Source organism: Roseospira visakhapatnamensis, assembly GCF_014197915.1.
Classification (GTDB): Bacteria; Pseudomonadota; Alphaproteobacteria; order Rhodospirillales; family Rhodospirillaceae; genus Rhodospira; species Rhodospira visakhapatnamensis.
The window spans coordinates 1-112,776 of the sequence record NZ_JACIGK010000010.1; the positions used below are offsets into that span (position 1 = coordinate 1).

At 69.6% G+C, this 112,776-nt stretch carries 104 protein-coding genes and 3 tRNA genes; 32 read left to right on the forward strand and 75 right to left on the reverse strand.

Annotation, left to right across the window (positions count from 1 at the left end):
* Positions 1–213: 213 nt before the first annotated feature.
* Complete coding sequence (locus GGD89_RS07870; protein ID WP_184043872.1) at positions 214–735, forward strand: glycine cleavage system transcriptional repressor; 522 nt, start codon at positions 214–216, stop codon at positions 733–735.
* A gap of 35 nt (positions 736–770) precedes the next feature.
* Here GGD89_RS07870 and GGD89_RS07875 read toward each other — a convergent pair whose 3' ends face one another.
* Both GGD89_RS07875 and GGD89_RS07880 read right to left on the reverse strand, forming a co-directional pair.
* Positions 771–1,478, reverse strand: a complete 708-nt coding sequence (locus GGD89_RS07875; protein WP_343058562.1) for a Crp/Fnr family transcriptional regulator — start codon at positions 1,476–1,478, stop codon at positions 771–773.
* Positions 1,479–1,771: 293 nt separating this feature from the next.
* Positions 1,772–2,185 (reverse strand): DUF2000 domain-containing protein, encoded by a 414-nt coding sequence (locus tag GGD89_RS07880; RefSeq protein WP_184043876.1) that lies wholly within the window; start codon positions 2,183–2,185, stop codon positions 1,772–1,774.
* 38 nt (positions 2,186–2,223) lie between these two features.
* On the opposite strand from GGD89_RS07880, the gene GGD89_RS07885 reads away from it, so the two are divergent.
* The 4 genes from GGD89_RS07885 to dusA all read left to right on the forward strand — a co-directional run bounded on the left by GGD89_RS07885 (position 2,224) and on the right by dusA (position 6,003).
* Positions 2,224–3,255 (forward strand): AraC family transcriptional regulator, encoded by a 1,032-nt coding sequence (locus tag GGD89_RS07885; protein WP_184043878.1) that lies wholly within the window; start codon positions 2,224–2,226, stop codon positions 3,253–3,255.
* A 297-nt stretch (positions 3,256–3,552) separates the two neighbouring features.
* Positions 3,553–4,830 carry an MFS transporter gene (locus GGD89_RS07890; protein ID WP_184043880.1) on the forward strand — a complete coding sequence of 426 codons (1,278 nt, stop codon included), beginning with the start codon at positions 3,553–3,555 and terminating at the stop codon, positions 4,828–4,830.
* The gene (locus GGD89_RS20365; protein WP_281396690.1) at positions 4,827–4,955 is read left to right on the forward strand and encodes a hypothetical protein; all 129 of its coding nucleotides are present in this window, start codon (positions 4,827–4,829) and stop codon (positions 4,953–4,955) included. Before GGD89_RS07890 ends, GGD89_RS20365 begins: the two co-directional genes overlap by 4 nt.
* A 49-nt stretch (positions 4,956–5,004) precedes the next feature.
* Entirely contained in the window at positions 5,005–6,003 is a 999-nt protein-coding gene (gene dusA, locus GGD89_RS07895) for a tRNA dihydrouridine(20/20a) synthase DusA (RefSeq protein ID WP_184043882.1), read from the forward strand.
* 39 nt (positions 6,004–6,042) lie between these two features.
* On the opposite strand, the gene ndk is transcribed toward dusA, so the two are convergent.
* The gene (gene ndk, locus GGD89_RS07900; protein WP_184043884.1) at positions 6,043–6,465 is read right to left on the reverse strand and encodes a nucleoside-diphosphate kinase; all 423 of its coding nucleotides are present in this window, start codon (positions 6,463–6,465) and stop codon (positions 6,043–6,045) included.
* A gap of 227 nt (positions 6,466–6,692) precedes the next feature.
* Here ndk and GGD89_RS07905 point away from each other — a divergent pair, with 227 nt between their 5' ends.
* Both GGD89_RS07905 and GGD89_RS07910 read left to right on the forward strand, forming a co-directional pair.
* The gene (locus tag GGD89_RS07905) at positions 6,693–7,613 is read left to right on the forward strand and encodes a DMT family transporter (RefSeq protein WP_184043886.1); all 921 of its coding nucleotides are present in this window, start codon (positions 6,693–6,695) and stop codon (positions 7,611–7,613) included.
* A 42-nt stretch (positions 7,614–7,655) separates the two neighbouring features.
* Positions 7,656–9,569, forward strand: a complete 1,914-nt coding sequence (locus tag GGD89_RS07910; RefSeq protein ID WP_184043888.1) for an ABC-F family ATP-binding cassette domain-containing protein — start codon at positions 7,656–7,658, stop codon at positions 9,567–9,569.
* 22 nt (positions 9,570–9,591) lie between these two features.
* Here GGD89_RS07910 and GGD89_RS07915 read toward each other — a convergent pair whose 3' ends face one another.
* On the reverse strand, positions 9,592–9,798 hold the full coding sequence (locus tag GGD89_RS07915; RefSeq protein WP_184043890.1) for a hypothetical protein: 207 nt from the start codon (positions 9,796–9,798) through the stop codon (positions 9,592–9,594).
* A 200-nt stretch (positions 9,799–9,998) separates the two neighbouring features.
* Between GGD89_RS07915 and GGD89_RS07920 the strand changes: the two genes are divergently transcribed.
* Entirely contained in the window at positions 9,999–10,277 is a 279-nt protein-coding gene (locus GGD89_RS07920) for a hypothetical protein (RefSeq protein ID WP_184043892.1), read from the forward strand.
* A gap of 6 nt (positions 10,278–10,283) precedes the next feature.
* On the opposite strand, the gene tgt is transcribed toward GGD89_RS07920, so the two are convergent.
* On the reverse strand, positions 10,284–11,426 hold the full coding sequence (tgt, locus tag GGD89_RS07925; RefSeq protein ID WP_184043894.1) for a tRNA guanosine(34) transglycosylase Tgt: 1,143 nt from the start codon (positions 11,424–11,426) through the stop codon (positions 10,284–10,286).
* Between the two features lie 97 nt (positions 11,427–11,523).
* Complete coding sequence (locus GGD89_RS07930; protein WP_184043896.1) at positions 11,524–12,948, reverse strand: alanine/glycine:cation symporter family protein; 1,425 nt, start codon at positions 12,946–12,948, stop codon at positions 11,524–11,526.
* A gap of 358 nt (positions 12,949–13,306) precedes the next feature.
* Between GGD89_RS07930 and GGD89_RS07935 the strand changes: the two genes are divergently transcribed.
* The 4 genes from GGD89_RS07935 (at position 13,307) to holA (ending at position 19,220) form a co-directional block, all read left to right on the forward strand.
* Positions 13,307–13,846, forward strand: a complete 540-nt coding sequence (locus tag GGD89_RS07935; RefSeq protein WP_246422897.1) for a DUF3576 domain-containing protein — start codon at positions 13,307–13,309, stop codon at positions 13,844–13,846.
* 126 nt (positions 13,847–13,972) lie between these two features.
* Positions 13,973–16,567 carry a leucine--tRNA ligase gene (gene leuS / locus GGD89_RS07940; RefSeq protein ID WP_184043898.1) on the forward strand — a complete coding sequence of 865 codons (2,595 nt, stop codon included), beginning with the start codon at positions 13,973–13,975 and terminating at the stop codon, positions 16,565–16,567.
* Positions 16,568–16,787: 220 nt separating this feature from the next.
* Positions 16,788–17,300, forward strand: coding sequence for an LPS assembly lipoprotein LptE (gene lptE, locus GGD89_RS07945; protein ID WP_184043900.1), 513 nt, complete (start codon positions 16,788–16,790; stop codon positions 17,298–17,300).
* Positions 17,301–18,170: 870 nt separating this feature from the next.
* A complete protein-coding gene (gene holA / locus GGD89_RS07950) occupies positions 18,171–19,220 on the forward strand; it encodes a DNA polymerase III subunit delta (protein WP_184043902.1) in 1,050 nt (349 codons plus the stop codon).
* Positions 19,221–19,239: 19 nt separating this feature from the next.
* On the opposite strand, the gene GGD89_RS07955 is transcribed toward holA, so the two are convergent.
* Positions 19,240–20,349 (reverse strand): radical SAM protein, encoded by a 1,110-nt coding sequence (locus GGD89_RS07955; RefSeq protein ID WP_184043904.1) that lies wholly within the window; start codon positions 20,347–20,349, stop codon positions 19,240–19,242.
* Between the two features lie 760 nt (positions 20,350–21,109).
* Here GGD89_RS07955 and GGD89_RS07960 point away from each other — a divergent pair.
* Positions 21,110–21,415: a hypothetical protein gene (locus GGD89_RS07960; RefSeq protein WP_184043906.1), complete on the forward strand. Its 306-nt coding sequence runs from the start codon at positions 21,110–21,112 to the stop codon at positions 21,413–21,415.
* Positions 21,416–21,466: 51 nt separating this feature from the next.
* On the opposite strand, the gene GGD89_RS07965 is transcribed toward GGD89_RS07960, so the two are convergent.
* From GGD89_RS07965 to GGD89_RS07975, 3 genes are all read right to left on the reverse strand, one after another.
* Positions 21,467–24,694 carry a phage tail tape measure protein gene (locus GGD89_RS07965; protein ID WP_184043908.1) on the reverse strand — a complete coding sequence of 1,076 codons (3,228 nt, stop codon included), beginning with the start codon at positions 24,692–24,694 and terminating at the stop codon, positions 21,467–21,469.
* Positions 24,695–25,036: 342 nt separating this feature from the next.
* Positions 25,037–25,804 carry a rhodoquinone biosynthesis methyltransferase RquA gene (rquA, locus tag GGD89_RS07970; protein ID WP_184043910.1) on the reverse strand — a complete coding sequence of 256 codons (768 nt, stop codon included), beginning with the start codon at positions 25,802–25,804 and terminating at the stop codon, positions 25,037–25,039.
* Between the two features lie 153 nt (positions 25,805–25,957).
* Entirely contained in the window at positions 25,958–26,500 is a 543-nt protein-coding gene (locus GGD89_RS07975) for a type II toxin-antitoxin system RatA family toxin (RefSeq protein WP_184043912.1), read from the reverse strand.
* 369 nt (positions 26,501–26,869) lie between these two features.
* On the opposite strand from GGD89_RS07975, the gene GGD89_RS07980 reads away from it, so the two are divergent.
* From GGD89_RS07980 to dmeF, 5 genes are all read left to right on the forward strand, one after another.
* Positions 26,870–28,504 carry a hypothetical protein gene (locus tag GGD89_RS07980; protein WP_184043914.1) on the forward strand — a complete coding sequence of 545 codons (1,635 nt, stop codon included), beginning with the start codon at positions 26,870–26,872 and terminating at the stop codon, positions 28,502–28,504.
* 147 nt (positions 28,505–28,651) lie between these two features.
* Positions 28,652–30,451 carry a magnesium-protoporphyrin IX monomethyl ester anaerobic oxidative cyclase gene (gene bchE / locus GGD89_RS07985; protein ID WP_184043916.1) on the forward strand — a complete coding sequence of 600 codons (1,800 nt, stop codon included), beginning with the start codon at positions 28,652–28,654 and terminating at the stop codon, positions 30,449–30,451.
* 209 nt (positions 30,452–30,660) lie between these two features.
* On the forward strand, positions 30,661–30,987 hold the full coding sequence (locus GGD89_RS07990; protein WP_184043918.1) for a cysteine-rich small domain-containing protein: 327 nt from the start codon (positions 30,661–30,663) through the stop codon (positions 30,985–30,987).
* 224 nt (positions 30,988–31,211) lie between these two features.
* Positions 31,212–32,819: a cobyric acid synthase gene (locus tag GGD89_RS07995; RefSeq protein WP_184043920.1), complete on the forward strand. Its 1,608-nt coding sequence runs from the start codon at positions 31,212–31,214 to the stop codon at positions 32,817–32,819.
* Positions 32,820–32,966: 147 nt separating this feature from the next.
* Positions 32,967–33,929: a CDF family Co(II)/Ni(II) efflux transporter DmeF gene (gene dmeF, locus GGD89_RS08000; protein WP_184043922.1), complete on the forward strand. Its 963-nt coding sequence runs from the start codon at positions 32,967–32,969 to the stop codon at positions 33,927–33,929.
* A 58-nt stretch (positions 33,930–33,987) separates the two neighbouring features.
* On the opposite strand, the gene GGD89_RS08005 is transcribed toward dmeF, so the two are convergent.
* From GGD89_RS08005 to GGD89_RS08045, 9 genes are all read right to left on the reverse strand, one after another.
* The gene (locus tag GGD89_RS08005) at positions 33,988–35,598 is read right to left on the reverse strand and encodes a leucyl aminopeptidase (RefSeq protein WP_184043924.1); all 1,611 of its coding nucleotides are present in this window, start codon (positions 35,596–35,598) and stop codon (positions 33,988–33,990) included.
* Between the two features lie 289 nt (positions 35,599–35,887).
* A complete protein-coding gene (locus tag GGD89_RS08010; protein ID WP_184043926.1) occupies positions 35,888–37,075 on the reverse strand; it encodes an aminotransferase class I/II-fold pyridoxal phosphate-dependent enzyme in 1,188 nt (395 codons plus the stop codon).
* An 85-nt stretch (positions 37,076–37,160) separates the two neighbouring features.
* Positions 37,161–37,367 carry a DUF4169 family protein gene (locus GGD89_RS08015; RefSeq protein WP_184043928.1) on the reverse strand — a complete coding sequence of 69 codons (207 nt, stop codon included), beginning with the start codon at positions 37,365–37,367 and terminating at the stop codon, positions 37,161–37,163.
* A 152-nt stretch (positions 37,368–37,519) separates the two neighbouring features.
* Positions 37,520–37,837: a 50S ribosomal protein L28 gene (rpmB, locus tag GGD89_RS08020; RefSeq protein WP_184043930.1), complete on the reverse strand. Its 318-nt coding sequence runs from the start codon at positions 37,835–37,837 to the stop codon at positions 37,520–37,522.
* Positions 37,838–38,086: 249 nt separating this feature from the next.
* Positions 38,087–38,920 carry a protein phosphatase CheZ gene (locus GGD89_RS08025; protein ID WP_343058565.1) on the reverse strand — a complete coding sequence of 278 codons (834 nt, stop codon included), beginning with the start codon at positions 38,918–38,920 and terminating at the stop codon, positions 38,087–38,089.
* A gap of 127 nt (positions 38,921–39,047) precedes the next feature.
* Positions 39,048–39,314, reverse strand: a complete 267-nt coding sequence (locus tag GGD89_RS08030; RefSeq protein WP_184043932.1) for a hypothetical protein — start codon at positions 39,312–39,314, stop codon at positions 39,048–39,050.
* Positions 39,315–39,545: 231 nt separating this feature from the next.
* Positions 39,546–40,883, reverse strand: a complete 1,338-nt coding sequence (locus GGD89_RS08035) for a hypothetical protein (RefSeq protein ID WP_184043933.1) — start codon at positions 40,881–40,883, stop codon at positions 39,546–39,548.
* Positions 40,884–41,035: 152 nt separating this feature from the next.
* A complete protein-coding gene (locus GGD89_RS08040) occupies positions 41,036–41,959 on the reverse strand; it encodes a hypothetical protein (RefSeq protein WP_184043935.1) in 924 nt (307 codons plus the stop codon).
* Between the two features lie 137 nt (positions 41,960–42,096).
* A complete protein-coding gene (locus tag GGD89_RS08045; RefSeq protein ID WP_184043937.1) occupies positions 42,097–44,361 on the reverse strand; it encodes a hypothetical protein in 2,265 nt (754 codons plus the stop codon).
* Between the two features lie 333 nt (positions 44,362–44,694).
* Here GGD89_RS08045 and GGD89_RS08050 point away from each other — a divergent pair, with 333 nt between their 5' ends.
* The 3 genes from GGD89_RS08050 (at position 44,695) to GGD89_RS08060 (ending at position 50,160) form a co-directional block, all read left to right on the forward strand.
* Positions 44,695–44,892, forward strand: a complete 198-nt coding sequence (locus GGD89_RS08050) for a DUF1289 domain-containing protein (protein ID WP_184043939.1) — start codon at positions 44,695–44,697, stop codon at positions 44,890–44,892.
* 271 nt (positions 44,893–45,163) lie between these two features.
* Entirely contained in the window at positions 45,164–46,102 is a 939-nt protein-coding gene (locus GGD89_RS08055) for an AEC family transporter (protein WP_184043941.1), read from the forward strand.
* 311 nt (positions 46,103–46,413) lie between these two features.
* The gene (locus GGD89_RS08060) at positions 46,414–50,160 is read left to right on the forward strand and encodes a vitamin B12-dependent ribonucleotide reductase (RefSeq protein WP_184043943.1); all 3,747 of its coding nucleotides are present in this window, start codon (positions 46,414–46,416) and stop codon (positions 50,158–50,160) included.
* 57 nt (positions 50,161–50,217) lie between these two features.
* Here the strand turns inward: GGD89_RS08060 and GGD89_RS08065 are convergent, their stop codons facing one another.
* From GGD89_RS08065 to GGD89_RS20370, 5 genes are all read right to left on the reverse strand, one after another.
* A complete protein-coding gene (locus GGD89_RS08065; protein WP_184043945.1) occupies positions 50,218–51,402 on the reverse strand; it encodes a Gfo/Idh/MocA family protein in 1,185 nt (394 codons plus the stop codon).
* Positions 51,399–52,505: a glycosyltransferase family 2 protein gene (locus tag GGD89_RS08070; protein ID WP_184043947.1), complete on the reverse strand. Its 1,107-nt coding sequence runs from the start codon at positions 52,503–52,505 to the stop codon at positions 51,399–51,401. Before GGD89_RS08070 ends, GGD89_RS08065 begins: the two co-directional genes overlap by 4 nt.
* Positions 52,502–53,503 carry an NAD-dependent epimerase/dehydratase family protein gene (locus GGD89_RS08075; protein ID WP_184043949.1) on the reverse strand — a complete coding sequence of 334 codons (1,002 nt, stop codon included), beginning with the start codon at positions 53,501–53,503 and terminating at the stop codon, positions 52,502–52,504. The genes GGD89_RS08070 and GGD89_RS08075 overlap by 4 nt, the downstream gene beginning before the upstream one ends.
* Before the next feature lie 70 nt (positions 53,504–53,573).
* Positions 53,574–54,545 carry a DUF6492 family protein gene (locus GGD89_RS08080; protein WP_184043951.1) on the reverse strand — a complete coding sequence of 324 codons (972 nt, stop codon included), beginning with the start codon at positions 54,543–54,545 and terminating at the stop codon, positions 53,574–53,576.
* A gap of 263 nt (positions 54,546–54,808) precedes the next feature.
* Entirely contained in the window at positions 54,809–56,197 is a 1,389-nt protein-coding gene (locus GGD89_RS20370) for an O-antigen ligase family protein (protein ID WP_184043953.1), read from the reverse strand.
* 168 nt (positions 56,198–56,365) lie between these two features.
* Here GGD89_RS20370 and GGD89_RS08090 point away from each other — a divergent pair, with 168 nt between their 5' ends.
* Together GGD89_RS08090 and arsB are read left to right on the forward strand one after the other, a co-directional pair.
* The gene (locus tag GGD89_RS08090; RefSeq protein WP_184043955.1) at positions 56,366–57,235 is read left to right on the forward strand and encodes an arsenate reductase/protein-tyrosine-phosphatase family protein; all 870 of its coding nucleotides are present in this window, start codon (positions 56,366–56,368) and stop codon (positions 57,233–57,235) included.
* Entirely contained in the window at positions 57,232–58,302 is a 1,071-nt protein-coding gene (gene arsB, locus GGD89_RS08095; protein WP_184043957.1) for an ACR3 family arsenite efflux transporter, read from the forward strand. Before GGD89_RS08090 ends, arsB begins: the two co-directional genes overlap by 4 nt.
* On the opposite strand, the gene GGD89_RS08100 is transcribed toward arsB, so the two are convergent.
* Together GGD89_RS08100 and GGD89_RS08105 are read right to left on the reverse strand one after the other, a co-directional pair.
* Positions 58,297–58,764 carry a DUF3429 domain-containing protein gene (locus tag GGD89_RS08100; RefSeq protein ID WP_184043959.1) on the reverse strand — a complete coding sequence of 156 codons (468 nt, stop codon included), beginning with the start codon at positions 58,762–58,764 and terminating at the stop codon, positions 58,297–58,299. The genes arsB and GGD89_RS08100 overlap by 6 nt on opposite strands.
* A gap of 105 nt (positions 58,765–58,869) precedes the next feature.
* Positions 58,870–60,369 (reverse strand): aminotransferase-like domain-containing protein, encoded by a 1,500-nt coding sequence (locus GGD89_RS08105; protein WP_184043961.1) that lies wholly within the window; start codon positions 60,367–60,369, stop codon positions 58,870–58,872.
* Between the two features lie 191 nt (positions 60,370–60,560).
* Here GGD89_RS08105 and GGD89_RS08110 point away from each other — a divergent pair, with 191 nt between their 5' ends.
* From GGD89_RS08110 to GGD89_RS08120, 3 genes are read left to right on the forward strand one after another with little or no spacing between them, the layout of a single operon-like run.
* Positions 60,561–61,448: a PhzF family phenazine biosynthesis protein gene (locus tag GGD89_RS08110; RefSeq protein ID WP_184043963.1), complete on the forward strand. Its 888-nt coding sequence runs from the start codon at positions 60,561–60,563 to the stop codon at positions 61,446–61,448.
* Positions 61,445–62,458, forward strand: coding sequence for a threonine dehydratase (locus GGD89_RS08115; RefSeq protein WP_184043965.1), 1,014 nt, complete (start codon positions 61,445–61,447; stop codon positions 62,456–62,458). The genes GGD89_RS08110 and GGD89_RS08115 overlap by 4 nt, the downstream gene beginning before the upstream one ends.
* Before the next feature lie 22 nt (positions 62,459–62,480).
* Positions 62,481–63,194 carry an alanyl-tRNA editing protein gene (locus GGD89_RS08120; RefSeq protein WP_184043967.1) on the forward strand — a complete coding sequence of 238 codons (714 nt, stop codon included), beginning with the start codon at positions 62,481–62,483 and terminating at the stop codon, positions 63,192–63,194.
* A 24-nt stretch (positions 63,195–63,218) separates the two neighbouring features.
* Here GGD89_RS08120 and GGD89_RS08125 read toward each other — a convergent pair whose 3' ends face one another.
* The 44 genes from GGD89_RS08125 to GGD89_RS08340 all read right to left on the reverse strand — a co-directional run bounded on the left by GGD89_RS08125 (position 63,219) and on the right by GGD89_RS08340 (position 99,585).
* The gene (locus GGD89_RS08125; RefSeq protein ID WP_184043969.1) at positions 63,219–64,319 is read right to left on the reverse strand and encodes a glycosyltransferase family protein; all 1,101 of its coding nucleotides are present in this window, start codon (positions 64,317–64,319) and stop codon (positions 63,219–63,221) included.
* A 134-nt stretch (positions 64,320–64,453) separates the two neighbouring features.
* Positions 64,454–64,879, reverse strand: coding sequence for a 50S ribosomal protein L17 (gene rplQ / locus GGD89_RS08130; protein ID WP_184043971.1), 426 nt, complete (start codon positions 64,877–64,879; stop codon positions 64,454–64,456).
* Positions 64,880–65,078: 199 nt separating this feature from the next.
* Complete coding sequence (locus GGD89_RS08135) at positions 65,079–66,095, reverse strand: DNA-directed RNA polymerase subunit alpha (protein WP_184044140.1); 1,017 nt, start codon at positions 66,093–66,095, stop codon at positions 65,079–65,081.
* A 359-nt stretch (positions 66,096–66,454) separates the two neighbouring features.
* Positions 66,455–66,844 carry a 30S ribosomal protein S11 gene (gene rpsK, locus GGD89_RS08140; protein ID WP_184043973.1) on the reverse strand — a complete coding sequence of 130 codons (390 nt, stop codon included), beginning with the start codon at positions 66,842–66,844 and terminating at the stop codon, positions 66,455–66,457.
* Between the two features lie 183 nt (positions 66,845–67,027).
* Positions 67,028–67,396 (reverse strand): 30S ribosomal protein S13, encoded by a 369-nt coding sequence (rpsM, locus tag GGD89_RS08145; RefSeq protein ID WP_184043975.1) that lies wholly within the window; start codon positions 67,394–67,396, stop codon positions 67,028–67,030.
* 244 nt (positions 67,397–67,640) lie between these two features.
* Positions 67,641–68,273, reverse strand: a complete 633-nt coding sequence (locus GGD89_RS08150) for an adenylate kinase (protein WP_246422899.1) — start codon at positions 68,271–68,273, stop codon at positions 67,641–67,643.
* A gap of 23 nt (positions 68,274–68,296) precedes the next feature.
* Entirely contained in the window at positions 68,297–69,646 is a 1,350-nt protein-coding gene (gene secY, locus GGD89_RS08155) for a preprotein translocase subunit SecY (protein WP_184043979.1), read from the reverse strand.
* Positions 69,647–69,918: 272 nt separating this feature from the next.
* Positions 69,919–70,422 carry a 50S ribosomal protein L15 gene (rplO, locus tag GGD89_RS08160; protein ID WP_184043981.1) on the reverse strand — a complete coding sequence of 168 codons (504 nt, stop codon included), beginning with the start codon at positions 70,420–70,422 and terminating at the stop codon, positions 69,919–69,921.
* Positions 70,423–70,451: 29 nt separating this feature from the next.
* Positions 70,452–70,628: a 50S ribosomal protein L30 gene (rpmD, locus tag GGD89_RS08165; RefSeq protein ID WP_246422927.1), complete on the reverse strand. Its 177-nt coding sequence runs from the start codon at positions 70,626–70,628 to the stop codon at positions 70,452–70,454.
* 39 nt (positions 70,629–70,667) lie between these two features.
* Positions 70,668–71,294: a 30S ribosomal protein S5 gene (rpsE, locus tag GGD89_RS08170; protein ID WP_184043985.1), complete on the reverse strand. Its 627-nt coding sequence runs from the start codon at positions 71,292–71,294 to the stop codon at positions 70,668–70,670.
* 29 nt (positions 71,295–71,323) lie between these two features.
* The gene (rplR, locus tag GGD89_RS08175) at positions 71,324–71,686 is read right to left on the reverse strand and encodes a 50S ribosomal protein L18 (protein ID WP_184043987.1); all 363 of its coding nucleotides are present in this window, start codon (positions 71,684–71,686) and stop codon (positions 71,324–71,326) included.
* A gap of 15 nt (positions 71,687–71,701) precedes the next feature.
* Positions 71,702–72,235, reverse strand: coding sequence for a 50S ribosomal protein L6 (gene rplF / locus GGD89_RS08180; RefSeq protein ID WP_184043989.1), 534 nt, complete (start codon positions 72,233–72,235; stop codon positions 71,702–71,704).
* Between the two features lie 16 nt (positions 72,236–72,251).
* Positions 72,252–72,650 carry a 30S ribosomal protein S8 gene (gene rpsH / locus GGD89_RS08185; RefSeq protein WP_184043991.1) on the reverse strand — a complete coding sequence of 133 codons (399 nt, stop codon included), beginning with the start codon at positions 72,648–72,650 and terminating at the stop codon, positions 72,252–72,254.
* Between the two features lie 12 nt (positions 72,651–72,662).
* A complete protein-coding gene (gene rpsN, locus GGD89_RS08190; protein ID WP_184043994.1) occupies positions 72,663–72,968 on the reverse strand; it encodes a 30S ribosomal protein S14 in 306 nt (101 codons plus the stop codon).
* Positions 72,969–72,987: 19 nt separating this feature from the next.
* Complete coding sequence (gene rplE, locus GGD89_RS08195; protein ID WP_184043996.1) at positions 72,988–73,530, reverse strand: 50S ribosomal protein L5; 543 nt, start codon at positions 73,528–73,530, stop codon at positions 72,988–72,990.
* A 9-nt stretch (positions 73,531–73,539) separates the two neighbouring features.
* Complete coding sequence (rplX, locus tag GGD89_RS08200) at positions 73,540–73,860, reverse strand: 50S ribosomal protein L24 (RefSeq protein WP_343058563.1); 321 nt, start codon at positions 73,858–73,860, stop codon at positions 73,540–73,542.
* Complete coding sequence (rplN, locus tag GGD89_RS08205) at positions 73,857–74,225, reverse strand: 50S ribosomal protein L14 (RefSeq protein WP_184044000.1); 369 nt, start codon at positions 74,223–74,225, stop codon at positions 73,857–73,859. Before rplN ends, rplX begins: the two co-directional genes overlap by 4 nt.
* A 54-nt stretch (positions 74,226–74,279) precedes the next feature.
* Positions 74,280–74,522, reverse strand: a complete 243-nt coding sequence (gene rpsQ, locus GGD89_RS08210) for a 30S ribosomal protein S17 (protein ID WP_184044002.1) — start codon at positions 74,520–74,522, stop codon at positions 74,280–74,282.
* 13 nt (positions 74,523–74,535) lie between these two features.
* A complete protein-coding gene (gene rpmC, locus GGD89_RS08215; protein WP_184044004.1) occupies positions 74,536–74,772 on the reverse strand; it encodes a 50S ribosomal protein L29 in 237 nt (78 codons plus the stop codon).
* A gap of 5 nt (positions 74,773–74,777) precedes the next feature.
* Entirely contained in the window at positions 74,778–75,191 is a 414-nt protein-coding gene (gene rplP, locus GGD89_RS08220) for a 50S ribosomal protein L16 (protein ID WP_184044006.1), read from the reverse strand.
* Positions 75,192–75,237: 46 nt separating this feature from the next.
* Positions 75,238–75,909, reverse strand: coding sequence for a 30S ribosomal protein S3 (gene rpsC / locus GGD89_RS08225; protein WP_184044008.1), 672 nt, complete (start codon positions 75,907–75,909; stop codon positions 75,238–75,240).
* Complete coding sequence (gene rplV, locus GGD89_RS08230) at positions 75,909–76,289, reverse strand: 50S ribosomal protein L22 (RefSeq protein WP_184044010.1); 381 nt, start codon at positions 76,287–76,289, stop codon at positions 75,909–75,911. The genes rpsC and rplV overlap by 1 nt, the downstream gene beginning before the upstream one ends.
* Positions 76,290–76,291: 2 nt before the next feature.
* Complete coding sequence (gene rpsS / locus GGD89_RS08235) at positions 76,292–76,570, reverse strand: 30S ribosomal protein S19 (RefSeq protein ID WP_184044012.1); 279 nt, start codon at positions 76,568–76,570, stop codon at positions 76,292–76,294.
* 10 nt (positions 76,571–76,580) lie between these two features.
* A complete protein-coding gene (rplB, locus tag GGD89_RS08240; RefSeq protein ID WP_184044014.1) occupies positions 76,581–77,417 on the reverse strand; it encodes a 50S ribosomal protein L2 in 837 nt (278 codons plus the stop codon).
* A 4-nt stretch (positions 77,418–77,421) separates the two neighbouring features.
* Complete coding sequence (locus GGD89_RS08245; protein ID WP_184044017.1) at positions 77,422–77,736, reverse strand: 50S ribosomal protein L23; 315 nt, start codon at positions 77,734–77,736, stop codon at positions 77,422–77,424.
* Entirely contained in the window at positions 77,733–78,353 is a 621-nt protein-coding gene (gene rplD, locus GGD89_RS08250) for a 50S ribosomal protein L4 (RefSeq protein ID WP_184044019.1), read from the reverse strand. The genes GGD89_RS08245 and rplD overlap by 4 nt, the downstream gene beginning before the upstream one ends.
* A gap of 5 nt (positions 78,354–78,358) precedes the next feature.
* Entirely contained in the window at positions 78,359–79,108 is a 750-nt protein-coding gene (rplC, locus tag GGD89_RS08255; protein ID WP_184044036.1) for a 50S ribosomal protein L3, read from the reverse strand.
* A gap of 284 nt (positions 79,109–79,392) precedes the next feature.
* Positions 79,393–79,701, reverse strand: a complete 309-nt coding sequence (gene rpsJ / locus GGD89_RS08260; protein WP_150063959.1) for a 30S ribosomal protein S10 — start codon at positions 79,699–79,701, stop codon at positions 79,393–79,395.
* 373 nt (positions 79,702–80,074) lie between these two features.
* Positions 80,075–81,265, reverse strand: a complete 1,191-nt coding sequence (tuf, locus tag GGD89_RS08265) for an elongation factor Tu (RefSeq protein WP_184044038.1) — start codon at positions 81,263–81,265, stop codon at positions 80,075–80,077.
* Between the two features lie 76 nt (positions 81,266–81,341).
* The gene (gene fusA / locus GGD89_RS08270; protein ID WP_184044040.1) at positions 81,342–83,420 is read right to left on the reverse strand and encodes an elongation factor G; all 2,079 of its coding nucleotides are present in this window, start codon (positions 83,418–83,420) and stop codon (positions 81,342–81,344) included.
* A gap of 94 nt (positions 83,421–83,514) precedes the next feature.
* Positions 83,515–83,985, reverse strand: coding sequence for a 30S ribosomal protein S7 (rpsG, locus tag GGD89_RS08275; RefSeq protein ID WP_184044042.1), 471 nt, complete (start codon positions 83,983–83,985; stop codon positions 83,515–83,517).
* Positions 83,986–83,997: 12 nt separating this feature from the next.
* Positions 83,998–84,369, reverse strand: coding sequence for a 30S ribosomal protein S12 (rpsL, locus tag GGD89_RS08280; RefSeq protein WP_184044044.1), 372 nt, complete (start codon positions 84,367–84,369; stop codon positions 83,998–84,000).
* 721 nt (positions 84,370–85,090) lie between these two features.
* On the reverse strand, positions 85,091–89,332 hold the full coding sequence (gene rpoC, locus GGD89_RS08285; RefSeq protein ID WP_184044046.1) for a DNA-directed RNA polymerase subunit beta': 4,242 nt from the start codon (positions 89,330–89,332) through the stop codon (positions 85,091–85,093).
* 151 nt (positions 89,333–89,483) lie between these two features.
* Positions 89,484–93,668, reverse strand: a complete 4,185-nt coding sequence (gene rpoB / locus GGD89_RS08290; RefSeq protein ID WP_184044048.1) for a DNA-directed RNA polymerase subunit beta — start codon at positions 93,666–93,668, stop codon at positions 89,484–89,486.
* Positions 93,669–93,931: 263 nt separating this feature from the next.
* Positions 93,932–94,315 carry a 50S ribosomal protein L7/L12 gene (rplL, locus tag GGD89_RS08295; RefSeq protein ID WP_184044050.1) on the reverse strand — a complete coding sequence of 128 codons (384 nt, stop codon included), beginning with the start codon at positions 94,313–94,315 and terminating at the stop codon, positions 93,932–93,934.
* Positions 94,316–94,406: 91 nt separating this feature from the next.
* A complete protein-coding gene (gene rplJ, locus GGD89_RS08300) occupies positions 94,407–94,928 on the reverse strand; it encodes a 50S ribosomal protein L10 (protein ID WP_184044052.1) in 522 nt (173 codons plus the stop codon).
* Positions 94,929–95,455: 527 nt separating this feature from the next.
* Complete coding sequence (gene rplA / locus GGD89_RS08305) at positions 95,456–96,157, reverse strand: 50S ribosomal protein L1 (RefSeq protein ID WP_184044054.1); 702 nt, start codon at positions 96,155–96,157, stop codon at positions 95,456–95,458.
* Positions 96,158–96,161: 4 nt separating this feature from the next.
* Positions 96,162–96,590: a 50S ribosomal protein L11 gene (rplK, locus tag GGD89_RS08310; RefSeq protein WP_184044056.1), complete on the reverse strand. Its 429-nt coding sequence runs from the start codon at positions 96,588–96,590 to the stop codon at positions 96,162–96,164.
* 181 nt (positions 96,591–96,771) lie between these two features.
* Positions 96,772–97,302, reverse strand: coding sequence for a transcription termination/antitermination protein NusG (nusG, locus tag GGD89_RS08315; RefSeq protein ID WP_184044058.1), 531 nt, complete (start codon positions 97,300–97,302; stop codon positions 96,772–96,774).
* 6 nt (positions 97,303–97,308) lie between these two features.
* Complete coding sequence (secE, locus tag GGD89_RS08320; protein WP_184044060.1) at positions 97,309–97,506, reverse strand: preprotein translocase subunit SecE; 198 nt, start codon at positions 97,504–97,506, stop codon at positions 97,309–97,311.
* A 127-nt stretch (positions 97,507–97,633) separates the two neighbouring features.
* Positions 97,634–97,709 (reverse strand) — tRNA-Trp (locus tag GGD89_RS08325).
* 338 nt (positions 97,710–98,047) lie between these two features.
* Positions 98,048–99,238, reverse strand: coding sequence for an elongation factor Tu (tuf, locus tag GGD89_RS08330; RefSeq protein WP_184044038.1), 1,191 nt, complete (start codon positions 99,236–99,238; stop codon positions 98,048–98,050).
* A gap of 154 nt (positions 99,239–99,392) precedes the next feature.
* A tRNA-Gly gene (locus GGD89_RS08335) sits at positions 99,393–99,466 on the reverse strand.
* Between the two features lie 33 nt (positions 99,467–99,499).
* Positions 99,500–99,585, reverse strand: a tRNA-Tyr gene (locus GGD89_RS08340).
* A gap of 169 nt (positions 99,586–99,754) precedes the next feature.
* Here GGD89_RS08340 and rlmB point away from each other — a divergent pair.
* Positions 99,755–100,600, forward strand: a complete 846-nt coding sequence (gene rlmB / locus GGD89_RS08345) for a 23S rRNA (guanosine(2251)-2'-O)-methyltransferase RlmB (RefSeq protein ID WP_184044062.1) — start codon at positions 99,755–99,757, stop codon at positions 100,598–100,600.
* Here the strand turns inward: rlmB and thpR are convergent.
* Complete coding sequence (gene thpR / locus GGD89_RS08350) at positions 100,555–101,118, reverse strand: RNA 2',3'-cyclic phosphodiesterase (protein WP_221238382.1); 564 nt, start codon at positions 101,116–101,118, stop codon at positions 100,555–100,557. The two genes, rlmB and thpR, sit on opposite strands and share 46 nt — an antisense overlap.
* Complete coding sequence (locus GGD89_RS08355) at positions 101,118–101,732, reverse strand: arylesterase (protein WP_343058564.1); 615 nt, start codon at positions 101,730–101,732, stop codon at positions 101,118–101,120. Before GGD89_RS08355 ends, thpR begins: the two co-directional genes overlap by 1 nt.
* Positions 101,733–101,832: 100 nt before the next feature.
* On the opposite strand from GGD89_RS08355, the gene GGD89_RS08360 reads away from it, so the two are divergent.
* Positions 101,833–102,540 carry an ABC transporter ATP-binding protein gene (locus GGD89_RS08360; protein WP_184044066.1) on the forward strand — a complete coding sequence of 236 codons (708 nt, stop codon included), beginning with the start codon at positions 101,833–101,835 and terminating at the stop codon, positions 102,538–102,540.
* 14 nt (positions 102,541–102,554) lie between these two features.
* Positions 102,555–105,098, forward strand: a complete 2,544-nt coding sequence (locus tag GGD89_RS08365) for an ABC transporter permease (RefSeq protein ID WP_184044068.1) — start codon at positions 102,555–102,557, stop codon at positions 105,096–105,098.
* A gap of 44 nt (positions 105,099–105,142) precedes the next feature.
* Here the strand turns inward: GGD89_RS08365 and GGD89_RS08370 are convergent, their stop codons facing one another.
* Positions 105,143–105,793 carry a FecR domain-containing protein gene (locus GGD89_RS08370; RefSeq protein WP_184044070.1) on the reverse strand — a complete coding sequence of 217 codons (651 nt, stop codon included), beginning with the start codon at positions 105,791–105,793 and terminating at the stop codon, positions 105,143–105,145.
* A gap of 324 nt (positions 105,794–106,117) precedes the next feature.
* Between GGD89_RS08370 and GGD89_RS08375 the strand changes: the two genes are divergently transcribed.
* The 3 genes from GGD89_RS08375 to rsmD all read left to right on the forward strand — a co-directional run bounded on the left by GGD89_RS08375 (position 106,118) and on the right by rsmD (position 108,424).
* Positions 106,118–106,870, forward strand: coding sequence for a Bax inhibitor-1/YccA family protein (locus tag GGD89_RS08375; RefSeq protein WP_184044072.1), 753 nt, complete (start codon positions 106,118–106,120; stop codon positions 106,868–106,870).
* A gap of 163 nt (positions 106,871–107,033) precedes the next feature.
* The gene (locus GGD89_RS08380; protein WP_184044074.1) at positions 107,034–107,837 is read left to right on the forward strand and encodes a pseudouridine synthase; all 804 of its coding nucleotides are present in this window, start codon (positions 107,034–107,036) and stop codon (positions 107,835–107,837) included.
* Positions 107,838–107,857: 20 nt separating this feature from the next.
* A complete protein-coding gene (gene rsmD / locus GGD89_RS08385; RefSeq protein ID WP_184044076.1) occupies positions 107,858–108,424 on the forward strand; it encodes a 16S rRNA (guanine(966)-N(2))-methyltransferase RsmD in 567 nt (188 codons plus the stop codon).
* Between the two features lie 45 nt (positions 108,425–108,469).
* On the opposite strand, the gene GGD89_RS08390 is transcribed toward rsmD, so the two are convergent.
* Both GGD89_RS08390 and glgA read right to left on the reverse strand, forming a co-directional pair.
* On the reverse strand, positions 108,470–110,947 hold the full coding sequence (locus tag GGD89_RS08390; protein ID WP_184044078.1) for a glycogen/starch/alpha-glucan phosphorylase: 2,478 nt from the start codon (positions 110,945–110,947) through the stop codon (positions 108,470–108,472).
* Between the two features lie 312 nt (positions 110,948–111,259).
* Positions 111,260–112,708 (reverse strand): glycogen synthase GlgA, encoded by a 1,449-nt coding sequence (gene glgA / locus GGD89_RS08395; protein WP_184044080.1) that lies wholly within the window; start codon positions 112,706–112,708, stop codon positions 111,260–111,262.
* Positions 112,709–112,776: the final 68 nt, after the last annotated feature.

Below are 112,776 nucleotides of genomic sequence, written 5' to 3' on the forward strand. Positions count from 1 at the left end.
GCCCCAGCCACCCTGAGCCCGCCCCTCCTCACCTGTCCCTTCAATCACCAGACCCGGTTGCGACACACTCCAACCCCATCCTGAGAACTGCTGCCCCCGCCGAGCGTGGGTTGCCAACCCGGGGTGCGGCTGTAGGATGGGCGGCGCGCGGCAACCACGGCGGCGGCGGTGCCGGTCGGAGGACGCGCGCACCGTCAAGCACGAGGCCCGGACATGTCGCACACCCTGCTCGCCACCGTTTTCTGCCCCGATCGGACCGGCCTGGTGGCCGGCCTGGCCGCCACCCTGTTCGACCTGGGCGCCAATCTGGGCGATACGCGCTTCGCCGTCCTGGGCCAGGGAGCCGAGTTCTCGGCGGTGCTGACGGTGGACGACGACCTGACCCCGGCTCAGGTGGAGGCCGCGCTGGCCGGCGTGCCCGAGGCCGAGGGCGCGGAGATCAGCGTGCGGCCGTATGATACCTGGGCCGAGTCGCGGGACGCGGCCACGATCACCCACCTGGTATATGTTTCAGGCGGCAACCGCCCCGGACTGGTGGCCCGCCTGGCCGAGGTGTTCGGCGACTTCAACGCCAACATCGTGACCATGAACGCGCAGCCCCTGCCCGACGACATCGAGCACTACGCCGTGCGCTTCGCCGTGGCCATTCCGGCCGGACGCGTGGAAGCCTGCCTGGCGACGGTCTCCAACACCGCCGAATCCCTGGGGCTGCATGCCCGCATGGAAACGCCGTGATCGCCGCCCCGATGGTCCCCAAACCCTAACCAAACCTAATCCATGCCGGCCAGACGCAGCAGCGCGTCCACGTCGCAGTCGTAGCGGTTGGGTCCCAACTCGGTGAGCACCCGATCGCGCCGGAACTCGGCGACGATGCGGCTGGTGGTCTCGGTCGTGACACCCAGCATGGCGCCCATGTCCTCGCGCCCGAACAGATCGCACTGGCGCGAGGCATTCTGATCCAGCAGCAGCAGCAGCAGTCGCGCCACCCGCGCCTTGGCGCTGCCGGTGGACAGGCTGGTGAGCCACGCGTCGGCCTGCTGCACCTGACGCTGCCAGCGGCTCATGAGCTGGGCATGCATGCGCGGGGTGTTCTCGGCCAGGCGCGTGACCACCTCGCGCGGGATGCGACAGGTGAGCGCCGGCCGCAGGGCAATGGCCGTGTGCTCGTAGTCCTGGCCCAGCACCGATTCCATGCCGGCGGTATCGCCGGGGCGCAGCAGGCGCACGATCCGCTGGCTGCCGTCCGCCAGATAGCGGACCAGTTTCACCAGTCCGGTCCGAATCGTGAACACCGCCTGTCCCGGATCGCCCACGTGATACAGGGCCAGGCCCGGCTCGAACTGGATTTCATCGATGGGCAGATGAACGAGAGCGAAATCCTGCTGCAGCAAATCCGCGAACAGGGCTGACTCCCGAATCCCGCAACCCTGGCATTCCGCCTGTCCGCGCCAGGCGGCCTCGATGGATTTCCCGCGCACGACCCCGCTTCTCCCGCTCGACCCTGGATCCGCTCGGGCCGGTGTCCCGGCGCCCGCCGCCTGCGTCGGCGTGGCATCGAAGGAAAACCACCGGCCATCCCCCCGACCAGGGGGCATCGAACCCATCATCGAAAATCCTACCGGAACCCGGGGCGCGCGTCCACGTGTCGCCAAAAACGCCGCTCGTGCACGCAACGGGCCGAAGGCGACAGGGAGGCACGGGGCCGTCAGCCGGGCGGTCCCGCCAGCCCGCCATGCGTTTCAGTCCTTGCGCGGTGGTATAGGCCACCCCACTAATCGTGCAAGACGAGCCCCTTGACCGTTTTCTCCACGTCCTTCCGGGGACCGTGCACGGCGAGTCCCACCAGATCAAGGCATTCGGCCGGCACCGCCGCCACGGCCGCCCGGTTGTCGGCATCATGGCCCGTGCCGAACAGGTCGGCGGTGTAGATCGACGGCGTCAGGCCCCGGCGGAGGGCCCGATCCAGGGTCATGGCAAGGGTTGCGGCGTCCGGCGCGGCGAAGATCAGCACCGGCTGCCGGATCAACGGCCCGTAGGCGCGGCCCGAGCCGTCCACGTAGCGGCTTCCCACCAACTCCGGGTATGATCCCACCAGGCCGCCGGCGACAAAGCCGACGACATTGAGCTTCTGCCAGGTCAGAAGGGTGTCGCGGACGACGATCGCGATCTTGGTGCCGTCATGCATGGGAGAACCTGTCTGTTGTGGGAAACCAGGACGTCAGCATGAACCGTGCATTCGACGGCGGTCTTGAACGATCGTGCCGCGCGAGGCCGGGGGCGGTTCGTCCCGGCGGCGGTGACTGGGTGCGCCAGACGGCGGATGGAGACGGGCTGTTGCGCCTTGAGGCGTTTTTCGCCGGTCACGCCTATGATCCGCACCGCCACGACACCTATGCCATCGGCCTGACGGATGGCGGGGTGCAGTGCTTCACCTATCGGGGCGCCCATCGGACCAGCGCGCCCGGCACCCTCATGGTGTTGCATCCCGACGAACGCCACGACGGCGAGGCGGGCGCGGCGGCGGGCTTCCGCTACCGGATGATCTATGTCCCGCCCCATCGCATCGCCGTGGCGCTGGCCGGACGCGCGCGAGCGCTGCCCTTCGCGCGCGCGGCCCTGACGCGCGACCGTCGCCTGCGGCGGGCGGTCGCGCCCGCCCTGGCCGACATGGCGCGGCCGCTGGAAGAGTTGGAGGCCGATCAGGTGACCCAGGAGGTGGCCGAGGCATTGCTGTCCCTGGATCCCTCCGCCGCGACGGGGCGGACCCGGGGGGCGTCGTGCCCGGCTTCGGTGGAGCGCGCGCGGCAGATCCTGGACGCCCATTGCGATCGCGTGGTGACGTCCGCCGAGTTGGAAGCGGCGACCGGGCTGGACCGCTATACCCTGGCCCGCCAGTTCCGGGCGATGCTCGGCACCAGTCCCTACCGCTACCTTACCCTGCGCCGGCTGGACCGGGCCAGGACCGCCCTGCTGGGTGGGGAAAGCCTGGCCGGGGCGGCCTGCGCGGCCGGGTTCGCCGACCAGAGCCACATGACCCGGCACTTCACCCGGACCGTCGGCATATCCCCCGGCCGATGGCTGGCCCTGACCAACGCGACCCGTCACGACCCCAGCCTAGACGACCCCAGCCTGGACGACCCTGTCGTCGCCACCCCCTCACCCCACCAGCGCGTGCCCGAGCACGGACCACAGACCGAGAACCAGGAACAGCGACGCCAGGGCCAACCCCTCGCGCACCAGATCGGCGATGGATAAGGTCGGGGACATGATCTGATCTCCTCTGCGGGGCGGTTCCTCAACCACCGGACCACACATGTTCTTTTTTTGTTCCACACAAAAAAGAACACAAAGAGAACATCAGGTCAAGCCCCGACCAGAACGCCCGACGGCACCGGGGTCACGTCTCCAGGGGCCTCGCGCACGGTTCAGCGGAGCCCGGCGGCGTGCGGGACGCGATCGGCGCCGCGCGCCACCGGCCGTCGTGCTAGCCTGACGCGGACGCCTCCGGCACGGTCCGGATGACCGGAGGCGGCAACCGGAGGACAGCCCACCATGACACGGGAGGCACCGACCCAGCAGGCCCCCGCACGAGGGGCCCCGGCCGGTGATCGCTGGGCCACCGCCCGGTTGATGCTGGTCGCCGGGTCGCTGATCCTGGCCATCTCGCTCGGCGTTCGCCACAGCTTCGGCCTGTTCCTCACCCCGATGAGCCTGGACAGCGGATGGGGACGCGAGACCTTCGCCTTCGCCATGGCCGTGCAAAATCTGGTCTGGGGCGTGGCGCAACCGGTCGCGGGCCTGCTGTCCGACCGTCACGGCGCGGGCCGGGTGATCCTGGGCGGGGGCGTCCTGTACGCGGCGGGGCTGGCGGTGATGGCCCTCCCGCAGGAGGCGACGCTGTTCACCCTCAGCGCCGGGGTCCTCATCGGCCTCGGTCTCAGCGGGTGCTCCTTTCCGATCATCTTCGGCGCCATCAGTCGCGCCGTGCCCGCCGACCGGCGCAGCCTGGCCATGGGCATCTCCATGTCGGTCGGGTCCTTCGGCCAGTTCGCCATGCTGCCCCTGGTGCTGCCGTTGATCGGCGGCATCGGCTGGTCGTCGACGCTGCTGGTGCTCGCCACGCTGGCCGCGCTCATCCTGCCCCTGAGCCTCGCGCTGGCGGAGGGCCGCGACGCGGCGGCGCGGCCCGTCGGCGCCCCCGAGCCGACCGGTCCGACCGCCCGCCAGGCGATCGGCGAGGCCCTGGGCAGCCGCGACTTCTGGCTTCTATCCCTGGGCTTTTTCGTCTGCGGCTTCCAGGTGGTGTTCATCGCCGTGCACCTGCCGGCATACCTCCAGGACCAGGGGCTTCCGCCAACGGTCGCGACCACGGTACTGGCCTTGATCGGCCTGCTGAACATCGCCGGGACGTATCTCGCGGGCGTCTGGGGCGGGCGGCACCGCAAGCCGATGCTGCTGGTGGGGATCTACCTGGCCCGGGCCGCCGCGATCGCCGCCTTCGTGATGCTGCCGGCCACCCCATGGTCCGCCTACGCGTTCGGCGTGACCATGGGGCTGTTCTGGCTGAGCACGGTGCCGCTGACCAACGAGATCGTGGCGGCGGTCTTCGGGGTGCGGAACATGGCCATGCTCGGCGGCGTGGTCTTCCTGGCGCACCAGATCGGATCATTCCTCGGCGGCTGGCTGGGGGGCATCGCCCATGACCGCACGGGCTCCTATGACGCGGTCTGGTGGATCGCCATCGCCCTGAGCGTGGCCGCCGCCGCGCTGAACGCGCCGATTCGCGAGACGCCGCTTGCCCGGCGCCAGGCGGCGGGGGCGGCGGCATGACGGGCCGCGTCGTGGGCGCGATCGCCCTGGGCCTGCTGGCGAGCCTGATGCTCGTCAGCCTCTTTCTGGGCTATACCAACCCGGTGATGACGCTGTCCCTCGATCGCCTGAGCGTCTGCTTCTAGCCGGCCCGGGTTATGGGGACCACCACGAACACCGACACCGACGACGGCCATGCACGACAAGCACCCGCATCGACTCTCGGTCGCCCCGATGATGGACTGGACCGACCGGCACGAGCGGTACTTCCTGCGCCTGATCAGCCGGCATGTCCGGCTCTACACCGAGATGGTGACCACCGGCGCGCTGCTGCGGGGAGACGCGGCGCGCCACCTGGATTTCGACCCGGCCGAGCATCCCGTGGCGCTGCAACTGGGGGGCAGCGATCCCCGGGCGCTGGCCGCCGCCGCGCGCATGGGCGCCGCCTGGGGCTACGACGAGATCAACCTCAACGTCGGCTGCCCGTCGGACCGGGTGTCCAGCGGCCGGTTCGGCGCCTGCCTGATGGCCGAGCCCGCCCTGGTGGCCGACGGGGTCGCCGCCATGATCGCGGCGGTGCCGGCGGACCTGCCGGTTACCGTCAAGCACCGCATCGGCATCGACGACCTGGACGGCGACGATCACCTGTCCCGTTTCGTCGAGACGGTGGCCGCCGCCGGCTGCCGGGTGTTCATCGTGCATGCCCGCAAGGCCTGGCTGTCGGGCCTGAGTCCCCGGGAGAACCGGGAGATCCCGCCGCTGCGCCCCGAGGTGGCGCGGCGCCTGAAGGCCGATTTCCCGGCCCTGACGATCGTCTACAACGGCGGGGTGCGGGATCTGGCCACGGCGGCCGACCACCTGCGCCACCTGGACGGGGTGATGATCGGGCGCGGCGCCTACGAGACGCCGTGGATGCTGGCAGAGGCCGACCGGACGATCTTCGGGGATCACGCCGCCAGACCGCCCGACCCGACGGCGGTGGCCCGCGCCATGGCGGCCTATGCCGCGCGACGCATGGACGAGGGGGTGCCGCTGCACGCCATCACCCGCCACATCCTGCCCTTGTTCCACGGCATACCGGGGGCGCGCGCCTGGCGGCGTCACCTGAGCGAGCGGGCCTGCCGCCCCGGCGCCGGTCCGGAGGTCATCCTGGAGGCGCTGGCCCACGTCGCGCCGACGGCGGCGGTGTCCTGAGGGACCCGCGCGGGGCGGCGAGTCCCCGGGCGGCGCGGGTCAGCCGACGATGTCGACCTCGGCGAAGAAGAAGGCGATTTCCTTGGCCGCGTTCTCCGGCGAATCGGAACCGTGCACCGAGTTGGCCTCGATGGACTCGGCGAAGTCCTTGCGGATGGTGCCGGCCTCGGCGTTGGCCGGGTTGGTGGCGCCCATGACCTCGCGGTTCAGGGTGACGGCATCCTCGCCCTCCAGCACCTGCACCACCACGGGGCCCGAGCACATGAACTCGACCAGCGAGCCGAAGAACGAGCGTTCCTTGTGCACGGCATAGAAGGCTTCCGCCTGGGCCGTCGTCAGGTGAACGCGGCGCTGGCCGACAATGCGCAGGCCGCGCTCCTCGAAGCGGGCGTTGATGGCGCCGGTCAGGTTGCGGCGGGTGGCATCGGGCTTGATGATCGAAAGCGTGCGTTCGATGGCCATCGGGACGTCCTGTCATGTCTGAGGGAAGGGAACGAGAGGCGGCGGCGGCGCGGCCGGAAACGGCGTGCCCTCAGGCGATCGGGCGGCGGGCGCCCTCGCCCCACGGAAAACGGCGCAGGCCACAACGACTCGCTCCCGAAAAGGACGGTGGTGGCGCAGGCGGGCGCCTTATAATCCCTCGCTCCGGCGATGGCAACCGGTGGCGTGGAAGGGAGGAAAGTCGGGCCATGGGCGTTGCCGTCCTGCTGCTGGTATCCCTGCTTTGGGGATCGTCGTTCGTGGCCATCAAGGTGACGGCGGGATCCTTCGACGCCTTGGACATCGCCAGCGGGCGCCTGGTGATCGCCGCCGCCTGTCTGACCCTGGCCGCCTGGGCGGTACGGGCGCGCGTGCCGAGGGACCCCGGTGTGTGGGGGCGCCTGCTCGCGTTGTCCCTGGTCGGCCAGATGGCGCCGTTTTTTCTCCTGGGCGTCAGCGGTCAGCTCACCGCCAGCAGCAGTTCCGCGATGATGATGGCCGCCGTGCCCCTGATCACTTTCCTGGCGGGCCGCCTGTTCCGGGGCGGCGACCGCTGGACCGCGCGCGTCTGGCTCGGTCTTGGCATCGGGTTCGTGGGTGTGCTGGTGACCCTGGGATGGCCCACGCCGAGCAACGCGGGGGCGGCCTCGGACTGGTTGGGCAAGGGCGCCGCGATCCTGGCGGCGGGCGGCTACGCCCTGGGCACCCTAATCTCGCGCAGCCTGGCCGGCCGCGTGGGGCTGACGGCGACGGTGGCGACGACCATGACGCTCTCGGCGGTGCTGATGGGCGGGGCCTGGCTGGCGCTCCATGGACCGGACTTGCTGGCCGGCGGCCTTCCCCCGACCGGACCTTGGCCCGACCCGACGGCCACCCTGGCCCTCGTGCTGCTCGGCCTGGTCAACACCGCCGGCGCCTACTTCGTATACTTCTGGCTGATCCGGCGCGAGGGACCCACCTTCGCCTCCCTCAACAACTATCTGGTGCCGGTCTTCGGCGTCTTCCTGGGCGCGGCGATCCTCGGCGAGCCGGTCCAGGCGCAAGCCCTGGCGGGGCTCGCCCTGGTGCTGCTGGGCATCATCGTGGTGCGCACGCCGATCCCCGTCCGATCCCGCGCCCGACAGCCCTGACACCCTGTCGCGCCGGCCCTGGGTCGTGCTATCACCCCGGTTATGCTGCAGATCCGCGACATGACCTATCGCATCGCCGGGCGCGTCCTGTTCGACGGCGCGAGCGCTCACCTGCCCGCCGGCAGCCGCACCGGCCTGGTGGGCCGCAACGGCACGGGTAAGAGTACCCTGCTGCGCCTGATCCTGGGCGAGGCGGCGCCGGACAGCGGCGACCTGCTCACCCGCCCGCGCGCCCGCGTCGGCCGTCTGGCCCAGGAGGCCCCGGACGGCGACGTCCCCCTGATCGACTGCGTGCTGGCCGCCGACACCGAACGGGCCGCCCTGCTGACCGAGGAGCAGGCGGCCACCGACGGCCCCACCGTGGACGCGCATCGCCTCGCCGAGATCCACGAGCGCCTGCTGGCCATCGAAGCCCACACCGCCCCCGCCCGCGCGGCCCGCATCCTGGCCGGCCTGGGTTTCCCGGCCGAGCACCAGTCCCGCCCCGTGGGTGACTACTCCGGCGGCTGGCGGATGCGCGTGGCGCTGGCCGCCGTGCTGTTCGCCCGGCCCGACCTCTTGCTGCTCGATGAACCCACCAACCACCTGGACCTGGAGGCCACGGTCTGGCTGGAAACCCACCTGGCGTCCTACCCGGGAACCCTGCTGGTCATCAGCCATGACCGCACCCTGTTGAACCGCGCGGTCAACCGCATCTGGCACCTGGACCAGGGTAAGCTGGTGGCCTATGGCGGCGCCTACGACACCTTCGAGAAGACCCGCCGCGAACAGCGGGACGTACAGGCGCGGGCCTATGAAAAGCAACAGGCCCAGCGCCAGCATATCCAGAGCTTCGTGGACCGCTTCCGCGCCAAGGCCACCAAGGCCCGCCAGGCGCAAAGCCGCCTGAAGATGCTTGAGAAGATGGACGTGCTGGTCCCGGTGGTCGAGGACCGGGCCATCGGCTTCGACTTCCCCGAGCCCCAGCCGCTCGCACCGCCGCTGGTGACCATCGCCGGCGGCGTGGCGGGCTACGGCGACAGGCCCATCCTGCGCGGGCTCGACCTGCGCCTGGACATGGACGACCGCGTCGCGCTGTTGGGTGCCAACGGCAACGGCAAGTCCACCCTGGCCAAGGTGATCGCCGGCCGCCTGCCCCTCATGGCCGGCCGGATGCAGGCGTCGCCCAAGCTGACCGTGGGCTACTTCGCCCAGCATCAATTGGACGAACTGGTGCCCGGCCAGACGCCGCTGTGGCACATGCGCCGCGCCCTGCCCGAGACCAACGACACGCGCTTGCGGGCGCACCTGGGGCGCTTCGACTTCACGGTGCGTCATGCCGACACGCCGGTCGCCAACCTGTCGGGCGGCGAGAAGGCGCGGCTGCTCATCGCCCTCATGAGCACGGCCGAGCCGCACCTGATGATCCTGGACGAGCCCACCAACCACCTGGACATTGACACCCGCGAGGCCCTGGTGGCCGCCCTGAACGCCTATGCCGGCGCGGTGATCCTGATCACCCACGACCCGCATCTGGTGGAGCTGGCCGCGGACCGCCTGTGGCTGGTGGACGGCGGCACGGTGGCGCCCTTCGACGGCGACATGGACGACTATCGCAAACTGCTTCTGGAGCGCGCCCGGGAGGACCGGCGCGAGGCGGCCGGGGCGGGCGCATCCGCCACGGCCGCCTCGCCGTCGCGCAAGGATGAACGCCGCGCCGCCGCCGATCTGCGCGCCCGCACCGCGCCCCTGCGCAAGGCCATCCGGGCGGCGGAGACCGACCTGGAAAAACTGGCCGCCGAGAAGGCGCGCCTTGAGGCCGCCCTGGCCGATCCGAAACTTTACGAAGGTCCGGCGGACCGCGTCACCCGGCTTCAGATCGACCTGGGCGACATCGGCAAGAAGACCGACGCCGCCGAGGCCCGCTGGCTGGAGGCCCAGGAGGCGCTGGAGACGGCCGAGGCGGCGGCGGGGTAGCCCAGCCCCCCGGCCCCGGCGCTCACGTGGTGTGGCACGGCGCGCAACAGTGGCGGCAGCCGTTGGATTGCGGATAGTGCATCTTGGCCCGCATCATCGCGCTGTGGCAGTCGGTGTGGTACCCCAGGTCCATCACCTGCTTCTTCTCCGGCCAGAACAAGCAGTCCTCCTTGTGGACCTCGTGGTCGCCATTGGCCTGAGGAGTCTTGTTGACGCAGTACTTGTCCATGGTGTGCTCCGGCAAGGGAAGGCGAATCCGGCGCGCATCGTGTCATGGCCCCACCGGCGGAGGCAATGCGCGTCGGGACGGGACCGGCGCTCCGGGGTCGGGGGACCATGGCGCGGCGGCATCGCCGGTGGCCCGTGACCCGGGTCCGGCCGCGTGGTATGGGATCCGCTCCTCGTCGGAACCGCCGGAGCCCCTTGCCCATGCCGCGTCGCCGTTCGCCCCTGGTCCCGCCCGCGTCCCTGCTCCTCCTCGCCGGTCTGGCCCTGGCCGCCTGTTCCTCGGACGGCGTCGTGGACACCGACGGCCGGCGCCTCACCCGGCTGGAGCACCTGCAGCTTTACTGCCAGACCCAGCCCTGCGAATGCGCGGACGCCGAAGCGGTGCTGTTCGCCGAGCGCGATCCCATCGAGCCCACCTGGCGGGTCACCGGCGAGCCCGAGTGCCCCGCCGGGTTCGTGCTGGAGCCGGCGTCGGACTGAGGCCCGTCACAGGGGCTCGACATCCCCGGCCTCGTACCCCGCCAGAACCGCCGTCGCGAAGGCGTCCAGGCGCCCCTCGGCGATGGCCGCGCGGATCCCGGCCATCAGGTCCTGGTAGTACTGAAGATTATGCCAGGTCAGCAGCATCGGCCCGAGGATCTCGCCGGCGCGGATCAGGTGATGCAGGTAGGCCCGCGTGTGCCCCTGGCAGCAGGGGCAGGAACACCCCTCGTCCAGCGGCCGGGGATCCTCGGCATGGCGGGCGTTGCGCAAGTTGACCGTCCCCCGGCGCGTGAACGCCTGCGCCGTCCGGCCGGAGCGGGTGGGCATGACGCAGTCGAACATGTCCACGCCGCGCCGCACAGCCGCGAGAATGTCCTGGGGCCGCCCGACCCCCATCAGGTAGCGCGGCCGGTCGTCGGGCAGCAGCGGCGCGGTGTGCTCCAGCATCCGCAGCATCGCGTCGTGGGGCTCGCCCACCGCCAGCCCGCCGATGGCGTAGCCGTCGAAGCCGATGCCCGTCAGCGCCGCCGCCGACTCGGTGCGCAGGTGCGGATACACGCCCCCCTGGACGATGCCGAACAGGGCATGGCCCGGCCGCTCCACAAAGGCCGCGCGGCACCGCCCGGCCCAGCGCATGGACAGCCGCATGGAGGCCGCCGCCTGCTCCTCGGTGGCCGGATAGGGCGTGCACTCGTCGAAGGCCATGGTGATGGTGGCGCCCAACAGGTGCTGGATCTCGACGGAGCGCTCCGGCGTCAGGCGATGGCGCGAGCCGTCGACGTGCGACTGGAAGGTCACGCCGTCGTCGTCCAGGCGCCTCAGCTTGGCCAGGCTCATGACCTGGAAGCCGCCGGAATCGGTCAGCACCGGCCCGGGCCAGGCCATGAAGGCGCGCAGGCCGCCCAGGCGCGCCACCCGCTCCGCCCCCGGGCGCAGCATCAGGTGATAGGTATTGCCGAGCACGATTTGCGCGCCGGTCTCGGCGACGCTCTCGGGGCGCATGGCCTTCACGGTGGCGGCGGTGCCCACCGGCATGAAGGCGGGCGTGTCGATGGCGCCGTGGGCGGTCTCGACGCGGCCCAGGCGGGCGGCGCCGTCGGTGGCCAGGCGGGTATAGCGGAAGGCGGGCACGATCGGATCGGTCATCACCGGGTGATAGCCGGGCGCCCGCGCCGGCTCAAGGGAAAGCGCGACCCGGCGGGCCGGGCCGCGTTTCCATGCCGCGCCCTGACGGGCGCGTCGGTTACTTGGCGTCCGACCAGGCCGCCCGGTCGATGTTCAGATCGGCATAGGCGTCCACGTCGAGGACCGGATCGTCGATGCCCGCGCGCAGTTGCTGCCGGTAGTCCTTCAGAAGACGCATGCCGATGGGGAACAGCATGGTCAGCGCGACCAGGTTGACCAGGGCCAGGATGCCCATCAGCGGGTCGGAGAAGAAGAACACGGCCGTCGCGGCCGGCGCCGTCGCGCCCAGGAACACCACACCCACGACCGCGACCCGGATCCCGTGAAGCACGGCGCGACTTTCGGTGAACACCGTCAACGCGGTCTCGCCGAGGTAGTAGTTGTAGATGATCGAGCTGAAGGAGAACAGCAGCACCGCGAACGTCAGGAAGTACTGTGCCCAGTCGCCGATATGACTGACCAGAGACTGCTGGGTCAGGGCGACGCCGTTGATGTCCTGCGCCCCCGGGACGTAGACGTCACCCAGCAGGATCACGAACGCCGTGCACGAACAAATGATCATGGTGTCGATGAACACGGACAGCGACTGCACGATCCCCTGGCTGATCGGATGCTTGACATGGGCGACCGCCGCCACGTTCGGGGCCGAGCCCAGGCCCGCCTCGTTGGAGAACAGGCCGCGCCGCAGGCCCTGGGCGATGGCCGCGCCAATACCGCCGCTGACGGCGGTCTCGATGCCGAAGGCGTTGGCGACGATCGAGTACAGCACGCCCGGCAGTTCGGGCAGATTGATCAGCGTGACGAACAGCGCCATGCCGATGTAGGTGACGGCCATCACGGGAATGATGATGTCCGCCGCCTTGGCGATGCGTCGGATGCCCCCGTAGACGATGAAGGCGGTCAGCGCCGCCAGGAACAGGCCCGTGTAAAGGCGCTCGACCCCCAGGCTGTCGTTGGCCGCGCCGGCCACGGTGTTGCCCTGGAAGGCATTGAACCCGAAGGCGAAGGCGGCGATCAGGCAGACGGCGTACAGGACCGCCAGCCAACGGAACTGCTCGCCCAGGCCGAAGATGATGTAGCGCGCCGGACCGCCGCGATAGGTGCCGTCCGGCTCGGCGCGTTTATAGAGCTGCGCCAGCGAGCATTCGAACAGGCTGGTCGCCATGCCCACCAGGGCGATGGCCCACATCCAGAACACGGCCCCCGGGCCGCCCAGCGTGATGGCGACGGCCACGCCGGCGATGTTGCCGCCGCCGACGCGCCCGCCGACGCTGACCAGCAGGGCCTCGCGCGAGCTGATGCGGCGGCCGTCGGTGCCCTCCCGTGGGCTGTACAGCACCCGGAACATGCGTCCGAAGAACTCGAACTGCACCAGCTTCGAGATCAACGTAAAGAAGATGCCAAGCACAACAAGGAACGGGATCAACGACCACCCCCAGGTCAGATCCCCGATCAGTGCGAAAATACCCTCAACGACGTCCATCGTATCCCCCTTCAGACCAAGCGGTGTCCATCCACGACACGCCGGGCGGTCCCGGCGTTGTGCGGTGACCAGAGCACCACCACGGTCGAAGGGCAAGAAAAGTGTCATCCGGTGGACGAGGACGCGGATCGGCCCGGCGGATCCGCGCCAGGATCACGAAACTGATGCCAGTGGCCCCCGCACGGCGCCCGCGAAGACGCCCGGATCCCGTGCGCCGGCCCGGCCAGCCGGTGCCGGGGCCGCGCCGGCCGGCTCCCTGGGAGGGGGACGGCCCTGTTGCCCCGACGCCGCCCCTATTATAAGGATGGAGCGGCCGCTCCGGGATGGCCCCGGACCGGCGGGCAAGGGAACAACCATCATGCGTCTGCTCTGGGTGTCCATGGCGATGGTCCTTTTGGCCGGAGGGTGCGAGTACGCCAAGCCCATCTATCCGGACAAGCCGCCCGGCGAGAGCCGGACCGTGCGCCGCGACCTGAGCAAGCCGTACGAGCGCGACACCATCTTCGGCCCGGGCGGCATGGACCTGTTCGGCAGCGGCGAGGACGATGGCCCGGCGGGCACCGCCGGCATCGGCGTGAACAGCTTTCTCTGGCGCGCGTCGCTGGACACCATCGCCTTCATGCCGCTGTCCTCGGCCGATCCCTTCGGCGGCGTGATCATCACCGACTGGTACACGCCCAGCGACACCCCCGCCGAGCGGTTCAAGGTGAATGTCTACATCCTGGCCAAGGCGCTGCGGGCCGACGGCATCGAGGTCTCGGTGTTCAAGCAGCAGCGCGTCGAGGGGATGCCCGACTGGACCGACATCCCCGTGGACGAGGGCATCGCCACCAAGCTGGAAGACGCCATCCTGACCCGCGCCCGCCAACTCCGCATGGCGTCCTTGCGCGAGCAATAGGGCCGGCCACGGCCCGTCCCCACCGCCCCTCGGCCCGGCCAGCGCCGGGCCTCCGTTTCCAAGCGCCCCGGGCGCGACCGATGCGGTCGGCGCCCCACGATCAGGATCCGAAGGACCGTTTCCCTCATGGCCGTCGCCGAGCGTTATGCCGTCAAGGAGTCCGAGGCCCACTGGCAGCAGGTGTGGGCCGAGCGTGCCTGCTTCCGCGCCACCGAGGACCCCGAACGCCCCAAGTACTACGTGCTGGAGATGTTCCCCTATCCGTCGGGACGCATCCACATGGGTCACCTGCGCAACTACACCATGGGCGACCTGGTGGCCCGATACCGGCGCGCGCGCGGCCACATGGTCCTGCATCCCATGGGTTGGGACGCCTTCGGCCTGCCGGCGGAGAACGCGGCCATCCAGCGCGGCGTGCACCCGGCCACATGGACGCGCGAGAACATCGCCGCCATGCGCGACCAGTTCAAGCCCATGGGCCTGTCCATCGACTGGACGCGCGAGATCGCCACCTGCGAGCCCGAATACTACCGCCATGAACAAAAGATGTTCCTGGACTTCCTCAAGGCCGGGCTCGCCTATCGCACCGAGACCTGGGTGAACTGGGACCCGGTGGAGCACACCGTGCTCGCCAACGAACAGGTGATCGACGGCAAGGGCTGGCGCTCCGGCGCCCCCGTCGAGCGGCGCAAACTGGCCCAGTGGTCGTTCCGCATCACCCGCTATGCCGAGGACCTGTTGCAGGCCATCCAGGACCTGGACCGCTGGCCCGACAAGGTCCGCGCCATGCAGACCAACTGGATCGGCCGGTCGGAGGGCGCGCGGGTACGCTGGGATCTGGCGGACCGCGACGACGCGCTGGAGGTCTTCACGACCCGGCCGGACACGCTCTACGGCGCCTCGTTCTGCGCCATCTCGCCGAACCATCCGCTGGCCGCCGAACTGGCCCGGGACAATCCGGACCTGGCCGCCTTCATCGCCGAGTGCGCCCGCCTGGGCACCAGCGAGGAGGCCATCGAAACCGCCGAGAAGCGCGGCTTCGACACCGGGCTGCGGGCGGTCCATCCGCTCGACCCCTCCTGGACCGTGCCGGTGCACGTGGCCAACTTCGTACTCATGGAATACGGCACCGGCGCCATCTTCGGCTGCCCGGCCCATGACCAGCGCGACTTCGATTTCGCCAGGAAGTACGACCTGCCCATTCTCGCCGTGGTCGCCCCCCGGGACACCGACCCGGTGGCCTTCGCCGCCGACCTGACCGCCGGCACCGAAGCCTTCGTGGGCGACGGCGTGGCCATCAACTCCCGGTTCCTCGACGGCCTGGGCGTGGCCGACGCCAAGCGCGCGGTGATCGAACGCCTGGAAAGCCTGGGCAAGGGCGAGGGCACGGTGCAGTACCGCCTGCGCGACTGGGGCGTGTCGCGGCAACGCTACTGGGGCTGCCCGATCCCGGTGATCCACTGCCCATCCTGCGGCATCGTCCCAGTGCCCGAGGACCAGTTGCCGGTCACCCTGCCCGAGGACGTGACCTTCGACGCGCCCGGAAACCCGCTGGACCGCCATCCCACCTGGGCGCACGTGGACTGTCCCACCTGCGGGACCGCCGCCCGGCGCGAGACCGACACCTTCGACACCTTCGTCGAGTCCTCCTGGTACTTCGCCCGCTTCTGCGCCCCGCACAGCGACACCGTGGCCTTCGACCGCGCCGCCGTGGACTACTGGCTGCCGGTGGACCAGTACATCGGCGGGGTCGAGCACGCGGTGCTGCACCTGCTCTATTCGCGCTTCTTCATGCGGGCCCTGCGCGACTGCGGCTATCTGGCGGGGGCCGAGCCCTTCGCCGGCCTGTTCACCCAGGGCATGGTCACCCACGAGACCTATCAGGCGGCCGACGGGTCCTGGCTGGAACCGGCCGAGGTGGAGAGGACCGACGACGGCGGCGCCCGCCGCCTGTCCGACGGCGCGCCGGTCACCGTCGGCCGCTCCGAGAAAATGTCCAAGTCCCGGCGCAACACCGTGGACCCCGAACGGATCCTGGACACCTACGGCGCCGACGCCGCGCGGCTGTTCATTGTCTCCGACAACCCGCCGGACGGCGACATGGAGTGGTCCGACGCCGGCCTGGAGGGCGCCTGGCGCTACGTCAACCGCATCTGGCGCCTGGTGGCCGCGCCGCCCGTGCCGCTGCCGCCGGCCGGAACCCCGGTGCCGGTGGCCGACCTGGACGCGCCCACCCTGGGGCTGTACCGGCGGGCGCACAAGACCATCGCCGGCGTGACCGAGGATCTGGAGCGCTTCCGCTTCAACACCGCCGTCGCCCGCATCCGCGAGTTGACCAACGCCCTGGGCGACCTCAAGGCCGACGCGCCGGGCGCCGCCGCCGTCGCTCGGTTCTGCGTGGAAACGGCGGTACGGTTGCTCAATCCCATGGTGCCGCACCTGACGGAAAGCTGCTGGCAGGCGCTGGGCGGATCGACCATCCTGGCGGAGTCCGACTGGCCCCAGGCCGACCCGGCCCACCTGGTGGACGACACCGTCACCTTGGCCGTGCAGGTCAACGGCAAGCTGCGCGGCAACGTCTCCCTTCCCAGGGACTGCCCCAAGGCGGAAGCCGAGGCCGCCGCCCTGGCGGTGGACAACGTGCGCGCCCATACCGAGGGCAAGACCATCCGCAAGGTGGTGGTGGTGCCCAACCGCATCGTCAACATCGTGGTGGGCTGAGGACCACGGTGGTGTCCGGACCTCCCGGGCGCCAGATGGGGTCTCAACAGGGGTGACTCCGATGCGCAATGACAGCGGGCCGAGGCCCCCCACCCCCTCCCTCTCCATTCCGGGACGGGAATCCGGGGGACGCCGGTCGCCACCGACGGCCTCCGCCCGTCATGGGGGAGATGGGGACGGCCCCCCCGAACGGCGTATCGATCGCCTCGGGCGCCGCGTCGTGTTGACCATGGCCCTGGGCGGTGTTGTCGCCGGCTGCGGCTTCCGGCCCGTGCACGGCCGCCGGGGCCGGGGCGGCGCGGCACTCACCAGCGTGGACGTGGCGCCGATCGCGGACCGCAGCGGGCAACTGTTGCGCAACGCGCTGCTGGACCGGTTGCGGCCGGTGGACGACGCCCCCCATGAACTGGTCGTGACCCTCTCCCTGGTGGACCAGGACCTCGGCATCAGCGAGGACGACAAGCCGAGCCTCGCCACGCTCCACGGCCGCGCCGCCTGGCGTCTGCTGACCCGCATGGGTGACGGTCGCCAGCGTCTGGATCGGGAAGGCCAGTCGCGCGCGGCCGTCACGTACAACATCCTGGACAACCAGTATGCCACGGAACGCAACCGCCGCGCCGGCCAGGAGAGCATCGCCGAGCAGATCGCCGCCGACATCGAGGCCCGGCTGATCGCCCACTTCGGATCCGGCGGGACCGGGTCCGGCGGGCCGGTGGCCTACCCGGGCTTCTGAGCACGACGGTCTTGGGACCCGACGATACCAGCCTATGGATGGCCGGTATCAGAGTCGGCCGCAGCCCCCCCAGCGGAACCAGGGGAGAGAATGCCGGCCCATTGCCATGAGAACGTTAGCCAAAAAATCCCCACATTTTTAGGGTCTTTTAGTTTGTTGCCGTGACTTAAGGAGGAAGCGAACCATGAAAAGTACATCAAGAAGCCTTGCCCTACCTTTGATTGTTTTTGTGGTGCTCTCCACTTCAACAGTGTCGAACCAAGCGTGGGCGCAAGCGACCAAGGATATGTGGTGCGCTTGGTACAGGCTATCCCATGCGTCGGCGGCCACGCTCGATGTCTTGCCTGCCCACTATCCGACATGCGGTGGAGGAGCAGCCCATATTCCTAATGGTTATACTCTTTGGGTTTGGTGCGCTCAGGCCGGATGTGGGTCGGCGAAGCAAGCCCTGCACGATCACTACATCCGTACCAAAACTGTTCCAGACTGGCGCACGCAAGTCCGCTAATGTGTTGGATGGGACGTCCTTTAAGCGGTCTTCAGGCTCTTTCCAAGGCGCTTCAAGTCGATAGCCCCCGTTAGAACGTAAACTCACGAGTACCCCAATTGAATCCGAAGTTCGTTGAGAGGTCAAAGCGAGAAACAACGAACTTCGGATTGGGACCACTTGGGCAGTGACTAGATTGGTCGGTCGTGGGAGCACTCAGAAAAACTCTAGATACTGCCGACTCTATGCCCGCAATTTATAAGAGAAGGAATGGAGTATTCTTGAGGGGTGCGGGGTTTTTCGAGATCCCCCGTGACTCTCCTGACTGCACCGCAGCCCGCCCCCCCTGCCCGGCTTGTCCCCATGCCCAGAACGCCATCCCGATGAAAATCACCGCCGCCCGCGCCGCCGCCTTCGTCAAGGCGCCCGACCCCAAGGTCCGGGCGGTGCTGGTCTATGGTCCCGACCGGGGTCTGGCCCGCGAGCGCCTGGACGCCCTGACCCGGACCGTGGTGGACGACATCGGCGATCCCTTCCGGGTCGCCGACCTGACGCCGGCCAGCCTGAAGGACGACCCGGCGCGCCTGGCCGACGAGACCGCCGCCCAGTCGTTGATGGGCGGGCGCCGGGTGGTGCGCCTGCTGGATGCCGGGGACGGCCAGGCGCCGGCGATCCAGGCGGTGCTGGACGACTCGCCCGGGGAGGCGCTGGTGTTGGCCCTGGCCGGGGAACTGCGGCCCAGTTCCGCCCTGCGCAAGCTGTTCGAGGGATCGCCGGCCGCCGCCGCGCTGGCCTGCTACGCCGACGAGGGGATGACCCTGGAACAGGTGGTTCGCGACACCTTGCGCGCCCACGGCATGACGGTCGGCCACGACGCGCTGGCCTACCTGCTGGAGCACCTGGGCGGGGATCGCCTGCTGACGCGGGCGGAGCTGATCAAGCTGGCCACCTACAAGGGCGATCCCGGCGAGATCACGCTGGCGGACGCCGCCGCCTGTGTCGGCGACACGGCGGCCCTGGGCCTGGACGACCTGTCCCTGGCGGTGGCCGATGGCGACGACACCCGCACGCAACGGGTCCTCGACCGCCTGCTGCGCGAGGGCACCGGACCGATCCCCGTGCTACGCGCGGTGGTGCGGCATTTCACCCGGCTGCATCAGGCCGCCGGCGCCGTCGCCCGTGGCGCGTCCCCCGATCAGGCCGTGGGCGCCTTGCGCCCCCCGGTCATCTTCAAGCACGCCGACCGCCTCAAGGCGCAGGTGCGCCGCTGGGACTCCGCGCGCGTGGGCCAGGCGCTGACGCTGCTTCTTGAGGCCGAGGGCGACTGCAAGAGCAGCGGCCCCCCGCCGGAGGTGGTGTGCTCGCGGACCCTCATGCGGCTGGCGCGCGCCGCCCGGGACGGGGCGCCCCGGGCGCCCGGCCGTGCCCGATAGGTGTCGTCCCGACGGCGGTTCAGCGTTGCAGGAACAGCTTCGCCTTGTTGAGGATCGAGGTTCGCCGGGTACACGACAGCTCGCAGTCCACCTTGCAGGCGGCAATCTGCTCGCGCCGCTCCTGGGCCGCCTTGCCGGTCCACATCTGCCGCAGCGTCTGGCCGTCGCCGATGCGACCCACCGGCTCCATGTAGGGGCACAGCCGAACCTGGGCATCCTGGGTGACGAAGATGCTGGTGAAGCCGATCTGGCAGCGGGGCGCGTCCAGCGTTTCCTCTCCGGACCGGTTGGGGGCGTTGTCCACCCGCTCCATCCCGGCCTCGAAGTAGGTCACGAAGTCCCGCAGGTTCTTGTCGGACGCGTTGATCTTGTGGCCCTGGGTCCGCAGCGTGATCAGGTGCTCGATCACCTCGGCGAACCGCTTGGTGTCATGGATCCACATGCGGTCGTCGGTGCCCCGGAAGGGCTGCGGCGTCCACATCACGCCGGGGCGGGCCGCGAATCGCTCGACGATCTCGTGCACATACTCATAGTTCACGCCGGACAGCACGGTCTTGATGTTCAGGCTCATGTCGGCGCCGGCCTGATCCCGGGCGGCCAGCAGGTTCTCGATGCAGTCGATGGTCTTCTGGGTGCCCTTGCCGTCCAGCGGGCGCATGATCTCGTTGATCTCGCCGCGCAGCGATTCCAGCGACACCCCCACGTTGAAGGGGTTGATGGACGCCACGCGCGCCGCCTGGGCCTCCTTCATGGTGTAGCCGTTGGTCGTGAAGCTGATGGCGAAGCCCAGGTCGCGGCCGCGCTCCAGCATGTCCCACAAGGGCTTCCAGACCGTCGGCTCGCCGTCGGCGAAGGAGACGACCACCCCCTTGCCCGACAGGTCCTTGATGCCGTCGAACAGCTCGCTGACCTGACCGGCCGTGAGTTCCACGGGATCGGGTTTCTCGCCCTTCAGGTTGGCCTCGCCGATCGGGCACATGGGGCAGAAGGCGTTGCAGCGCTTGGACGGCAGGATGTTGACCGACCGGGGCCGGGCGATCATGAACGGGGTGCGGTCGGACACCGCGACCCGTACCTCCTTGGCGAAGAAGGGAACCCCCGCCGCCACCTTTTGCACGAAGTTTGCCATGGTCTCTCACCGACGTTGGCAGGCCGGCCGTCTCGCCGATCGAGGGCCGGTCTGAATCGGAGGCTCATACCCCGGGCGGACGTGCATCCCTCGTCCACCCCGCGACATCGACTCCCGGGCGTCACGACGCCTCATGGCCGGCCCCCGGACGAGCGGGGCCGGATCACCGCGGACGGATTCCCGAACGTGTCCTGGCGCGGGTCGGGGTCCGGCCGGGACCATGCGCTCCGGCGCGCCACTCAGCCACGGACCCCACAGTACGCTAGGCCGCACGCGCCATCACCTTCAACCCCGCTTTTCCGCCGGGACTCCCGCCCGTCCCGCGCAAGACCCCGGCCATGGTGACCCGATCCCGCGCGACACGACAATCGGCAGTATTTCACGTTTTTTCCCCTGGGTCGCCATCCGATACACCGATCCCGGCGCCGTCCTGTGAGGGGATCTTCACCTTGAACCGCGACACGGCGACCAGAACGGGCAAGCCGGCCACGGGTTTCAACGGTCACGGTCTTCAACGGACCATCTCCATGGCCTTCGGCGCGCCCGGCGGAGCCGCCCCCCGGTCTCAGGCCATGGCCCCGCGCTGTCTTCGGCGAAGCCTCCGGCCGTCGCCATCCCGCCCCGCCGGACGCACAGGCGCGCGCACCTGTGCTATCGTCCCGCGAACCACCGGCGACGCCTCGCCCGGGAACGCCCGGGCCGCGTCCCGCATCTCACCATCATCAAGCGTCAAGATCACCAACCGTCAAGGACCTCCGCCATGGAAACTCCCTACCCCGGCATCGACAAGGACGACATGGGCGGCATGACCGACCGGGGCCGAATCCTGCGCGACGCCTGGGTGTTCGGCCTGGCACCGGAAAGCGAGACCGGAGCCGGCTGGACCCGCAAGCGGTTCGAGGATCTCTGGATCCGAGTCGAGGACGAATGGCGGCGCCACGACTTCCGCGTCGCGAACCTGCCCGAGGATCTGCGCGCCCGCTTCGACCGCATCCAGGCGGAGGCGGTCACCGCGGCCCGGGCCGCCGGCTGGGATCCGCACGACGGCCTGGACGAGTCCGGCTAGTGCAGCGACGCCGCCAAGGGGTTCGCCCCCTTGAGGGCATTGGCCGCCGCGTCAGCCGTCCAGGCGCCCCAGGGCCTTGGCCAGCACCAGGTAGACCTTGCCCAGGTCGGACCCGACGAACAGGGCGGTGAGAATGTCCGCCCGCGCCGTCTGCTGGGTCTGGTCCAGCAGGCTTTCGTAATCGGTGATGAAGCTGGTGACGTAGCCCCGGAACTCGCGGTCGGTCTCGAACGCCTCGCGCACCGCGCCGTGCTGCTTGACCGTCATCACCCGCGCGAGGTGGCGCAGGAAGACCCCGTGGTCGCCCTTCTGATAGCGGCGCCACAGCTCCTCGTCGCGCACCGGGTTGAAGATGCGGGCGATGTCCACCGCCGCGCTTTCCAGGCGCTCGATCATGAAGCTGGCCTGGTGCAGGAAGGTGGCCACCTCGGCCCGCTCCATCTCCAGGCGCAGGGCCTTGGCGCGCTCCTCGGCGCTGTCGGCGGCCGTGACCAGCCCCTGTGCCTGACGGGAGAACTCGCTGCCGGCGCGATGCGTGACCTCGGTGATCTTCTCGCCGGTGAGGCCCAGGGTGTTGACCTCCTGGCGGATGGAGGCAACGGCGCTTTCCACCACCGGCACCAGGGCATGGGCGCGCTCGTCGGCTTCCTCCAGCGCCCCGCCGAGGATGCTGGCCGCGCCGCGCACGGTCTCCGCCGCCTTGTCGGCCGCCGCCTGGATGCCCTCGGTGGACTGGCGCAGGCGGTTGCCGGCGACGGTCGCCTGGGACAGGCCCCGCCCGGTGACCTCCTCGAACATGCGCGCCTGCTGCTCCAGGGCATCGCCCATCTCGCGGATGCGCCCGGTCGAACGGCCGGTGACCGACTCCACCATGACCACGTGATCGTCCAGGGATCCGGCCACGCTTTGCAGGTGTCCGGTGGCGCGCTCGCTGGTCTCGCCCAGATCCTTGACCTTGGAGTCCAGCAGCCGGGCCACGTCGCCGAACTGCTTGTCGGCGGTCTCGGTGGCCAGGGTGATGGCCATGTTGCGCGCCGCCAGGGTCTGTTCCAGGCCCTCCAGGGCCTCGTGCACCTTGGCGACCACCTCTTGCAGGTGCCCGGTCTCGCCCTGCACCGCCTCCGAGGCGGCCCGGGTGTAGTCCAGGCTGCGCTGGCCGGCTTCCTCCAGGGTTTCCGCGTGCTTCATGAGGCCGGCGCCAACGCTCTCCAGGTCGGCGTTGACCTGACGCGACACGCCCGACAACTCGCCCAGGCGGGCCCGCAGGGACTCCACGGTATCCTGGATGCGCGCCGCCGCCGTGTTGGCGGCATCGCCCAGGTGCCGGGCCTGCTGGGTCAGGGCGCTCTGCACCAGTTCCACCTGAGTACCGATCAGGGTGGCGCCGTCGTGCAGTTCCTGGGTCTGCGCCTCGATCGCCTCGCGGATGAAACCGGCCTGACGGTTGGCCTCGGTGGTGTTGGACTCCAGGCTTTCCACCTGTTCCTTGACGGCGCCGGCGGCGTCGCGGGCGCGCTGCTCGGCCCGCTGCACGGCGGTGGACAGCGCCCGCAGGGTCTCGTCCAGGGTGCCGGAGGCCCGCTCCAGGGTGTCGGTGGCCGAACTGGTGGCCACCGCCGCCTCCTGGCCGCGCTGGGCGACCACCAGGGATGCGTCCGACAGCTTGCCCGTGGCCTCGTCCACAGAGGTGTTCATGGCCAGGACGCGGCGCGTGAACACGCCCTCCATCTCCTTCAGGCGCGCCATGGACTGGTCCGACGCCCCCATCAGGGCGTCGCTCTGACGACCGATGGTGTCCTCGATCACCTGGGCGCGGCTCATCATGCGCTCGACCAGTTGGTCGACCGTCTTGCTCTGCTGGCCCATGTCGTCGAGCACCTGGCGGCTGGTCTTCTCCCAGCGGCCACGCAGGCCCTCCAGGTCGTTCTGCTGGCCCCGCAGGTGCTCATCCAGGTCACGCAGCAGGCCGGACACCTCCTCGCCGACCGACCGCCCCTCGCGCACCGACCGGGCGATGGCGTCGTTGACGGAGGTGAGGCTGTTGCCGTGCTCGCGCGCCTGCTGCCCGGCCAGGGTCAGTTCCTGGACGTGCTTGCGCAAATTCTCGTCGAGCACCCGCGTCTGGGAAACCAGCTTCTCGGCGGCGTCCGACAGCGTCGCGCCCTGCTTCTCCAGGGTATGGCCGGCGTCGCGTCCGCGCGTCACGGCCCGTTCGGTGGCCTCCTCCAGGCCGTAGACCTGGCTCTCCGCGTCGCGAATCACCTGGGCGACATCCTCGCGGAACTTTTCCGAAAGCGCGTTGAGGGCCACGACCTCGGTGCTCAGGCCGTCGCGCACCTGCCGCGCCTCGGCCAGCGCCTGACGCGAGGCGTCGGTGAGCATGCGCGCCTGCTCGGTGAGCGAGCGCGCCACCTCGTTCATCTGCGTGCGCGCCGAGTCGGTGGGATAGGACAGCTTGCGCAGTTGGTCCCGCAACACCAGCGCCTCGCGGCCGTAGCGGCCGTCGCGGGTCAGCACCGCCGCCAGCGCCAGCGCCAGCGCCACCGGGAAGAACGCACCGGCCGCGAAGCCCCCGAACTCGTGGGGCAGCAGCATGAAAAGATTGCTCCAGCCGACGCTCTGCTGGAAGTACAGCGAAAAGAAGGCCAGCCAGAACAGCGACACCCCGCCGCCGACCCACCACGGCCACTCGATGGCCCGGGGCATGGCCATCGGCGGATCCGGCGGCAGCGGCGGCAAGGGGGGCGGCAGCGGCGGCGGCGGATAGACGTCGCCGGCCTCGGCCGGCCAGGGTCCGGGACGCACCCCGTCCTCGGTCGCGGCCTCGGCGGGCCGGACCCGCGACGACACCCCGGCATCCGCGCGCGACGGAGCGTCCTCGGTGGTCGTGGTGGCCTTGGAGACGGCAGCGCCGCCGCCCTCGTGCGCCGGCGGTGTCGACGTGGCGCGGTCGTTGGCGGCGAGGTCCAGGCGCGTGACCGGCGCGCCGGTGTCCGGCGCGGGTGACGCGGCCGCGACACCGGCATCGGACGTCGCGCCGCCGGGACTCCCGGTCCCGTTGACCTCGCCGGCCTCCAGGCCGTCGGTCTGGCTCCCCTCGGCGCGCAGCCGCGACAGCCAACTGGAGGTCGACTCGCGTGTCGACGTCGAGGCCGACCGCGACCGTGGCGACTCCACGGCGGTTCCCTTGACGCGGGTCCGCCCCGTCTTGTCGCCCCACTGTCGAAACGCCGCGCCGGTCGGAGTCTCGTCCTCTGGATCGATTTCTCGGGTGGCCATCGCGACTCGTCCCTGCTGACACACCGAATTTTGTCAACAGGCTACTTCGATTGAGTCAGGATTCCAATACTTTATTAACGAGTCCTGAGTCTCGAGTCGAAAAATATCGCTCAGTCGGCGTTGTCAAGCACCTGAGGCGCGCCCGACAACCCTGGATCGCACCCGATTTTGGACGCTGGCAACGGATCCGACGACCGCTGCCGTCCTCCCCAAGCACGACCACGGACCGGGGCCGTTCCCGGTCCCTGCCGGACAGGCTCCGCCCCACGCCCCACACGGCGTATGCCGTAGGCGCGCCCCTCTTCAGAGTATCCTATGAAACGAGACGATCCGGGCAGACGCTCACGGGCGCCGTTCGGCCACCACCTTCTGGTACAGACCGCCGAAATAGGTCTCCTTGCGCCAGGTAAAGGCGTCGGCGAGGTCCTTGGAGGCGTAGGAGCGGATCTCGTTCTTGCTGAGCGCGATGGCGTAGGGCTCCAGCAGGCGCCAGACGACGATCATGATGGGACGCAAGGGGTGCGCCCAGTGCGGCCCGTGGTAGTCCACGAACACGGTCTTGCCGCCCGGCCGGGTGGCGGCCAGCAGGCTGTCGACGATGCGCCGCTTGTAGTCCTCCGGCACCTCGTGCAGCAGGAAGAAGCAGCACACGCCGTCATAGTCCCGATCGCGCGGGTGGGCGGCGTCGGCGAACCCGACTAGGGAGTTGGGATAGTCTGTCAGCTTGGCGCGGCATGCCTCCACCTGGTTGGCGGCCACGTCGGTGACGTGCAGGTGACCGCCCGGCTGCAGGCGCGCCGCCAGGTGGGCCGAGAACGATCCGTAGACGCAGGCCGGCTGCAACACGCTCTGGCCGGGCTCGAACTCCGAGAACCCGGCGCGCATGAGGCGGTTCATGTTGCCCCAAAGGATCGCCGACACCACCAGGGAGGTATCCAGATAGCGACTGTACGCGGGAGTCAGATAGGCCCAGGTGTAGACCTTGCGCAGATACTCCGGAATCTCGGGGACGCTCTGGACCGATACGGGACGGGAGGCCGGAAGGTCCGGATCGTCCTTGTCCAACGACTCAAGGGCAACGTCGGGCACGACCGCATGGGGTTTGTTCATGAACCTATCCTAAAGAAGTTGGCACGACACGGTCGCGCTCCAAACGCGAAAAGACGACGGCTCCGGATCCGCCACGGGGGATCTCAGGCCCACGCACAAGACCGACCGCTCCCGGTCTCCAGACAGGGGAGTGGCACAAGGGACGGCCTGAAGTCACCGCAGCCCACCTCGTGCCGGTTCGACGGAGGATGGCAGGGATCCGTCACCGACCGGGACAGTGGCCCGCACCGTCTCCAGCCGGGTCGGATCGGACCGCGAGGGGTCGGACGACCGGGACATGGCGCGCGCGCGCGCCTCGAAGGAAGACATCAGGCGCGGCACCAGATCGCCGGACATCGCCTGGATGAGCTTCTGAAGCATTCGCGATTGGACTTCAACAACCATGTTCAGGGCGACCTGACACCGGTTCGGCCCCATGTCGGTGAAGGTCCAGTCCAGGCGCAGCCGGCGCACCGGGGCATGGTCGGCGACCACGACGATGCGCTCCGGGCGTTCCAGAAAGGTCTCGGACACGAACTCAAGTCGCGCCGGACCGATACCCAGGGCCTGTTCAGTCCGGTAGTGCTCCGCCCCGCCCGACAGCACGCGGGCCTGCTGCCACATGGGCAGGAACTCGGGATAGCGTTCCACGTCGGCCACCAGGTCGAAGATGCGCTCGCGCGAGTGGGGCACGATGCGCCGCACGGACTGCCTCATGATCATCTCCCTGGATCTCGACGGCCGGCCGGACTCCGCCCGGACGCGACGGCATGATGCCTGTTCGCGATCGCACCGTAAACCGTTCGGTCACGGTTTCTTCAGCTTAGACCACGCCGCCATGCGTGGATCGCAAGAAAATCAAGCGTGAGCCATGCGTCGGTCGCAGGTGAACGGACTCGCGCCTCACCCGGATGATACGATTCCTTAAGGGTGATGGATTTCAAATGAGAGAGCGATTGTTTTGGCCGACACGGACTTGGGCCTGTTGTTTCGCTTGTCCAGCGAGTCCCGGCACGATGTCGGGATGCCGGCCGGCCCGCCGCTTGCCCTTGTCAACGCCACGGGCCTTGGGAACGGACGTCGGGCATGGACCGAATCAGGGGACCGCGAGACAGAGCAGACGCGGACGCGACCGCCCTCACGCCGGGCCGCGATGGCGGCCGGCCGCCGGCACGCCCGCGCCTGTGGGACCAGGCCGCGCCGCCGGTGTCGGTGCTGGTCTGTCCCCTGGACGGCGTCAACGGCGCCGACGGCGGCGAGGGCGCCGAGGCCGTCCTGGCCACGCTGCGCCAGTGCCCCGGACTCCGGGTCCAGACCCTGCGCGGCAGTCCCTCGGCCGGCCCGCGTCCCGGCGCCGGCCTGGTGGCCCTGCTGCATCACGCCACCCGGCAGGGGCGGGCATGGCTCGCCGACGCGGAGGCGGACGTCCTGATCTGGGGTCAGCGGGCCGGAAGCCTGATGCGGCTGTCCGTCCTGGGACGCCGGCCCCCGCTTGACCTGGATATCGGACACCCGCGTCCGTGGTCGGTGGTGGCGCTGCCCGTGGATGCGCCGGCGATCGCCCGGCACCTGCTGCACGCCACCGTGCTGGCCGCCGCGCCCGGCCCCGCCGAACCCGGGCGGCACGCCCTGCCCGCCCGCCTGCGGACCGCCCTGGCGGCCGCCGCCGCGCTGGTCCCGTCCGCATCGGAGCGCCTGTTCGCCGGCGAGGTTCCGGCCGGCTACCGGCTGGCGCTGGGCCGCCTCCGCGCCCTGGACGCCCATCGGCGCCACGAGTCCGCGGGCCTGCGCACCGCCGCCGAGACCATGGGGGAGGCCCTGGAGACCCTCGCGGGACGCTGGCCGGCGGACCTGATCACCCTGGCCCGCGTGGACTGGGCCGATGCCCACGTCTGGGCGACGGCGCTGGCCAACCGGGCCTCGCGGGAAACCCTGGCGGAGGGCGCGGCGGCCTATCAGGCGGCCCTGGCGCGGCTGGACCCCGACCACCTGCCGGGAGACGCCGCCGCCCTGCGGGTCCGTCTGGCCGCCACCCTGCACCGGCTGACCCGGACCACGGCCGACGCCGGGGATCAGGTAACCGCCATCCAGGCGCTGGAGGCCGCCGCCCGGGCGTGGACGCGGGCCGGCGCGCCCCGGCGAGCGCGCGCGCTGCTGGCCACCGTGGCGGCGATGCGCCTGTCTCACGCCATCACCGCCGGGGAGTCCCGTGAGTTCGCGGCGGTGGCCGCCCTGGTCGATCCCCTGATCGCCGACGCCCTCGCCGCCGACGACACCGCCACGCTGGCGCGGCTGTATCACGCCCGCGCCACCGCCCTGGCCGGCCTCGCCTGGCACGAACCGGCGCCGGGGCACCGCGACCAGGCCGCCGACTGCCTGGGAAAGGCCCTGACCTTGTACCGCCGCCTGGGCATGGGCGAGGATCTGGCGCGGGCCCGGCGCCTGCTGGCGCGGTTGCGGCCGACGCCCCGTGACCCGGACCGGACCATCCCTCCGTCGCCGGCCGACGCCCCGGCCACACGAGCGGCCCAGACCCCGGCCCCGGCGCCCACCCTGGTGCCGCTCCCCACCCGCGACTCGCCCCCCGACGACACGCCCGCGCGGCCCGACGGACCCGGCGACGACTCGTGGCCCCCCGCGACGCCGACCCCCCGCCGCAGCACCGCGGCGCGAGGCCGGCATCGGCGCGCGCGCTCCCGGCCGAGTGACAACCGCGCTTGACAATCGTGGTTGACAGTCGGTCGGATGCGGGTCTAAGGTTCGCGATCTATTTCGCCTATTCTCAAAGACTTACCGCTATTTGCCTCGGGCCTGCGTCGGGGTTGGAGGTCTTGGGAGGCAGGCTCTCAGATGGCGAGGAGACCCCTCATGCGGATCGTGCTGATCCAGCCGAATTATCATTCCGGTGGCGCCGAGGTGGCCGGCAACTGGTCGCCGGCGTGGGTCGCCTACCTGGCCGGTTACCTGAAGGCGAAGGGCGGCTACACCGATATCCGCTTCATCGACGCCATGACCGACGACATGTCGGACGATCAACTGCGCGCCGCCCTGGCCAAGGAAAAGCCCGACGTCGTCGGCACCACGGCCAACACCCCCGCCATCTACAAGGCGGAAGAGGTGCTGAAGATCGCCCGCGAGATGTTCCCCGACGCGGTCACCATACTCGGCGGCATCCACGGCACCTTCATGTATCAGCAGGTGCTGCGCGAGGCGCCGTGGATCGACGCCATCGTGCGCGGCGAGGGCGAACAGGTGATGCTCAACCTCGTGCGCGCGGTGGACGAGGGCCAGTGGCCCGGCGCCCGTGGCCAGGTCAAGGGCATCGCCTATGGCGAGGGCGAGAAGGTCATCGCCACCCAGGCCGAGCCGCCGATCCGCGACGTCGACGACATCGTCGCCGACTGGAGCGTGCTCGACTGGGAAAAGTACATCTACATCCCCACCGGCACCCGCGTGGCCACTCCCAACATGGCGCGGGGCTGCCCGTTCACCTGTAGCTTCTGTTCCCAGTGGAAGTTCTGGCGCGACTATCGGGTGCGCGATCCCAAGGCGGTGGTGGACGAGATCGAGGTGCTCGTCAAGGAGCACAAGGTGGGCTTCTTCATCCTCGCCGACGAGGAACCGACCATCAACAAGAAGGCCTTCGTCGCCTTCTGCGAGGAGTTGAAGGCCCGCGACCTGGGCGTCCTGTGGGGCATCAACACCCGCGTCACCGACGTCCTGCGCGACGAAGACCTGCTGCCCTTCTATCGCTCGGCCGGGCTGGTCCATATCTCGCTGGGCACCGAGGCGGCGGCGCAGTTGAACCTGGACCTGTTCCACAAGGAAACCACGGTCGCCCAGAACAAGCGGGCCATCGACCTGCTGCGCGAGAACGGCATCGTCACCGAGGCCCAGTTCATCGTCGGCCTGGAGAACGAGACCCGCGAGACCCTGGAAGAAACCTTCAAGCTGTGTATGGACTGGAACCCGGACATGGCCAACTGGTCCATGTTCACGCCCTGGCCGTTTTCGGACCTGTATCGCGAGATGGGCGACAAGGTGGAGGTCCATGACTTCTCGCAGTACAACTTCGTCACGCCGATCATGCGGCCCAAGTCCATGGATCGCGGCGAGTTGCTGGACGCGGTCATGTCCTGCTACCGCCGGTTCTACATGAAGAAGGCGTTTCTCAGCTATCCTTGGGTGCCGGGCGACAAGGTGCGCCGCAAGTACCTGCAAGGCTGCCTGAAGGCGTACCTGCAAAGCGCCATGAAGCGTCAGTTCTACAACCTTGGCAAGGTCGGCTACTGGGGACCGCACACCATCAAGAAGGTCAGGTTCGCCTTCGACCGCTCGCGCAAGCTGGACGCCGTACCGACGGACAAGGAGAACGAGGACTGGAAGAAGCTGTCCGCCAAGAAGCAGGCCGAGATCGAGGCCGGCATCCGCGCCTACAACGAGGCCGGCAAGCCGCTCGACAAGACCGACGGCCAGCCCGCCAAGGTCATGACCTGCGGCGGCGGCGACCAGCAGATGTCCGACCACGCCATGACGGCCTCCATGACCGCCTGCGGCGGCAACAAGGGTCAGCTCTCCGAGCACGAGATGGCGGCGGCCATGAAGCCCTGCAAGACCGGCGAGGAACCGGCCGAGGAGATGCTGGAACACGCCGGGTCCCGTCGCTGAGGCCGACCGTCAGGTCACCCGCGATGCCGCGCCGCCATGGGGTTCGCCCTCGCGGCGGCGTGGGGGCGGGGTGTGCCGTCCCCGGCCGGGCCAGGGGTTGAGGCACCCCGGACGCGCGACCATCTCTGAAGAGGTCTCAACGGCGACGCGTCGGGGACAGTGGTTCCGGTGAGTGTTCCCGCCGCGTCCTGACAGGGAAGCAACGGACCATGCAGCCCAAGGATTCGACCAATAACGAGGGTTTCAAGGGCTTCACCAACCACGATTGCCCGTTCCTGCCCTGCCATGAAGGTGTGCGCGGTGACTTCAACTGTCTGTTTTGTTACTGCCCGCTGATCGCTTACGAGTGTCCCGGCCCCTACGATGTGTTCACCGACAAGAACGGGATCACCCGCAAGGACTGCTCGGACTGCACCCTGCCCCATAACGGCTATCGTGGCGCCTGGAACTTCATCCAGAAGTGGCTTCTGAAGCCGGTGGTCTGGAACGGCCAGCCGCAGACTCGCAAGTACCGCATCAAGCCCGTGAAGGACTGACAGGGGTCCCAGGTCCGTCGGAGGCGCGACGCCCCCTCGCCCCTGGCCATGCCCGCTCCGGGCGGGGAGGGACCGCCGGACGACGAGGACGCGGCGGGACGGCGGAGGCCGATCACCCCGGAGCCGGCGCCCCGCCGCGTCGCCATGCGCGCCCGCCCACCGTTGATCCACGCCGGGCGTTGCGGCATCCTCGGCGCCTTCCCCTCCCCTGATGCCTGGACACCATGACCCCCGAGTCCCCGACGTCGCCGAAGCCGCTTCCCAAGGCCCCCGAGATCCCCGCCGACCTGACGATCCCCGTCCCGCCGCCCGACGCGAGGAAACGCGCGAAAGTCCTGATGATCCAGGGCACCAGCTCCGATGTGGGCAAGAGCCTGCTGGTGGCTGGCCTGTGCCGCGCCTTCACCCGGCGCGGCCTGGACGTGCGCCCCTTCAAGGCGCAGAACATGAGCAACAACGCCGCCGTGGCGGTGGACAGCGACGCGCCGCCCAACCCAGACGGCACCTTTCCGCATGGCGAGATCGGCCGCGCCCAGGCGCTCCAGGCGCGGGCCTGCCGCCAGGCGCCCTCCATCGACATGAACCCGGTGCTCCTGAAGCCGCAAACCGAAATCGGCGCCCAGGTGGTGTTGCGCGGCCGGGTGCTGGGCAACTGCCCGGCCCGGATCTATCACCGCATGCGCCATGCGCTGATGCCGGCGGTGCTGGGCAGCCTGGAAAAGCTGCGCGCCAACGCCGACCTGGTGATCGTCGAGGGCGCGGGCAGCGGCGCCGAGGTCTACTTGCGCGACTCCGACATCACCAACATGCGGCTGGCGGAGATGGCCGACCTGCCGGTGGTGTTCCTGTCCGACATCGATCGCGGCGGCACCATGGGCGCCCTGGTGGGCACCCAGGCCCTGTTGCGGCCCGAGGACAACGCCCGCGTCCATGGCTACCTGATCAACAAGTTCCGGGGCGACTTCACCATCTTCGAGCCCGCCTGCGAGACCATCACCGCCCGCACCGGCTGGCCGTTCCTGGGCGTGGTGCGCTGGTTCGAGGGTGGCGATCGCCTGCCGGCCGAGGATTCCCTGGCCCTGGAACGCCCCGCCGACCCCGGCGCCGGCAACCTGAAGGTGGCGGTGCCGCGCCTGTCGCGCATCGCCAACTTCGACGACATCGACCCGCTGGCCATGGAGCCCGGCGTCTCCGTCTCCTGGGTACAGCCGGGCCAGCCCGTCCCGCGCGACACCGACGTGGTGATCCTGCCCGGCTCCAAGGCCACCCGAACCGACCTGGAGGTGATGCGCCGCGAGGGCTGGGACGTCGACATCCTGGCCCATGCCCGGGCAGGCGGCCGGGTGGTGGGCCTGTGCGCCGGCTATCAGATGCTCGGCCGGGTGGTGCGCGACCCCCAGGGGATCGAGGGACCACCGGGCGAGACCCCGGGCCTGGGCCTGCTGGACCTGGAGACCGAGATCGGCGGCGACAAGCGGCTGATCGACCTGGACATGACCGACCGGGCCAGCGGCTGCCGTGTCACGGGCTACGAGATGCACATGGGGCGCACCACCGGCCCGGGGCTGGCGCGGCCCTGGCTGACGCTCGACGACGGCGCGGGTGCCGCGCCCCGGCCGGAGGGCGCCGTCTCCCCCAACGGCTGTGTGATGGGGGCCTATGTGCATGGGCTGTTCGGCGCCGACGCCTTCCGCGGCCACTGGATCACACAGATGGGTGGACAGGCGGCGCGCCTGAACTATGAGGCGCGGGTCGAGGAGGCCCTCGACGACCTGGCCGGGCACCTGGAGACCCACCTGGACCTGGACGCGCTGCTCGCGCTCGCGCGGTAGCGGCGCGCGTGGGACCGACGGTCATTGAGAAGGACCGTTGCCGTCCGTGGCCGGCCCGCTGCCCCACGCGGTCGGCCACATTTGCGATTGCCTCTCATCCGAGAAGGCATACAGTGGCGCGGTCGCGGATCACGAGGGAGACTCCCCATGTCGCAGGCGGCGCCGCCCTGCCCCACCATCGGCCACTTCGATCATCGCTTCGGCGGGGTCGACGCCCGCCCGCAAGAACACCGCGTGCGGCTGGTGACCCTGATCACCCTGGCGGTGATGGCGGTGGAGATCGCCGCCGGCCTGCTGACCGGCTCCATGGCGCTGCTGGCCGACGGGGTGCACATGGGCACCCATGCGCTCGCCCTGGGGCTGGCCGCCGCCGCCTATGTGTTCGCCCGCCGTCATGCCCATGACCCGCGCTTCAGCCTGGGCACGGGAAAGACCGGCGACCTGGCCGGCTTCGCCAGTGCCTTGATGCTGGGGTTCACGGCGCTGCTGATGATCGGGCATGCCGTCGAACGCCTGCTGAACCCGCAGTCCATCGCCTATGGCGAGGCCCTGCTGATCGCGGTGATCGGCCTGGTGGTGAACGTGGTGTCGGCGGTCGCCCTGACCGGCGGGCACGAGCATCACGGTCATGGTCACGACCACGATCATCGTCACGACCACCACCACGGACACGGGCACGACAACAACCTGCGCGCCGCCCTGGTGCATGTGATCGCCGATGCCCTGACCTCGGTCGGCGCGATCATCGCCCTGGCGACGGCCTGGGCCTACGGCTGGCGGTGGCTGGATCCGGCCGTCGCCATGGTGTCGGCGGCGGTCATCCTGGTGTGGGCCTACGGCCTGCTGCGCGACACCGGTCGCGTGCTGCTGGATACCGAGGCCCCGCAGACCCTGCGCCGCCAGGTTCTGGGCAGCCTGGAGGCGGACGGCGACAGCCGGGTCGAGGATCTGCACATGTGGTCCGTGGGCTCGGGCGCGGTGATGCTGGTGGCCTCGGTGGTCACCCATGGCGACCGCCAGCCCGATGACTACAAGGCCGCCCTGCCCGAGGACGCGGGCATCTGCCATCCGATCATCGAGGTGCGCCACTGCGACGCCTGCGGCCCGTGACGCATCCCGGCCGTCCGGCCCGGCCCCCGCGCGGAGGCCGGGCGGACCGTGCGTGACGCTACTTCTTCTTCTTTTTCTTGTCCTTGTCTCGCTCTTTGTCCTTGCCCTTCTCCTTGCCGGCATCGGCATCCGCGTCACCGGCGCCGCCACCCCCGGGCTCGGAGGCGCCGCCGCCGCCCTCGATCATGTCGGCCACCAACCGGTCGAGCAGACGCACGCCGAACCCGGTGCCCCCCTTGGGCACCGTGGCCGCGTCCTTCTTCGACCAGGTCACCCCGGCGATGTCCAGATGCGCCCAGGGGGTCTTGTCGGTGATGAAGCGTTGCAGGAACTGGGCGGCGGTGATGGAGCCGGCCTCGCGGTTGCCGACGTTCTTCATGTCGGCGATGTCGGACCGGATCATCTTGTCGTAGGCATCGCCCAGGGGCAGGCGCCAGACCTTCTCGCCCACGGCCCGGCCGGCCCCGGTCAGGGCGTCGGCCAGGGCGTCGTCATTGGCGAACAGGCCGGCATGCTCGCTGCCCAGGCTGATGATGATGGCCCCGGTCAGGGTGGCCAGGTCAATGATGTGGCTGGGCTTGAAGCGATCCTGTGCATACCAGAGCACGTCGGCCAGCACCAGCCGGCCCTCGGCGTCGGTGTTGATGACCTCGATGGTCTGACCGTCGGCCGAGGTGACCACGTCGCCGGGACGCTGGGCGGTGCCCGACGGCATGTTCTCCACCAGGCCGCACAGGCCGATCACGTTGGCCTTGGCCTTGCGGCCGGCCAGCGCCTTGAGGGTACCGGCGACCACGCCCGCGCCGCCCATGTCCCACTTCATGTCCTCCATGCCGGCGGCCGGCTTGATGCTGATGCCGCCGGTGTCGAAGGTCACGCCCTTGCCCACCAGGGCCAGCGGCGCCGCCTTCCTGTCGTCCGCGCCCCGGTACTCCAGCACCAGCAGGCGCGGCGGCCGCGCCGAGCCCTGGGCCACGCCCAGCAACGCCCCCATGCCCAGCTTGCGCATCTTGGCTTCGTCCAGGACCTCGACGGACACGCCCAGGTCCTCCAGGTCGCGCACCGCCTCCACGAAGCTTTCCGGGTAGAGGATATTGGCCGGCTCGCTGACCAGATCGCGGGTCAGGCACACGCCGGCGGCCACCACGTCCAGCGCCGCGAAGGCGGCCCCGGCGCCGGCGGGATCGTCACACAGCACGGTCAGGTTCTTGAGCGCCGGCTTCTCCTCCGGCTTTTCCTTGGTGCGGTACTTGTCGAAGCGGTAGGCGCGCAGCCGCGCGCCCACGGCCGCATGAGCCGCCGCGATGGGGGCCTTGAGGTCCATGCCCTCGGGCCGCTCCACCACCAGGGCGGCGGCCTCGTCGCCCAGCCCGGCCAGGCAGGCGGTGGCGGCGCCGCCCACGGCCTCCATCACCGCCGCGTCGATCTTGCCGGCCGCGCCGAGTCCCACCAGGACGATGCGGGTCAGGGTGACGCCGTGCGGGGCCGGCACCACCAGGGTTTCCCCCTTCTCGCCCTTGAACCGGGCATGCTCCATGGCGCGGCGCACCTGGCCTCCCGTCACCTCGTCCAGTTCGGTGGCGGTCTGGCCGGGGACCTTGCCCTCCAGGACACCCACCACCAGGGCTCCGGACTCCGGAAGGGCAGGCTTGCCGAACGAAATCTTCATCGTGCTCTCTCTTGTGTGTCGTTGAGGGCGGACCAGGATGACCAGGGTTCCGGTGTCATACCAACGGTCCTTGAGACTGACCGGTGCCGTCCCTGGCCGCTCGACGGATGAGTCACACTCATCCGCCGCTGGTATCAGACCCCGTCCGGACCGTGACGAAAACCTCTGGGTGTCGGACTCGCCGTCCCGCCCCGCCCGTCGCTCGCGACCGACGCCAGGACCAGGCGGGACCAAAGCTTACAAGGGCATGAAGGGACGGGGAAGGCCCGGGTCAAGGGGTCCCGGGCGCTTACAGCACCGCCCGGACGCGGCGCAAGGCCGCCTCGGTGGTGGCGCGGTCGTGCACCAGAGCGAACCGCAGGTAGGGCGCGCCGGTGTTCCGCCCCCGGGCATCCGGCCGGCCCAGATAGGCGCCGGGCACCGCGCGGATCCCGGCCTCGACCCACAAACGCCGGGCCACCGCCTCGCCGTCGCCCACCCGCAGCCACAGGAAGAATCCGGCCTCGGGCCGCGCGAAGCCGGGATGATCCCCCAGCACGGCCTCCGCGACCTCCATATTGGCGCGATAGTAGGCCCGGTTAACCGCGACGTGGGCATCGTCCGCCCACAGGCGCGCCGCCACCGCCTGCGCGGGAAGCGGCATGAACACCGCGCCGTACTCGCGCAACCGCAGAAAGGGGCGAATCACCGCCGGATCGCCGGCGCAGAACCCGGCCCTGAGCCCGGGCACGCTGGAGCGCTTGGACAGGGAATGCACCACCACCACCGCCGTCAGTGTCCCGTCCAGGGCCAGCGCCGCCTGCAACGCGCTGGGCGGCGGATCACCGAAGTAGAGATCCGCGTAGCACTCGTCGGCGACCACGACGACGTCATGCGCCCGGGCCAGGTTGACCAGCCGCGTCAGGTAGTCCAGGTCGGCCACCGTGCCGCCGGGATTGGTGGGGGAGCACAGATAAATCAGGCTGGCCCGCGCCCACAGGTCCGGGGAGACCGCGTCCAGGTCCGGCAGATGGTGGGTGTCGGCGTCGGTGGGCAGGAACACCGGCTCCGCCCCCGCCGCCAGGGCCGCGCCGGCGTAGGTGTGATAGAACGGCGAGGGGATCAGCACCGCCGGTGTGTCGCCGGACCGGGCCGCCGTGACCACCTGGGGCAGCAGGAACAGCCCCTCGCGGGTTCCGGCCAGGGGAGCGATGGACTGGCCCGGCCGGATGGCTCCCTCGGGCAGGCCGAAGCGGCGCATCAGCCAGCCGATCATGGCGGCGTTGAGGGCCTCGGTGCCGCCCATCGGCGCATACCGTCCCCACAGGTCCACATGGGCCGCCAGGATCTCGCCCACGAGGGCCGGATAGCCGTTGACCGGCTCGCCGACCGCCATGGACACGGGCTCGACACCGGCGGGCGGCGCCACGTCGTCCAGCAACGCGCGAAGCGTGACGAAGGGGCTGTCGGGCAGGAGATCAAGGGCGGGATTGCGCATCGGGCGGCCGGAGTCGGAGGGTCACGGGCCGGCCACTGTCGGCCAGCGGACACGGGATGTCCAGAGCCCCGCCACGGACGAGCCGTCAGGTCGACCCGTCCGGCGTCGGGTCGTCGTCCGGCGCGCGCCGATGGCCGTCCAGATGACGGCGGTCGCGTGCCCTGGAGAAGTCGTCGCGGCTCCGGTCCGCCTTGGTCCGGCCGTGACGCGCGCGGGCCTCGGCGGCCTCGGCGGCGGCCTCATCCCGGCGCCGCCGCTTGCGCGCCCGCCTGAGGTTGACGATCTCGACCATGGCGGCATGTCCTCCGCGCGGACGCAAGCCGGTCGGGCCACCGGCTTCGGCGACCCGCCTTGACGGCCGTCGATGTCACGCACGGCAAAAAAGGGGCAGCCGAAACCGGCCGCCCACACCAAACCGTCCGCGGAGGCAGGCGATCGCGCGCCTCAGCCGGCCGCCTGCTCCTGAGTCGCGACGTCCTGACTCGCGACCACGGCCGCCACCTGACGCTTCAGGCGCCGCAGCTCCGGCGGCAGCTTCGCGGCCGGCGTTTCCAGCAGGAACGCGTCGATACCGCCCTTGTGCTCGATGGTGCGCAGGCCATGCACGGACAGGCGCACGCGCAACGTCCGCTTCAGCGCGTCACTCATCAACGAGGTCACCTGAAGGTTGGGAAGGAAGCGGCGCTTTGACTTGATGTTGGAGTGACTGACATTGTGGCCAGTCTGCACGCCCTTGCCCGTCACGGCGCAACGTCGGGCCATGGTTGTGTCCTCTTCTTGATCAGGTCGTGGTCGTGGTCGTGGCGCGTGGTCCGCAGAGGGTCGCGCGGACCTCAAGGGAAGCGGGGTTCTACCCGGATCGCCGCGCCGCGTCAAGGACATCGCGGCCATCCGCGCGGGTCCGGAGCGTCAGGCACCCGCGCCCCCGCCGCGATCCGGGCAGGGACCGGTCACACCCGATCCCCGCCGGAGGGGGCCGCATGGCCCCGTCCGCCCGCCCGGCGCCAGTCCTTATCCGAACAGCTTGTCGATATCGTCCTGCCCCATGCCGCCGCCGTCCTCGGCATCACCGTCGGAGGCCTTCTTGTCGGTGGCCGGTGGCTTGGCCGCCGTCTTGGATGCCGTCTTGGATGCCGGCTTCGCGGGTGTGGTCGCGGCCGGCGTCTGATCCGGGTCGGCCGCCGGCGCGGCCGGCGCGGTCGGCGCGGCGGGTGCCGCCGGCCCCTCGTCGAACAGCGCGTCGATGTCCGTCTGCGAGGCCGTGCCCCCCGCCGGCGACAGGGTCGACGTGGTGGTCCCGCCCAGAAGCGCGTCCACCTCGGTCTGGGTGACGCCATGCCCCTTCAACTGTGGCCCTTCGAGGAGCTTGTGGTCGGTATCGGGGGGCGGCACGGTGTCCGTCGGCGGCTCCGCCGTCGTCAACCCCTCCTCGCCCCAGATGGTGATCAGCGCGTTCACGCGACGCTCGATGTACTGCAGCGTCTTGACCACCTTGGTAATGCGCTGGCCGGTGATGTCCTGGAAGCTGCAGGCTTCAAAGATGCCGCTGATGAGATCGGGGATCTGGTCCAGCCGCGCGCTGACCGTCGCATCCTGGATCTCCGAGCGCACGGCGAGGAAAATCTCGTCCACGCTCTCGGCATTCTCCATGATGGTGTTGGTGGCCGACTCCGTGTTGTCGACGATCGCATCCAGTTGATCGGACATGGAGACAAAACGATCCTCGGCCGAACCCGGCTTGCGGATGGCCGCGATCTCCTGACGAATACGCTGAATGTGATCGAAAAGCCCGCGAAGTTCCTTCTTCAGGATCCGGACGTCGTCATCGTTCTCCATGCCCTGAATTGCCTCATGGTCTGGTCATACACGCATCAAGTGACAACAGTACATCCTTAGCCAGCCGCTGTCCCGTCAAGAGACCGCGCATTCTCCCCGCCGAGCCCGCTTTTTCGTCCGCATCGGGCCCGATCCGTCATGGGCGCGGGTCGCGGGTCCCGGATTCGGCCGCCTTGGGCGCCTGCGTCGGGGCCGTCGCGTCGGGCCGGCGGGCGCCCGCCCCGGCATCGAGCACGTCCGGCCCGGCCGACGGGAAGAACAGGGCACTGAACGCCAGAGCCTCCAGCAGGCTCCGGTCCTCGCCGTCCAGCGTATCCAGCAGCCGGCGTTTGGCCCGATGGGTCACCAGGGCATCGCGGATCAGCGCCACGCGGTCCGCCGACAGGGCCTCCTCGTTCGGCACCCGTACCGGGGGATCCGCGCTCGACGGCACCCTGGCCGACGAGGGTCGGGCGGGCGGCGCGGCCCGGGTCGCCGATGCCGTCCGGCCCGGCCGCGACGGCGCGCGGGACCGGCCCCGGCGTCGCCGCGCCCCAAACAGCGCCATCACCCAGGACCAGAACCGGCCCATCGATCACCCCCGCCAATCCTGTCATGGATCCGTCTCGCGGCACCGGGCCATGGCCCACCGCTCTCACATTTCGGGCTCCCGACGGCCCCCGTCGAGCCCCGCGCCCCGCGCCGGATACTCGGGCCCACGCGGGTCGGGGGGCCGGTCGTCCACCGCCACGTCCCCGGCCGTCAAGCCGGGACCCCGCGGCGCGTCGGCGCCGGCCTGCGGCCAGGGTCGCGACGGCGACTCCGGATCCATGGCCGGATACTCGTCGTCCTTCGGCGACCAGCCGCCCGGCGACCGCCGGGCGCCCCGGCCATGGCGCCAGTCGGCCAGCCGCAACCGCATGTCGTCCGTCAGGCGGCCGATCGGTCCGGCGGGTCCCAGGACCGCCTCCAGTCCGCGCACCACGCGGTCGGCGAAGCCGTCGCGGGGTTCATGCCCCCGACCGTCCACGCCCGGCCCGATGGGTCCCTCGCCATACCCTGGCGGTGGCCGATCCGGCATGTCAGGCTCGCCGGTCCACCCCCGGGATTGGGGCGGGCCGTCCCGTTCCTCCAGCACATCGTTCCAGCCCGACCCCGGTTCCGCGACCGCCGTCCAGTCGTCCGGCGGCGGCGCCGTCTCCAGCGCGCTCCCCTCGGTCCCGGGCGTGATCGCCGCCGGCGGCGGTCCCAGCCGCTGATGCACCACCGCCGCCACCGCCTGGAACAGGGCATGGACGCGGTCGAGCGGACTGTCCTCCAGCACCTCGCGCACCAGCTTGTCGGCGTCGTATTCCTTGGCCAGGGCCGACAGCCTGTCGTATCGCCGCAGGAAGCGATAGAGCCCCCCCAGGGCCACCTCGTCGTTGATGACCCGATCCGCCAGATCGTCGACGAACCTCTCGGCGACGGAGCGTTCCAGGATCGCATGACAGAACGCCCAGGGGTCCCCGGCGGCGTGCAGCGCCCAGAGGTATTCCGTATCCTCCGCGCCCAGCACGCCCAGGCGACCGATGAGCATGCCCGCCTGGCTGTTGAGGTCCTTCAAGGCGAGGTCGGCGCCGTTCAGGAAGGACTGCCGGCGCGCCTGTTCCTGCATCTCGATGCTGGTGCGGACCAGGGCCTCGATATCGCCGGCGGTGCGGCCGGCCTGCCACTGGGCCTGCAACACCGCCTCCTGCAACCGGCGCTGCCCCAGCGCCAGCAGCACGAAGGCGGCAATGAGCCAGACGGCCGCCAGCGGCGCGCCGATCGAGGCCAGGAACACCGCGAAGTCCGTGGGATGGGAGGCCATCACCTGCCCCCAGCCGGGGCCATCGGCCACGTACCGGTGAACCAGGCCCAGCCAGACCAGGGATGCCAAGCCCGCCGCCGCCAGCGTCAGGAGGGACGCCGGCGTCGGACCCGTGGCGCGCGAGACGTTCCGTCGATTCACATCGCCTCCGCCTTGGACCGGATCGCCGGACACCCGCGCGGACCCATCCGCATCACCGCTCCCGACCACGCGCCACCGCCCGGGGGACGGCCGGCGCCGCGAGGCGGCGCGTGTCCCTGGGTCCGACAGATCGGATCAGGGGCCGACTGTGGTTAGACTAGACCAGAACGCGCGGCGTGGGAACCGTGCGATCGGCGGCCCCGGGACGGTGGCGAGAGAGAAGACGCGGCCACCGATCCGCCAGGGCGCGAGACCGGACCCGAGGGAGCCGGGATCGGGGGGACCGGGATGGGAGGGGCCTGGGTCCCGGGGTCCGGCGTCCCCGACCCAGGGGCATCGGGATCCGGCGTCTCGAAAAGGTCGCCGAGCCGGCGCCGAACATGGTCGATCAATTCCCGACCGACGCCATCCGGATCCAGGATGCGATTGCGCGCGAGATCCCGCCGGATATCCGCCAGACCCTGCCGCACCTCGCGCTCGAACACCTCCGGTCGCCCGCCGATCCTGGCTTGCCAGACCACGCCCAGGGCCAGGGACTGCGCCACGTGGGCCGCCGCCGCCCGCCGCGAGGGCTCACTGGTCCGGTCCCCGCCCGCGTCGTCCGCCGCCCCCAGGGCCACGGCGGCCTCGTCGATCACGGCCACCACCCGGCGGGTCAGGGCCTCCACCCGGTGCCGCCGCCTGCGGGCCTCCAGACGGTCCACCCCAACGGCGGCCATCACCGCCGCGACCACGACGCCGACCAGGGTCCAGGCCATCGTCATGTGGCCTTGCTCGAACAGGGTGGTGATGCGCGACAGAGTCAGCGCGGCCCCGGCGGCCAGGAGCACGACGCCCAGCTTCTGGGTCAGGGACCGCGCGACGGCAATCAGAAGGGGCGCGGCCAGGACGAACATCATCAGGCCCGACAGGGGACCCAGGCCATCCGGGTGCAGACGGTCTCGCGGCGACGACAACCCCAGGTCCACCAGACGCTGCCCCCGCTCCATGGCATCGAACACGGGCACGGACAGGACCAGGGCCACGATGACGGTCAGGAACAGGGCCGCGAGATTGTTCCAGGCGTTGCGTGACATCGGCTGCCCCTCCCCTTCGACCGGGTTCGCACGCCCCGAGGCGGAGCGCGCGGATCCGGCCTCTCGGACGGCCGCCAGACTCTCCGGCGCCTACCGTTAGGGTAGACGAAGCAACCCGTGGCTCGCAGTGATCACCGTCACAGGGTCCGTCCGCGCGCCCCGTCGTCCGGATCGGACTCCGGTGGGGCCTCGGGCGGCGGGTCAAGCCCGAGTCGCCGATTGATCGCCGCCCGCCGCGCGGCGGGATCGACGGCCACGGCATCTTCGGCCGCCCGCCGTCGCAGCAGCATGGAGATCGTGGTCACGAGACCATCGGCGCGCCGGTCCTCCATGGCGCCGGTGATCGCCGGGGCCGGATCGCTCCGAGTCGCCACGTCGGTCTCGGGTTCCGGCTCGGGTTCGGGCTCGGGCTCCGGCTCGAGTTCGGGCTCAGGCTCCGGCTCCGGCTCGGGTTCGGGTTCGGGCTCAGGTTCCGGCTCGGGTTCCGGATCAGGTTCGGGTTCCGGTTCAGGCTCGGGCTCCGGTTCCGGATCAGGCTCAGGTTCGGGCTCAGGCTCAGGTTCCGGATCAGGCTCAGGTTCCGGATCAGGCTCAGGTTCGGGCTCAGGCTCAGGTTCGGGCTCCGGTTCAGGCTCGGGTTCCGGTTCAGGTTCGGGCTCTACACGCGGCTCTGGCCATCCTGGGTCAGGGTCCGGATCAGAGGGCGGCGCCGTCCCGGCCGGCCGCGTCGACCCGGTGGCCGGTTCGCGCCCGAATCCGGATGGCATGGGCGGCGAGACCGGCGCCACGGCGGCCGGCGGCGGCATCGGCACGGTCTGTGGCGGCGGGGCCGACGGCTGCCCCTGAGGGGGCCCCCAGGCCCAGGCCGGCGGCGCGGCGGCGGGGACGGGGGCGGGCGCCGGAGCCGGTGCCGGCGACGGTCCGTAGGGCCAGACCTGGCTCGCCGGTGGGGCGGGCGGCGTCCAGCCCCAACCGGGGGGAGCCTCCTGTGCCGGCGCGGCGGAGTGTCCCCACCCCCACCCCGGCGGCGGCTGCGGTTGGGGACCGGCCTGTGGGTGGGAATTGTTGGGGTGTGGCTGCGGATAGGGATAGGCCGGCGGCGGTTGGGGCGGCTGCCGGGCCGCGTCCCAGCCCCATCCCTGGGGGCCTGGCGCGGCGTACGGTGCCTGGGAACCGGGCGATGGGGAGGACGGCGCCCCGTAAGGCTGCGGCGACGGCGGCTGGCCGTACGGCCCCGGGCCGAACGGGGGCGCCCCATGGACCCCGGGCTGGCCGTGCGACGGAGTCTGGCTGTAGGGCGCCGGCTGTCCATACGCCGGGGACTGGCCGTAGGACGGCGGTTGCGAATAGGGCTGCGACGGCTGGCCCTGGTATGGCTGGCCCTGGTACGGCGCCGGCTGCGGAGGATACGGCTGGGGCTGGGGCTGCGACTGCCCGTCCCAGACCCCAGACGGATGCGGGGCACCAGGGACGATTGCGGCGTTCCAGACGGCGCCATCGCCCCCCGACGGCGGCGGCGGGCTCGGCATGGCGGGCGGACGCGCCAACGATGGCGGCGGAGACGCGGGGGTCGGGGGCGCCGGTGGTGGTGGTGGCGCCGGCGGCACCGAAAGAGGCTCCGGCCGTGGCGGCGGCGCCGGTTGGGGGATCGGTTGGGGGCTCGGTTCGGGGGCACGGGGCGGCGCCGGCTCCGGGACGGGCGCCGGTGGTGGTGGTGGTGGCGCCGGGGGTCGCGGTCGCGGGGGCGGCACCGGGGGAGGCGGCGGCGGAGGCGGTGGTGGAGGCGGCGGCTCGGGCGGCGGCACCGGAACGGTCGACGCGACCGGAGGCCGCGCGGCGGCGGCCTTCTGGCCTTGCAGGCGCAGCCACACCTTGGCCACGTCCTGCGTCCCGCCGACCCAGCCGCGCATGTCCCGCATCAGGTTGATCACCTCCTGCGGCGATCCCGCCTCGGGCGGGCGCCGAATGGCGAAGCGGGCCTCGCCCAGGACCACCGTCAGTCCCTCCACCGACAGTCCGCCGGTGTACGCCCGGATCGCCGCCATCTTGGCCTTCAGCGCCAACACCGGATTGGGCACCGCGACGGCGCCGTCGCGCCCGTTCACATGCCAGTGGGGATCGTCCGCCGGAGCGGTGATGATGCCCTCCATGCCGGCCGGCTCCAGCAGGAACACCGCATGCTGCAAGCGCAGCACGGCGGCCGCAACCAGGGGCTCGCCATCGGACCCGGTGTCCGGCAAGGGCAGGTCGCGGATGATGTCGTAGCCCATCTCCTGAAGATGACGCAGCAAGGTGGTCCACGTGGTCCAGTTCGGATCCGCGTCGTTGGCGCCGGCCGGCCTGAACAACCGGGTCCAGACGCTGCGCCGCTCGGCTCCGTCCCCGTTCCTGCTCGCCGCCATCTGATCGTGCCTCCGACTCTGACTGTCTGCCCGAAAAGCCTCGGACAGCCCGGCCTGGGGGCTGACGTCGATGACACCCCCAGCCCACCGTGTCCATCGAGACGTTTCGGACGGGCTCTGAAGGGTGACACGGATCCCCTTCCGTGGCTTGAAGAACATTGTGGAAAGTTTCCCGAGTAAAGGCAATGCCGGGCCGAGGATCACCGGGGCCGGCATTGCCGGCCCGACACCGGTGGACATCACGCCGCAACACCCCACATGGTTCGGTCAGGGTCGCAACCACGATCCGACCCGACTTCGACTCCGCGCCTCCGCAGTCCAAGGACCCGTCTCATGGCCGATCTCGCGTCCACCGACACGAACGACGTCCCCTCTCCTTGCGTGGATATTTGCACGCTGGACGACGCCCGGGTGTATTGCGTGGGCTGCGGTCGGCATATCGACGAAATCCGCACCTGGCGCCGCATGACCGCCGATGACAAGCGCGCCGTCTGGGCCCGGTTGCGGCAGGACGCCGCCGAGGCCGGCTAGTGCAGCGACGCTTGCATTCAAGGGATTCCCCCTTGAATGCAAGCGTCGCTGCACAAAATATTGTTATTAGTGCACTTTCGATCCAGACAATAGAATGCGAACTGCATCTTTTGTCTGGATCAGTGCACTAGCCGTCAGTCGGACTCATGCCAGCGGCGGATGAGGGTGACTCATCCGCCGCGCGGCACCGGCCCGGGAATGGCGCCCCCTCAGGCACCGCCCGGATGACGCACCGCTTGCGGGTCACCCCCGGGCGGCCTACACCCGATCCATGACGGACACGCTCACGGCCATCCTTCCGGTGTTCCTGGTGATCCTGCTGGGTCATGCCCTGCGGCGGGCGCGGTTCGTGCCGGATGCCTTCTGGGTGGCGGCGGAGAAGCTGACCTACCTCATCACCTTTCCGGCCTTGCTGACCGCCAATCTGGCGCGCGCCGACATGGGCACGGTGGCCTGGGGACCGTTGATGGCCGTCCAGGGGATCGCCGTCCTGGCGGTGGCCGCCCTGACCATGCGGCTGCGCCCCCGGCTGGGCCGAACACTGGGTCTGTCGGATCCCGGGTTCACCAGCGTCTTTCAGGGCGCGATCCGCCCCAACACCTACGTCGGCCTGGCCGTGGCCGCCGCCCTGTTCGGGCCGGCCGGCGTGACGCTGACGGCCATCTGCATCGCCGCCGTGATCCCCCTGGTCAATGCCCTGGCCGTCGCCTGCCTGGCGCGATTCGGGGATGGCCAGGGGGGCGGCCCGGGCGCCGTGCTGCGCGGCATCGTCACCAACCCGCTGATCCTGGCCTGCCTGCTGGGCCTTCTTCTGAACGCCTCCGGCCTGGGCCTGCCGCCGATCCTGGGGCCGTTCCTGGACATCCTCGGCCGCGCCGCCCTGCCCGTGGGCCTGCTGGCGGTGGGTGCCGGGCTGTCGGCGGGCGCGCTCCGCCAGGGGGCGGGCGCCGTGACCGTGGCCTCGGCCGCCAAGCTTCTCGTGCTGCCGCTGCTGGTGTGGGCGCTGTGCGCGCTGGCCGGGCTCGGGGCGATGCCGACCACGGTGGCGGTGCTGTACGCCGCCCTGCCCTGCTCGGCCTCGTCCTACGTGCTGGCGCGGCGCATGGGCGGCGACGCCCCCCTGGTGGCCGGCATCATCACCACCCAGACCATGCTGTCGGCGGCGACGATTCCGCTGCTGGCGGTGGTCCTGGGCATCGCCGCGCGGTGACGAGCGGCGCCGGCGCCCGACACCCCCCGGCGGACCGGCCTGTCAAGGTCTTTCTTTCTCGCAACCCACTACATATTGTGCCGCGCACCCCCTGGCGGCACCATAAAACGGTTGCCAGGGTCCGGGGCGAACGCCTATCCTTTGGGCCTGTTTCCGATTGACCTACCATATCCAGTGGGACACGGCGCCTCGGCGACATCGTTTCGAGCGCCCCGCCGTGGCCGTGCGCGCGGCACGCCGCGCCCGCCCCACCGAGGCCAATCCAGCCCCGCGACCATCACGGACCAGCGACTCAGGGAGAGCGGCACGCCATGCGCATCGACCGGCACTACACCACCGAGGGCCAGGACCCCTACGCCGACATTGCCTTCCGCCGCACGGCGAGCGAGATCCGCAATCCGGACGGCTCGCTGGTGTTCCGCCAGGAGGACATCGAGGTGCCGGCCGCCTGGTCGCAGGTGGCCTGCGACGTGCTGGCCCAGAAGTATTTCCGCCGGGCCGGCGTGCCGGTCGCGCTCAAGCCCGTGCGCGAGGACGACGTGCCCGACTGGCTGTGGCGCCACGAGGCCGATCCCGAGGCCCTGGCCGCCCTGCCCGAGGACGCCCGCATCCTTGGTGAGACCAGCGCGCGGCAGGTGTTCGACCGGCTGGCCGGCACCTGGACCTACTGGGGGTGGAAGGCCGGCACCTTCGACTCCGATGCCGACGCCCGCGCCTACTACGACGAAATGCGCCACATGCTGTGCACCCAGATGGGCGCCCCCAACAGCCCGCAGTGGTTCAACACCGGCCTGCACTGGGCCTATGGCATCGACGGACCGTCCCAGGGCCACTACTACGTGGACTACCGCACGGGCGAACTGGTGGCCTCGCAGACCGCCTACGAGCACCCGCAGCCCCACGCCTGCTTCATCCAGTCGGTGTCCGACGACCTGGTCAACGACGGCGGCATCATGGACCTGTGGACCCGCGAGGCGCGGCTGTTCAAGTACGGGTCGGGCACCGGCACCAACTTCTCGTCGCTGCGCGGCGAGGGCGAGCCACTCTCCGGCGGCGGCCGCTCCTCGGGCCTGATGAGCTTCCTGAAAATCGGCGACCGCGCCGCCGGCGCCATCAAGTCGGGCGGCACCACCCGGCGTGCCGCCAAGATGGTGATCTGCGACGTGGACCACCCGGATATCGAGACCTTCATCGACTGGAAGGTGAAGGAGGAACAGAAGGTGGCCGCGCTGGTCACCGGCTCGAAGACGCTGGCCCTGCATGTCAATGCCGTGCTGACGGCCTGCCGCCAGTGGGACGGCGCCGCCGACGGAAACGACACCACGGGGGGGCGCTTCGATCCCAAGGTCAACAAGGGCCTCAAGAAGGCCATCCTGGCCGCCCGCAAGGCCCTGGTGCCCGAAAACAGCATCCAGCGCGCCCTCCAGGTGGCCCGCCAGGGCTACGCGGCCATCGAGTTCGAGACCTATGACACGGACTGGGATTCGGCCGCCTATCACACCGTCTCGGGGCAGAACTCCAACAACACGGTGCGGGTCACCGACACCTTCCTGAAGGCCGTCGAGCAGGACGCCGACTGGGACCTGATCCGGCGCACCGACGGCAAGCCCGCCCGGACGCTGAAGGCCCGCGCCCTGTGGGAGCGCATCTGCGAGGCCGCCTGGTCCTGCGCCGATCCCGGCCTGCAGTTCGACACCACCATCAACGAGTGGCACACCTGCCCGGCGGGGGGCCGCATCAACGCCTCCAACCCGTGCTCCGAATACATGTTCCTGGACGACACGGCCTGCAACCTGGCGTCCCTGAACCTGATCGCCTTCGCCGATACCACCGGCGTCTTCGATGCCCGGGGCTTCCGGCATGCCGTGCGCCTGTGGACCATCGCGCTGGAAACCGCCGTGCTGATGGCGCAGTTCCCGTCGCGGAAAATCGCCGAGCGCTCCTTCCAGTACCGCACCCTCGGCCTGGGCTACGCCAACATCGGCGGCCTGCTGATGGCCTGCGGCCTGTCCTATGACAGCGACCAGGGCCGCGCCCTCTGCGGCGCCATCAGCGCCTTGATGACCGGCGTGGCCTATGCCACCTCCGCCGAGATGGCCGAGGAGATGGGCCCCTTCCCCAAGCATGCCGAGAACGCCGGGTCCATGCTTCGCGTGATCCGCAACCATCGTCGCGCGGCGCGGGGCGAGACCACCGGCTACGAGGGCCTGTCCACCGCCCCGGTGCCGCTGGACCATGCCGCCTGTCCGCAACCGGCGCTGATCGACGCCGCCGTGGCCGCCTGGGACCAGGCGCTGTCGGTGGGCGAGGCGCATGGCTTCCGCAATGCCCAGGTCTCGGTGATCGCGCCGACCGGCACCATCGGCCTGGTCATGGACTGCGACACCACCGGCATCGAGCCCGACTTCGCCCTGGTCAAGCACAAGAAGCTGGCCGGCGGCGGCTACTTCAAGATCATCAACCGCATGGTGCCGCGCGGCCTGCGGGCGCTGGGCTATGACGAGGCCGCCATCGAGCGCATCACCCGGCACGCGGTGGGTCACGGCACCCTGGCCGGCGCGCCCGCCGGCGACGGCGCCCTGACGGTCGAGGCGCTGCGCGCCAAGGGCTTCACGGACGAGGCCCTGAACCGTGTCGAGACCGCCCTGGGCAGCGCCTTCGACATCCGCTACGTCTTCAACAAGTGGACCCTGGGCGAGGACATCTGTGTCGGGACCCTGGGGATGGATCCGGCGCGCCTGGACGATCCCGGATTCGACCTGCTGGCCGCGCTGGGCTTCTCCCGGGCCGCCATCGACGCCGCCAACGTCCACGTCTGCGGCGCCATGACCGTGGAGGGCGCGCCCGGCCTGAAGCCCGAGCATCTGCCGGTGTTCGACTGCGCCAACGCCTGCGGCCGCCTGGGCACCCGCGCGCTGTCCATGGACGCGCACATCACGATGATGGCCGCCGCGCAGCCGTTCATCTCCGGCGCCATCTCCAAGACCATCAACATGCCCAACGAGGCCACGGTGGCCGACTGCGATCGGGCTTACCGCACCTCCTGGGCGCTGGGCCTGAAGGCCAACGCGCTCTACCGGGACGGCTCCAAGCTGTCGCAGCCGCTCAATGCCCAGGTCCTGGAGGAGGACGACGACCAGGACGCCGTCGAGGAGAGCGTCGCCGAGCGGGTGATCGACTCGCCCCAGGCGCAGCGCGCCGCCGTGGTGGCCGAACGGGTCATCGAGCGGGTGGTGCACCGCACCCAGCGCCATCGCATGCCCGACCGCCGCAAGGGCTATACCCAGAAGGCGGTGATCGGCGGCCACAAGGTCTACCTGCGCACCGGCGAATACGAGGACGGCAAGCTGGGCGAGATCTTCATCGACATGCACAAGGAGGGCGCCGCCTTCCGCTCGTTGATGAACAACTTCGCCATCGCCATTTCCATCGGCCTGCAATACGGCGTGCCGCTGGAGGAGTTCGTCGAGGCGTTCACCTTCACCCGCTTCGAGCCCCAGGGCATCGTCGAGGGCAACGGCGCCATCAAGATGGCCACCTCCATCCTGGACTACATCTTCCGCGAGGTGGCCATCTCCTACCTGGGCCGCAACGACCTGGCCCACGTGGTGCCCGACGACCTGCGCAGTGACACGCTGGGCAACGGCAACCAGGAAGGCGACTTCGCCGAGGACTGGGAGGACGAGGAACTGCCCCGCTCCGTCTCCGCCGGCTACGTGCGCTCCAACCTCTACGTCCTGCACGGGCATCGTGGGACGCATCACGGGGTGCACCAGGGCGGGGCGGGCGCCATCGAGGCGCGCGCCGTGGGCTCGGACCTCGCCGTGACCACGGGCGGCGCGGTGACCGTGAGCACCACCGAAACCACCGCCGTGGCCATGGCCGTGGGCGGCGGGTCCGGTGGGGACGCGGGGGGCGCCACCATGGCCCGCATCCGCGAGGCGCGCATGAAGGGCTACGAGGGCGATTCCTGCGGCGAGTGCGGCAACTTCACCCTGGTCCGCAACGGCACCTGCCTCAAGTGCGACACCTGCGGGGCGACCAGCGGCTGTTCGTGAGGGCCCGGAACCGGGGCCGAGGCGCGGGATCGCGTCCCGGCCCCGGGCGGGGGACCGTCACGGACCGGGCGGCAAGGGGCGTGGATCGCTGGTGATCCTGCGCACCTGCGGCCGTCCGGGGGTGTCCTGAAGGGCCAGGGTGACCTCGGTCACGTGGACGGCCAGATCGCGCATCGGCCCCATGGGCGCGCCGGATCGCAAGGCGTGGGCCAGCGCCGCGACGCCCCGTCCGAAGTCCATGCGATGCCCGCTTCCCCGCAGGCGGCCGACGCCCAGGCGGCCGATGGCCGTCACCCGCTGCCCCAGCATGGCACCGGGCGCCCAGCGCGACAGCACCCGTTGCTCGACCTTGCGGCGCAGGCGCTGACCGAAGGCGGCGCCGGTGCGGGTCAGGCGCACCGGGCTGTCGTACTCCCACACGTCGCTGACGCTCAGCACCCCGTGTTCGCCCACCACCCGCAGCGACCGGTTCATGGGCGCCAGGATGCTACAGCTCAGGCGGGCCATGATGCCCTCGTCGAACTCCAGCACCCCGAAGGACAGATCCGGCCCCTGGGGTTCGCCAGACAGCCCGGGCGTCTTGTCCGGCAGGCGCAGCCCGGCCAGCGCCGTGACCCGGCGCACCGGCCCGAACAGGGTGACCAGCGGCGCGATCTGGTAGCCGGCGTGCTCCATGACGCAGCCGCAGGCGAACTCGTCGCGGGCGGGCCAGGGCGCCCCGGAGGCGCTCCGCCAGGTCTCGTAGCGCAGGCCCGGGATCATGCCGTCGTCCATCTCGGCATGGGCCAGCAGCGGGCGGCCGATGCGCTGGGCGCGGAGCGCGGCGGTCAGGGCATGCACGGCCTCGCTCAGGTGATTGCAGGGCGCGGCGGCCAGGCCCAGGCCGGCCTTGCGGGCCTGCTCGGCGAGGGCGCGGGCACCGTCCAGCGATGTGTCAAGGGGCTTTTCGGAGTAGACGGCCTTGCCGGCCTCCAGCGCGGCGCGGGTCACCTCCGCGTGGCTCGCCGGGTTGGTCAGGTTGACGACGATCTCCACGTCCGGGTCGGCCAGCAGGGCGGCGCGGTCCGGATAGGCATGGACGCCATGATGAAGCGCGAAGGTCTCCAGCCGCGCCGGATCCCGATCATACACCCCGGTCAGGCACAGCCCCCGTTGGGCCGGCAGCGTCTGCAGGTACAGGTCGGCGACGAAGCCGCAGCCGATGAAGGCGATGCCCGTGGACTTGGGCTTGGGATGCGTCATGGCGTGGTCCTTCCGCTGGCCGGAGCGGTGGCGTGCGCGGGGCGGCGCTCCATCTGGTACACGCCGACCTTGCGCCGCCAGGCCAGCTTGCCCAGGCCCAGCACCAGGCTGACCAGAACCCGACGGCGGCGTGGACGCGACAGGACCGGAGTCAGCGGCAGCAGAAGAGAATACACCATAACCTGCACCACGGCCCGACTCGCGATTTTCGCGAACCGCCGGCGTGGGCGCGGGTCGTTCTTGACCGCTGCCGTGGTGAAGCCCTGGGCCCCGGCAAACGCCCGCAGAAGCTGATAGCGCAGCCCCAGACGCGCAGCTGGGACACGGCCGCGCACCAACGCCTCGGCACACCAGGCGACGCGCCGCCCGCGCCGTTCCAGGCGCATGAGCAGGTCCAGGTCCTCGCCGCCGCAGCCCCCGAAGGCGGGATCGAAGGGCGCGGGATCGGTGAGCGTGGTGGCCACGCGCCACAGCGTGTTCTCGGTCCCGATGACGATGCTCTGCGTCCGCGCCGGGCCGTCGATGGTGATCGGCGTGCCGCTGGGCGCCTCCATGTCGCGGCGGCACCACCAGCAGGTCTCGGCATCCGCCCTGGTGATCCCCTCGGTCTCGTCCAGCCCGACAAACACCGGGTGCACAGGCCCGGCCACCACGTCCGCGCCACTGGCGGCCAGGGTGTCCACCAGGGCGTCCAGCCAGCCGGGGTCCGGGTCCAGGTCGTCGTCGAGGAAAGCCACCAGGGGCGCGCGCGCCGCCGCCACGCCGGTGTTGCGGGCGACCGAGATGTTGGGCGGCGCCGCCGGCACCACCCGCAGCGGCACGCCCCGCGCCCGCGCCCGATCCCTCGTGGTCCCGTCCCTCGTGATCCCAGCGAGCGTCGACCGGGCATAGCCCTCGGGGCTGTTGTCGGCGACGACGATCTCATACGGCAGGTCGCGCCGGGTGGCGTTCTCCAGGCAGCCCCGCACGGTGACCACCAGCAGGTCCGGCCGGTTGTAGGTGCACACCACCACCGTCACGGCCGGCGCCGTGGTCACGGCGGCGGTGGTTTCGGGGGTGGTTTCGGGGGTGGTTTCGGGGATGGTCGCGCCCGGGGCGATCATGGGCGTGTCTCCGGCGGCGTAACGACGACGGCGCGAGCCAGGCCGTCCTCCAGCAAGACCCGGGGCCGCCAGTCCAGGCGGGCCTCGGCCCGGTCGGTGGGGTAGTCGGCCTTGAGCGCGAACAGGCGGAGTTCGCTGGCGGCGGGCGCGGCATCCAGGATCGGCCGCAGCCAGGGACGCAGCGGCGGCAGCAGCCGCGCCAACACCTTCGCCGGCAACGCCGCGCGCATGCGGCGGCGCACGGTGGCCGGGTCCAGGGACGGCAGCGGCGGTGCCCCCAGATGCGCCGCCAGCCGCGTGAAGTAGGCATTCCAGGTCAGGCGCTCCGGCCCATTGACGAACAGCGCCTCGCCATGGGGCCGGCCCGCGTCCAGCGCGGCGGCGGCGGCGGCGGCCACGTCTTCCACGTGTACGGGATGGCAGGTGCCCTCGCCCAGCGGGCCGAACGTCCCCCAGCGGCCCGAGCGGATGCGCCGGGCCATGCCGTCGATCCAGAGGGCACTGCCCGGGCCGTAGACGATGGTGGGCCGCAGCAGCGTGACGGCGGGCGCGCCGGCCTCCCGGCCCAGGGCGATGAACACGCGCTCGGCCTCGGCCTTGGCGCCGGCGTAGTCTCGGCGGCCGGTGACCAGCGGGGCGTCCTCGGTCAGGCGGCCTTCGGCCTCGCCGTGCACGGCGATGGAACTGATGGCGACGACGCGGCGCACACCGGCGCGCCGCGCCTGCTCCATGAGGACGCGGGCGCCGCCCACCGTCGTCGTCCAGTCACCGACGGCGCAGTGGACCACGGCGTCGCAGCCGTCCAGGGCCGCCCGAATCGACGCCGGATCCCGCACATCGGCCCGCGTCACCGCCACGCCGGGCTCGTCGTCCCGGAACGGCGCGTCGTCGGGCCGCCGCACGCCGGCCCGCACCCGGGTGCCTTGACGCGCCGCCAGGGTTCGCGTGACGTGGCGGCCCAGGAAGCCGGCCGCGCCCGTGACCAGGAAGGTGGGCATCCGTCGTCCTTCGTGTCGCGGCCACGGGGGCCGGGTCGGCGGCGGGCGGGCGCCGGACGGCCGCGCGCGATCAGCGATCGGCGTCGGGCACGCTCCGCATCCGGCGGACCTTGCGTTCCACCCGATCAAGGATGGCATTGCGGCGCCCCAGCGGCATCCCGGTGCGCGATTGCAGGGTCACCCCCAGGTGGCGGTCGTCGAGGTCGTCGATGAAGCGGTCGACCTCATCATCCTTCATCAGGTCATAGTCCCAGGTTGTCAAATAAAGGTGGTCGGGCGTCGGCACCTGAGCCTCGGGGTGGTCGGCCCTGAAGGCCTCCACGAAGACGCCGTACAGGTGGTATTCGCTGATCTGCGGGTAGCGGGCCAGGGCCAGCCACCAGGGCAGGCCCGTGGCCTCGGTGATGCGCTCCAGCATCGCCAGCGCGAAGGGCCGGTGCCAGGAAATGAAGTCGCCGATGAAGTTGTCGCCATTGTAGGGCTCGGGCGGCAGCCCCAGAAGCCGCCGCGCGCTTTCGTCCCACGAGCGATGGCTGGGGAAGTGGCCGCAGACGTCACGCTCCGCCATCAGCCGCAGGCGCCCGTCGATCAGGAAGGTCTCCCGCGTCATGGGCTTGACCAGCATGGTGTCGGAGTCCGCGTAGACCAGGATGTCCGCCCGGGTGTGCAACGCCGCGCCGATCTTGAGAATCTGTTGAAGGATCCAGCCCCGGATCGGCCAGGTCCGGGCGGACACCCAGATCTCCCGCCGGGACGGCAGCGGGTTGAGCCAGGACGGCACGCGGCGGAACTGATGGTCCAACGCGTCCTCCGTCAGCACCAGCCGGGCGCGGTCGCTGAGCAAGGGGCGAATCGTTTCCGCGTCGGCCCGGCCGGTGAACACCAAGTGTTCGACGTCCGGTCCGGCATAGGTCTGCACACTGTCGCTGAGACGCCGGAACAGCTCGCGCTCCGGCCGGTAGGTGGGGGTCACCAGGCATACCTTGGGATCGGCCCCGCGCGAATCCGCCGGATCGGGACGGTCGTGGTCGTGGCGTGGCATGAAGTCCCTCTCGTGGCGGCATGACCGGCGGGGCACCGGGCGCGACGGCCGCCGGATCACCGCGCCGGCCGGGATCCGAGCCAGACCCCGCGCGGACGACCCTCATACTGCCCCGCCGTTCCGGGACGGGAAAGCCCCAAATCCTGGCGATTCAGGCGGTTCTCACGATCGGACGGCCGCCGACGATCGCAACCCGGTCGCCGGCGGCGCCGAGCAGTCATTGCGAGGTCTTCCAAGGCGAGGCCTTGCGGCCGCCCATGCGGTCATCCGGTCCGCGCGTGTCGCGGCGCCGTCACCGCATGCCCTTGTGGAAAGCGCCATCGCTCGGCCATGACGACCACCAGCACGAAGATCTGGTTGGCCAGGTGGACGCGGCTCAGAAGCGCCGTTTCCATGAGGTTGTAGATCGCCAGCGTGACCAGCAGTGAAAAGGCGAAGGCCACCGCCGTCCAGGTCTCCCGATCACCCCGGGTGGCGATCATCAGGGACACCATGCGCGCCAGGCTCCGCCCCACCACGACCAGCAGCCCCACGAGGCCGGGCAGGCCGGCCTGCAGAAGGATGTCCAGGTAGCCGTTGTGGGCCTGGTTGATCACGCCCAGTTCCACCGAGGCCAGCCAGGACCGGGCCTCACGCAGCGGATCGTTCGCCGCCCCCACGTCCCAGAACGACCCGTAGCCGCTGCCCAGGATCGGGGCGTGGGTGATGTGGTCCCACACGAACGCCCAGATGTCGGTGCGCGAGGTGAACGTCGGGTCGCCCACCAGCACCTCCAGCATCTCCGGCGTGCCCCAGCCCAGAAGCCCCGAGACGAACAGGAACAGCGCCACCACCAGCGCGGCCGCCAGCACCAGCGCCACGCCGAGGATCCGGCCGAAGGACAGGCCGGCCGCCAGCGGCAGGACAAAGACCAGGAAAAGAGCCACCAGCCCCAGCGAGGTCTTGGAGCGGGTCAGCACCAGGAAGATCAGGAACAGCGCCAGGGTGGCCAGCGCCATCAGGGCGGCGCCCCGTGTCGGCGCCCGCAGCCCGACGAACACGAACAGCACCACGCCCATCATGCCGATCGCCCCGGCGATGTTCTTCTGCCCGTGCATGCCCGCAGCACCCAGTTCGGTCATGGCCAGATGCGGCACCACGAACACCGACACCAGATCCACCAGGATGACGCCCTGAAAGCACAGGCCCATGACCCCCAGCACCTGCCAGGGCGACCGCGCGCCGCTGGCGATGCCCAGCGCGATCAGGTAGCCGATGATCAGGAACGCCGTGCGCTTGAGGGTCAGGGCCGGAAACTCGGCCCAGGCGACGGAGGCCAGGAACCACGCGAGCGTCAGCGCCAGCGGCCACGTGCGGGCCAGCAGGTGCAGGGCCAGGTGGCGCCGCTCGATCAGAACGACCATGGACAGGCCCAGCATCGCCAGCATCAGCAGGGTGTCCAGCGAGCCCCCCTCCACCGTCATGTCGCCGCCGATCTGCGCGGGCCAGGGGTCGGTGGGCACGAGCGTCGTCAAGGTAAAGGCCACCACCAGCAGCGCCAGCACCAGGGGCCGGTAGGGCGTGACCGCCTGGGCCACCGCCAGTTGGCCCAGGCTCCACGGCATGGGCGGTGGCTCCAGGGCCGCGATCGGGCGAGACGGGGGACGGGTCATGACCGGTCTCTGATCCGGAGAAGGGGGACGGAGGCCCCGACGCCGTCAGCATGCCGCGTCGCGCGCGCCGGAGCAACGCGAGGACGGCACGTCCGGGTCCACCCGTTACATTTCGAGAACCATAAAAATGTCACGCACGGCCGCGCGCGATGCGCATAAGATCGCGCCATGACACCGACGCTGATCGCGACCCTGCTGGCCGCCCTGGCCGCCGAGCCCCGCGTGCGCGCCGTGCGCGCCATGGCGGCCGCCGGGGCCCGTGGCGTGAGCGCCGGCGATCTGGCGACGCTGTGCCGCGTGGCCCCGTCTACCATGTCGTTTCACCTGAACCACCTGCGGCTGGCCGGTCTGGTCGAAAACCGGCGCGAGGGCCGCGCGCTCCACTACATCGTCAACCTCGGCGCCCTGGAGGCGCTGGGAACCAGCCTGATGCGGGGCTTCGCGCCGGACGGCCACCCCGCCCCGTCGATGGAAGGACCGGCCGTGACCACGCCCGACACTCCCCTGAACGTCTTGTTCCTGTGCACCGGCAACTCGGCCCGCAGCCTGATCGCCGAAGCCGTCCTGGCGCATGCCGGCGCCGGCCGCTTCCGCGCGTTCTCGGCCGGATCGCATCCTCGCGGCGCGCCGCATCCCGAGGCCCTGGCCACGCTGCGGCGGGCGAGATACCCCACGGACGGCCTGCGCTCCAAGAGCTGGGACGAGTTCGCGACCGATGACGCGCCGGCCCTCGATTTCGTGTTCACGGTCTGCGACGCCGCCGCCGCCGAGACCTGCCCGGTCTGGCCGGGCCAGCCCGTGACCGCGCACTGGGGGGTGCCCGACCCGGCCGCCTTCCAAGGCACCGAGGCGGCCACCGCCGCCGTGTTCAACGATACCCTGCGGATGCTGTCCAACCGCGTCCTTCTGTTCCTCAGCCTGCCCCTGGCATCGCTGGACCGGCTGAGCCTGCAACGGCGCGTCTCGGCGATCGGCGCCATGGCCCGCGATCCCCAGGCGACAGACGCGCCGGCCCCCGCGAAGGCCCCCGGGACATGAGCGGCGACGGCCCCGCCGACGACGGTAGCCTCGGCGTCTTCGGGCGGTTCCTGACGCTGTGGGTGGCCCTGGCCATGGCCGCCGGCGTGGCCCTGGGCACCGGGGTTCCGGGCCTGTTCGACGCGGTCGCTGCCCTGGAAGTGGCCCGCGTCAACCTGGTCGTGGGGGTGCTCATCTGGGTGATGATCTTCCCCATGATGGTCAACGTGGATCTGGCCAGCCTGGGGCACATAGGCGACCGGCCCAAGGGGCTGGTGATCACCTTGGTGGTCAACTGGCTCATCAAACCCTTCACGATGCTGGCCCTGGGCATTCTGTTCCTGGAGATCCTGTTCGCGGACCTGATCCCGGCGGACATGGCGCGCGCATATGTGGCCGGCCTGATCCTGCTGGGGGCCGCCCCGTGCACGGCCATGGTCTTCGTCTGGAGCCACCTGGCGCGGGGGGACCCCACCTACACCCTGGTTCAGGTGTCGGTGAACGACCTGATCCTGGTGCTGGCCTTCGCGCCGCTGGTCGCGCTCCTGCTGGGCGTCGCCGACGTGGACGTACCCTGGGAGACGCTGTTGCTGTCGGTGGGGTTGTACGTGGTCATCCCGCTGGCCGCCGGCCTCCTGGCGCGCCGGGTGCTGCTGGCGCGGGGCGGACCGGCGCGGGTGACCGCCTTCACCGAGGCGGTCAAGCCGGCCACGGTCCTCGGTCTGCTGGCCACCGTGGTGCTGCTGTTCGGCTTCCAGGGCACCGTGATCCTGACGCAGCCGCTGACCATCGCCCTGATCGCCGTGCCGCTCCTGGTACAGGGCTACGGCATCTTCGCCGTGGCCTATGTCTGGGGATGGCTGTGGCGGGTGCCATTCGCGGTGGCCGCGCCGGCGGCCCTGATCGGCACGTCCAACTTCTTCGAATTGGCGGTGGCGGTGGCCATCGGCCTGTTCGGGCTCCAGTCCGGCGCCGCCCTGGCCACCGTGGTGGGCGTGCTGGTGGAGGTGCCGGTCATGCTGTCGCTGGTGGCCTTGACCCGGCGCACCCGGCACCTGTTCCCGGCGGGCGCGGCACGTCCGTCATGAGCCACTCACGACCTGGGCCATGGCCGTCAGCACCAGGCACAGGATCACGCCGCTGGTCAGCGCCAGGCGCAGCCCCAGCCACCAGCCGGGCACCAGGCGCATGTCGCGCATGCGCTTGTCCAGCACCAGTTGCCCCAGGAAGGCCAGCGCCAGCAGCGAGTACCCGTGCGGGCTGTTCAGGAACAGGGCCGACCAGCCCACCAGCGGCGGAAGGGCGCTGAGGGCGAACAGTTCGACGGCGTTCTCCTCCGTCAGGCGCTGGCTGACGGACGCCGCCACCCCCCAGACGATGCCGCCCAGAAACGACAGGATGAGCGCGCCATAGGTCAGCACGGCGAAGGCGGCGGTCTCGGCCAGCGGCGGGTGCCCCGCCCAGGACAGGCCGGCGCCGGCCAGAAAGGGCAACAGGCCGGCGGCACTCAACCAGACGACGGGGGCGGGAACGGGCGAACCGGAACGCATGGGCAAGAGGCTCCTTGACGGGACGGGCCTTGGGACACAACCGACGATCCCGCCGGGCAGCCTAGAAGACTTCCGGCGCCCTGCCCATCCCGGATGGACGATGCCTCAGGGTCCGGCGGCGCTGGCCCGGGGGCCCGTCTCCAGCACCTCGCGGGCCACGCTCAGGGCGCGGCCCAGGCGATCCGGGCTCACCTCGGCGCCCAGGCACAGGCGCACCGCCTCGGGCGGCGCGCCCGATCCCACGTGGAACGTGGAGGCCGCCAGGACGACGACACCGCGCGCCGCCACCGCGTCGCGGTAGGTCTCCGCCCGCCAGGGCGGCGGCAAGGGCAACCAGATGTGAAAGGCCCCCGGACCGCTGATCCAGGGCAGGCCGCGCAAGGCGGTCTCGGCCACCTGGCGGCGCGCGGCCACCGCCGTCCGCTGTGCCTGAATCAGGCGGTCCGCCTGCCCCCCGGCCATCCAGCGCGCGGCGATCTCCACCATCAGCGGCGGCGCCATCCACAGGCTGGCCCGCACCGACACCGCGAACCGCGCCCTGAGCGGCGTCGGCACCACCGCGAAACCCGTGCGCAGGCCGGGCGCCAGCACCTTGGAGGTCCCGGCCAGGAACAGCGTGCGTTCGGGGATCAGGGCGGCGATCGGCGGGGGCCGTTGGGGCGCCAGCAGGCCGTAGATGTCATCCTCGATCACCCACAGGTCGCGCCGCCGGGCAACCTCGGCCAGGGCCTCGCGGCGGGCCTGGGAAAACGTCAGCCCGAGCGGGTTTTGCAGCGTCGGCACGCAGAACAGCGCCCGCGCCCCGGTGCGTCGCGCCGCCGCGTCCAGCGAGTCGGGCACCAGGCCGTCGTCGTCCAGGGCCACGGGTTCCAGGGTCAGGCCCAGGCGTTCGGCCATCAGCTTCAGGCCGGGAAAGGTGAGCGACCCGCACAGCACCGTCTCGCCCGGGCGGGTCAGGGTCATCAGCGACACCGTCAGGGCGTGCTGGACCCCGGCGGTGACCACCACCGAGCCGGGATCCGCCGGCAAGCCGGAGCGCGCGGCCCAGCGCGCCCCGGCCTCGCGATGATGGGGCATGCCGAGATCCGGCTGATAGGCCAAGAGCGACGCCAGGTCACGGGGATCGGCGGCCAGTTCGGTCAGGGTCTGGGCAAGAAGGGCCTCGGCCCCCACCGGCACCGGCAGGTTGGGGCCGAGATCCACCGTGCGCTCCTCGGCATCGGGGGTCGCGCACCAGGGGGTATCCGGCCGGACGGCGGTGAATCCTGGCCAGGGCATGTCCGCCCCATGGCCGGCCCCGACCAGGGCGGCGGCGTCGCGCCGCGTCGCCGGATCGGTCACGAAGGTGCCACGCCCCACCGTGCCCGTTACCAGGCCGCGCCGGCGCGCCTCGGCATAGGCCCGGGTGATGGTGGTGACCGTGACTCCCAGCGCCTCGGCCAGGTCCCGGTGGGTGGGCAGGCGCACTCCGGGGGTCAGCCGGCCGGCGGCGATATCGGTGGCCAGGGCATCGGCGATGGCCTGATAGACCGGTCCCTCGCCGGACAGGGCCGGCGGGCGCCATGGCGCGGAGAGGGTGCCCTGGGCGGCGGGGGCGTTGGTCATGAGCGGGGCTCCGAGGGTAGTAGATTGTACGTAGGACAATAAACGCATTGACAGGGTGACAATGTCAAGCACACTGAGACCATGGATCCGCCGTTTCCGGACGCGGACCCGTCCTCCCGGGCCGGCGCGGATCCCCGGACCCGCCCGACGGCACACCCGATGCCGGCTCCCGTTCCCTTTCGGAGGCTCTCATGCCCAGCCTGCCCCTGTTCCAGGTTGACGCCTTCGCCGATCGTCCCTTCACCGGCAACCCGGCCGCCGTGGTGCCCTTGACGACCTGGCCGGACGACGCGCTGCTTCAGGCCATCGCCGCCGAGAACAACCTGTCGGAAACGGCCTTCCTGGTGCCCGAGACGGATCCGTCCGCCGACACCGACGACCATTTGCGCTGGTTCACCCCGACGGTGGAGGTGGACCTGTGCGGCCATGCGACCCTGGCCGCCGCCTGGGTGGTGATGACCCAAATGCGGCCGGACACGCGCCGCGCGCGGTTCCGCACCCGCTCCGGCACGCTGACGGTGACGCGCGCCGAGGCCCGCGCCGACGCGGCCCTGTCCTTGGACGTCCCGGCACGACCGCCCCAGGCCGCGACCGCCCCACCGGACGGTCTGGCCGAGGCCCTGGGCGCGCCGCCGATCGAGGTCCTGGAGGCGCCCGAGGCCCTGCTGGCCGTGGTCGCCGACGCCGACACCGTGCGGGGATTGACGCCGGACATGCGCGCCCTGGCCCGGTTTCTGGGCGCGCGCTTCGCCATCGTCACGGCCCCGGCCGATCACCCGGGCGCCGACGACCCGGGCATCGACGACCCGGGCGCCGACGACTTCGTCTCCCGCGTCTTCGCCCCCGGCCATGACATCGACGAGGACCCCGTCACGGGCGCCGCCCATTGTACCCTGGCGCCCTACTGGGCGGCGCGGCTGGGCCGGCGGGAGGTCACGGGCTTCCAGGCATCGGCGCGCGGCGGCCGGGTCCGCTGCCGCCTGGCAGGCGACCGGGTCATCCTCTCCGGCACCGTGGTCCCCATCCTGTCCGGCCAGTTCACGCTTCCCGACGCCCCACCTGGAGTGCGCACGCCATGACGGCCCTCGCCCCCGTTCCCCCCATCGCCCGGCCCGCCGCGCTGGTCACCCGGACCGGCCTTGAGTCGGCCGCCGACCTGCTGGCCGGCCTGCTGCCGCCGACGCCGCAGATCGCCTGGCCGCTGCTGGCCGAGGCCTGCGGCTGCACGGTCTGGGTCAAGCACGAGAACCACAACCCCACCGGCGCCTTCAAGGTGCGCGGCGGCCTGGTCTACATGACGCACCTGCGCGCCGAGCGCCCGGGCCTGGCCGGGGTGGTGTCGGCCACGCGCGGCAACCACGGGCAGTCCGTGGCGCTGGCGGCGCGGCGCGTGGGGCTGACGGCCACCATCGTGGTGCCCCATGGCAACAACCCGGAGAAGAACGCCGCCATGCGCGCCTATGGCGCGACCCTGGTGGAGCACGGCGACGACTTCATCGAGGCCGCCGCCCACGCCGAGAGCCTGGCCCGCGCCGAGGCCCTGCACATGGTGCCCCCGTTCCACCCCTGGCTGGTGGCCGGCGTCGGTACCTATGGCGTCGAGTTCCTGTCCGCCGTCCCCGACCTGGACGCCGTGTTCGTGCCCGTCGGCATGGGCTCGGGCATCTGCGGCCTGCTGTCGGCGCGCGATGCCCTGGGCCACAAGGCACGGGTCTATGGGGTGGTCAGCGAGACCGTGGACGCTTATCGTCGGTCGTTCCTGGCGGGCGGGCCGGTGGCCTGCGAGTCCGCCGACACCCTTGCCGACGGCATCGCCGTGCGCGTGCCCCGGGCCGAGCCCGTGGAGGCCATCTGCCGCGAGGTCGAGGACGTGCTGGTGGTCTCCGACGACGAGATCCTGGAGGCCATGGGGCTGATGTTCACCGCCACCCACAACGCCGCCGAGGGCGCCGGGGCGGCGCCGCTGGCCGCCCTGCGGCGGTATGGCGCCGATCTGGGCCTGACCGGCAAGCGGGTGGGCCTGGTGCTGTCGGGCGGCAACGCCGACCGGGCGCTGTTCACCCGCGCGCTGGCCGCCGCGCCGGGGTGAGGATCAAGACAGGACGAGGATCATGACAGAAGAGCTGTTCCGCCAGGACGCCTACCTGAGAACCTGCGAGGCCACCGTCACCGCCGCCGGACCGCAGGGCATCCGGCTCGACCGGACGGTGTTCTACCCGCTCGGCGGCGGCCAGCCGGGCGACACCGGCCGGCTGGTGCTGGCCGGCGGCGACGCGGTGACGATCGTCGACACCCGCAAAGCGCCCGAGGGGGACGGCATCGTTCATGTGCCCGAGGACGGCGCCGCGCTGCCCGATGTGGGCGCGACGGTGACGGCGGAGATCGACTGGGAGCGCCGCCATCGCCTGATGCGCATGCACACCTGCCTGCACCTGCTGTCCTCGCTGGTGGCCGGCGGCGTCACCGGCGGCAACGTGGGCGACGGCAAGGGGCGCCTCGACTTCGACCTGCCCGAGAAGACCGTGGACAAGGGGAGCCTGACCGAGGCCCTCACGGCCCTCATCGCCCGGGATGCCCCCGTCTCCATGCGCTGGATCACCGACGCGGAGCTGGACGCGCGCCCCGACCTGGTGCGCACCATGTCCGTCCAGCCGCCCCGGGGCGCCGGCACGGTGCGCCTCTTGGAGATCGACGGGATCGACCTGCAACCCTGCGGCGGCACCCATGTCGCCCGCACCGGCGAGATCGGCCCCGTCGTGGTCACCAAGATCGAGAAGAAGGGCAAGCACAACCGCCGCATCAACCTCGCGTTCGCCGAGGGGTAGGGTCCGTCGACCATCACGGCGCGGTCAGGACTCGTCCAGCAGCCGCTCGATCACCGCCGCCGCGTCGGCCGCGCCGGTGGGGCGGGGCGCCGGGCCCGGGACCGGCTGGTCGAGCAGCGCCGCCAGGTCATCGACGATCGCGCCGGACCCGAGGGACTCGGCGGTGACCGCGCGCAAGGGTGTGTGCCGCGCCAGCCAGTCCCTCAGGTACGGCTGTTCGGGCCAGCCATCGGTGCGCGGGAGATACAGGGTGGGGCGCTGGCACAGGCCGCACTCCATGGTCATGCCGTACCCCAGCTTGGTGACCACGGCGTCGCAGGACGCGAGGATGTCCGGGAACGTCCAGTCCGGAAGGCGGTCCATGTCGTGGGCGTCGGGGTGGTCGGCGGCCACGCCACCCCGCACCAACCAGCGCCAGCCCGTGCCGCGCGGCCAGGCGGCCAGATCCAGGCCGGAGGCCACGCCGCCGAAGGTGACCAGGGCCAGGCGGACCGCGCCGTCCACGCCCAGGTCCCGGCGCAGCGCGTCCGGACAGGCGCGGCCCGGCGCCCCCACGGGACCGATGGGCAGCCGATTGGGCCGATCCCGGAGGGGCATCGCGCCCTCGGCCACCAACACCGCCCGGGCACCGTCGTAGGCCGCGTCCATGGTGGCCAGACTCGCCGCGGCCTCCGGACGATCGGCGAAGTAGTGCCGATAGATCTCCGTCCAGGTGAACGGCCCCAGCGCCAGCGCCGGGACGCCCAGCCGGTGGGCGGCGGCCAGGGCGATGTATCCCACGTTGCTCAAGACCAGATCCGGCGCCTGGGCGGCCATGCGCCGCGCGGCGCGGCCCACCACGGCGTCCCAGTCCGCGTGCAGCGCCCGGTAGCGGGCGGCGCTGGCCTCCGGGTCCAGGGCGGTGGAGTCCACCATGGCGAGGCCGAAGTCGTCGGTCTCCGGGACAAGGGTCACCGGGCCGGCCACGCGGGCGGCGACGATGGGCGCCGGCAGCGTGGTCTCCAGGCTCACGGTCACCTCGGGCCGCCGCGTCCGCAGCGCGTCCAGCACCGCGCCGGTCATGGACAGATGGCCGTAGCCGTGCGGGGTGACGGCGACGTAAAGACGGGCGGCGCGGTCTGGCATGACGGACATCCGGGCGCGGGAGGACAACGGCGGGGCGCGCATCCCGCCGCCCACAAAAACGCCGGCGCCCCCGCGAGGGCGCCGGCTGTCATCATCACCAGCCGGTCACCCGCCGGCGGGCCGGACGCGCGGGCCTACGACTCGTCGTCGTCGTTGTCCCGGTTCTCCCAGGTGGGGCCGGCATCGGTGGCCTTGGCGTCGGGATCGCGATCCAGCAGCTCGATCACCCCCATGGGGGCGGCGTCGCCGTAGCGGAAGCCCGCCTTCAGAACCCGCGTGTAGCCGCCCGGACGGCTCTTGTAGCGCTCGGCCAGGGTCGAGAACAGCTTGGCCACCACCTTGTCATCGCGCAGCACCGCGAACGCCTGACGGCGGGCGTGCAGGTCGCCGCGCTTGCCCAGGGTGATCATTTTCTCGACCATCGGCCGCACTTCCTTGGCCTTGGGCAGCGTGGTCTTGACCTGTTCGTGCTTGAGCACCGACGCGGTCAGGCCGGCGAACAGCGCGCGGCGCTGGCTGGAGGAACGGCCGAACTTGCGGTGAGCGTTGCCATGGCGCATGGCGCTGTCCTTTTCGAGTCGATGCTTCGCGCGCGAAGCGGATCGTGAGCCCCGCCACCACGCCGGCCGTCTCCGTGCGGGCGGACGCGATCATGATCATGGCGGAGGTGGCCCCGGATGGGCCGGGTTCGCGTCGGCGGTCCCGGGCGGGACCGTGACCGGTCACGGCCAGACGGGCGACGCCCGTCCGGGCCGGTCATCAGTACGGTTCTTCGAGCTTCTTGGCCAGGTCCTCGATGTTCTCGGGCGGCCAGTTGGGAATTTCCATGCCCAGGTGCAGGCCCATCTGCGCCAGCACTTCCTTGATCTCGTTCAGCGACTTGCGGCCGAAGTTGGGGGTCCGCAGCATCTCCGCCTCGGTCTTCTGGACCAGGTCGCCGATGTAGATGATGTTGTCGTTCTTCAGGCAGTTGGCGGAGCGCACCGACAGCTCCAGTTCGTCCACCTTGCGCAGCAGGTTCTTGTTGAACGGCAGTTCCTCGTCGTCCCGTTCGGTCGGCGCGGTCTGCGGTTCCTCGAAATTGATGAACAGCTGCAACTGATCCTGAAGAATGCGCGCGGCCAGGGCGACGGCGTCCTCCGGGCTCACCGAGCCGTCGGTCTCCACCTCCATCGACAGCTTGTCGAAGTCGGTGACCTGTCCGACGCGGGTGTTCTCCACCTTGTAGGACACGCGGCGCACCGGGCCGAAGATGGCATCGATGGGCACCAGGCCGATGGGCGCGTCCTCGGGCCGGTTCATGGTGCCGGGGACATAGCCCTTGCCGGTGTTGACGGTGAACTCCATGGACAGGCTGGCGCCCTCGTCCAGGTGGCAGATCACCAGGTCCGGGTTCATGATCTCGATATCGCCGCTGACCTGAATCTGGTTGGCGGTAACCGGCCCCGGCCCGCTGGCCTTCAGCGACATCCGCCGCGGCCCCTCCACGTGCATCCGCACGGCGACGGCCTTGACGTTCAGGATCACGTCGGTGACGTCCTCGCGCACCCCGGGGATGGACGAGAACTCGTGCAGCACGCCATCGATCTGAATGGCGGTGACCGCCGCGCCCTGCAACGAGGACAGCAGAACGCGCCGCAGCGCGTTCCCCAGGGTGATACCGAAGCCGCGCTCAAGAGGCTCGGCCACAACCGTCGCCACGCGCCGGGAATCGGCCCCGGACTGGACGTTGAGCTTGCTGGGCCGGATCAGCTCCTGCCAGTTTTTCTGGATCAACGACATGGCGATATCCTGCAACCGGGGTTGGCGGGTCGTCGGCCCATGCATCGCGCGACGACGGCAGCGGCGGCGGCGATGCGACGGAGGACGGTATCTCCGCTGGCCGCGCCCGCTCCGCTATCAGGGCGGATGGTCACGACCCATGAAAAGGTGGGCGTCGTCGGGCTCTCGCGGGCCAGGGCCGCGACGCCAAGGCCGGTGTCGGCCAAAACCCCGACCGATGGGCCGGGACGTCCGCCGCCCCAACCGACCGTCCGCGCCCTGCGTTGACACGGGACCCGGTGGCGCGGGGAACGACACGAGGGGCAGTGCAGTCGGCGGCGCGCCCTGGTGTCAGGCGGACGCGCGCCCGAACCTCAGACGCGGCGACGCTTGCGCGGCCGGCAACCGTTGTGGGGAATCGGGGTGACATCCCGGATCGAGGTGACGCTGAAGCCCACGGCCTGGAGCGCCCGCAACGCCGACTCACGGCCCGACCCCGGACCCTTGACCTCGACCTCAAGCGTCTTCATGCCGTGTTCCTGGGCCTTGCGGCCGGCATCCTCGGCGGCCACCTGCGCGGCGTAGGGCGTGGACTTGCGCGACCCCTTGAACCCCTGCGAGCCCGCCGACGACCAAGAAATCGCATTGCCCTGGACGTCGGTGATGGTGATCTTTGTATTGTTGAAGCTGGCGTTCACATGCGCGATGCCGGAGGTGATGTTTTTCCGCTCGCGACGCTTGGTCCTCGCTACTGCCTTGGCCATGCCCTGTCGTGCCTCGCCCTATTGCTGCCTGTTTGGATGCCGCCAGAACCACGGATCGTGTCCGGCGTGATGGTGAGTGGTCGGGGATCGTGTCGCGCCGGATCGACCGGCCCGACGTTGGCGTCCTGGCCCCGGCGCGCCGCGATGGCGCGGCGACCGCCTCGGACCGCCGGCCCCTCGACCCTATTTCTTTTTGCCGGCGATCGGCTTGGCCGGCCCCTTGCGGGTACGGGCATTGGTGTGGGTGCGCTGGCCGCGAACCGGCAGGCCCTTACGGTGCCGCAGGCCCCGATAGCACCCCAGGTCCATCAGCCGCTTGATGTTCATGGCCACATCGCGGCGCAGATCGCCTTCGACCTTGTGGTCGTTGTCGATCAGCTCGCGAATGCGCTGGATTTCGTCCTCGCCGAGTTCATTCACCCGCCGGGCCCAATCCACGCCGACCGTATCGCAAATCTTCATGGCGGAGGTTCGGCCGATGCCAAACACATACGTGAGGGCGACGCCCACAGGCTTTCCGCTCGGAATGTTTACTCCAGCAATACGTGCCAAAGCCCGGTCTCCTTGCACACAATTCTATCTGGGCATACGACAAAGAAGTCCTCGACCCACTCCAGCCGGAGAGGGCCGAGTCCCGAAACCTGTCCTGGGGCGACGTTTCCGCCGAGGGCGCGCATTATAGGAAGCCCAACCCGGCTGTCAACAGCGGATCGGACACGCGCACCCGTAGCCCCGTCCCGACGGCGCCGCCTCCGCCAGCCCGCGCCTTGCGGGACCTGGCGGGCGGCCCTCCGGATCACACGTTCAGCGCCGATTCCAGCGCCTCGGTCACCGCATCAATGCTTTGGGTCCCGTCCACGACCGTGAGCAGGCCCTTTTTATCATAGACCTTCAGCAAAGGTTGCGTTTGCTGATGATAGACATCCAGCCGCCCCTTGACGGTCTCCTCGGTGTCGTCGGGGCGACGGCTGAACGTCGTGCCGCCGCAGGAATCACAGACGCCGTCGACCTTCGGCTTCTGGAACGAGTCGTGATAGCCGGCGCCGCAACTGGCACAGGAGAAGCGCCCCGTGATTCGCGCCACCAGCACCTCGTCGGGGACTCGCACCTCGATCACCGCGTCCAGCGGGCAGTTCATGTCCTCCAGCATGGCGTCCAGCGCGTCGGCCTGCACCAGGGTGCGGGGAATGCCGTCCAGGATGAAGCCCGCCCCGCAGGCCGGGCTGGCGATGGCCTCGCCGATCACGGCCATGATCAGTTCGTCGGACACCAGCTGCCCGGCGTCCATGGTCGCCTTGACCTGCTGGCCGAGGGGCGAGCCCTCGGCGATCGCCTTGCGCAGGATATCTCCGGTGGACAGCTGTCGCCAGCCATGACGGTCCTCGAGCCGCTTGGACTGGGTCCCCTTGCCACCCCCTGGCGGACCCATCAACACGATCCGACGCGGATTTGTCATCCCCTTCTTCCCCTAAGCTTCGCTTTCTTGATCAGGCCCTCATACTGATGGGCCAGCAGGTGACTCTGAATCTGGGCAACGGTGTCCATGGTCACGGTCACCACGATCAGCAAGCTGGTTCCGCCAAAGTAGAACGGCACGCCGAACTCCGCGATGAGGTACTCCGGCATGACCGACAACGCCACCAGATAGGCGGCGCCCACCACGGTCAGGCGCGTGAGCACGTAATCCAGGTATTCGGCCGTGTTCTTGCCCGGACGAATGCCCGGGACGAATCCGCCATATTTCTTCAGGTTGTCCGCCGTGTCCTCGGGGTTGAAGACCACCGCCGTATAGAAGAACGCGAAGAACACGATCAGCGCGGCATACAGCGCCAGATACAGGGGCTGCCCGTGGCCCAGCAGCGCCGTGACGCTGGTCAGCCACTCCGGTCCCGCGTCACCGCCGGCGCTGAAGTTGGCCACCGTCATGGGCAACAACAACAACGAACTGGCAAAGATCGGCGGGATCACGCCGGGGGTGTTGATCTTCAGGGGCAGGTGCGTGCTCTCTCCGCCATAGACCTTGTTGCCCCGCTGGCGCTTGGGATACTGCACCAGGATGCGCCGCTGCGCCCGCTCGATGAAGACGATGAAGGCGATCACCAGCACGGCCATCGCCAGCAGGACGATGATGACGACCGGCGACATGGCCCCGGTGCGCCCCAGTTCCAGCGTGCTCGCCAGGGCCAGCGGCAGGTTGGCGACGATGCCCGAGAAGATGATCAACGAGATGCCGTTGCCGACTCCCCGCGCCGTGATCTGCTCGCCCAGCCACATCAGGAACAGCGTGCCGCCGACCAGGGTGATCACCGTGGTGAAGCGGAAGAACCAGCCGGGGTCGATCACCGCGCTCGCCCCGCCCGCCGTCATGTTCTCCAGGCCCACCGAGATTCCATACGCCTGAAGCGCCGTGATGAACACGGTCAGATAGCGGGTGTACTGGTTGATCTTCTTTCGGCCGCTCTCGCCTTCCTTCTTTAGCTGCTCCATCTGCGGGCTGATGGACGTCATCAACTGCATGATGATGGCCGCCGAGATGTACGGCATGATGTTGAGCGCGAAGATCGTCATGCGCGACAGGGCACCGCCCGCGAACATGTCGAACATGCCCAGGATGCCGCCCTGCTGCTGCTCGAAAATGGCGTTCAGCACGCCCGGGTCGATGCCCGGCAGCGGGATGTAGGTTCCCAGCCGATAGACGATCAGCGCACCCAGCGTGAACCAGATGCGCCGACGCAGATCCGTGGCCTTGGCCAGGACTCCGAAATTGAGATTGGAGGCGAGCTGCTCGGCGGCGGACGCCATGCGTTTCTCCCAGATCATGCGGAACGGACCGGGAGACGCCCCACGGCGCTGGCCCACGGCCCGCGTCCGGACCAAAACACCCGGCCGCAAGGCCAGGTCCGGCGATTAGACTAGGTTCACCGGTCCGTGACAACCCTGGCCGCCGGCCGGGAGTCTGCGACGCGCGCGTCCAGACCGGCCAACCACCGCGCACCCCGTTTCTTCGGACGAGTCCGCCAGACGCCTCCGGTGGAGACCCCGGCGGTCCCGGACGACCGAACCCAGGCGACCCGTCAGGCGCCCGCGCCCTCGGCGGCCGCCGCGTCGGCCCGTCCGACTCCGGTCAGAGTCAGGCTTCCGCCGGCCTCCGCCACGGCCGTGCGCGCCTTGGCCGACGCCCCGGTGACCGTCAGCGTGACCGCGGTGGTCAGCACACCGGTGCCCAGCAGGCGCACGCCGTCATACAGTCGGCCCACCAGGCCGGCGGCCTGCAACGCGGCCTCGTCGATGGGCTGGCCGGCGTCCAGCGTGCCGGCGTCGATGGCCTTCTGCAGCCGGCCCAGGTTGACCTCCGCGAAGGTCTTGCGGAACGGCGCATTGCTAAATCCGCGCTTGGGCAGGCGCCGGTAGAGCGGCATCTGGCCACCCTCGAAGCCCTTGATGGCCACGCCGGTGCGCGACTTCTGCCCCTTCTGGCCCCGGCCGGCTGTCTTGCCCTTGCCGGACCCCATGCCGCGACCGACCCGCATGCGCCCCTTGGTGGCGCCCGCGTTGTCGCGCAGTTCATTCAGCTTCATGGTCGGAGAGTCCTTATCCCGAGCGGCCGTCAGTCCGCCCGCTGCGCTGTCACCAGATGGGCGACCTTGGCGATCATGCCGCGCACCGAAGGGGTGTCCTCCAGATCACGCGACCGATGCATCTTGTTCAGCCCCAGGCCGATCAGCGTGGCCCGCTGGCTTGCGTGGCGACCGATGGGGCTGCCCACCTGGGTAACCCGCACCATCCCGGCCGCGACCGGCGTCTCGTTGTCCGCCATGCCCGCTTACTCCCTGCCAGCCCCGGCGGCGGCCGCCTGGGCCGCGCCGTGGCCACCATCCCGGCGACCGATGATCTCGCTCACCTTCTTGCCCCGGCGGGCCGCCACCTGGCGCGGCGAGAACGAATGCTCCAGGGCATCGAAAGTGGCCTTGACCATGTTGTAGGGATTGGTCGTGCCGGTGCACTTGCCGACCACGTCCTGCACGCCCATGGTCTCGAACACCGCGCGCATCGGACCACCGGCGATGATGCCGGTGCCCGAGGGCGCCGCGCGCAGCACCACCCGACCGGCGCCGAAGTGGCCCCGGATGTCGTGATGCAGGGTGCGCCCCTCGCGCAGAGGAACCCGGATCATGGTGCGCTTGGCCTGCTCGGTGGCCTTGCGGATGGCCTCCGGCACCTCGCGCGCCTTGCCGGTGCCGAAGCCGACGCGGCCCTTGCCGTCGCCGACCACCACCAGCGCGGCGAAGGCGAAGCGACGGCCGCCCTTCACCACCTTGGCGACGCGGTTGATGTGGACGAGCTTGTCCTTGAACTCGTCGTCGCGGTCGTCGCGGCGATCCCGGTCGCGTCCTCGGTTGCCCCGATCGCCACGGTCTCCGCCACCCCGCTCATTGGGATTTCGTGCCATCTTTCCTGAACCTTCCTTTAAGCTGGCGATCAGAACGCGAGGCCACCCTCGCGGGCGCCGTCGGCCACGGCCTTGACGCGCCCGTGGAACAGGTAGCCACCCCGGTCGAACACCACCTTGGTGATGCCCGCCGCCGCGGCCCGCTCCGCCACCAGCTTGCCCACCGCCTCGGCGGCCGCCGTATCGGCGCCCGTCTTCAGCGTGCCGCGCAGGTCTTTGTCGAGACTGGACGCCGCCACCAGCGTGCGTCCCGCCGCGTCATCGATCACTTGGGCATAAATGTGCTTGGAGGACCGGAACACCGACAGGCGGGGCCGGCCCTTCGCCTTCAGCCGCAACGCGAAGCGCACGCGCTGGCGGCGACGATCGAAAAGCTTCTTTACAGAGGTCATGACGTCTGTCCCCGCCTACTTCTTCTTGCCTTCCTTGCGCAGGATCCGCTCGTCCGCGTACTTGACACCCTTGCCCTTGTAGGGCTCGGGCGGACGATAGGCGCGCAGTTCAGAGGCCACCTGGCCAACCCGCTGCTTCGAGGCCCCGGAAATCTCCACCTGGGTGGGCGCCGGCGCCGCGATCTTCAGATCCGCGGGAATTGGGTAGACGACGTCATGGGAGTAGCCCAGCGACAGCACCAGGTTCTGGCCCTGGACCTGGGCCTTGTAGCCGACGCCCACCAGCTCCAGCTTCTTGGTGAAGCCCTCGCCGACACCCTGGACCACATTGTTCAGCTGCGCCCGGGTGGTGCCCCAGTGCATGCGAGCCTGTTTGGTCTTGGCCACCGGCTTGACCCAGATCTCGTTGCCCTCCATGGACACCGCGACCCCGTCGGGACAGCGGTAGGACATCTCCCCCAGCTTTCCCTTCGCCGCCACGACATTGCTGTCGACGGTCACCGTTACGCCCGGGGGCACCACCACGGGATATTTTCCAACGCGAGACATGGTTGGTTCCCCTTCGTCAAAACACCTTGCACAGGACTTCGCCACCCACGTTGGCGGCGCGGGCCTCCGCGTCACTCATCACGCCCCGAGGCGTGGACAGGATGGAGATGCCCAGGCCGTTGTAGACCTTGGGCAGGTCCTTGATCTTCGAATACACGCGCCGGCCGGGCCGCGAGACGCGGGCGATCATGCGGATCGCCGGCGTGCCCTCGTGGTACTTCAACTCCACGCGCAGTTCATCCACGCCCTGGCGCACGTTGTGGCGCTGGTAGCCGCGGATGAAGCCCTCGCGCTGCAGCACGTCCAGGACATTTTCCCGCAACTTGGAGGCAGGCGCGGCGACAACCGCCTTGCGCGCCTGCTGACCGTTGCGGATGCGGGTGAGCATGTCACCCAGGGGATCACTCAGAGCCATGGGTTGCCTTCCTCACCAACTGGACTTGACCATGCCGGGGATCTGGCCCTGAGAGGCCAGGTCGCGCAGCACAACGCGGCCCAGGCGGAACTTGCGATAGACGGAGTGCGGACGACCGGTCAGGTCGCATCGATTCATGATGCGCACCTTGGTCGAGTTCCGCGGCATCTTCGCCAGCTTGATGACCGCCTGGATGCGATCCTCGGGAGACACCTCACGATCCTTGATGATCGCCTTGAGTTCCGCGCGCTTGGCCTGCTTCGCCTTCGCCATGCGGACGCGCTTCTTATTGCGTTCGACGGCACTTACTTTTGCCATGGTTTCCCGTCTCCAAGCGCTACTTCTGGAACGGCAGGTCGAACCCTTCGAGAAGGGTCCGCGCCTCGTCGTTGGTCTTCGCCGTGGTGCAGATCGTGATATCCATGCCCCGGACCTTGTCCACTTGATCGTAGTTGATCTCGGGGAAGATGATCTGCTCCTTGAGGCCCATGGTGTAGTTCCCGGCCCCATCGAACCCACGGGGAGACACACCCCGGAAGTCCCGCACGCGCGGCAGCGCGATGGTGACCAGACGGTCCAGGAACTCATACATGCGGTCGCGCCGCAGCGTGACCTTGCAGCCCACGACCATGCCCTCGCGCAGCTTGAACTGGGCGATGGACTTCTTGGCGCGGGTCACCACGGGCTTCTGCCCGGAGATGGCCGTCAGGTCCTGGACCGCGCCCTCGATGAGCTTGCGGTCCTGGGATGCCTCGCCGACACCCATGTTGATGACGATCTTGTCCAGCCGGGGCATCTGCATGGGGTTGGCGTAGCCATGAACCTCCTGCATCTTCGGCTTGACGACCGTATCGTAATGCTCTCGCAGTCTCGTGCTCATGCCGGCCCCCTACGCGTCGATCACTTCGCCGGAACGCTTGGCGAACCGCACCTTGCGCCCGTCGTCCAGCACCTTGAAGCCGACCCGGGTGGGGTGGCCGTCGCGCGGGTCCTCGTGCAGAACATTGGAGACGTGAATCGGTGCCTCCTTCTCCACGATGCCGCCCTGGCTGGTCTGGGTCGCCTTTTGGTGACGCTTGACCACGTTGACGCCCTGAACGATGACACGATTGTCGCTCGGCAGTGACTTCAGCACCTCGCCGCGCTTGCCCTGATCGCGGCCGGTGGTGACCACGACCTTGTCGCCCTTCTTGATCTTGGCGGCCATCACAGCACCTCCGGCGCCAGCGAGATGATCTTCATGAACTTCTTCGCGCGCAGTTCACGGGTCACCGGGCCGAAGATGCGGGTGCCGATAGGCTCGTTCTGCTTGTTGATGAGCACGGCGGCGTTGCCGTCGAAGCGAATGGCCGAGCCATCCGGTCGACGGATTTCCTTCGCCGTGCGCACGATCACCGCGCGATGGACGTCGCCCTTCTTGACACGTCCGCGCGGGATGGCCTCCTTGACGGACACCACGATGACGTCGCCGATCCCGGCGGTCATGCGCTTCGACCCGCCCAGCACCTTGACGCACATCACCCGTCGGGCGCCGGAATTGTCGGCGACGTCCAGGTTGGTCTGCATCTGAATCATGGCGGAAATTCCCCAAAGGTACCCATGGAAGGTAACGCGCCGGGTGGGCGCGGCCTATTCCACGGTGGATTCGACAATGACTTCCCAGGTCTTGCGCTTCGAAAAGGGAGCGCATTCACGGATGCGGACCACGTCGCCGACTTTGCACTGGTTGGCTTCGTCGTGAGCCGCGAACTTCTTCGAACGGCGGATGAACTTCTTGTACACGGGGTGCATGAATCGACGTTCGACCTTGACCACAATGGTCTTGTCGTTCTTGTCGCTGACAACCACACCCTGGAGGATACGCCTCGGCATTGTCTTGGGCTCCCTACGACGCGGCGCCGGCGGGGGCCCCCGCCTTTTCCGACTGGGTCTTCTGCGATTGCACGGTCTTGATGCGGGCGATGTCGCGCCGCACTTTCTGCACCCGCGCGGTGTCGGCCAACTGGCCGGACGCCGCCTGGAATCGCAGATTGAACTGTTCCTTCTTGAGCGCGATCAGCTTGTCTCGCAGCTGATCGTCGCTCATGGCCCGCAGGTCCTCGGCGGTACTCGTCTTGGCCATGACCGCTACTCCCCGATCCGCGCCACGAACTTGGTCTTGATGGGCAGCTTGGCCGCCGCCAGCGCGAAGGCGCCGCGCGCGATCTCCTCGGAGACGCCGTCCAACTCGAACAGGATGCGGCCCGGCTTGACCCTGGCCACCCAGTACTCGGGCGAGCCCTTACCGGAGCCCATGCGGACCTCGGCCGGCTTGCGCGAGACCGCCACGTCCGGAAAGATGCGGATCCAGAGCCGGCCCTGACGCTTCATGTAGCGGGTGATGGCGCGGCGGCTGGCCTCGATCTGGCGGGCGGTGATGCGCTCCGGCTCCAGCGCCTTCAGACCGAAGGCACCGAAGTTCAAGGCCGTGCCTCCCTTGGCATCGCCATGGATGCGCCCCTTGTGGAACTTGCGGAACTTTGTGCGTTTGGGACTCAACATACCCTTCAGGCTCCTTCAAACCCGGACGGCGATCGCGCGGCGCCCGTCAGCGGGCGACGTCGCCCAACCGCTTGTCCTGGGCCATGGGATCGTGTTCCAGGATCTCGCCCTTGAAGATCCAGACCTTGACGCCGCAGGTGCCGTACGTCGTGCGCGCCGTGGCGGTGCCATAGTCCACGTCGGCGCGCAGCGTATGCAGCGGCACCCGGCCCTCGCGATACCACTCGGTCCGCGCGATCTCGGCGCCGCCCAGGCGGCCGCCGCAGTTGATGCGGATGCCGAGCGCACCCAGGCGCATGGCGTTCTGCACGGCCCGCTTCATGGCGCGGCGAAACGCAACCCGGCGCTCCAGCTGCTGGGCGATGTTCTCGGCGACCAACTGCGCGTCCAGCTCCGGCTTGCGGATCTCGACGATGTTCAGATGCACCTCGTTGCCGGTCATCTGCTGCATCTTGGCGCGCAGCTTCTCGATGTCCTGGCCCTTCTTGCCGATCACCACGCCCGGGCGGGCGGTATGGATGGTGATGCGGGCCTTCTTGGCCGGACGCTCAATGACGATCTTGGACACCCCAGCCTGGGCCAGGCGCTTCTTCAGGTAGTCGCGGATCACCAGATCCTCGTGCAGCAGGGTCGCGTAGTCATGGTCGGCGAACCAGCGCGAGTCCCAGGTGCGGTTGATGCCGACCCGCAGGCCGATCGGATTGACTTTCTGACCCATTAGACGGTCTCCTCGCGCTCGCGCACCACGATGGTCAGGTTGGACCACGGCTTCACGATTTTGCCGACCCGACCGCGCGCCCGCGCGTGCCAGCGCTTCATCACCATCGCCTTGCCCACGTAGGCTTCCTTAACCACCAGCGAGTCCACGTCCAGCTGGTGATTGTTCTCGGCGTTGGCGATCGCCGACTGAAGCACCTTCTTGACCTCGCCGGCGATGCGGCGCTTGGAGAACGTCAACTCGGCCAGCGCGCGATCCACCGTCTTGCCGCGAATGGTCGCGGCCACCAGGTTCAGCTTGCGCGGGCTGGTGCGGATCATGGTGGAAACCGCCTGGGCCTCGGTGTCGTCGAGACGACGCTCTGCGGACATCTTGCCCATGCCTACCTCCTCTTCGCCTTCTTATCGGCGGCGTGACCGTAATAGGTGCGCGTCGGCGAGAACTCGCCGAACTTGTGCCCGACCATGTTCTCGGTCACCAGGACCGGCACGAACTTCTGCCCATTGTAGACCCCGAAGGTGAGGCCCACGAACTGTGGCAGAATGGTCGAGCGCCGTGACCAGATCTTGATGACCTCATTGCGACCGGAGCCGCGCGCCTTATCGGCCTTCTTCAGAAGGTATCCGTCTACGAACGGACCTTTCCAAACGGAACGAGCCACGACCGGCCTCCTACTTCTTCTTCGACTGGTGGCGGCTGCGCATGATCAGCCGATCGGTCTTCTTGTTGTTACGCGTGCGCTTGCCCTTGGTCGGCTTGCCCCACGGGGTGACCGGATGACGGCCGCCCGAGGTGCGCCCCTCGCCACCACCATGCGGGTGGTCCACCGGGTTCATCACCACGCCGCGCACGTGCGGCCGATGGCCCAGCCAGCGCTTGCGCCCGGCCTTCCCCAGCTTCTGGTTGGCGTTGTCCGGGTTGGACACGGCGCCGACGGTGGCCACGCACTCCCCGCGCACCAGGCGCAGTTCACCGGACGACAGCCGGATCTGGGCGTAGCCCTGGTCCTTGCCGACCAGCTGGGCGTAACACCCCGCCGAGCGGGCGATCTGCCCCCCCTTGCCGGCCTTCAGTTCCACGTTGTGGACGATGGTCCCCACCGGCATGAACTTCAGCGGCATGGTGTTGCCGGGCTTGATGTCCGCCTTCTCGGAGGAAATCACCCGGTCGCCCACCGCCAGGCGCTGCGGCGCCAGGATGTAGGACAGCTCGCCGTCCTCATAGCGGATCAGGGCGATGAAGGCGGTGCGGTTGGGATCGTACTCCAACCGCTCCACGGTCGCCGGCACATCGCGCTTGCGGCGCTTGAAATCCACCAAGCGGTAGCGGCGCTTGTGGCCGCCGCCGCGATGCCACACCGTGGTGCGGCCCTGGTTGTTGCGGCCGCCGCTTTTGGTCAGGCCCTCGGTGAGGCCCTTGACCGGCTTGCCCTTGTGCAGCTCGCCGCGGTCCACCAGCACCAGCCCGCGGGTGCCCGGGGTGGACGGATTGAATTGCTTCAGTGCCATCGGATCAGACCCCCACGCCCACGTCGATGGAATGGCCCTCGGCCAGGGTCACCATGGCCTTCTTGACGGTCGAGCGACGCCCCAGAATGCCCCGGAAGCGCTTGACCTTGCCCTTCTGGATCAGGGTGTTGACGGCCGTGACCTTGACGTTGAACACGCCCTCGACCGCCTGCTTGATCTCCGGCTTGGAGGCATCGAGCGGCACCCGGAACGTGACCTGATTGTGCTCCGACCCCATGGTCGCCTTCTCGGTGATCACGGGGGCGCGGATGATGTCGTACATCCGCTCCTTTTTGATCGGCGCGACCGGCTTCCTCATTTCAGGCGCTCCTGCAGATGGGTGACGGCCGCGCGGGTCAGCACCAGGGTGTCGCGGCGCAGGATGTCGCGCACGTTGGCGCCCTGCTGCGGCAGCACGTCGAGGCCCACCACGTTGCGCGCGGCGCGGGCGAACCCCTCGTTGACCTCCGGCCCGTCGATGATCAGGGCGCTGGTCCAGCCCAGCACGCCCAGCCGGGCCACCAGATCCCTGGTCTTGCCGGTGTCCGACGTGGCCTCGTCCAGCACCACCAGCTTGTTGTCGCGCGCCTTGGCGGACAGCGCCGTCTTCAGGCCCAGCTTGCGGACCTTCTTCGGCAGATCGTGCGCGTGCGAGCGCACCACCGGACCGAAGGCGGTCTGACCGCCCCGGAACTGGGTGGCCCGCCGGGACCCCTGGCGCGCCCGGCCCGTGCCCTTCTGCTTGAAGGGCTTCGCCGTCGTGCCGCTGATCTCGCTGATGCCCTTGGTCTTGTGCGTGCCGGCCTGACGGCGGGCCATCTGCCAGCGGACCACGCGATGCAGGATGTCGGTCCGCACCTCCAGGCCGAACACCGACTCGTCCAGATCGACGCTGCCGGTGGTTTCGTTGTCCAGCGTGATGACGTCGTGCTTCATGACTCTCAGTTCTCCTCGCCGGCGTCGTCACCGGCCCCGCCCGCATCGGCCTCCGACGGGGTCTCGGCGACCAGATCGGGCTCGGCCTTGACGCCGGCCGGATAGGGCACGCCCTCGGGCAGTTTCTTCTTCAGAGCGTCGCGGATCTCCACCAGGCCGCCCTTGGCGCCCGGCACCGCGCCCTTGATCAGGATCAGGCCGCGCTCGACGTCCACGTCCACCACCTTGAGGCTCTGCACGGTGACCCGCTCGACGCCCAGGTGACCGGCCATCTTCTTGCCCTTGAACACCTTGCCGGGTTCCTGACACTGACCAGTGGAGCCGTGCGAGCGGTGCGAGATGGACACCCCGTGGGTGGCCTCCAGGCCCCGGAAATTGTGCCGCTTCATGGCACCGGCGAAGCCCTTGCCGATGCTGGTGCCGACCACGTCCACGAACTGGCCGGGCACGAAGTGGGCCGCCGACAACTCGGTGCCCGGGGCGACCAGGTTGTCATCGCTGACGCGAAACTCCACCAGGTGCCGCTTGGGCTCCACGCGCGCCTTGGCGAAGTGCCCGCGCATGGCCCGCGAGGTGTTCTTCACCTTCGCCTTGCCCAGGCCGAGCTGGACGGCGACGTAGCCGTCCTTCTCCTGGGTGCGATTGGCGACCACGTGGCAGTCCTCCACCTGGAGAACGGTCACCGGGACGTGGACGCTCTCGGCATCGAACAGCCGGGTCATGCCGACTTTCTGCGCAATGAGACCGGAACGCATGGTTCTCTTCCTTGATCCTGGGGTCCACGACCGGATCCTGACTTCGTGGACACCCGATTCACGGGTTCGGCGCGATCCGCCGGATCGGATCGCGAACGCCTTGGCCATCGGCCGGGGAGGGAGCCCTTGGCCCGCCGGACGGACACACGGGGTGCCGCGGGGGCGACGTCATCCCGGGCCGTCCCGGACCGCGCGCCCCGACGGGCGCGACCCCGGTCCCGGACCCGACCCAGGGCCGGCCCGGCTCCGCCGGTCGATCAGCCCCCCTTGGGGCCAGCGGCGACTCAGAGCTTGATTTCCACGTCCACGCCGGCGGCGAGATCCAGCTTCATCAACGCATCCACGGTCTGGGGCGTGGGATCGACGATGTCCAGCAGCCGCTTGTGGGTGCGAATCTCGAACTGCTCGCGCGACTTCTTATCGATGTGCGGCGACCGGTTCAGGGTGAACTTCTCGATCCGAGTCGGCAGGGGAATGGGTCCCCGCACCTGCGCCCCGGTCCGCTTGGCGGTGCCGACGATCTCCCGCGTGCTCTGGTCCAGCACCCGGTGGTCGAACGCCTTCAGGCGGATGCGGATGTTCTGACTCTCCATCATGGCCATGATCTGACCCAATCCTTTGTTATCGCTCGTTGTCTATGGACACGGACAATCGCCCCGAGGTCCCGGTCTCCCGGCCCCCGGCGGAGAGGTCCGCCGGATGATCACCCCCAAGCCCGAAAAAAAACGCCGGCCCGGATCGGCGACCCGTCCTGTCACCCATGGTCATTGCTGTGCCCGGCGCCTTCCCGGGCTTGCCCGGGGGTTCGCCGAACCCGACATCAAAAAAACGAAGGTTCGCACGCCCCCGGCGCCCAGCATCCGGAGAAACGGCCGGGTCCGGGCGTTCTCAGGAACGCTGCCGGACCCGGCCTGGGCCTTGTAGCACCTTGTGGGCCGCATGGCGACCCACAAGGTGTTTTTCTTTTTACTCCTGGATGCTGGCGACGACGCCAGCGCCGACGGTGCGGCCGCCCTCGCGGATGGCGAAGCGCAGGCCCTCATCCATGGCGATCGGCACGATCAGGTTCACCGTCATGGCGATGTTGTCGCCCGGCATCACCATCTCCGTCCCCTCGGGAAGCTCGATCGTCCCGGTCACGTCCGTCGTCCGGAAGTAGAACTGGGGCCGGTAGTTCGAGAAAAACGGCGTGTGACGACCACCCTCTTCCTTCGTCAGGATGTAGCACTCGCACTTGAACTTCGTGTGCGGCGTGATCGTCCCGGGCTTCGCCAGGACCTGGCCCCGCTCCACCTCGTCGCGCTTCGTGCCCCGCAGCAGGACGCCCACGTTGTCGCCCGCCTCGCCCTGGTCCAGCAGCTTCCGGAACATCTCAACGCCGGTGCAGGTCGTCTTCATCGTGTCCTTCAGGCCCACGATCTCGACTTCCTCGCCAACCTTGATCACGCCCCGCTCCACGCGGCCCGTCACCACCGTCCCACGCCCCGAGATCGAGAACACGTCCTCGATCGGCATCAGGAACGGCTGGTCCTTCGGACGCTCCGGCTGCGGGATGTACTCGTCCACCGCCTGCATCAGCTCCAGGATCGACTCTCGGCCGATCTTCACGTCGCCGTCCTCCAGCGCCGCCAGCGCAGACCCCTTCACGATCGGGATGTCGTCCCCGGGGAACTCGTACGACGACAGAAGCTCGCGAACCTCAAGCTCCACAAGCTCCAGCAGTTCCTCGTCGTCGACCTGGTCCACCTTGTTCATGTAGACCACCAGCGCCGGAACACCCACCTGGCGCGCCAGAAGAATGTGCTCGCGCGTCTGCGGCATCGGACCGTCCGCCGCCGACACGACCAGGATCGCCCCGTCCATCTGCGCCGCGCCCGTGATCATGTTCTTCACGTAGTCCGCGTGACCCGGGCAGTCCACATGCGCGTAATGACGGTTCTCCGTCGAGTACTCAACATGCGCCGTCGAGATCGTGATCCCGCGCGCCTTCTCTTCCGGGGCCTTGTCGATCTGGTCATAGGCCGAGAACGTCGCCCCGCCCGTTTCCGCCAGAACCTTCGTGATCGCCGCCGTCAGCGTCGTCTTGCCGTGGTCAACGTGACCGATCGTCCCCACGTTGCAGTGCGGCTTGCTGCGGTCAAACTTCTCCTTCGCCATTTTCGCTCGCTCTCCGTTTCCACGGTCGTTCTTCAGTTGGACACGCGCCCGGGCCGCGCCCGCCGCGACGGCTTGATCAACCGGCCATCTTGGCCTTGATCTCCTCGGACACGTTGTTCGGCACCTCGGCATAATGGTCGAAGTGCATGGTGTACTGGGCCCGCCCCTGGCTCATGGAGCGCAGCGTGTTGACGTAGCCGAACATGTTGGCCAGCGGCACCGAGGCGGCCAGCACGCGGGCGTTGCCGCGCTGATCCATGCCACTGACGTTGCCCCGGCGACTGTTCAGATCGCCGATGATGTCGCCCATGTACTCCTCGGGCGTGACCACCTCAACCTTCATCACCGGCTCCAGCAGCTTTGGCCCGGCCTTGGGCATGGCCTCGCGGAAGGCGGCGCGGGCCGCGATCTCGAAGGCCAGCACGCTGGAGTCCACGTCGTGGTAGGCGCCGTCGGTGAGGGACACCTTGAAGTCGGTGCAGGGGAACCCGGCGATCACGCCGCTGTCCATGCTGGACTTCAGGCCCTTCTCGACGCCCGGCACGTACTCCTTGGGCACCGAGCCGCCGACGACCTTGCTTTCGAACTCGAACCCGGAGCCCGGAGGCAACGGCGAGAACGTCAGGTTGACGCGCGCGAACTGGCCGGACCCGCCGCTCTGCTTCTTGTGGGTGTAGTCGATGGTGTAGTCCTTGGAGATCGTCTCGCGGTAGGCCACCTGCGGCGCACCCACGTTGGCGTCCACCTTGAACTCCCGCTTCAGGCGATCGACGATGATCTCCAGATGCAGCTCGCCCATGCCCTTGATGACCGTCTGGCCGCTTTCCACGTCGGTGGAAACCCGGAAGGACGGATCCTCGGCGGCCAGCCGGGCTAGCGCCATGCCCATCTTTTCCATGTCGGCCTTGGTGCGCGGCTCCACCGCCACCTCGATCACCGGATCGGGGAATTCCATGCGCTCCAGGACCACCGGCTTGACCGGATCGCACAGGGTATCGCCCGTGGTGGTCTCCTTCAGGCCCACCACCGCGACGATGTCGCCGGCCGAGGCCGACTTGATTTCCTCGCGGTTGTTGGAGTGCATCAACAGCATGCGGCCGATTCGCTCGCGCTTGCCCTTGACCGTGTTGAGCACGTAGGAGCCGCTTTCCAGCACGCCGGAGTAGATACGGGCGAAGGTCAGCGAGCCCACAAACGGGTCGTTCATGATCTTGAAGGCCAGCGCCGCGAACGGCTCCTGGTCGTTGGACTTGCGCTCGACCGTCTCGTCGCTGTCGGGCAGCACGCCCTTGATGGCCGGCACGTCGACGGGCGCGGGCATGAAGTCCACCACCGCGTCCAGCAGCGTCTGCACACCCTTGTTCTTGAACGCCGAGCCGCACAGCACCGGCACGAACATCTGGCTGATGGCCCCCTTGCGGATGCAGGCCTTGAGGGTCGCCTCGTCGGGCTCGGTGCCCTCCAGGTAGGCTTCCATGGCCTCGTCGTCGGCCTCGACGGCGGTCTCGATCAGGGTCTCGCGCAGTTCCGCCGCCTTCTCCTGAAGGTCGGCCGGAATGTCCACGTAGTCGAAGTGCGCGCCCAGGTCCTCACCGTGCCAGATGACGGCCTGCATCTTCACGAGATCGACGATGCCGGCGAAGTCGCTTTCGGCGCCGATCGGCATGTTCAGGACCAGCGGCCGCGCCCCGAGGCGATCGACGATCATGTCCACGCAGCGATAGAAGTCCGACCCCATGCGGTCCATCTTGTTGACGAAACACATGCGCGGCACGCCGTACTTGTCGGCCTGGCGCCAGACCGTCTCGGACTGCGGCTCGACGCCGGCCACCGAATCGAACACCGCGACCGCACCATCCAGCACCCGCAGGCTGCGTTCCACCTCGATGGTGAAGTCCACGTGCCCCGGGGTGTCGATGATGTTGATGCGGTGGTCTTTCCAGAACGCCGTGGTCGCGGCGGACGTGATGGTGATGCCGCGCTCCTGCTCCTGCTCCATCCAGTCCATCGTCGCGTTGCCGTCGTGGACCTCGCCGATCTTGTGCGACTTGCCCGTGTAATACAGGATTCGCTCGGTCGTCGTGGTCTTGCCAGCATCGATATGCGCCATGATCCCGATGTTTCGGTAGCGCTCGATGGGGGTCTCGCGTTTCATGTCGCTGTCCTCGGGGTCTTGGCGATGCGGTCGGGGACGAAAGGGAGTAGGCAGGCGAACGGTGGGGCGCGACGCCCCCTGTGCAAGGCCAATCCTACCAGCGGTAGTGCGAGAACGCCTTGTTGGCCTCGGCCATGCGGTGCGTGTCCTCGCGCTTTTTCACGGCGCCGCCCCGGTTGTTGGCCGCGTCCAGGAACTCGCCGGACAGCCGGTCGACCATGGTGGTCTCCGAGCGCTTGCGGGCCTGGTCGATGATCCAGCGCAGCGCCAGCGCCTGACGCCGCTCGGGCCGCACCTCGACCGGGACCTGATAGGTGGCCCCACCGACACGGCGCGAGCGCACTTCCAGGCCCGGCTTCACGTTGTCGATGGCCTCGTGGAACATCTTCACCGGATCCTGGTTGGTGCGCGCGGCGACCTTGTCCAGGGCTCCGTAAACGATCCGCTCGGCAACGCTTTTCTTGCCCTCAAGCATGACCGCGTTGATGAACTTCGCAACCACCTTGTCGCCATACTTGGCGTCGGGCAGCACCTCACGCTTGACGGCAGCGCGACGACGGGACATAGGCCAGGCTCCTTACTTGGGACGCTTGGCGCCGTACTTGGAACGGCGCTGACGACGATCCTTCACGCCCTGCGTATCGAGCGTGCCGCGAATGATGTGATACCGCACACCGGGCAAGTCCTTGACGCGGCCGCCGCGGATCATGACCACCGAGTGCTCCTGCAGATTATGCCCCTCGCCGGGGATGTAGGAGGTCACCTCGAAGCCGTTGGTGAGGCGCACACGCGCCACCTTCCGAAGGGCCGAGTTCGGCTTCTTCGGCGTCGTGGTGTACACACGGGTGCACACGCCGCGCTTCTGCGGGCAGGCCTGCATGGCCGGCACCTTGTTGCGCTTGACCTGCGGCGTCCGCGGCTTGCGGATCAACTGGTTAATCGTCGGCATGCAACAACTGTCCTTGTCCTCTGGCCCGTGGCCTCCGGTCCCTGGGCACGGACATGTCGTTGTCCGCGCCGACCCTCGGCTCTCTTTTTCCGCCGGCGAACCGCCGACCGGCGGTCACCGTCACGCCTCTTCTTTGCACCGACCGCCCGCCGTCACCGGCCGTTCCGCCCCGCCCCTGGCGAGGCATCCCGGCGCGCCCGTGACGCGGGCTCCTGTGGACGTCGGCGACGCCGCCCGGAACGAGCGGCCTGACCCATCCGTCACCCCGCCGCCCCCACCGGAACCGCCGGAGGCACCGAACACAGACGCGCCCCTAGTGTGGTGGATTTGAAGTTCCTATGACCTGGTCGGGAAGCGCTGGACGGAACTTCAAATCCATAAACCACACTAGAATCATATAGTTAATAGTGCCCTGATTGAATCCGAAGTTCGTCCAGCGCCAGCCAAGTGATGTAACGAACTTCGGATTCAGGACACTAGGGGCGCGCCAGGTGCAACAGAAACCCGAAGGCCCCCACACCGGGGGCCCCGAGTCGGGGATGGTGGCCATCGGGCCGGATGGTGTCGCGGACCCAGGGCCTGCCACAAGACGATCCGAGCCGCCGGCGGCCTGGGAGCGCGCATACTATGCAGCCCCCCCCGGATCGTCAAGTCCGAACCGGGACCATCGGCGCCGATCCGCGCCCCATCCGGAGGACAGGGCGCGGCGCGGCGGCCGCCGTCACTCTCCGCCGCCGCCCGGCGGACGCTCGCCGAACACCGAGGCCAGGTCGGGCACCCGCTCCGCCCCCCCGGCATCGCCCGGAAGGGCCACGACATTGGTCTCCTCGTCGTCCTCGTGGCCACCGGCCTGCTCCAGGGCCTCCGCCATCACCCGGTCGCGGTCGGCCGCGATCTGGCGGAAGCGGTTCATGGTCGCCCCGGTACCGGCCGGGATCAGGCGGCCGACGATGACGTTCTCCTTCAGCCCGATCAGCGAATCGTGCTTGCCGGAAACCGCGGCCTCGGTCAGCACGCGGGTCGTTTCCTGGAACGAGGCCGCGGAGATGAACGACTGGGTCTGCAACGACGCCTTGGTGATGCCCTGCAACACCGGGGTCCCGGAGGCCGGGCGACCGCCCTCCTTCGCCACCTTGTCGTTCTCGGTGGCGAACTCCGTGCGGTCCACCTGCTCGCCGATGAGGAAGGTGGTATCGCCGGGGTCCGACACCTCCACCTTCTGCAGCATCTGACGGATGATGACCTCGATGTGCTTGTCGTTGATCTTCACGCCCTGGAGTCGGTAGACGTCCTGGATCTCCTTGATCAGGTAGTCGGCCAGCGCCTCCACGCCCAGCACCCGCAGGATGTCGTGCGGCACCGGATTGCCGTCCATCAGCGGGTCGCCCTTGAGGACGGTATCGCCTTCCTGGACGGTCACGTGCTTGCCCTTGGGCAGCAGGTATTCCATCTCGATGCCGTCCTCGCCGACCACGACGATGCGCCGCTTGGACTTGTAGTCCTTGCCGAACTCCACGCGCCCGTCGATCTCGGCGATGACCGCGTGGTCCTTGGGCTTGCGCGCCTCGAACAGTTCGGCCACGCGCGGCAGGCCGCCGGTGATGTCGCGGGTCTTGGAGCCCTCGCGCGGAATCCGCGCCAGCACGTCGCCGGCCTTGACCCGGTCGCCGTGGGACACCGACAGGATGGCGTCCACCGACATGAAGTAGCGGGCCTCCAGGCCGTTATCGAGCATCACCACCTCGCCGGCGTCGTCGCGCAGCGTGATGCGCGGCTTCAGGTCGCCGGAACGCGGCTGCGACTTCCAGTCCACCACCACGCGCGACGCGATGCCGGTCTCGTCATCGGTCTGCTCGCGCACGGAGACACCGTCGATCAGGTCGACATACGTGGCGATGCCTTCCTTCTCGGTGATGATCGGCAGGGTGTAGGGATCCCACTCCGCCAGGCGCGTCCCCTTCTCGATGGTCTGGCCGTCGTCCACCAGCAGCTTGGCGCCGTAGGGAATCCGGTGCCGCGCCTTCTCGCGGCCCAGTTCGTCGGCCAGCACGATCTCCAGGTTCCGGGCCATGGCCACCAGGACACCGCTTTCGGTCTTCACCACCTGGCGGTTCTCGACCTTGACGATGGCGTCGAAGGCCGCGTCCACGCTCGACTGCTCGGCGCCCCGCTGGGCGGCGCCACCGATGTGGAAGGTGCGCATGGTCAACTGGGTGCCGGGCTCGCCGATGGACTGCGCGGCGATCACGCCCACGGCCTCGCCCATGTTGACGCGCGTACCGCGCGCCAGGTCACGGCCGTAGCACTTGGCGCAGATGCCCACCTCGGCCTCGCAGGTCAGCACCGAGCGGATCTTGATCTGCTCGACACCGGCCGCCTCCAGCCGCTCCACGTCCGCCTCGGCGATCAGGTGATCGCGCGCCAGCAGCACCTGGCCGTTGTTGTCCAGCACCTCCTCGGCCGTGGTGCGACCCAGGACACGCTCGCCCAGGGAGACGATGACCTCGCCGCCATCGACCACCGGATTGGTGGTCAGGCCGTTCTTGGTGCCGCAGTCGTCCATGACGATGATGGCGTCCTGCGCCACGTCCACCAGACGCCGCGTCAGATAGCCCGAGTTGGCGGTCTTGAGCGCGGTGTCGGCCAACCCCTTCCGGGCACCGTGCGTGGAGTTGAAGTACTCCAGCACCGTCAGCCCTTCCTTGAAGTTGGAGACGATGGGCGTCTCGATGATCGAGCCGTCGGGCTTGGCCATCAGGCCCCGCATGCCGGCCAGCTGCTTCATCTGCGCGGGCGACCCACGGGCCCCGGAGTGCGCCATCATGTAGACCGAGTTGATCGGCTTGCCGACCTCGACCTTGGCGATCTCCTTCATCATCTCGTCGGCGACCCGGTCGGTGCAATGCGCCCAGGCATCGATGACCTTGTTGTACTTCTCGCCCTGGGTGATCAGGCCGTCGAGGTACTGGTGCTCGAAGTTCTTCACCTGCTCCTCGGTCTCGGCCACCAGGGTTTCCTTGGTGACCGGGATGACCAGGTCGTCCTTGCCGAAGGAGATGCCGGCGCGCGCCGCCTGGGCATAGCCCAGCCCCATCAGCCGGTCGCAGAAGATCACCGTGTCCTTCTGGCCGCAGTGGCGATAGACGGTGTCGATGACGTCCGTCATCTCCTTCTTGCGCAGCAAGCGGTTGATCAGCTCGAACGGCACGTTGATGTTGCGCGGCAGCAGGGCATAGATGCGCAGGCGCCCCGGGGTGGTGGTCACCCGGCGCATCTCGACGCCCCCATCGGCCGAGGCCACGTCGACCCGGCAGGACACGCGGGCGTGCAGGGACACATGCCCGTGGAACAGCGCCTGCTCCAGTTCCTCGCCGTCGGCGAAGACCATGCCCTCGCCCTTCTCGCCCTCGCGCTCCATGGACAGGTAGTAGAGCCCGAGCACGATGTCCTGGGTGGGCACGATGATCGGCTTGCCGTTCGCCGGGCTGAGGATGTTGTTGGTGGACATCATCAGCACGCGGGCTTCCAGCTGCGCCTCCAGCGACAGCGGCACGTGCACCGCCATCTGGTCGCCGTCGAAGTCGGCGTTGAAGGCCGTGCACACCAGCGGATGAAGCTGGATCGCCTTGCCCTCGATCAACACCGGCTCGAACGCCTGGATGCCCAGGCGGTGCAGGGTGGGCGCGCGGTTCAGCATGACCGGGTGTTCGCGGATCACCTCTTCAAGGATGTCCCAAACCTCCGGCCGCTCCTTCTCCACCATGCGCTTGGCGGCCTTCACGGTGGTGGCGTAGTTGTACAGCTCCAGCTTGGAGTAGACGAAGGGCTTGAACAGCTCCAGCGCCATCTTCTTGGGCAGGCCGCACTGGTGCAGCTTCAGTTCCGGGCCGACCACGATCACCGAGCGGCCGGAGTAGTCCACGCGCTTGCCCAGCAGGTTCTGGCGGAAGCGGCCCTGCTTGCCCTTCAGCATGTCGGACAGCGACTTCAGGGGCCGCTTGTTGGCGCCCGTGATCGCCCGGCCGCGCCGGCCGTTGTCGAACAGGGCGTCCACGGCCTCCTGCAACATCCGCTTTTCGTTGCGGATGATGATGTCGGGCGCGCGCAGCTCGATCAGCCGCTTCAGGCGGTTGTTGCGGTTGATGACACGGCGGTACAGGTCGTTCAGGTCCGAGGTCGCGAACCGGCCGCCGTCCAGCGGCACCAGCGGCCGCAACTCCGGCGGAATGACCGGGATCACGTCGAGGATCATCCACTCGGGCCGGGTATCCGACTCCATGAAGGCGTCGACCAGCTTCAGGCGCTTGACCAGCTTCTTGCGCTTGGCCTCGGAGTTGGTCTCCTTCAGCTCGAAGCGCAGGTCGTCGCGCAACTCGGTCAGGTCGATGGCCGTGAGCATCTCCTTGAGCGCCTCGGCGCCGATGCCCGCCTGGAAGCTGTCCTCGCCGTACTCGTCAATGGCCCGCTGGAAGGCTTCCTCGCTCAGCAGCTCGTGCTGCTTGAGCGGGGTCATGCCCGGCTCGATGACCACGTAGTTCTCGAAGTACAGGACCCGCTCCAGATCCTTCAGCGTCATGTCGACCAGCAGGCCGATGCGGCTGGGCAGCGACTTCAGGAACCAGATGTGGGCCACCGGCGCGGCCAGCTGGATGTGGCCCATGCGCTCGCGGCGCACCTTCGACAGGGTGACCTCGACACCGCACTTTTCGCAGATGATGCCGCGATACTTCATGCGCTTGTACTTGCCGCACAAGCACTCGTAGTCCTTCACCGGACCAAAGATGCGAGCACAGAACAGGCCGTCCCGTTCCGGCTTAAACGTCCGATAGTTGATGGTCTCCGGCTTCTTGATCTCGCCATAAGACCAGGAGAGAATCTTTTCGCTGCTTGCAATCGAAATCTTGATCTCGTCAAACGACTGCGTGCCGGTGACTTGACCAAAGATTTTCATCAGTTCATTCATAAGACCCTCTCCGCCGGTTCGCGGTGGACCGGAGCCGCCCTCCCGCCAGGGAGGCCGCTCCGGCGACGGAACAAACGCATCCGGGACACCGACGCGCCCGATCCACCCCGTCGGGGGCGGTCATCGGGCCGCCTGGCGTCCCGCGCGCTCCTTAGAAGCTGGACTGGTTCAACTCCACATCCAACCCCAGCGAGCGCATTTCCTTGACCAGCACGTTGAACGATTCGGGGATACCGGCCTCGAACGTGTCGTCGCCGCGCACGATGGCCTCGTAGACCTTGGTGCGGCCGGCCACGTCGTCGGACTTGACCGTCAGCATCTCCTGCAGGGTGTAGGCGGCGCCATAGGCTTCCAGCGCCCAGACCTCCATTTCCCCGAACCGCTGGCCGCCGAACTGCGCCTTACCGCCCAACGGCTGCTGGGTCACCAGCGAGTAGGGACCGATGGAGCGGGCGTGGATCTTGTCGTCCACCAGGTGGTGCAGCTTCAGCATATAGATATAGCCCACCGTCACCTGACGGTCGAAGGCATCGCCGGTGCGGCCGTCGTGCAGCGTGACCTGCCCCGAGGCGTCCAGGCCGGCCTTGTCCAGCATCTCGACGATGTCCGGCTCGCGGGCGCCGTCGAACACCGGCGTGCCGATGGGCACCCCGTTCCGCAGGTTGCCGGCCATCTCCTGCAACGCCTCGTCGTCCATGTCCTCGATGGTGGCGCTGTCCTCGGTGTCCGGTCCGTAGATGACCCGCAAGCGATCGCGCAGGCCGTCGACCGAGCCGGTGCCGTGGCGGATCCCTTCCAGCATCTCGTTGACCTGCTTGCCCAGGCCCCGGCAGGCCCAGCCCAGATGGGTTTCCAGGATCTGCCCGACGTTCATGCGCGACGGCACGCCCAGCGGGTTGAGCACGATGTCCACCGGGGTGCCATCGTCCAGATAGGGCATGTCCTCCATGGGATTGATCTTGGAGATCACGCCCTTGTTGCCGTGGCGGCCGGCCATCTTGTCGCCCGGCTGAAGCTTGCGCTTCACCGCCACGAACACCTTCACCATCTTCAGCACGCCCGGGGGCAGTTCGTCGCCGCGTTGCAGCTTCTCCACCTTGTCCTCGAAGCGGGCATGGATGCGCTCAATGCTCTCCTCGAAGGTCTTCTTGCGCGCCTCGACCTCGGCCATGACGGCGTCGTCGTCCACGGCGATCTGGCGCCACTGACCCGGGGTGTATCCCTCCAGCAGGGCCTCGGTGACCGTCTCGCCGACGGGCATGCCGCGCGGTCCCGACACCACCCGGCGGCTCATCACCAGCCCCTTGAGTTGCTCCGAGAAGCTGCCTTCCAGGATGGCCTTTTCGTCGTCGCGGTCCTTGGCCAGCCGCTCGATCTCGGCACGCTCGATGGCCAGGGCGCGCTCGTCCTTCTCCACGCCGCGGCGATTGAAGACGCGCACCTCGACCACCGTGCCCGTCACCCCCGGCGGCACCCTGAGCGAGGTGTCGCGCACGTCCGACGCCTTCTCGCCGAAGATGGCGCGCAACAGCTTTTCTTCCGGCGTCATCGGGCTTTCGCCCTTGGGGGTCACCTTGCCCACCAGGATGTCGCCGGCCAGGACCTCGGCGCCGATGTAGACGATGCCGGCTTCGTCCAGGTTCTTCAGCGCCTCCTCGCCCACGTTGGGGATGTCGCGGGTGATCTCCTCCTGACCCAGCTTGGTATCGCGGGCCATGACCTCGAACTCCTCGATATGGATCGAGGTGAACACGTCATCGCGCACGATCCGCTCGGAGATGAGGATGGAGTCCTCGAAGTTATAGCCGTTCCAGGGCATGAACGCCACCAGAACGTTCCGCCCCAGGGCCAGTTCGCCCAGGTCGGTGGACGGACCGTCGGCCATGATGTCGCCCTTGGCCACCCGGTCGCCCACCTTCACCAGCGGACGCTGGTTGATGCAGGTGTTCTGGTTGGAGCGCTGGAACTTGCGCAGCCGGTAGATGTCCACGCCCGAGGCCGTGGCGTCGGTGTCCTCGGTCACCCGCACGACGATGCGGGTCGCATCCACCTGCTGCACGTAGCCGGCGCGCCGGGCGACGATGGTCGCCCCCGAATCCCGGGCCACGGCCGATTCCATGCCGGTGCCCACGAAGGGGGCCTCGGCGCGCACCAGCGGCACCGCCTGGCGCTGCATGTTGGAGCCCATGAGCGCGCGGTTGGCGTCGTCGTTCTCCAGGAACGGGATCAGCGCGGCGGCCACGGACACCAGCTGCTTGGGCGACACGTCGATCAGGTTGACGGACGCGCTCTGCACCATCTCGTAGTCGCCGGCGCGCCGCGCGCTGACCAGCTCGTGCACGAAGCGGCCCTGCTCGTCCAGGTCGGCGTTGGCCTGGGCGATGGTGTACTTGCCCTCCTCCATGGCCGACATGTAGGTGACCTCGTCGGTCACCTGGCCATCGACCACGCGCCGATAGGGGCTTTCGATGAAGCCGTACTGGTTGACGCGGGCAAACGTGGCCAGACTGTTGATGAGGCCGATGTTCGGGCCTTCCGGCGTCTCGATGGGGCAGATGCGGCCGTAGTGCGTGGGATGCACGTCGCGCACCTCGAAGCCGGCGCGCTCGCGGGTCAGGCCGCCCGGACCCAGCGCCGACAGGCGCCGCTTGTGGGTCACCTCCGACAGCGGGTTGGTCTGGTCCATGAACTGCGAGAGCTGCGAGGAGCCGAAGAATTCGCGCACCGCCGCCGCCGCCGGCTTGGCGTTGATCAGGTCGTGCGGCATGACAGTATCGATGTCCACGGCGCTCATGCGCTCGCGGATGGCGCGTTCCATGCGCAGCAGGCCGACGCGGTACTGGTTCTCCATCAGTTCACCGACCGAGCGCACACGGCGGTTGCCCAGGTGGTCGATGTCGTCCACCTCGCCGCGCCCGTCCTTCATCTCCACCAGCAGCTTGATGATGGACAGGATGTCGTCGCGGCGCAGCACCCGGATGGTGTCCGGTACCTCCTCGTTGGTGTAGCCCAGGCGGGCGTTCATCTTGACGCGGCCCACGGCCGACAGATCGTAGCGCTCGGCGTCGAAGAACAGCCCCCGGAACAGGGCGTCGGCGGTCTCCAGGGTCGGCGGCTCGCCGGGGCGCATGACCCGGTAAATATCGATGAGCGCTTCCTCGCGGCTGGTGTTCTTGTCCAGCGCCAGGGTGTTGCGCATGTAGGGGCCGATGTTGATGTGATCGACGTGCAGCACGCGCAGCGCCGTGACGCCGGCCTTTTCCATCTCGGCCAGCATGTCCTCGGTCAGTTCATCGCCGGCCTCGGCGAAGATCTCGCCGGACTCCTCGTCGACCATATCCTCGGCGACATAGCGGCCCACCAGTTCCTCGGCGAACACGCGCTGCTTGGCCATGCCCTCGTCGGCCAGCTTGCGCGCGGCCCGCTGGGTGACCTTGGTGCCGGCCTCCAGCTTGATCTCGCCGGTATCGGCATCCACCAGATCGTACAGCAGCTTGACGCTGCGCAGGCGGTCCGGGTCAAAGGGGATCTTCCAGCCCTTCTCGTCGCGCTCGAAGGTCAGGGTATTGTAGAAGTAGTCGAGGATCTCCTCGGCCGTCATGCCCTGGACCTCCAGCGGGTCCACGGTGCGTCCCTCGGCCTTGCGCTCGGCGCGCAGGGCCAGGGTCGCCGCGCCCTCCAGCGCGTACAGCAGGGTGGTGACCGGCAGCTTGCGGCGACGGTCGATGCGCACGTAGACGAGGTCCTTGGCGTCGAACTCGAAGTCCAGCCAGGAGCCGCGATAGGGAATCACCCGGGCGGCGAACAGGTACTTCCCCGACGAGTGGGTCTTGCCCTTGTCATGGTCGAAGAAGACACCGGGCGAGCGATGCATCTGCGAGACGATGACCCGCTCGGTGCCATTGATGATGAAGGTGCCGTTGGACGTCATCAGCGGCATGTCGCCCATGTAGACGTCCTGCTCCTTGATGTCGCGGATGGAGCGCGCGCCGGTCTCCTCGTCCACGTCCCAGACCAGCAGGCGCAGCGTCACCTTCAGCGGCGCGGCGAAGGTCATGCCGCGCTGCTGGCATTCCTCGACGTCGTACTTGGGGTGTTCCAGGTCATAGGAGACGAACTCGAGTTCGCCCTTGCCGGCGAAGTCGCGAATCGGGAACACCGACTTCAGCACCTCCTGAAGGCCGGTGTCGGTGCGGGCCTCGGTCGACACGCCCACCTGGAGGAACTGATCGTAGCTGCTCTTCTGCACCTCGATCAGATTGGGCATGGGGGCCACGGTCTTGATCCGCCCGAAGTCCTTGCGAACCCGCTTCCGACTGGTCAAAGACTTGGTCATTGCCGCTCCTTACCTGCTTGCCCGCCGACGTGCCTTGTGCGCGCCGACACCGCCGGTCCGCCCTGGACCCGCGCCTCGCCCGTTCGGACGTCCGTTCCGATGCCGCCGCAGCCCGTCATCACGACGCGGCCACGGCGGCATGGGACCGGTCACCCCCGACCCCCAAAACCCTGTCCGCACCCCGGTCACGCCCGAAAGCCGGAGGAACGTCGCCCGTCCCCCCGGCCAACCCGGATCGTGTTCACGCGGCGCGCGTGAGGGCCTTACTTCACCTCGATGGTGGCGCCGACCTCTTCCAGCTTCTTCTTCAGTTCCTCGGCCTCGTCCTTGGACACGGCTTCCTTGACCGGCTTGGGCGCGCCCTCGACCAGTTCCTTGGCTTCCTTCAGGCCCAGGCCGGTGATGGCGCGGACTTCCTTGATGACGTTGATCTTCTTGTCGCCGACGGCGGCCAGAATGACGTCGAACTCGGTCTTCTCTTCCTCGGCCGGGGCGGCATCGCCCCCACCGGCGGCGGCGACACCGGCCACGGCCACCGGCGCGGCGGCGGACACACCCCACTTCTCTTCCAGCATCTTGGACAGCTCGGCGGCTTCCATGACGGTGAGGGACGACAGCTCGTCAACCAGCTTCTCAAGATCAGCCATGATGTAATGCTCCTCGTCGGATCGACTTGAACGGTTGGGTACGGATAACTGGCAAGCGGACTGATGGGCCGGGCGCGCCCGGCCCCGACACTCACGCCGCCTCGCTCTGGGAGTCCGCGTAGGCCCGCAGCACCCGGGCCAGTTGCCCGGCCGGGGCCTGGGTGACACTGGCCACCCGCTGCGCCGGCGTGCTGATGAGGCCGACCAGCTTGGCCCGCAGTTCGTCCAGGGACGGCATCTTGGCCAGGGCGCTCACGCCCTCGGCGTCCAACACCTTGCCGTGCATGGCCGCGCCCAGAACGACCAGCTTGTCGTTGGTCTTGGCGAAGTCCACACAGGCCTTGGCGGCCGCCACCGGATCGGACGACGTGGCGATCGCCGTCGGCCCGGTGAACAGGTCCGTCAGTCCCTCGAACGGGGTTTCCTTCAGAGCCAGGCGCGTGAGCCGGTTCTTGGTGACCCGGAACCGGGCCCCCCCCTCGCGCACCTTGCCCCGAAGCGCCTCCATCTGCGCCACCGTCAGCCCCTGGTAATGGGTGACGACGCAGACGGCGGACTCCGCGAACTCGGCCTGGAGGCTGTCGACCAGAGCGCTTTTTTCTTCTCTGTTCACTTCCGTCTCCGCTGACTGGGTCCGCCCGGTCGTCCCCGGCCAAGACCGGCTGGACCGCGCGGACGCGGGTTGTCCTCGCGCCCGCGTCCTGGCGGGACCCCGTCCCCGCGTCCCATCCGGGGGCGGGCCGGGACCCGCGCGGCGCGGGATCACGGGACCTGCCCTCGGAGAGTTCAAGTCGCTCCGCCGAGGACCCCACCGCCCGGCGACCCCCGAAGGGCGTCCCCGCGCGGCCGACCCCGGTCGGCACAACGAGCTTCAACTCCCGTCTGCGCGGGCGGGACGGGTCCCTTTATGCTCCGGGTCCGTCTCCGGCGTGCCGGGGACGCGATCCGGACCACCCACGGTCTCGGACAGGTTGGGCCGACGTTGCCGTCGACCCGGGTCAGGCCCGTGGCCGCCCCCAAAAAGGGACACGGCCGGGACCTGTCGGCGAGGCGCGAACGCGGCCCGCGTGTCCCGCCGGGACTCGCGCGCCGCGCCTGGCGCCCATTCCTGTGGTCGCTCCGGGTTCCGACCCCCTGGGGTCAGACGGGCGTCGCGACCGAACTCACGCTGACCCGCAGGCCAGGACCCATCGTCGAGCTGATGGCGATCTTGCGGACGTAGGTCCCCTTGGCGCCCGTGGGCTTGGCCTTGATGATGGCGTCCACGAAGGCGCGGATGTTGTCCATCAACTGGTCGTCGCTGAAGCTGACGCGCCCGACCCCGCCGTGGATGATCCCCGCCTTCTCGACGCGGAACTGCACCTGACCGGCCTTGGCCGCCTTGATGGCGTCGGCCACGTTGGGGGTCACGGTGCCCAGCTTAGGGTTGGGCATCAGGCCGCGCGGACCCAGGATCTTACCCAGCCGGCCCACCACGCCCATCATGTCGGGCGAGGCGATGCAGCGATCGAAGTTGATGGTGCCGCCCTGGATCTCGGCCATCAGGTCCTCGGCGCCGACGATGTCGGCCCCGGCGGCCTTGGCTTCATCGGCCTTGTCACCCTTGGCGAACACCGCCACGCGCACGGTCTTGCCGGTGCCATGCGGCAGCGAGACCACGCCGCGCACCATCTGGTCGGCGTGCCGGGGGTCGACGCCCAGGTTCATGGCCACCTCGACGGTCTCGTCGAACTTGGCCTTGGCCCGGTCCTTGATCATGCTGACCGCCTCGGCCAGGTCGATCGCGGCGGACGGATCCAGGCCCTCGTAGGCCTGACGCAGTCGCTTGCCGTGCTTCGCCATGCTCTTACTCCACCACCGCGAGGCCCATGGACCGGGCCGAGCCCTTGACCATCTCCATCGCCGCCTCGACGGTCGGCGTGTTCAGGTCGGGCATCTTCTGCTGCGCGATCTCGCGCACCTGCTCCAGGGTCACCGATCCGACGGGCCCCCGTCCCGGGGTCGTCGCTCCCTTGGGCAGACCGGCGGCCTTCTTCAGGAAGTAGGACACCGGCGGCGTCTTGGAGATGAAGGTGAAGGAGCGGTCCCCATAGGCGGTGATGACCACCGGGATCGGCATCCCGGGCTCCAGGTTCTGCGTGGCGGCATTGAACGCCTTGCAGAACTCCATGATGTTCAAGCCACGCTGACCCAGGGCCGGGCCGACCGGCGGCGACGGCTTGGCGCCGCCCGCCGGGATTTGCAGCTTGATGTAACCGACAATCTTCTTTGCCATGATGCACCCTCAGAACGCACGGACAGGTCACGTGCAGGGAGCGTGGTGCGGTCCCCCCGAGGACTTCCGGGGGCGGCCTCCCACGCGGGACGGGCAGATGGACGGGCATCGTGGCCCGCCGGCTGCCCGGTCATGGATCCGCCCCCGTCCGAGGAGACGGACCCGGCGTCCCCTCGTCGGCTCAGAGCTTCTCGACCTGCGAGAACTCCAGCTCCACGGGCGTGGAGCGACCGAAGATGGACACCGAAACCTTGAGCCGGGCGCGCTCGTCGTCCACGTCCTCCACGTAGCCGTTGAAGGAGGCGAACGGCCCGTCGGCGACCCGCACCTGCTCGCCGATGTCGAAGGTGATCGACGGCTTGGGCCGCTCAATCCCCTCCTGCACCTGGTGCAGGATGTGCGACACCTCGCGCTCGGAAATGGGCGCGGGTCGGCCCCGACCGCCCAGGAACCCGGTTACCTTGGCGGTGTTGGTCACCAGGTGCCAACTCTCGTCGGTCAGGTCCATTTTGATGAGCACGTAGCCCGGAAAAAACTTGCGCTCGGCGTTGACCTTCGACCCGCGACGAACCTCGACGACCTCCTCCGTGGGCACCAGGACCTCCTCGAACAGGTCTTCCATGCCCTTCTGGGCGGCCTGTTCGCGGATCGACTGCGCCACCTTGTTCTCGAAGCCGGAGTAGACGTGAATCACATACCAGCGGGCGTCCATGTCCGCTTACCCTCCGAGACCGAAAATGAGCTGGACGCCCCAGGCAAGAATCTGGTCCACGACGAAAAAGAACAGCGCGGCCAGGAAAACCATCACAAAGACCATGACGGTCGAAATGGTGGTTTCCTTGCGGCTGGGCCAGGTGACCTTGGCCATTTCCTGGCGCACCTGCCGCACGAACTGACCCGGATTTACTCTCGCCATGGGCTTTTGTCTTGTTTCCTACGGTGCCGAAACATGAACCACGACCCGCGAGCCATCCCGGAGCCACGCTCCAGGACCGAACCGCGACACCACACGCCTGCCCTGAACGAGCGAACGGCGATGACCATGGCAGGGGCGGCAGGACTTGAACCCGCAACCACCGGTTTTGGAGACCGGTGCTCTACCAGTTGAGCTACACCCCTTTAGGCCATGGACCCATGACCGTGACACACTGTCATGGGGGGACGGCACCAGAGCGCCGCCGCGACGGCCGATGCCTCGACCGGAAACACCCTGGCCGGACCATCACCGACCCCGCATCGGCACGGGAGGCCGAACCCTGGCCCCCGACCCTGGCTTCCGTGCCCCGATATCCGCCGCCCGAAAGCGCCGGCACCAGGGGGATCCGGGCGGAGCCGCATGTGATACAAGGCCCGCCCGGAGAGTTCAAGCCCTTTCTGCCCCGAGGGCATTACGCCCGGGCCCGGGGACACAGGGCCACGCCGGCGACCCTCATGGAGCGTCGCCGGCGTGGGAACACCTACTCCTGGATGCTGGCGACGACGCCGGCGCCGACGGTGCGGCCGCCCTCGCGGATGGCGAAGCGCAGGCCCTCATCCATGGCGATCGGCACGATCAGGTTCACCGTCATGGCGATGTTGTCGCCCGGCATCACCATCTCCGTCCCCTCGGGAAGCTCAATCGTCCCGGTCACGTCCGTCGTCCGGAAGTAGAACTGGGGACGATAGTTCGAGAAAAACGGCGTGTGACGACCACCCTCTTCCTTCGTCAGGATGTAGCACTCGCACTTGAACTTCGTGTGCGGCGTGATCGTCCCGGGCTTCGCCAGGACCTGGCCCCGCTCCACCTCGTCGCGCTTCGTGCCCCGCAGCAGGACGCCCACGTTGTCGCCCGCCTCGCCCTGGTCCAGCAGCTTCCGGAACATCTCAACGCCGGTGCAGGTCGTCTTCATCGTGTCCTTCAGGCCCACGATCTCGACTTCCTCGCCGACCTTGATCACGCCCCGCTCCACGCGGCCCGTCACCACCGTCCCACGCCCCGAGATCGAGAACACGTCCTCGATCGGCATCAGGAACGGCTGGTCCTTCGGACGCTCCGGCTGCGGGATGTACTCGTCCACCGCCTGCATCAGCTCCAGGATCGACTCCCGGCCGATCTTCACGTCGCCGTCCTCCAGCGCCGCCAGCGCCGACCCCTTCACGATCGGGATGTCGTCCCCGGGGAACTCGTACGACGACAGAAGCTCGCGAACCTCAAGCTCCACAAGCTCCAGCAGTTCCTCGTCGTCGACCTGGTCCACCTTGTTCATGTAGACCACCAGCGCCGGAACACCCACCTGACGCGCCAGCAGGATGTGCTCGCGCGTCTGCGGCATCGGACCGTCCGCCGCCGACACGACCAGGATCGCCCCGTCCATCTGCGCCGCGCCCGTGATCATGTTCTTCACGTAGTCCGCGTGACCCGGGCAGTCCACATGCGCGTAATGACGGTTCTCCGTCGAGTACTCAACATGCGCCGTCGAGATCGTGATCCCCCGCGCCTTCTCTTCCGGGGCCTTGTCGATCTGGTCATAGGCCGAGAACGTCGCCCCGCCCGTTTCCGCCAGAACCTTCGTGATCGCCGCCGTCAGCGTCGTCTTGCCGTGGTCAACGTGACCGATCGTCCCCACGTTGCAGTGCGGCTTGCTGCGGTCAAACTTCTCCTTCGCCATTTTCGATCTCGTCCCTTTTCGACTTTGACGCGCGGCGGAAAGCCGGGCCGATGAGACTGCCTCGTCGGTCCGGCGCACGGTGGCGGGTCCGAGGCACGAAAACACCGACGACCATCGCGACGATGGCCCCCGGTCAAGCATGCCCCCGGCGGGGTGGAGCGGGTGATGGGAATCGAACCCACACAACCAGCTTGGAAGGCTGGGGCTCTACCATTGAGCTACACCCGCGACCCAGTGGCTCCGACCCTGGGAGCAAGAAGCTGGTGGAGGGGGTTGGATTCGAACCAACGTAGGGTTACCCCGCCGGATTTACAGTCCGGTGCCTTTAACCACTCGACCACCCCTCCATGGGAGCTTCCCTCCCGGGCGGAGACACGCACTATGGGAATTTGCCTCGCCATGTCAATGACGATTTGGCATTCCTGGAGGTCCGGCGGCGGTGGCCGAACCGTCGCCCGACCGCCGGGCCCCTGTGAACGCCCCCGTCTGCTCTCCCCTTTTGCCCAGGACCCCCGCATGGCCTCCGCTCCCACGCCCGCTCACCCGGCCCGACGCCCCAGCCGCAAGCCCCGGCGCCCCAAGGCCGAGGGCGGTCCCCCCGCCTTGATCCTGCATGGCCGCCACCCGGTGGAGGCGGCGCTGGACAACCCGGCGCGGCCGGTGCGCCGCCTGTGGAGCAGCGCGCCCCTCGACGCGCCGATGGCGGCCCGGGCCCGGGCGCGGGGCCTGGAGCCGACCCTGGTGGATCGCGATGCCCTGGCGGCGATGCTGCCGCCGGGCGCCGTCCACCAGGGCCTGGCGCTGTCCGTCGGCCCCCTGCCGGACATGGCCCTGGAGGACCTGCCCGCCGCCGGCCCGGCCGAGGCCAGCGTGGTGATGGTTCTCGACCAGGTGTCCGACCCCCACAACGTGGGCGCCATCCTGCGCTCGGCGGCGGCGCTGGGGGCCCGGGCGGTGATCACCCAGGACCGCCACGCTCCGGCCGAAACGGCGACGCTGGCCAAGGCGGCCAGCGGCGCCCTGGAGCGGCTGCCGCTGATCCGCGTGACCAACATCGCCCGCGCCCTGGCGGCGCTGCGGGACAAGGGGTACTGGAGCGTCGGCCTGGACGCGGACGCGCCGGTCACCCTGGCCGGGGCCGGCCTTACCGGACCGCTGGCGCTGGTGCTGGGGGCCGAGGGCGCCGGCCTGCGCCGCCTGACCCGCGAGACCTGCGACCACCTGGCGTGCCTGCCCATGACGGACGCGGTGGAAAGCCTCAACGTGTCGAACGCCGCCGCCGTGGCGCTGTACGAACTGCGCCGGACCGCCCTGGATCAGGCCACGCCCCCACTCTCCAGCGGCCCGCCCTCCAGCGGATAATCCGCCAGGGGTTCGTAGTGCGCGCCGTCGTGGGTCAGGTGGCTGCGGTAGAGGGTCACGGCCTCGGCGGTGAAGGCGGGGAAGGGGCGGTCGTTGTGGCCGCCGATGAAGCCTTCCAGCCGCCCCCGGTCGGCGCCACGCAGCCGCGCCAGGGTCACGTGCGGGGTGAACTTGCGCCGTTCGGGCGTGAAGCCGGCGCGCGTCACGGCGCGCTCCACCGCCTTCTGAAGATGGACCAGGGCCGGCGTCCGCGCCGCGCCCACCCACAGGGCATGCACCCGGCGTCCCTGTCCGAAGGTGCCGATGCCGCCCAGGCGGACCTCCACCGCCGGCGCGCGCAGGGCGGACAGCGCGCCGTCCAGATCCTCGGCCTCGGCGGGGGAGACCTCGCCGATGAAGCACAGCGTCAGGTGCAGGTTGTCGGCCGCCACCCAGCGCGCGCCCGGCAGGCCGAGGGCCATCCCCGCGAGGGTCGCGCGCAGTTCCGGCGGCGGCGCCAGGGCGACGAACAGCCGCATCACGGCCCCGCCCGCTCCAGCAAGTCCTCGACCGCCGGCAGGATGCCGTCGACGATCACCCCCACGCCCTCGGCCGTGGGATGGATGCCGTCGGGCTGGTTCAGCGCCGGATCGGCCGCGACGCCCGCGAGGAAGAAGGGATAGAACAGCGCCCCGGTCTCGGCGGCCACCTCGGGAAACACGGCATTGAAGGCCGACCCGTAGTCCGGCCCGAGGTTGGGCGGCGCCAGCATGCCGGCGATCAGCACCGGGATCCCCTCGGCCTGGAGGCGGCCGACGATGGCCGACAGGTTGTCGCGCGTGCCCGCCGGATCCAGGCCGCGCAGGCCATCATTGCCGCCCAGCGCCACGATCGCCGCGTCCGGATCGTCCGCCAGCACCCAATCGAGCCGCGCCCGCCCACCCGCCGTGGTGTCGCCGGACACCCCCGCGTCCAGCACCATGACCGCGTGGCCACGCGCGGTCAGCGCGGCCTGAAGTTGTGCAGGAAAGGCATCTTCGCGCGTCAGGCCGTAACCGGCGGTCAGACTGTCGCCCAGGGCCAGCAGCCGCAGCGGATCCGCCGATGCCCCGTTGGCGTAGACCAGGAGGACTCCGAGCGTCAGCCCGATCACCGCCCACCCCCGGCCTGCGTTGACGGACCAGGGAAAACGCCCATATCCGCGGGAGGGATGTTGCCGCCGCCCGCCGCCGCCAGAAGGACGCATGCTCGCCATGACCGACTCATCCGCCGTTGCCCCGGCCATCCGTCTGGACGACCTGCACCTGACACTGGCCGGTCCCGCCGGACGGGTCAACATCCTGCGCGGCGTGGACCTGACCGTCCCCGCCGGCGAGGCGGTGGGCGTCGTTGGCCCCTCGGGCGCCGGGAAGTCCACGCTGCTGATGGTCATCGCCGGGCTGGAGCGGCCCACGAGCGGACACGTCATGGTGGCCGGCCAGGACATGGGCGCGCTGGACGAGGACGCCCTGGCCCGCTTCCGCCGCGACCATGTGGGGGTGGTGTTCCAGGGCTTTCACCTGATCCCCACCATGACCGCCGAGGAAAACGTCGCCGTGCCGCTGGAGTTCGCCGGCCGCCGCGACGCCTTCGCCGTGGCCCGGGCGCAGTTGGAGGCCGTGGGCCTGGGCCATCGCCTCGGCCATTACCCGGGGCAACTGTCCGGCGGCGAGCAACAGCGCGTCGCCCTGGCGCGCGCCTTCGCCCCCCGCCCCCGGCTGCTGCTGGCCGACGAGCCCACCGGTAACCTGGACGGCGAGACCGGTCGCACCGTCATGGACCTGCTGTTCCGTCTGCACGACGAGCAGGGAACAACCCTGATGCTCATCACCCATGACCCGGCGCTGGCGGCCCGTTGCGACCGCGCGATTCATATCGAGGACGGCCTGATCACCGATGCCCGCCCCGGTGTGGCCGCGTGAGGGCGCCCCCGCCCATGCCCCTGTCGCTCCGTCTGGCGCTCCGGGAGTTGCGCGGCGGACTGTCCGGCCTGCGGGTGCTGCTGGCCTGTCTGGCGCTGGGCGTGTTCGCCATCGCCGCCGCCGGCTCGCTGACCCGCGCCATCCAGGCCGGGCTGGAGGCCGATGCCCAGGCGCTGCTCGGCGGCGACCTGGTGGTGGAGCGCCGCTACCAGCCGCCGGACGCGGCGGAGCAAGCGGCCCTGGAGGCCCTGGCCACCCCCGCCCGGGTGGCCACCCTGCGGGCCATGGCCGTGGCGCCGGGCGAGGCCGGCGCCCGCGCCCTGGTGGACCTGAAGGCGGTCGGCGACGGCTATCCCCTCTATGGCACAGTGACCCTGACAGGCGGCGGCCCGCTGGCCGAGGCCCTGGCCCGGCGGGACAGCACCTGGGGCGCGGTGGCGGCGCCCAACCTTCTGGACCGGCTGGGTCTGGCGGTGGGGGATCGCCTCCGGCTGGGGTCCCTGACCCTTGAAGTGCGCGACACCCTGGCCCGCGAGCCCGACCGCACCACCAGCCTGTTCAGCCTGGGTCCGCGCCTGATGATCTCGCTGGCCGCGCTGCCGGACACCGGGCTGGTGCGCCCGGGCAGCCTGGTGACCTGGGAAACCCGGCTGCGCGCCGACCAGGGCGTCCCGCCCGCGCGCATCCGCGCCCGCCTGACCGAGACCTTCCCGGAGGCCGGCTGGCGATTGCGCGGCACCGATCAGGCGGCGGCCGGACTGACCCGGTTCCTGGAGACCCTGACCCTTTTCCTCACCCTGGTGGGCCTGACCGCGCTGCTGGTGGGCGGCATCGGCGTCGCCAACGCCACCGGCGCCTGGCTGCGGCGGCGCATGACCACCATCGCCACGCTGAAGTGCCTGGGGGCGCCGGCTGCCCTGATCTTCCGCGTCTACCTGATCCAGATCGGCGTTCTGGCGCTGCTGGGAATCGGGGTGGGCGTGGCCGGCGGCGCGGTCACGCCCTGGCTGGTCCAGACGCTGGCCGCCGACCTGCTGCCGGTGCGGACCCAGGCGGCGATTTACCCCGGGCCGCTGCTGCTGGCCGCCACCTTCGGCGCCTTGACGGCGCTGGTGTTCGCGCTGTGGCCACTGGCCCGGGCTCGCGACATCCCCGCCCTGGCCCTGGTCAAGGGCGCGGACACGGCAACGGACCCCGCGCGCCGTTGGCCGCGTCGCCGCGACTTGCTGGGGTTGGCGGTGGCGCTGGCGGCCCTGGTGATCCTGACCGTGGCCAGCGCCGACGATCCCCGATTCGCGCTCGGCTTCACCGGCGGGGCGGCGGTGGCCATGGGGGTGTTCGCGCTGGCCGCCGTGCTCGTGCGGCGCCTGGCCCGCGCCGCCGGACCGCTGGCCCAGGGGCGCCCGGGCCTGCGCCTGGCGCTCGCCAACCTGCACCGGCCGGGTGCCGCCACCGGCCCGGTGGTCCTGTCGCTGGGCCTGGGGTTGTCGGTGCTGGTGATCGTCGCCCTGATTCAAGGCAACCTGGCCCACCAGATCGACGAGCGCCTGCCGGATCGCGCGCCCTCCTTCTTCTTCATCGACCTTCAGCCCGACCAGGTGGACCCCTTCCGCGCGGTGCTCGCCGAAACCGGCGGCGCGGCCGTCGCCGAGACCGCCTTCGCCGACATGGTGCGGGGCCGCATCACCGCCCTGAACGGCGTGCCGGTGGCCGAGGCGACCGTGGATCCGGACGTGGCCTGGGCGCTGCGCGGCGATCGCGGCTTCACCACCGCCGCCACGCCGCCCGAGGGCACCACCCTGGTGCGCGGCACCTGGTGGCCCGAGGACCACGCCGGGCCGGCGCGGGTCTCGCTGCCCGACGACCTGGCCGCCGGCCTCGGCCTGGACATCGGCGACACGCTGACCGTCAACATCCTGGGCCGCGAGATCACCGGCACCCTGGCCAACACGCGCCGGGTGGACTGGGGCAGCCTGCGTATCAACTTCACCTTCGTGGTCTCGCCCGACGCCCTGGCCGGCGCGCCGCGATCGTGGATCGCCACCGTGCGCCTGGACGGGGACGCGGCGACCGAGACCGCCGTCGAGCGCGCGGTCACCGACGCCCTGCCCAACGTGTCGGCCATTCGTGTGAAAAACGCGCTGGAGTCGGTGCGCGTGATCCTGGACGGCGCCGCCCGCGCCATCACCGCCAGCGCCGCCGTCACCCTGCTGGCCGGCGGCCTAGTGCTGGCCGGCGCCATGGCCGCCGGGCACGGCCGGCGGGTCTACGAATCGGTGGTGCTCAAGGTGCTGGGCGCCACGCGCGGCGCGCTGCTGCGCGGCTACCTGCTGGAGTATGGCCTTCTGGGGCTGGCGACCGGCGCCATCGCCGCCGCCGTGGGCACGGCCGGCGCCTGGGCCGTCGTGGTGTTCGTCATGGATACCGACTGGGTGTTCCTGCCCGACGTGCTGATCCTGACCCTGGTGGCCTGCGTGCTGGTCACCCTGACGGCCGGCTACCTGGGCACCTGGCGGGCGCTGTCGGGCAAGGCCGGCCCCTGGCTGCGGAACGAGTGACCGCGCGACCGCTCCGCCTCCCGACCTCCCGCCGGTCGCGCGGCCTATTCGGCGACGGTCACGCTGGCCACCGCCCGTGCGACCTTCGCCGCGCCCCAGATACGCTGATCCCGGGGACCCTCGCGTGGCTGGAAGACCATCACCCCCTCGCCCGGCGTGTCCAGGGTGGCGACGCCGCCGGGGGTGATCACATCCACGATGCCGTCCTGAAGCAGAACGCCGAAGCCACCGTCGATGACGCCGCCCCAGACGTCGGTGCCGCGAATGCCGATCACCGCCGCCCGCGTAACCACCTGGCCGCCGGCGTGGGTCCCCATCAACCGGAACGGACCGTTGAACAGACGCATGGCCGTGGACAGGGCGCCCTCGGGACCGTCGCCCAGGGCCAGCGCGTCGACCACGAAGGCCGCGTCGGCGCCCAGTTGCAGCGTGCCACCGTCGGCCAGGGCGATTTCCAGGCGCGCGCCGGCACCCGTCGTCAGCATGTCGCCCGAGTCGACCGTGTCTCCGACCGCCAGGGACCGCGCGGTCCTGGCCGCCTCGGCGCGGGCGAACGCCTCGCCTTGCACGCGGGCCACGGTCCCCACGGTGTCGGCCGCCGCCGGCCGCGTCAGCAGGGCCATGACCACCACCACCAGGGCCGCCAGAAGCAGGATGCCCGGCACAATGCCACACCGTCGCGCGACTCCTCGCATGGGTTCCGTCCCTCCCCGTCCGCCGTGGGCGTCCGTCGACACCAGGGTCGCCGGACATTCGCCTCTCGGAACAGTCAGACTACGGGCAGGCCCCGCCGGGGGACAAGCCCGGCGCCCCCGCCAAAAGACCGAGAATGCACACACAGTACGGGTATTTATAGACTATAAACATCTTGAGGATGTTTCTCCGCCCGGCCATCCGGCGGCGCGCGGGATCGCGGCAAAATCGGTCTCCGGCGGCCCCGGTTCTCGTTGAATTCCCCCGCCGGTGGTCCATATTTGAGGTCGAACCGAGTCCCCCTTCCTTTAGCAGAGGTACCGTCCATGGCTCTCAACACCGACCGTCGCATCATGACGCGCGGCGCGGCAGAGGCGGCGCAAGTCGATGTCGGCCTGCGCCAGTACATGCTGCGTGTCTACAACCTGATGGCCTCCGGCCTGTTGCTGTCGGGCATCGTCGCCCTGGTCATCGACAACGTCCCGGCCGTCACCAGCCTGTTCTACGCCTCCGACCCGGCCACCGGCGCCGTGGTGGGGCTGTCCACGCTGGGGTACATCGGCCTGTTTTCGCCCCTGGTGGTGCTGTTCGGCGCCATGTTCATGATCCGCTCGGCCAGCCCGGCCATGGTGCAGGGCCTGTACTGGCTGTTCGTGGCCCTGCAAGGCATCGGCCTGTCGCTGCTGCTGAAGATCTACACGGACGCCAGCGTGGTCCGGGTGTTCTTCATCACCGCCGCGTCCTTCGCCGCGTTGAGCCTGTATGGCTACACCACCAAGCGCGACCTGTCCGGGATGGCCAGCTTCCTGATCATGGGCGTGTTCGGCATCCTGATCGCCGCCGTGGTGAACATGTTCCTGGGGAGCTCGCTGCTCCAGTTCATGATCAGCGGCGCGGGCGTGCTGGTGTTCGCCGGCCTGACCGCCTACGACACCCAGCGCATCAAGGAAGAGTACTACGCCGTCGAGGGCGACTCCGCCTTGATGTCCAAGACCGCCACCTGGGGCGCGTTGTCCCTGTACATCAACTTCATCAACCTGCTTCAGTTCCTGCTGTACTTCCTGGGCAATCGCGAGTAGCCCTCTCGCCCCGGAGTCCATCCGGATCGAGACGGCCCCGGACGCCCCCGCGTCCGGGGCTTTTTCGTGACGCCCCCTTCCCCGGCCGGCCCGGCGGGTGTAAACATCCCGGCTTCCCAGCAGACTCCGCCGGACGCCCGGCCCCCCGGAGACGCCCCGTCCCATGGCCGATGCCGCCCCATCCCCCGATCCCGCAGCCCGCCCCGAGGGCGAGCGCATCGCCAAGGTCCTCGCCCGCGCCGGGGTCTGCTCGCGCCGCGAGGCCGAGAGGCTGATCGCGGCGGGACGCGTCTCGGTGGACGGCCGGGTCCTGGACAGTCCGGCGCTCAACGTGACCGACCGCGCGCGCATCACCGTGGACGGCAAGCCCATCCCGGCGGCCGAGCCGCCGCGCCTGTGGCGCTACCACAAGCCGCCGGGCCTGGTGACCACCACCCGCGACCCCCAGGGGCGGGCCACGGTGTTCGCGCAGTTGCCCGCCACCCTGCCCCGGGTGATGAGCGTCGGCCGCCTGGACCTGAACAGCGAGGGCCTGTTGCTGCTGACCAACGACGGCGGCCTGGCCCGCCACCTGGAGCACCCGGACACCGGCTGGGTGCGGCGCTACCGGGTGCGCGTGCATGGCCGGGTGGAGCCGGAGCGGCTGGCGACCCTGGACAAGGGGGTGACCGTGGACGGCATCCGCTATGGCCCCGTCAAGGCCGCCCTGGAGCGCCAGCAGGGCGCCAACGCCTGGCTGCTCGTGGCGCTGCGCGAGGGCAAGAACCGCGAGGTCCGGCGCATCATGGAACACCTGGGCTGGGGGGTCACACGGCTGATCCGCGTCGGCTACGGCCCGTTCATCCTGGGCGCCATGGCGCGCGGCGCGGTGGAGGAAATCCCGCACCGCCAGGTGAAGGACCATCTGGGCAAGGCGCTGCATGGTGGCGGCGGGCCGTCCAGGCGGCGGCGGCCTCCCAGGGGCTGACGTCGAGGGAGCGGGTTGTCATGCGCATCACCGCCGGCCGCCTGCGCGGCAAGCGCCTGGAGGCTCCGCCCGGTCAGGCCGTGCGGCCCACCTCGGACCGGGCCCGCGAGGCCCTGTTCAATGTGCTGGTGCATCGGTTCCAGGGGAACGGCCGCTTCACACTGGTTGGCGCGCGGGTGCTGGACGCCTGCGCCGGCACCGGCGCCCTGGGGCTGGAGGCGCTGTCCCGGGGCGCGGCCCACGTCACCTTCCTGGACCGGGATCCCGCCCAGGTCGGCGCCCTCCAGGAGTTGGCGCGCGCCTGGGGCATCGCCGCCGAGACCACGGTGTCACGCGCCGACGTGACCCGCCCGCCCCCGGCGCCGGCGCCCTGCGCCCTGGTTCTGATGGATCCGCCCTACGGCCAGGACCTGGCCAAGCCCGCCCTCGTCGCCCTGGACCGCGCCGGCTGGATCGCCCCCGACGCCCTATGCGTGGTGGAAACGGACCGCCACGACCCCCTGGAACCGCCGGCCGGCTTCACCCTGGCCGACGACCGCGCCCAGGGGCGGGCGCGCCTGCGCATCCTGCGCCGCGACGGGGCGTGAGGCGGCGGCGGGACCGGCCGGCACCGTCCCCGCGCCGCCTCGGGATCACAGCTCCATCGGCTTGATGGACCAGATGTCGTCCGCGTAGGTATGGATGGAGCGGTCGGACGAGAACAGCCCCATGCGCGCCACGTTGAGGATCGCCTTGCGGGCCCAGGTCTCCGGGTCCTGGTACAGGGCGTCCACGGCGGCCTGGGCGTCCAGGTAGGCGCGGAAATCCGCCAGCACCATGTAGCGGTCGCCCTCCTCGAACAGGGCGTCGCGGATGGCGTGGTAGCGATTGACCTGCTGCGGGCTGAAGAAGCCCGAGGTGATCATGTCGATCACCCGCTTGAGGTCGGCGTCCTCCTCCACCACGCGCCATGGATTGTAGCCGCGCTGCTTGGTCTGGGCGACCTCGTCGGCGGTGAGACCGAAGATGAAGATGTTGTCGTCGCCGACCTCTTCCTTGATCTCGATGTTGGCGCCGTCCAGGGTACCGATGGTCAGCGCGCCGTTGAGCGCGAACTTCATGTTGCCCGTGCCCGACGCCTCGGTCCCAGCGGTGGAGATCTGCTCCGACAGGTCGGCGCCGGGGATGGTCACCTCGGCGTTGGAGACGTTGTAGTTGGGCATGAAGATCACGCGCAGGCGATCGCGGACCTGGGGATCGTTGTTGATGGTCAGCGCCACGTCGTTGATCAGGCGGATGATCAGCTTGGCCAGGTGGTAGCCGGGGGCCGCCTTGCCGCCGACGATCACGGTGCGCGGACCGGGCACCGGGGCCCCGCCCTCGCGAATGGTGATGTACAGGTGGATGACGTGCAGCACGTTCAGGAGCTGCCGCTTGTACTCATGGATGCGCTTCACCTGCACGTCGAACAGGCTGTCCGGATCGGCCATGACGCCGGTCAGCCCCTTCATGTGCACCGCCAGCCGCTCCTTGTTGATGCGCTTGACCGCCATGAAGCGCGCGCGGAAGGCGCTGTCCTCGGCCAGCGGCTCCAGCGCCGTAAGCGCCGTGAGGTCGGTGGTCCAGGCATCGCCGATGGCCTCGGTGATCAGGTCGGACAGGCCCGGGTTGCACTGCAACAGCCAACGCCGCTGGGTCACCCCGTTGGTGACGTTGACGAACTTGCCCGGCGACATCTCGTCGAACTCGGGGAAGACGTTTTCCCGCAGCAGCCGCGTGTGCAGCGCCGCCACGCCGTTGACCCGCTTGCTGCCGACGATGGCCAGGTGGGCCATGCGGATGCGCTGGGTCGAGTCGTCCACCAGCGACATGCGGCGCAACGCCTCCATGTCGCCGGGGAAGCGGAAGCGCACCTGCTGAAGGTGATCGTGGTTGATCTGGTAGATGATCTCCAGGTGACGCGGCAACACATGCTCCAGCATGCCGATGGGCCAGGTCTCCAGGGCCTCGGGCAGCAGGGTATGGTTGGTGTAGCAGAAAATCCCCCGGGTCAGGTCCCAGGCCGGTTCCCAGTCCAGGCCGTGCACGTCCATCAGGATGCGCATCATCTCCGGGACCGCCAGGGCGGGATGGGTGTCGTTGAGCTGGATGGTGATCTTGTCCGGCAGCAGCGCCAGGTCCTTGTGGGCGCGCAGGTGACGGGCGACGATGTCCTGCAACGAGGCGGAGACGAAGAAGTACTCCTGCTTGAGCCGCAACTCCTGCCCCAGGACCGTGCTGTCCATGGGGTAGAGTACCTTGGACAGGGTCTCGGACGTGGTCTTGTCCTTGACCGCCTCGATGTAGTTGCCCTGGTTGAAGTAGCGCAGGTCGAAGGCATTGGTGGACTGCGCCGACCACAGGCGCAGATTGGAGATCACCGGGCTGTCGTAGCCGGTGACCTTCATGTCGTAGGCCATGGCGAGCACATCCTCGGTGTCCACCCACTGGCATTTCTGGCGGCCCTTCTCGTCCTTGAAGCAGACGATGCGGCCGTGGAAGCGCACCGGGTAGTTCACGCCGTAGCGCACGAACTCCCACGGATTGCCCCGGTGCAGCCAGTTGTCGGGGTGCTCCACCTGCTGGCCGTCCTCGATGGTCTGCGAGAACATGCCGAACTGATAGCGGATGCCGTAGCCGTACCCGGGATAGCGATGCGTGGCCATGGAATCGAGGAAGCAGGCCGCCAGGCGCCCCAGGCCGCCGTTGCCCAGGGCCGGATCGGGCTCCTCCTCGGCGATGGCATCCAGGTCCTGGCCCAGGCCCTCCAGCGCCTCGCGCATCTTGCTTTCCACGCCGAAATCCAGCAGGTGCTTCATCAGCCGCCGGCCGGTCAGGAACTCCATCGACAGGTAGTAGACCCGCCGCGTGCCCTGGCCGTACTGGGCGCGGCTGGTGGTCATGCCGCGTTCCGAAAGAATGCCCTTGAGCAGATGCGAGACGGTCAGGAACCAGTCGCGCGGGCCGGCGGAGCGCGGATCGGTGCCGACGACCCGCACCATGTAGGTGATCAAAGCCCGCTGGATGCTGTCCACGTCCTGGGTATCGACGCGGCGGTCGCCCTCCAGGGCATCTTTCACCAAGTGATCCATCGCCGAGCGTCCTTCCTGTTGGCGCATTGTCCCAACGGTCATCGACGATGACCGCCGAAGTTCGTGGCCGGCCCGCTTTCCGACCCGGCCACCCCAGGTAGTACCCTTGGGATGGCCGGGTGGGGGAACGGGCCGGTGTGCAGCTCAGGTCCCGCGTCGCGGGGCCTACCCTTTTTGAGATGGAGCGCCGACAAGGCGCCCCAGGGCGGATGAGTCACCCTCATCCGCCCTGGTGTTACCATAGCGCGAACCGAACCCGAAGAGGGAGGGCCCTTCGGTCCCGGCCGCGCGTTCCGATCCGCGATCCCCTGGTCAGGGCGCGTGCAACACTTCGCCGTAGAGGCCCAGATACTCTCGGGCGACCCGGTCCCAACCGAAGTCCAGCGCCATGCCGTTGGCCATGGTGCGGCGCCAGGCGGCGCCCTCGTCTTCCCGATAATGCGCCACGGCGCGCCGGACGGCCTCGGCCAGGGCCCCGGGATCCGCGGCGTCGAATACGAAGCCCGTGCCGGCGTCGGCCTCGTCCAGATCGATGACCGTATCCGCCAGACCGCCCGTGCGCCGCACCACCGGCAGCGTGCCATAGCGCATGGCGTAGAGCTGGGTCAGGCCGCAGGGCTCGAAGCGCGACGGCACCAGCAAGGCGTCACAGCCCGCCTGAATACGGTGCGACAACCCTTCGTCATAGCCGATGTGGGCGGCCACCGACTCGGGCGCCGCGGCCGCGGCGCCGCGCACATGCCATTCCAGTCCCGGATCGCCGGACCCCAGGATCACCATCTGTCCGCCGTTGTCCAACACGGTGGAGACCACGGACAGCGCCAGGTCGATTCCCTTCTGTTCGACGAACCGGCTGACCACGCCGAACAGCGGCGCGTCGGACCGTTCGGCCAGGCCCATTTCCCGTTGCAGGGCCGCCTTGCAGACCGCCTTGCCCGACAGGTTGTCGGGACCATAGGCCGCCGGCAGATGCGGGTCGGTGGCCGGGTTCCACTCGTCCTGATCCACCCCGTTGAGCAAACCCTGGAGCGCCCAGGCCCGCGATGACAGCAGGCCGTGCAGGCCCTCGCCCCCCATGGGCGTCTGGATCTCGCGGGCGTAGGAGGGGCTGACGGTGGTCAGGAACCGGCTGTAGAACAGGCCGGCCTTGAGGTAGGAGACATGGCCATAGAACTCGACGCCATCAACCTGATAAACGTGGTCGGGCAAATCAACCATCGGCAAAATCTCGCGGCCGAAAATGCCCTGATAGTGGAGATTGTGGACCGTGAACAGGGTGACCGGATGGCGCTCGCCCCACAGGCTGAGATAGGCCGGCGTCAGGCCCGCCTGCCAGTCGCTGGCGTGCACCACGTCCGGGCTCCAGTCGGGCACCGCGCCGCGCGCCGCCACCAGGGCGCCGGCCTTGCCCAGCAGGCCGAAGCGCAGGAAGTTGTCGGGCCAGTCGTGACCGTGCTCGTCGAGGTAGGGGCCGCCGGGCCGCTCGTACAGCGCCGGACAATCCACCAGGATCAGCGACCGCCCCCCCGCCAGATCGCGGGCCGGAACCAGGCGCGCCCGCACATTCGGGAGCGCCTCGCCCAGGTCGATGGCCGGACCGGTCACCTCGACCCGATCCAGCAGGCCGGCATAGGCGGGCATCAGGATCCGGGCGTCGACCCCCAGCCGGGCGAGCGACACAGGCAGGGCGCCGACCACGTCGGCGAGGCCGCCGGTCTTGACCAGAGGGTAAGCTTCGGAGGTGACGAACAGCACGCGCATTGGCCTGGAGTCCCCTTGTTCGTGTCGGATTGTCCGCCGCCGCGGGTCCGTCTGAGGGCGGGGGGACC

Excerpts from the sequence above, each read along its gene's own strand:
- secE (WP_184044060.1), bottom strand. The coding sequence starts at position 97,506 with ATGGCGAGAGTAAATCCGGGTCAGTTCGTGCGGCAGGTGCGCCAGGAA.
- GGD89_RS08370 (WP_184044070.1), bottom strand. The coding sequence starts at position 105,793 with ATGCGAGGAGTCGCGCGACGGTGTGGCATTGTGCCGGGCATCCTGCTT.
- GGD89_RS07890 (WP_184043880.1), top strand. The coding sequence starts at position 3,553 with ATGACACGGGAGGCACCGACCCAGCAGGCCCCCGCACGAGGGGCCCCG.
- rpsC (WP_184044008.1), bottom strand. The coding sequence starts at position 75,909 with ATGGGTCAGAAAGTCAATCCGATCGGCCTGCGGGTCGGCATCAACCGC.
- GGD89_RS07990 (WP_184043918.1), top strand. The coding sequence starts at position 30,661 with ATGCAGCCCAAGGATTCGACCAATAACGAGGGTTTCAAGGGCTTCACC.
- GGD89_RS08070 (WP_184043947.1), bottom strand. The coding sequence starts at position 52,505 with ATGATCGCCCCGGGCGCGACCATCCCCGAAACCACCCCCGAAACCACC.
- GGD89_RS08050 (WP_184043939.1), top strand. The coding sequence starts at position 44,695 with ATGGCCGATCTCGCGTCCACCGACACGAACGACGTCCCCTCTCCTTGC.
- GGD89_RS08380 (WP_184044074.1), top strand. The coding sequence starts at position 107,034 with ATGGCCGATGCCGCCCCATCCCCCGATCCCGCAGCCCGCCCCGAGGGC.
- tuf (WP_184044038.1), bottom strand. The coding sequence starts at position 81,265 with ATGGCGAAGGAGAAGTTTGACCGCAGCAAGCCGCACTGCAACGTGGGG.
- leuS (WP_184043898.1), top strand. The coding sequence starts at position 13,973 with ATGGCCGTCGCCGAGCGTTATGCCGTCAAGGAGTCCGAGGCCCACTGG.
- glgA (WP_184044080.1), bottom strand. The coding sequence starts at position 112,708 with ATGCGCGTGCTGTTCGTCACCTCCGAAGCTTACCCTCTGGTCAAGACC.
- GGD89_RS07965 (WP_184043908.1), bottom strand. The coding sequence starts at position 24,694 with ATGGCCACCCGAGAAATCGATCCAGAGGACGAGACTCCGACCGGCGCG.
- secY (WP_184043979.1), bottom strand. The coding sequence starts at position 69,646 with ATGGCGTCCGCCGCCGAGCAGCTCGCCTCCAATCTCAATTTCGGAGTC.
- rplV (WP_184044010.1), bottom strand. The coding sequence starts at position 76,289 with ATGGGCAAGATGTCCGCAGAGCGTCGTCTCGACGACACCGAGGCCCAG.
- GGD89_RS07930 (WP_184043896.1), bottom strand. The coding sequence starts at position 12,948 with ATGGACGTCGTTGAGGGTATTTTCGCACTGATCGGGGATCTGACCTGG.
- rplF (WP_184043989.1), bottom strand. The coding sequence starts at position 72,235 with ATGTCTCGCGTTGGAAAATATCCCGTGGTGGTGCCCCCGGGCGTAACG.
- GGD89_RS08075 (WP_184043949.1), bottom strand. The coding sequence starts at position 53,503 with ATGCCCACCTTCCTGGTCACGGGCGCGGCCGGCTTCCTGGGCCGCCAC.
- GGD89_RS08375 (WP_184044072.1), top strand. The coding sequence starts at position 106,118 with ATGGCTCTCAACACCGACCGTCGCATCATGACGCGCGGCGCGGCAGAG.
- arsB (WP_184043957.1), top strand. The coding sequence starts at position 57,232 with ATGAGCGGCGACGGCCCCGCCGACGACGGTAGCCTCGGCGTCTTCGGG.
- GGD89_RS07935 (WP_246422897.1), top strand. The coding sequence starts at position 13,307 with ATGCGTCTGCTCTGGGTGTCCATGGCGATGGTCCTTTTGGCCGGAGGG.
- rplE (WP_184043996.1), bottom strand. The coding sequence starts at position 73,530 with ATGAGCACGAGACTGCGAGAGCATTACGATACGGTCGTCAAGCCGAAG.
- GGD89_RS20370 (WP_184043953.1), bottom strand. The coding sequence starts at position 56,197 with ATGACCCGTCCCCCGTCTCGCCCGATCGCGGCCCTGGAGCCACCGCCC.
- GGD89_RS08390 (WP_184044078.1), bottom strand. The coding sequence starts at position 110,947 with ATGGATCACTTGGTGAAAGATGCCCTGGAGGGCGACCGCCGCGTCGAT.
- GGD89_RS07905 (WP_184043886.1), top strand. The coding sequence starts at position 6,693 with ATGGGCGTTGCCGTCCTGCTGCTGGTATCCCTGCTTTGGGGATCGTCG.
- GGD89_RS08120 (WP_184043967.1), top strand. The coding sequence starts at position 62,481 with ATGACAGAAGAGCTGTTCCGCCAGGACGCCTACCTGAGAACCTGCGAG.
- rplR (WP_184043987.1), bottom strand. The coding sequence starts at position 71,686 with ATGACCTCTGTAAAGAAGCTTTTCGATCGTCGCCGCCAGCGCGTGCGC.
- GGD89_RS07910 (WP_184043888.1), top strand. The coding sequence starts at position 7,656 with ATGCTGCAGATCCGCGACATGACCTATCGCATCGCCGGGCGCGTCCTG.
- rplB (WP_184044014.1), bottom strand. The coding sequence starts at position 77,417 with ATGGCACTGAAGCAATTCAATCCGTCCACCCCGGGCACCCGCGGGCTG.
- GGD89_RS07960 (WP_184043906.1), top strand. The coding sequence starts at position 21,110 with ATGGAAACTCCCTACCCCGGCATCGACAAGGACGACATGGGCGGCATG.
- rplD (WP_184044019.1), bottom strand. The coding sequence starts at position 78,353 with ATGAAGCACGACGTCATCACGCTGGACAACGAAACCACCGGCAGCGTC.
- GGD89_RS08045 (WP_184043937.1), bottom strand. The coding sequence starts at position 44,361 with ATGGCGGCGAGCAGGAACGGGGACGGAGCCGAGCGGCGCAGCGTCTGG.
- GGD89_RS07955 (WP_184043904.1), bottom strand. The coding sequence starts at position 20,349 with ATGGCAAACTTCGTGCAAAAGGTGGCGGCGGGGGTTCCCTTCTTCGCC.
- rplL (WP_184044050.1), bottom strand. The coding sequence starts at position 94,315 with ATGGCTGATCTTGAGAAGCTGGTTGACGAGCTGTCGTCCCTCACCGTC.
- rpmC (WP_184044004.1), bottom strand. The coding sequence starts at position 74,772 with ATGGCCAAGACGAGTACCGCCGAGGACCTGCGGGCCATGAGCGACGAT.
- GGD89_RS07975 (WP_184043912.1), bottom strand. The coding sequence starts at position 26,500 with ATGAGGCAGTCCGTGCGGCGCATCGTGCCCCACTCGCGCGAGCGCATC.
- rlmB (WP_184044062.1), top strand. The coding sequence starts at position 99,755 with ATGGCCTCCGCTCCCACGCCCGCTCACCCGGCCCGACGCCCCAGCCGC.
- GGD89_RS08040 (WP_184043935.1), bottom strand. The coding sequence starts at position 41,959 with ATGTCACGCAACGCCTGGAACAATCTCGCGGCCCTGTTCCTGACCGTC.
- dusA (WP_184043882.1), top strand. The coding sequence starts at position 5,005 with ATGCACGACAAGCACCCGCATCGACTCTCGGTCGCCCCGATGATGGAC.
- rpsJ (WP_150063959.1), bottom strand. The coding sequence starts at position 79,701 with ATGGAGAGTCAGAACATCCGCATCCGCCTGAAGGCGTTCGACCACCGG.
- rplK (WP_184044056.1), bottom strand. The coding sequence starts at position 96,590 with ATGGCAAAGAAGATTGTCGGTTACATCAAGCTGCAAATCCCGGCGGGC.
- GGD89_RS07915 (WP_184043890.1), bottom strand. The coding sequence starts at position 9,798 with ATGGACAAGTACTGCGTCAACAAGACTCCTCAGGCCAATGGCGACCAC.
- GGD89_RS08115 (WP_184043965.1), top strand. The coding sequence starts at position 61,445 with ATGACGGCCCTCGCCCCCGTTCCCCCCATCGCCCGGCCCGCCGCGCTG.
- rquA (WP_184043910.1), bottom strand. The coding sequence starts at position 25,804 with ATGAACAAACCCCATGCGGTCGTGCCCGACGTTGCCCTTGAGTCGTTG.
- GGD89_RS08360 (WP_184044066.1), top strand. The coding sequence starts at position 101,833 with ATGACCGACTCATCCGCCGTTGCCCCGGCCATCCGTCTGGACGACCTG.
- GGD89_RS08090 (WP_184043955.1), top strand. The coding sequence starts at position 56,366 with ATGACACCGACGCTGATCGCGACCCTGCTGGCCGCCCTGGCCGCCGAG.
- rpoB (WP_184044048.1), bottom strand. The coding sequence starts at position 93,668 with ATGACCAAGTCTTTGACCAGTCGGAAGCGGGTTCGCAAGGACTTCGGG.
- GGD89_RS07980 (WP_184043914.1), top strand. The coding sequence starts at position 26,870 with ATGGACCGAATCAGGGGACCGCGAGACAGAGCAGACGCGGACGCGACC.
- GGD89_RS08105 (WP_184043961.1), bottom strand. The coding sequence starts at position 60,369 with ATGACCAACGCCCCCGCCGCCCAGGGCACCCTCTCCGCGCCATGGCGC.
- thpR (WP_221238382.1), bottom strand. The coding sequence starts at position 101,118 with ATGCGGCTGTTCGTCGCCCTGGCGCCGCCGCCGGAACTGCGCGCGACC.
- GGD89_RS07920 (WP_184043892.1), top strand. The coding sequence starts at position 9,999 with ATGCCGCGTCGCCGTTCGCCCCTGGTCCCGCCCGCGTCCCTGCTCCTC.
- GGD89_RS08365 (WP_184044068.1), top strand. The coding sequence starts at position 102,555 with ATGCCCCTGTCGCTCCGTCTGGCGCTCCGGGAGTTGCGCGGCGGACTG.
- GGD89_RS08060 (WP_184043943.1), top strand. The coding sequence starts at position 46,414 with ATGCGCATCGACCGGCACTACACCACCGAGGGCCAGGACCCCTACGCC.
- holA (WP_184043902.1), top strand. The coding sequence starts at position 18,171 with ATGAAAATCACCGCCGCCCGCGCCGCCGCCTTCGTCAAGGCGCCCGAC.
- rplN (WP_184044000.1), bottom strand. The coding sequence starts at position 74,225 with ATGATTCAGATGCAGACCAACCTGGACGTCGCCGACAATTCCGGCGCC.
- GGD89_RS07880 (WP_184043876.1), bottom strand. The coding sequence starts at position 2,185 with ATGCATGACGGCACCAAGATCGCGATCGTCGTCCGCGACACCCTTCTG.
- rpmB (WP_184043930.1), bottom strand. The coding sequence starts at position 37,837 with ATGGCCCGACGTTGCGCCGTGACGGGCAAGGGCGTGCAGACTGGCCAC.
- GGD89_RS08065 (WP_184043945.1), bottom strand. The coding sequence starts at position 51,402 with ATGACGCATCCCAAGCCCAAGTCCACGGGCATCGCCTTCATCGGCTGC.
- GGD89_RS08005 (WP_184043924.1), bottom strand. The coding sequence starts at position 35,598 with ATGAAGATTTCGTTCGGCAAGCCTGCCCTTCCGGAGTCCGGAGCCCTG.
- ndk (WP_184043884.1), bottom strand. The coding sequence starts at position 6,465 with ATGGCCATCGAACGCACGCTTTCGATCATCAAGCCCGATGCCACCCGC.
- rpmD (WP_246422927.1), bottom strand. The coding sequence starts at position 70,628 with ATGGTGCGGGTTACCCAGGTGGGCAGCCCCATCGGTCGCCACGCAAGC.
- rsmD (WP_184044076.1), top strand. The coding sequence starts at position 107,858 with ATGCGCATCACCGCCGGCCGCCTGCGCGGCAAGCGCCTGGAGGCTCCG.
- GGD89_RS07995 (WP_184043920.1), top strand. The coding sequence starts at position 31,212 with ATGACCCCCGAGTCCCCGACGTCGCCGAAGCCGCTTCCCAAGGCCCCC.
- rpoC (WP_184044046.1), bottom strand. The coding sequence starts at position 89,332 with ATGAATGAACTGATGAAAATCTTTGGTCAAGTCACCGGCACGCAGTCG.
- GGD89_RS08100 (WP_184043959.1), bottom strand. The coding sequence starts at position 58,764 with ATGCGTTCCGGTTCGCCCGTTCCCGCCCCCGTCGTCTGGTTGAGTGCC.
- nusG (WP_184044058.1), bottom strand. The coding sequence starts at position 97,302 with ATGGACGCCCGCTGGTATGTGATTCACGTCTACTCCGGCTTCGAGAAC.
- GGD89_RS08245 (WP_184044017.1), bottom strand. The coding sequence starts at position 77,736 with ATGAGGAAGCCGGTCGCGCCGATCAAAAAGGAGCGGATGTACGACATC.
- rplA (WP_184044054.1), bottom strand. The coding sequence starts at position 96,157 with ATGGCGAAGCACGGCAAGCGACTGCGTCAGGCCTACGAGGGCCTGGAT.
- tgt (WP_184043894.1), bottom strand. The coding sequence starts at position 11,426 with ATGACCGATCCGATCGTGCCCGCCTTCCGCTATACCCGCCTGGCCACC.
- fusA (WP_184044040.1), bottom strand. The coding sequence starts at position 83,420 with ATGAAACGCGAGACCCCCATCGAGCGCTACCGAAACATCGGGATCATG.
- rplC (WP_184044036.1), bottom strand. The coding sequence starts at position 79,108 with ATGCGTTCCGGTCTCATTGCGCAGAAAGTCGGCATGACCCGGCTGTTC.
- GGD89_RS08080 (WP_184043951.1), bottom strand. The coding sequence starts at position 54,545 with ATGCCACGCCACGACCACGACCGTCCCGATCCGGCGGATTCGCGCGGG.
- bchE (WP_184043916.1), top strand. The coding sequence starts at position 28,652 with ATGCGGATCGTGCTGATCCAGCCGAATTATCATTCCGGTGGCGCCGAG.
- rpsE (WP_184043985.1), bottom strand. The coding sequence starts at position 71,294 with ATGGCACGAAATCCCAATGAGCGGGGTGGCGGAGACCGTGGCGATCGG.
- GGD89_RS07870 (WP_184043872.1), top strand. The coding sequence starts at position 214 with ATGTCGCACACCCTGCTCGCCACCGTTTTCTGCCCCGATCGGACCGGC.
- rpsK (WP_184043973.1), bottom strand. The coding sequence starts at position 66,844 with ATGGCCAAGGCAGTAGCGAGGACCAAGCGTCGCGAGCGGAAAAACATC.
- rpsG (WP_184044042.1), bottom strand. The coding sequence starts at position 83,985 with ATGTCCCGTCGTCGCGCTGCCGTCAAGCGTGAGGTGCTGCCCGACGCC.
- GGD89_RS08110 (WP_184043963.1), top strand. The coding sequence starts at position 60,561 with ATGCCCAGCCTGCCCCTGTTCCAGGTTGACGCCTTCGCCGATCGTCCC.
- GGD89_RS08125 (WP_184043969.1), bottom strand. The coding sequence starts at position 64,319 with ATGCCAGACCGCGCCGCCCGTCTTTACGTCGCCGTCACCCCGCACGGC.
- rplO (WP_184043981.1), bottom strand. The coding sequence starts at position 70,422 with ATGAAGCTGAATGAACTGCGCGACAACGCGGGCGCCACCAAGGGGCGC.
- rplQ (WP_184043971.1), bottom strand. The coding sequence starts at position 64,879 with ATGCGCCATGGCAACGCTCACCGCAAGTTCGGCCGTTCCTCCAGCCAG.
- GGD89_RS08015 (WP_184043928.1), bottom strand. The coding sequence starts at position 37,367 with ATGGTCGAGATCGTCAACCTCAGGCGGGCGCGCAAGCGGCGGCGCCGG.
- rpsN (WP_184043994.1), bottom strand. The coding sequence starts at position 72,968 with ATGGCAAAAGTAAGTGCCGTCGAACGCAATAAGAAGCGCGTCCGCATG.
- rpsL (WP_184044044.1), bottom strand. The coding sequence starts at position 84,369 with ATGCCGACGATTAACCAGTTGATCCGCAAGCCGCGGACGCCGCAGGTC.
- GGD89_RS08010 (WP_184043926.1), bottom strand. The coding sequence starts at position 37,075 with ATGCGCAATCCCGCCCTTGATCTCCTGCCCGACAGCCCCTTCGTCACG.
- GGD89_RS20365 (WP_281396690.1), top strand. The coding sequence starts at position 4,827 with ATGACGGGCCGCGTCGTGGGCGCGATCGCCCTGGGCCTGCTGGCGAGC.
- rpsQ (WP_184044002.1), bottom strand. The coding sequence starts at position 74,522 with ATGCCGAGGCGTATCCTCCAGGGTGTGGTTGTCAGCGACAAGAACGAC.
- rpsH (WP_184043991.1), bottom strand. The coding sequence starts at position 72,650 with ATGGCTCTGAGTGATCCCCTGGGTGACATGCTCACCCGCATCCGCAAC.
- GGD89_RS07885 (WP_184043878.1), top strand. The coding sequence starts at position 2,224 with ATGAACCGTGCATTCGACGGCGGTCTTGAACGATCGTGCCGCGCGAGG.
- GGD89_RS08150 (WP_246422899.1), bottom strand. The coding sequence starts at position 68,273 with ATGGGTCCGCCAGGGGGTGGCAAGGGGACCCAGTCCAAGCGGCTCGAG.
- GGD89_RS08055 (WP_184043941.1), top strand. The coding sequence starts at position 45,164 with ATGACGGACACGCTCACGGCCATCCTTCCGGTGTTCCTGGTGATCCTG.
- dmeF (WP_184043922.1), top strand. The coding sequence starts at position 32,967 with ATGTCGCAGGCGGCGCCGCCCTGCCCCACCATCGGCCACTTCGATCAT.
- tuf (WP_184044038.1), bottom strand. The coding sequence starts at position 99,238 with ATGGCGAAGGAGAAGTTTGACCGCAGCAAGCCGCACTGCAACGTGGGG.
- rplP (WP_184044006.1), bottom strand. The coding sequence starts at position 75,191 with ATGTTGAGTCCCAAACGCACAAAGTTCCGCAAGTTCCACAAGGGGCGC.